The following is a 113,139-nucleotide window of genomic DNA, read 5'->3' as shown; positions in this document are numbered from 1 at the left end:
GAAGTTTTTCGCCTGAAATGCACAACGGCGCCGGCGGCGACCGCCACCGGCTTAACCTGGAAACCACCAACGGAGTTTGAAATGCAGTATGTCGACGGATTTGTTTTGCCGGTACCGAAGAAGAATCTGAAAGCCTACAAAGCTCTGGCGAAGCTGGCCTGCAAGGTCTGGCTCGATCATGGCGCGCTCGATTACCGCGAATGCGTCGCCGAAGACGTCAAACCCGGCAAGCTGACGTCGTTTCCGCAGAGCGTGAAACTGAAGACCGGCGAGACCGTGGTCTTCTCATGGATCACCTACAGGTCGCGCAAGCATCGCGACGCCGTGATGGCCAAGGTGATGAAGGATCCGCGCCTCGCGAAAATGATGGACCCGAAGAAGATGCCTTTCGATGCCAAGCGCATGTTCTTCGGCGGGTTCGACACCATCGTCACTGCGTAGAGCCACTCATCACGGTTCTGAAACCGCTGGGCGCTCGTGATTCCTCTCAACAAGAGAGTCCGTGCCCAGTTCAACCAAGGACATCCCAATGACTTCGATCACGCCGTTCCTCTGGTTCGATAACAACGTCCCCGAGGCTGTCGCCTTCTACAAATCGGTGTTTCCCAATGCCAAAGTCGAAACCGTCAATGATTTCATGGCGACGTTTGAACTCGAAGGACAGAGGTTCAACGCTCTCAATGGCGGCCCGCAATTCAAATTCAACGAGGCCGTCTCCTTCTTTGTCAGTGTCGAGAGCCAGGAAGAGGTGGACTACTTCTGGAACAAACTAACTGCCGACGGCGGCGAGGAATCGAGATGCGGTTGGCTCAAGGACAAATTCGGCCTGTCGTGGCAGATCGTTCCGACCGCTCTTGGCGAGATGATGAAAAGCGGCACGCCTTCGCAATCACAGAAGGTGATGGAAGCCATGATGAAGATGGTCAAGCTCGACATCAAGACCTTGAAACAAGCCTATGACCAGGCGGCCTGACACTCTCCAGCGTGCCTCCTGTGCAGGGAATGGCGGTTTCGCCATTCCCTCGCAAGCCGCAACCAATCTCTACACCCGCGCGTTCCATGCCGCATGGGCGCAAGCCGAAACCATCGTGATGCAAAGGAGCGCAGCCATGTTGAAAGCAAGCCATGCATTCAGCGGCTTCTCGGCCAACGATATCGGGAAAGCCAGGGAATTCTACAGCGGCATGCTGGGACTCGAAGTGTCCGAGGACCACGGAATACTGAACCTGCATCTTGGCGGCGGCGCCAATGTGCTGATCTATCCGAAAGCCAATCACACACCCGCAACCTTCACCGTTCTCAACTTTCCGGTCGACGATGTCGACAAGGCCGTCGACGAGCTGGGAAAGCGCGGCGTGCGCTTCGAAATCTACAACGAGCCGGAATTCAAAACCGACGCGAAGGGCATTTCCCGCGGCAACGGCGGTCCGACCATCGCATGGTTCAAGGATCCGGCCGGCAATATCCTGTCCGTGCTCGATGCCAATGGCATGATGTAACGAGGGAATCACCATGACGTCCCACGGCCATTTCCACTGGAACGAATTGATGACGCCGGACCCGGAACGCGCCAAGCAGTTCTATCAGAAAACCATCGGCTGGACCTTCGAGGGCATGCCGATGGAGGATGGCGCGACCTACTGGGTGGCCTATGCCGACGGCGAAATGGCCGCTGGAATTTTTCCGACCAACAGGCCCGCCTTCGAAGGCGTCCCGGAAGGCTGGATGTCCTATCTGGCTGTCGATGACGTCGATGCGCGGGTGAAGGTGGCGATGGCGGCAGGCGCGCAATTGATGCGGCCGATCTTCGACGTGCCGCATGTGGGCCGCATTGCCATCCTGACCGAGCCTGGCGGCGCGGGCATCGGGTGGATTACGCCGGCCGATTGATCAGACCGAAATATCGAGATTGCCGCCGACGCCGGGCGGATTGTTCGCGGCGGGCTGGAGCAGTTGCAGCACCGATTTCTCCGAATCGATGTTCTGCTTCATGACGCTGGTCGCGATCTGCTGCTGGGTGTTGGCAGCCTGCATGGCCATCATGCTGCTAACGATACTCATCACGTCCATGGAAACGCACTCTCCCGACTCACGTGCGTGAACCTAGATGGAGACGGTTAATAAAAGCTGGCTGGGGAAGCGCGGCGGATTAGCGCGTCGGGACGGGCTTGTCGCCGCGATAGTCGTAGAAGCCGCGCTGCGATTTGCGGCCAAGCCATCCGGCTTCGACATATTTCACCAGCAGCGGGCACGGGCGATACTTCGAATCCGCCAGTCCTTCGTGCAGCACCTGCATGATGGACAGACAGGTATCGAGGCCGATGAAGTCGGCCAGTTCCAGCGGGCCCATCGGATGATGCGCGCCGAGTTTCATCGCCGCATCGATGGCTTCGACGTTTCCGACGCCTTCGTACAGCGTGTAGATCGCCTCGTTGATCATCGGCAGCAGGATGCGGTTGACGATGAAGGCCGGGAAGTCTTCCGAGACGGCAATCTGCTTGCCCATCGCGGTGACGAATTCGCGCGCGGCGTCGAACGTCGCATCGTCGGTGGCGATGCCGCGGATCAGTTCAGCCAGCTCCATCACCGGAACCGGGTTCATGAAATGGATGCCGATGAATTTCTCGGGCCGGTCCGTCGTGGCCGCAAGCCGGGTAATCGAGATCGACGACGTATTCGACGCGATGATCGCCTCGGGCTTCAGCACGGCGCACAGATCGTGGAAAATCTTGCGCTTGATCTCTTCCTTCTCGACCGCGGTCTCGATCACGAGATCGCAGGCAGCCAGCCCGTCAAGGCTGTCGGACGAGGTGATCCTGGTGAGCGCCTTCTTGTGCGCGTCTTCGGTGATGGTCTTCTTGGCGACCTGACGAGTCAGATTGCCGTTGATGGTGGCCATCGCTGACTTCAGGCGATCGGCGGACACATCGTAGAGGACCACGTTAAAGCCAGCGAGCGCGGCAACATGCGCAATGCCGTTGCCCATCTGCCCCGATCCAATCACACCAACCGTCTTGATCGCTGCCATTCGCTTCCGGTCTCTGTGCTCGCTATCGCTGGATGCGGCAATGACCTTGCCGCATCCCCTTTAATATTACGTCAAACACCTGTCGGGGTTTCGGAATTCCCTCCCGAGCGCCCAACATAGCAGGTTCCGGGCGCATCGTGCGCCCGGATGTCGATCTTAAAGGGCGGCAGTGAGTTCAGGAACCGCCTGATAGAGATCGGCGACCAGACCGAAATCCGCGACCTGGAAGATCGGCGCGTCTTCGTCCTTGTTGATCGCGACGATCACCTTGGAGTCCTTCATGCCAGCCAGATGCTGGATCGCTCCGGAAATACCGATGGCGATGTACAGTTCAGGCGCGACCACCTTGCCGGTCTGGCCGACCTGCCAGTCGTTCGGGGCATAGCCTGCGTCCACCGCGGCGCGCGAAGCACCGACGCCGGCGCCGAGCTTGTCCGCCAGCGGCTCGATGTACTTGGTGAAGTTCTCGCGGCTCTGCATGGCGCGGCCGCCGGAGACGATGATCTTCGCCGAGGTCAGTTCCGGACGATCGCTCTTGGCGACTTCCTCGCCGACAAAGCTCGACAGGGCCGGATCGGCCGCGGCCGCCGCGTTGTCGATCGATGCGCTGCCGCCGTCGCCAGTCGCACCGAAGGTCGAGGTGCGGACGGTGATGACCTTCTTGGCGTCCTTCGACTTCACGGTCTGGATCGCGTTGCCGGCATAGATCGGCCGCTCGAACGTGTCGGGCGACACCACCTTGATGATCTCGGAGATCTGCGCCACGTCGAGGAGGGCCGCAACACGCGGCAGCGTGTTCTTGTAGCGGGTGGTCGCCGGCGCAACGATGGCGTCGTACGGACCTGCAAGCGAGACAATCAGCGCAGCCAGCGGCTCGGCCAGATCGTGCGCATAGGCGGCGTTGTCGGCCAGCAGCACCTTGCGGACGCCCTTGAGCTTCGCAGCAGCTTCAGCCGCGCCCTTGGCGCCTTCGCCTGCCACCAGCACGTCCACGTCGCCGCCAAGAGCAGCGGCAGCGGTCAGCGCCTTGTTGGTGGCGTCCTTGATCGATGCGTTATCGTGTTCAGCAATCAGCAACGTGGCCATCAGAGCGCCCCCGCTTCCTTGAGTTTCGACACCAGCTCAGCGACGTCCTTGACCTTGACGCCCGCCTTGCGGCCCGGAGGTTCGGTTGTCTTGAGAACTTCGAGACGCGGCGACAGATCAACACCGAAACTGTCGGCAGCCTTCTCGTCGATCGGCTTCTTCTTCGCCTTCATGATGTTGGGAAGGCTCGCATAGCGCGGCTCGTTGAGACGCAGGTCGGTGGTGACGATCGCCGGACCCTTGACCTTGACGGTCTGAAGGCCGCCATCGACTTCGCGCGTGACCTTGAAGTCCGATCCGTCGACTTCGAGCTTCGATGCGAAGGTTGCCTGCGCCCAGCCGAGCAATGCTGCCAGCATCTGGCCGGTCTGGTTGCTGTCGTCGTCAATCGCCTGCTTGCCGAGAATGATCAGGCCAGGCTTTTCTTCGTCCGCGACGGCCTTGAGAATCTTGGCGACGTTAAGCGGCTCGACGTTGCTGTCGGTCTTCACGAGGATGCCGCGGTCGGCGCCCATGGCAAGGCCGGTGCGGATTGTCTCCGACGCCTGCGCAGGTCCGATCGACACCACCACGACCTCAGTCGCCTTGCCGGCCTCTTTCAGGCGCAGGGCTTCCTCGACGGCGATTTCGTCGAACGGATTCATCGACATCTTGACGTTGGCGAGTTCGACACCCGTCCCGTCGCTCTTGACGCGAATTTTGACGTTGTAGTCAACGACGCGCTTAACCGGCACCAGAACCTTCATCGGTTCCCTTTCGTCCTGAAATGGTTGATCACATCCACTCTAAAGCGGTTGGCGGCGGAACCTAATGGTCCCGCCAATCCGGGTCAACGCGCGAAAATTGGAAAACAAGGAAGGTATACCTAATATCTCCGCTTAACGGTTTTGGCCCGGCACCCAAAGCACGTCGCGAGCCCCGTTATCATTGACCGCGCGGCCTGCCACGAACAGGAAATCGGACAGCCGGTTCAGATACTGCACGGCTGCATCGCTCACCGGCTCGTTGGGCTGGGATGCCAGTTCCACCACCATGCGTTCCGCCCGGCGGCAGACGGTGCGGGCCAGATGCAGCTGAGCGGCGGCGGGTGTTCCGCCAGGCAAAATAAATGAGTTCAGCGGCGCCAGATCGGCATTGAGCGCGTCGATGTCATGCTCCAGACGCTCGACCTGCGTGGCCAGCACGCGCAGCCGCTCGGCCTTGCCCTCCCGCTGCGGAACGGCCAGATCGGCGCCGAGATCGAACAGGTCGTTCTGCACCCGTCCGAGCATGGCATCGATGACCGGGGCCTGCGCCAGATGAAGACGGGCCACGCCGATCACGGCGTTGGTTTCATCGACAGTTCCATAGGCGCTGACGCGAAGATCGTATTTCGGGCGGCGCTCGCCGCTGCCGAGCGCTGTCGTCCCGTCATCGCCGGTGCGCGTGTAAATCCGGTTCAGAATGACCATCGCGTCGATCCATTGTAACTGTTGAAGTCCCGTCCACCTCCGTCGATCAGCTCTTGCCGAGCGCCCAGACGGCCAGCATGGCGATGACGATGGCGATAAACTGAAAAAGCACGCGCAGCCGCATCAATCGTTGCGAGGTGTTGGGCGAGCCGCCGCGCATCATGTTGAACAGGCCGAGCAGCAGCACAATCGTGACCGCGGCCAATGCAATGGGGAGAGCTATATTCGAGAGGAACGTTGTCATGAGAGGTACATAACACTCCCGATGGCCTCGCGCCATCGCCTGCCTGAAAGTGCTGGAGAGAACTTCCTCAACCGGACATGACTTTAAGTGCCCGGCGCGTTACATCTTGGGGGCAATGAATCAGGGTGGCACGTGAGGCTGATCCGAGACGCTTTCAATGTCGCACTCGATGCGTTCTACACGTTCCTGGCCGATGATGGCTGGGCGATCGCGAGCCATATCGCACTATCGGCGCTGATGGCGCTGTTTCCCTTCCTGATCGTGATCACCTCCCTTGCCGGTGTGTTCGGATCGAAGGAACTGGCCGACCGGGCTGCCGAAATGATGCTGGAGACGTGGCCCACGCAGGTCGCCGATGCGCTGTCCGGCGAAATCCATAACGTACTGACCCAATCGCATAGCGGTGTTTTCACCATCGGCGTCGTGCTCGCGCTGTACTTCGCATCGAACGGTGTCGAAAGCCTGCGCGTCGGGCTGAACCGGGCCTATGGCGTCGTCGAAAAGCGGAGCTGGTACTGGCTACGGCTGGAATCGATCGGCTACACCATGGTCGCCGCCGTGACCTCACTGGCGATGGCGTTCCTGATCGTGCTGGGTCCGCTGATCCTGGCCGCCGCGCGGCGCCACATTCCGCTTCGGATCGAACCGAACGAAGATCTGTTTACGATCCTGCGCTTTGGGCTGACCATTGTCGCGCTGATCGTGACGCTTGTGATCCTGCACAAGTGGCTGCCGGCCGGAACGCGCCGCATGCGCGAGATTATGCCGGGCGTTGTCTTCACGATGATCGGATCGCTCGTCTCCGGCGTGGTGTTCGGCCAGTACCTCGCGCGTTTCGCCAGCAACTACGTCACGACCTATGCCGGCCTAGCGTCGGTGATGATCGCGCTGGTGTTTCTGTATTTCATCGCGGCGATTTTCGTGTACGGCGGCGAACTCAACGCCTCGATCGTCAAGTGGCAGAACGCTGCGTCGCCTGAAGAAGCGCCGTCGCCAGCGCGCGCGGGCTGACCGGTTTGGTCAGGAACGCATCGGCGCCGGCGGCGAGCGAGGCCTGCTCATCATCTGCTCGCCCCGAAACGCCGATAATGGCGATACGCCCGCAACGTCCTTCAAGCGCCCGGACGCGCCGGATCGCTTCAACGCCGTCGATGCCCGGAAGCACCATGTCCATCAGCACCGCATCAAAGTCGCCCTGCGCGATCCGCTCCGGCGCCGCCTCGCCGCGTCCGATGAATTCGGTCTGATGGCCGAGCTCGGTCAGAATGGCGTTGAGCACGACGCGGCCGAATGGATTGTCTTCAATGCTCAGGATGCGAAGACCTCGCGACGCGCGCGGCACATCCGATCCCGGCGCCGGTGGCTTCAGCGCCTTCGCCCGCTTGAGCGCAACGGTCAGCACGAATGTCATGCCGCCGCCCGCTCGCTGGCTTGCCGTGATGTCGCCGCCCATGGCACGGGCGAGTTGCTTGACCGACGACAATCCAAGGCCCGCACCGCCGAAACGCGACGCGATGCTGACATTCGCCTGCGAGAACGGTTTGAACAGCCGCTTGATCTCCGCGAGCGAAAGACCGATGCCACTGTCGGAAACCGAGAACGTCACATCCAGTCTGTCGCCTGAGCCTGCCCTGGCCGAAACGTCGAGGGCCACCGTGCCCTGCTGGGTAAACTTGACGGCGTTGTCGATCAGGTTTTCCAGCGCCGCCCGCAGGCGCACCGGATCGCCGGTCACAAAGACCGGCAGTTTTGCCGCGATCTCGACCTGCGATTGCAGCCCCTTCGCCGCGGCACGCCCAGCCAGGGAATCCCCCATCGCCCGTGACAGCGCCTGAAGATCGAAAAAGTCCTGGCGCACCGCCAGCCCGGTGGTGTCGTGGCGCGCCGCATCGACGAACAAGGTGGCGAGCGCTGCGAGATGCTCCGCACCGACCTTGATCGTATCCACCCAGCGCCGCTCGCGCTCACCGAGTTCGGATGTCGCCAGCAGTGAACTGATTGCCAGAATGCCGGTCAGCGGAGTGCGGACTTCGTGGGCGAAGGCCGCCAGCGCCGTCTCGACGATCCGCGATTCCGAAGCCGGCTGTTTGACCCTCCGCTTCGCAGCAGCCTTTTTGACGGCCGCCTTTTTCGAGGCAACCGGCTTCGCCCCACGCGTCTTCCGCGCAGGCGTCTTGGCGCCGCGCTTGACGCGCGTCTTCAGGCTACGCTTGACGCGCGATTTCGCCGCCATGATTCCCCACCCCATCCAGCCTCCAACATGACATGTCGGAGGCTGCCGAGTCACGCTACGGCGGGTTTAAGCGGGGTTAATACCAACAAGACGCCGCACCTGCGCCGGTGTCGTCCCACCGGCCCGCAAATCCCGGAGCGCCGTGGACCGCGTCGATTTCGACAGCTTCTGTCCTGCCTCGTCCAGCACGAGGCCATGGTGGCGGTAAACCGGCTGCGGCAGCCCGAGTAATTCCTGCAACAGCCGGTGCACGCCGGTCGCCCAGAACAGGTCCTGGCCCCGCACGACATCGGTGATGCCTTGCAGGGCGTCGTCGATCACAACCGACAGATGGTAACTCGTCGGCGTGTCCTTGCGGGCCAGGATGACGTCGCCCCATTGCTCAGGCTTTGCCGGCACCTGTCCGGTCTCGCCACCCGGACCGGCGCCTTGCTCCGTCCAGAACAGGGGACCGGCGCGCGCCGCCGCTGCGTCCATATCGAGCCGCAAGGCGTAGGGCGCTCCCGACGACAGGCTTCGATCACGCTCGTCGATCGCCAGATGCCTGCCGGTTCCGGGATAGACCGGAGCGCCATCGGGATCGCGCGGCCATGGTCCCGCCCGGTCCTTCGCATCGACCAGCCGGGCGATTTCTGCGCGGCTCTCGAATGCGGGATACAGCAGGCCCTCGCGCATCAGGCGATCGACGGCCTCGCGATAGAGCGCGAGCTGTTCCGACTGCCGCCGCACCGGCTCTTCCCATGTCAGGCCCAGCCACGCGAGATCCTCATAGATCGCCTGCTCGTATTCGGGCCGGCAGCGGGTGGTGTCGATGTCTTCGATGCGCAGCAGCAACCGCCCGCCACTTTGCCGGGCGAGATCGAAGTTCAGCAGCGCCGAGCGCGCATGTCCAAGATGAAGAAATCCATTCGGACTTGGCGCGAAACGGAAAACGGGTGGCGGCATGGTTCGATCCTGTTCGACGCATCGTGCCCCGGCAATTGCACTCGCGTCCGATTCCCTTCATGCTCACAAAACCAATGACAGTCCATCTCAACACGCAAGCGGACCTTGAAGACGCGGTTCATGCGCTGGTCCGTTTCGATCCCCGGCTCGGCCCCGTGCTCGATGTCGCCGGGATGCCGAACCTGCGGAGGCGCGAGCCCGGCTTCGCAGGTCTCGCGGCCATCGTCTGCGGACAGCAGTTGTCGACAAAAGCCGCCGCCGCCATCTGGGGCCGCGTCAGCACGACGTTCAATCCCTTTCATCATGACAAGCTCAAGAGCGCACGCGCGGACCGGCTCGGACGTCTCGGCCTGTCTGCGGCGAAAATCAAATCGCTGAAATTCATCGCGCGCGAACTGAGCGAGGAACGGCTCAACCTCGAAGTGCTCGCGGAGGAAGACGCGGACGCCGCCCATGCGACCCTGACGAAGCTGCACGGCATCGGGCCATGGACCGCCGACATCTATCTTCTGTTCTGTCTCGGTCACGGCGATGCATGGCCGGCGGGCGATCTTGCCATTCAGGAGGCGATGCGCATCGGCCTCGCCTTGAAGTCGCGGCCAACGGTCAAGGAGATGCATCCGCTGGCGGAGCCGTGGCGGCCGTTTCGCGGCGCAGCCGCGCATCTGTGGTGGTCGTACTATCACGCTATCAAGAAGCGCGAAGGCGTGATCGCAGGAACAGCGACAGCGTCGCCAAAAACGACCACCAAGAAGAAACCTGCGAAAGCGAAAACCGTTTCAAACGCCAAGGGCGTTTTAAACAAATCCCGCGTCGCAAAAGCGTCAGCGAAGCCGGCGAAGAATGCGCTACCAAAGAAAGCAGCGAAGACAACGGGAGCGCGGAAATGACATCGTCCACTCAATTCATCGTGGAGCGGAACGATCTGGCGAAGTGCAGGCTGATCGAGACGCCGCTGCCAGGCGTGATGCAATTACCCGAGGATGGCTTGCTGGTGAAGGTCGAGCGTTTCGCATTCACCGCGAACAACATCACCTACGCGATGCTCGGCGACCAGTTGAAGTACTGGCATCTGTTTCCGACACCCGAGGGCTTCGGCAACATTCCGGTCTGGGGATTCGGCCGGGTCATCGAATCGCGTCATCCGGAGATCGCGGCGGGCGAAGTGCTGTTCGGCTATCTGCCGATGGCGACGCATCTCGTGATCGAAGCCGCCGACGTCAGGAAAGCAGGTTTTCGCGATGCCGCCGCGCACCGGCAGAGCGTTTCGCCGGTTTACAATGCCTATGCCCGCGTCACCGGCGATCCCGCCTTCGAGGGCCGCGAAGGCGACTATCAGGCGCTGCTGCGGCCGCTGTTCATGCTCTCGTTCCTGGTGGACGATTTCCTCGCCGACAAGGACTTCTTCGGCGCGAAAACCGTGATCCTTTCCAGCGCATCGAGCAAGACCGCGTTCGGGCTGGCGTGGCTGCTGCACAGCCACCGCAAGCCGGTGCGCGTGATCGGACTCACGGCGGCGGGGAATAGGGACTTCGTCACATCGCTCGGCTGTTACGACGAGGTCGTGATATACGACAACATCGAGACCATTCCCGCGGATCAGCCGGTCGCCTTCGTCGATATGGCGGGCAATCCCGATCTGCGCACCCGGCTGCACAGGCACTTCGGCGGCCAGTTGGTTTACAGCGGACGGGTCGGCCTGACCCATCAGGATGCAGCGCCTGACGACGACGCCCTGCCCGGCGCCAAGCCGACATGGTTCTTTGCGCCGGACCAGATTCGCAAGCGCGCCAAGGAATGGGGTCCCGGAGGAATCGACCAGCGATTCGGCGCGGTCTGGTCCGGCTTCACCGCCGCGATGGGCCCCAAGCTCGATGTGATCGAAAGCCGGGGTTCCGACGCGGTCCAGCAGGTTTACCTGGATACGCTCAAAGGCCGCGTAAAACCGGCACAAGCGCACATGCTGTCGATGGCCGATTGAGGCGAAGCGCTCACCGGCAGGTGAGCGGAAACGCTCTTCACAATCCCGTCACGCTGCCTGTAGTATGTCATCCCAAGCTGCTTCGCAGCCAATTGGGGTTGGGGCCAGGAGCGTTACTTGAACGCACATGTGTCACAAGGCGGTTGGCCGGTCCTCGTGCTGAATGCGGACTTCCGGCCGCTGAGCTACTATCCACTCTCGCTGTGGTCCTGGCAGGACGCTGTCAAGGCCGTGTTTCTCGACCGCGTCAATATCGTCGCCAACTACGACCACGCGGTTCACAGCCCGACCTTCGAGATGCGGCTGCCGAGCGTGGTTTCGCTCAAGTCGTTCGTGAAGCCGACGACGCATCCCGCCTTCACCCGGTTCAATGTTTTCCTGCGCGACCGCTTCTCCTGCCAGTACTGCACCTCGCAGGAAGACCTGACCTTCGATCACATCATCCCGCGCTCCCGCGGCGGCCAGACCACGTGGGAAAACGTCGTCGCGGCATGCTCGCCGTGCAACCTGCGCAAGGGCAACATGACGATGGCGCAGGCGAAAATGCATCCGCGCCAGATGCCGTTCGCGCCGACGGTGCACCAGCTTCACCGCAACGGCCGGCTGTTCCCGCCGAACTACCTGCACGAAAGCTGGCTCGACTATCTCTACTGGGACACCGAACTCGACCCGTAGGATTCCGGCTTAATGGCCAGTCGCTCGCGGCGTTGCAGGGAGAGAAGTCACTCCCTGCTTTGATACCGAGCTCGATCCGTAAGCGTTCGCGCTCAGGCTTCCTGATGGAACGGATAATCCGTGTAGCCCGCTTCCGCGCCGCCATAAAACGTCGCCCGATTGTACGGCGTGAGCGGCGACTTGCGTTTGAGGCGAAGCGGCAGATCCGGATTCGAAATAAAGTGACGGCCGAAAGCGATCGCATCCGCCTTGCCTGATGCGATTGCATTTTCTGCGGTCTCACCGGTGAAGCCACCCGCCGTGATCAGGACGCCCGGCCAGAGCGGCCTGAACAACTCCATCGCCGACGGCACGTTCTGATGGTTGACCTCGGCACGGCCCGCGCCGCTGCTGCGCGGCTCGATGAAATGCAGATAAGCCAGACCGCGCGTGCCCAGCATCCGCACCACATGGCTGTAGAGCGGCATTGGATCGGCCTCGCCGGTGTCGTTGGCGACACCGTAAGGCGACAGACGCACGGCCACACGATCGGCGCCCCAGACGCCGATGGCAGCATCGGTGACTTCGGCGAGCAGACGTGCGCGGTTCTCGATCGATCCGCCGTACGCATCTGTCCGCTGGTTGATGCGCGACTGAAGAAACTGCTCAAGCAGATAGCCGTTCGCGCCATGGATCTCGACGCCGTCGAACCCGGCTTCCTGCGCGTTCCGCGCTCCCTCGCGGAAGCTGTCGACGATTCCCGCGATCTCGCCGGTTTCGAGCGCCCGCGGCGTCTCGTAAGGCACCTGCTTTCCATCGGCGGTCATGGCGGTGAAATTGCCGGAGATCGGAACCGCTGACGGCGCGACCGGCAAGGCCCCGCCGGGCTGGAACGAGGAGTGCGAGACACGCCCGACGTGCCAGAGCTGCAGGAAGATGATGCCGCCCTTGGCATGAACCGCATCGGTGATTTCGCGCCATCCAGCAATCTGCTCGCGCGAATAGATGCCCGGCGTTCTGGGATTCCCTCGTCCGGTTTGAACGACCGGCGATGCTTCGGCGATAATCAAGCCACCCTGCGTGGCGCGCTGCTGATAGTATTCGAGGTTCAACGGATGCGGCGCGTTATCCTGCTGCGCGGCTCGCATCCGGGTCAGCGGAGCCATGACGACGCGGTGGCTGAGCTGATACGGCCCGACTTTCAGGGGAGAGAAAAGCGAGGAGGACATCACGCAAGCTCCGGGGTCTGCATCAAGGGTTTTGACGCGTTATCACAGCTTGCGTTTTTTCTCTTCATTTCGCGCGCGCATGGCAGACCTACGCTCCGATGACGCGGCCACTGACCAAGCTGCGCATTCGATTGCCGGCGGCAAATTTCCTATTATCGCGCCGATGCGTCGTCTTCCACGCCAGATTTCACAGCGGGATCGCCAGCATTCTGATTCAAGGTCATAGCCGACCAAAAGATGGACAAGGCAATACTCGTCATGACACGAGGCATGAGGAACAACATCTGTAATCTCCACATCAACTTGTGGAGCAACCTTTGAAGGGAAGCAGTTGTTCCTGAGCGCGGCACGCAAAAAATAATAAAGGTCAGGAACTTCCTTGACGCGAACGCGCGCAGACATCACTGCGCACCTGTTGAACCGGAGCCTCACAGATCTCCGTTGGCCTAGGCAGCCGCCCTCCGCGCCGCGCGCTTGATCGCCTGAGGCGGCTGGCCGAATGCCCGCAGGAATGCACGGCGCATCCGCTCGGGATCGGAAAACCCGGTCTCGCGCGCGATCACATCAACGGGATGCTGTGCCTCCTCCATCATGAGGCGCGCCGCTTCGACACGGAGGTTCTCGACGGCTTTCGCCGGCGACTGTCCGGTTTCCGAGCGGAACGCACGGCTGAACTGGCGCGGACTGAGCCGCGCGGCTTCCGCCAGCACCTCGACCGACAAATCGGTCTTCAGATTTTTCTTTGCGAAAGCGAGCGCATCCTGAATGCGGTCAGACTTCGGCTGAAGTTCGAGCAGCGCCGAGAACTGCGACTGCCCGCCAGTCCTGCGATGATAGACCACCATCTTGCGTGCGATGCCGCGCGCAATGTCGGCACCGAGATCGTCCTCGACCATCGCCAGACAAAGGTCGATGCATGATGTCATGCCGGCTGACGTCCACACCGATCCATCGACAATGAAGATTTTGTCTTCCTGAACTTTGATCTTCGGAAAGCGGGCCTGCATGTCCCGTGCGAACGCCCAGTGCGTGGTGGCGCGCCGCCCGTCAAGGATGCCGGCTTCCGCGAGCACAAAGGCACCGGTGCAGATGCTGGCGATCCGCCGCGACACCTTGCTCGCCGCGCTCATGAAAGCGAGCAGTCCGGCGGATGCTGGAACGGGCGACATCCAGCCGGTCACCAGGACCGTGTCGAACTTCGCCGCGCTGAAGGGTTTGGTCTCGATCGGGACGCCCGACGAACTGGCGACCGGTCCGCCGTACTCCGACAAAAGCTCGATCTCATAGGAGGGCGAATATCCCACCATGTTCGCCAGCTCGAACACCGAAATCGCAGCCAGATCAAGGATTTGGAAACCCGGAAAGATCACGAGACCGATGCGCTTCATGGCAGCTCGCCTCTCTCGTCATTGTCCTAAAACGAGGTATATACGACATTCAAGACAAACCCCTAAACTCCTAGGTTGATCCCGTCAAGCCCGGCCTTCCGCCGGAGACACCAGCAAACTATGGACACGACAATGGCAAATCAGAACAAGGGTACGGCTCTCGTAACAGGTTCCTCCTCAGGCATCGGCGCGATCTATGCGGACCGCCTCGCTCGGCGTGGCTACGACCTCATCCTGGTCGCCCGCGACAAGGCGAAGCTCGACACGCTCGCAGCCAAACTCACCAAGGCCACCGGCCGCAAGGTCGAGGTTTTGCCCGCTGACCTCAATGCGAAGGCCGACTTGCGCCGCGTCGAGGAGCGCCTGAAAACCGACCCGAGCATTACTGCACTGATCAACAATGCCGGCATCGGCTCCGCCGGACCGCTGCTGACCTCGGATGTCGATCAGATGGATGCGATGATCCAGCTCAACGTCGTGGCGCTGACCCGTCTGGCGCTTGCCGCCGCCCCGGCTTTCGTCGCCCGCAAGAACGGGCTCATCATCAACATCGCATCGATCGTGGCGCTCGATACCGATGTGCTCAACGGCACCTACAGCGGCACCAAGGCTTATGTCGTCAATTTCACCCAGGCGCTGCACAAGGAATTCAAGGACAGCGGCGTTCGGGTTCAGGCTGTGTTGCCGGGCGCGACCGCAACGAATTTCTGGGATGTTGCAGGCGTACCGGTCGCCCACCTGCCGCAGGGCATCGTGATGCAGGCGGACGAAATGGTCGATGCTTCGCTGGTTGGCCTCGACATTGGCGAACTCATCACCATCCCGTCACTGCCTGATGTGAAGGAATGGGAAAACTACGATGCCGCCAGAAAGGCGCTCACGCCGAAGCTGTCACGGGCGCAGGCTGCCGATCGCTACAAGAAAAAAAGCGCAGCATAGCTTCCGCTCAACGAACAAGGCCCTCGCCCACCGGCGGGGGCTCTCTCAGCGCAGCAACAGCGTGGCTGCGACCGGCACCAGCAGCGACGTCACCAGTGCGTTCAGTCCCATCGCGATGCCGGCGAATGTGCCTGCCACTTCGTCGACCTGAAACGCACGCGCGGTGCCGATTCCGTGCGAGGCGAGCCCCGCCGCGAAACCCCGCGCGCGGAAATCGGTGATTCCCAGCCGGTTCATCGTCGGGGTCACCACGATCGCGCCCATGATGCCGGTCAGGACGGTTGCGACCGCCGTGATAGCTGGATTGGCGCCCAGCGTTTCGCTGATGCCCATGGCGACACCCGCGGTCACTGATTTCGGCGCCAGCGACAGCACGATCTCACGCGGCAAGCCGGCCGCTTCCGCGAACAGCACCACCGACACGATGGCGGTGATGCAGCCCACGACGAGCGCCATCAGCATCGGGATAATCGCCGACATCACGATCTTGCGGTTTTCATAAAGCGGCACAGCGAGCGCGACGGTCGCGGGACCGAGCAGGAAATGCACGAACTGCGCGCCGCTGAAATAGGTCGTGTAGCTGGTCCCGGTCAGGTGAAGGAACAAGCCGACGATCCAGATCGAGTGCAGCACGGGGTTCATCAGCGGGTTGCGATGGGTGGCCAGCGAGGCCGCGTCGGCGATTGCGTAGACCGCCAGAGTCACGGTCAGCCACAGCAGCGGCGTCTGCGACAGATACACCCACAGCGAAAACGGATTGCCGCTCATGACGCGCCGCGTCCCCGGCGCATCAGCCGGCTGGTAATCAGGAACGTGCCGACGGTGACAACCAGAGTCACCAGGACCGACGCGGCCAGGATCACGAAGATTGCAAGACCGTGGTGGGCGAGCAGATCGAGCTGCTGCACCACGCCGACGCCTGCCGGGACGAACAGCAGCGACAGATGCGCCAGCATGCCTTTCGCGGTCCCCTCCACCGCGTTGTCGCGCAGCGGCCCTCGCGCCAGGATCGGAAAACGATCGCGCGTAATCAGCACCACAAACAGAAGTGCCAGGCCCACCACCGGCCCCGGCACAGGCACCCGCAATCCGCGGACGATCACCTCACCGATCAACTGACAGATCAGAATGACACTCAGGCTGGCGATCATGGGCGGCTCCGGCGCGGATACGCTGCATAACACGCGAGACGGCTCGCCGCTGTCAATCGCGCCACATGCAGGGAGGCACCGTCACTGCTGCGAGCGCCGATAAAGGTCGGCAATGTTCTTCCAGATCGTATCCTTGAGTGCGTTCGCGACCGGTCCCGTCAGAACGACTGGAGGCCTGTGGCGCTTGATGCAGCCTTCGACCAGCCGCAGCACCCAGACCTCGCCGTCGGTGTAGTAAAGATCGCCCTCGCCATTACGACCACGCAGTGTGGGACCTACACCGGCCACGGTGTAGCGCGCCTCGATCATCCCGGCGGCCTGCAGATCGGTTTCGATCAACTGCCGCTCCGCATCGACATCGGGCGCGATGTGATGCGTGATCGCGCCGGTGTAGTGACTGAACCCGACACTCCGGTCGAATGTCACCGCACCGAGCCAGACCGGGCGCTTCTCTTCACCATCCTTGAGCACCATCCACAAACGGATGTGATGGCGCTGGTCGGCGCTCTTGCCGACCGGCTTCTCGAAAGCGAGATCTTCGCGCCGGCCATCGTAAAACAGCGGGCTGACCGGCGCGTCGGGATAGGGCCTGTCGAGCAATACACTGCCCGATATTTCCAGCGAGGAGCGCCATGTCACCGGATCGGCTGGAAACCATCCTGCTTCGCGCATGGCGCAGAGGATGTCATTCGACGATCCGACCAGCCCGACATTGATCGGATCGGCGGGAATGCCCTGCGCGGTGACTGTCACCATCGGCAGGCCATCGAGTTTCCTCTGATGTTCGTAGTGCCGCCAGAACGACGGCAGCAGCAGATAAGCGATCACGCCGTAGGCGACGAGAATAACGGCGAGCGCCATGAGCACCCGCTTCATACGGCGCGACGGTGGCCGCGGCGCTGGACCGGCCGGACTCACAGCCGACCGGTCCATGACCGTTCAGCCAATCTCAGCCTTTCAGCCGCTTGGTGCATTCGCTGTAATAGCCGCCGCCCTTCTGAATCCACTTCAGCCCGCCGTTCGCATTGGTGGCCTTGTTGGCGTTGTATTGGTCGACGCAGGTGTGCATGCGCGCCTTGCCAGCGGTCTCGCTGGAATACTTCGGCGCAATGGCGGTCGGGAAGACTGCGGGTCCTGCCGGGGCGGCGGGAGCAGCAGCGGGAGCCGCGGCAGCCTTCGGTGCTTCCTTCGGCGCTGCGGCCGCCTTTGGAGCCTCCTTGGGAGGCGCTGTTGTCGCGGCCGCAGGCGTCGCGTCGGCGCCGCACTGGGCCTTCCGGAAGTCGTTCCACTTCTGGTCGCCAAGGGTGCCCGCGGCCTTCGCAGCCTGATACTTGGCGCTGCATTCCTGGGCGGTCAGGGCCTGCGCCGGCATGGCCGCGAAGGTCGCCGCACCAGCCAGCAGTGCCGCACACAACAGATTGGCTCGGATTGTCATCGAACTCTCCTGAATGAGGGATCTCGAAAGCGACACATCCTAGCCCACGCCGATTTGCATTCAACGCGCTGCCACGCCCGTCGATCAAAAAATAATGAACGTCGAAGGGCATTCCGCGCTGCGGCGTTCACGAGCGGTTCATCCTCGCGGGCCAAGGCTCGCGCCCATCTGAAACGCGAGACATCACCCATGATCACCCTCCCTTCACGTATCCTTGCCACCACCGTCGCCTCGCTGATGCTAGCCGGTGCCGCCTTCGCGCAAACCGCGACGCCTGCAGCTCCGGCTGCGCCTGCAACCAAGGCGGAGCCGGCCAAAACCGCGCCAGCCAAGATGGCGGCTCCCAAGGAGAAAGCGGAACGAACCGCCGCCTCCCTCGAATGCTCGAAACAGGCCGACGCCAAGGGACTGCACGGCAAGGAGCGCAAGAAATTCCGCTCCGAGTGCAAGAAGACTGCGGGCAAACCGAACTAATCCAACGACGCAAGGCGAGTCAGCTTTCGGCTGGCTCGCCTTCGATCTTTCATCAAGCCGCGCATGGAAAGTGCCTGAGCCATGCTCGCACTCATTTGCGGCGTAACGCTGGATTTGTGATAACGGCGTTTCCGTTCCTCAAATCCCGCCGCAATGACGCCTGTCCCTCAAAAGCTGTCGCGAATTTTTCGCAGCGTCACTCCGCGCGACATCCTCCATACTTTTGAAACGCTCCTGATCGGCCTGGCCGGAGGAGCCTTGTTTCGATGGTTGGAATTGCCCGGCGGGTTGATCTCGGGCGCGATGATCGCAGTGGGTGCCGCCGCGATCGCGGGGCGTCCGATGGGCCTGCCGCCGCTGATGGCGCATATCATCCTGATGACGCTCGGCTTGTCGCTGGGCTCGATGGTGTCGCCGCAAATGCTGACCAACATGGCGGGCTATCCGCTCAGCATCGCCATCCTTGCCGCGTCGACCTTCTGCGCCACGTTCGGCAGCAGCTTCTATCTGCAGCACGTCCACAAATGGGACCGCACATCCGCCCTGCTCGCGGGCAGCCCCGGCGCGCTGTCGCAGATCATCATGCTCGCCAACGAGCAGCGTGCCGATGTCGCCGGCATCGCGGTGGTGCAGACCATGCGCGTGATCGTTCTGACCGCGGCGCTGCCGCTGATCCTCGCGGCATCCGGGCTGGCGCAGCACGGCGGCTCCGCGATACACACAGCGCCCGCAACGCCGCTTGCGCTCGCCGTCCTCGCCGCGGCATGCGTGGCGACATCGCTGCTGCTGCGTCTCGTGAGGTTTCCGGCGAGCTGGATGTTCGGCGCCATGCTCGGCTCCAGCCTCCTGCACGGCACCGGATCGATCGAAGGCGGCTTGCCAAGCTGGGCCTACGCCGCCGCACTGATCGGGATCGGAGCGCTGATCGGCACGCGATTTGCGAAAATTTCGGCACGCACGTTGCTGAGCTACATGGCCGCTGCGATCGGATCGTTCGCGGTGGCCATCGTCATTTCAGCGATTTTCATGGCGATCGCGGCGCTGACCACGCATGCGCGGTTCGGCGACATCGTGGTGTCCTTCGCGCCGGGCGCGATGGACGCCATGCTGGCGCTGGCTCTGACGCTGCACATCGATCCGATTTTCGTCGGCGCACATCATCTGTCGCGATTCGTTTTCGTCTCGGTGGCGACACCGGGGATCGTTCATCTGTTCGGACGCCCGCAGGTCGATGCGGATGACTAGGGCATGATCCCAGAGTCTATCGCGCCTTGGCAGCACCCCACGCGGCCAGCGCCGCCATGGCAAGCGAGATCAGCACGTTGTAGCCTGCCAGCGACAGCCCGAGAAAACGCCACTGCACCTCGTCGCAGCGGATCACCTTCACCTTGTTCAGGCTATCCAGCAGGTTTCCGGTGTTGCCGAAATCGACGATCGGCCCGCTGCAATCGGTCGGCCCCTGCCAGAATCCCCATTCGACGCCGGCGTGATAGGCGCCGAGACCGGCATTGGCGAGCAGTGCGAGGGCGAGAATGACAAGACCCGCACCGAGCAAACGCCGGGAGACACCCTGCGAGGCGCCAAACGCAACAAGGGCCGCCAGCGGAATGGCGAGGTAATAGGCATAACGCTGTTCGAGGCACAGCGGACAGGGCCGGATGTCGAGCACCAGTTCGAAGAACCACGCACCGGCGATGGTCGCAGCGGCAATCGCCGCAATGCCCGCACTGGCGACAAATGTTGCGTCACGCGGGCGGTTCATGTGTCCTGATGCCGTCGTTGTGCCGTTTGACACGTGAAATCTCCTGTCCGGCGTGGGTCCTAGCTTGCCCGCCGTCTGCTGTCGACGCCTGGCGCGATCACAGGCGGTTGACCGCACCCGCGCGCGAGCTATATTCCGCCCGCTTCAAGACCCCCTCGCCTTCCGGCGACGGTCCTGTTGGCCCCTGTGGCGGAATTGGTAGACGCGCTCGACTCAAAATCGAGTTCCGCAAGGAGTGCTGGTTCGATTCCGGCCAGGGGCACCATCACACAGTTTCCACAGATCCACCGACATCCACGAACGTCGCATTAATCCATTAAATACAATGGATTATGGGAAAGTATCGTTCTTGGAGGATTGCGACTGTGCACCCACATCCAGAAAATTCGATGGTATTTTTGTTGGTAGTTTCGGAGAGTGTTGGTAGTTCCTGAAAGATGGAAGATGCATGCCAGCACGAAAAGAGCTCGAATTCCGAAACTTAAAACCGCGTTCAAAACCGTTTAAATTGTCAGACGGCGGCGGCTTATTCCTTCTTGTTCAGCCGAGTGGATCCAAGTTGTGGCGGTTAGCGTACAGATTTGCCGGCCGCCAGAAATTGCTGGCTCTCGGAAACTATCCGCTCGTTTCATTAGCGGACGCGCGGACCGCCCGGGACACTGCAAAGAAACTAATCGCCGTAGGCACTGATCCATCAGAACTGCGAAAATCCGAGAAGCAGGCTCGAAAGATTTCGCATGCGAATACCTTCATGACGGTGGCGAGCGAGTGCCTAGAAAAATGGAAGGCTGAGGGTTCATCACCTCGCACCCTGAAGAAGAAGTCATGGTTGTTGGAATTTGCAGTCAGAGATTTTGGAGGACGACCGATTGCTGAGATTAGGCCTGCCGAGCTCCTCGAAAGCCTTCGCAAGGTTGAAAGCCGGGGTCGCTACGAAACAGCGCTCAGAATCAGAAGTGTTGTCGGCGAAGTCCTTCGTTATGCCGTAGCGACAGGCCGAGCTGAGCGCGACATAACAGTCGACTTAAGGAAAGCCCTGGTAACCCCGCGAGTCAAACACCATGCTGCTGTAACCGAACCAAGCCAGATCGGCGCATTGCTCAGAGCGATCGACGGATTTGATGGTCACTACAGTACATGCGCAGCGCTGCGCATGGCTCCGCTTGTCTTCGTTCGACCCGGAGAGCTTCGACTAGCCGAGTGGTCAGAAATTGATTTCAAGTCCAAGATATGGAGGATCCCCGGCAAGCGAATGAAGATGGGACTAGATCACATAGTGCCACTTTCTAAGCAGGCCATTGCGATTCTCACTGACCTCAAAGCAATCACCGGATCCTCAAGACTAATTTTTCCCTCGACCCGATCCTGGCAACGACCGATCTCGGAAAACACACTGAACGCGGCCCTCCGTCGTTTAGGCTATTCAAAAAATGAGATGACCACTCACGGATTTCGCTCAATGGCATCAACACGCCTGAACGAAAGCGGAAAGTTCAGTGCTGACGCGATTGAGAGGCAACTCGCGCACCAAGAACGTAGTGAGGTTCGGCGCGCATACAACGCTGCACAATATCTTCCCGAGCGAACCGAGATGATGCAAGAATGGGCCAATTACCTCGACGAATTTCGAATGTTGTCACCACCGAAGAAAGCCTGAATTACATTTAACGCATGGGGCTGTCATGAGCGAATCTACCGATGACTCGCGGCACGTCAAACTAGCAGTCGAACAAGCCGGTCCATTTCTGGTCGACCTAATCGCGAGCCTGGCGATGATTTCAAGACTTCTCCCTCCCGACGACGAGCGAGATATTAATGCGTTTCGGCGCAATGTTGCGGCTGCGTCGCTAGAATCTGTGTCTGTATTCTTTGAACGATCAGGATTGGCGCCTTCCTATATTCCCGGCTCTTTGATGAGCCTTGCAATTGCACTCCTTGACCTCAACAGAGGGATTGAAAACAAAGTCTTCAAGAAGCCTAGCAACACTCGGAAAGCCCCCGACCCGACCCAATTTTGGCTGCTAAGAGCTGAGGCTGCGGCCCTCCTGAAAGTACTCATCGAGCAAGGGCACGAGCCACAAGAACAAGCTGCGGAGCACATTTATAGATCGCTTGAAACCTATTTGAATAAGATCACTGCGCGCGCCCGAGATTCACGTCAGCGCAAAGACAAGGTGGCAAAGAAAGCCCGCCCAGGAGCACTGATCATCGGGTGGCTCGCCAAATTCGAGCCAGCCGTTAATCCTGAATCGGCCAAGGAATCGAAGAAGGATGATGCGAAGGAATTTGCTGACCTGAACTTCATGTCCGTAAACCGCTTTCAGAGTCATTATCGGGGCTTAACCGCAGAATGGCAGCAGCTACCCGAACGTGAGCGCGGCGCATGGGTTAAGACGCGGCTAGATAAGCTGAAAATGAAGCTCAAGACCTTCTCAGTTTAAGTTCATTCCGGTCCTAGCATCTGGAATAGCAGGATCGGACAGAAAACTGTTCATACGCCAGCAATTCAGTTGGCGGTGAACGGAGCTTCATCGTGCTTAGTATTAAAGATTTTTGCGCTCGCAACGGCATCTGCCGTTCCAAGGTCTACCAGGAGATCAAGGCAGGTCGGCTTAAGGCGGTCAAGGTTGGTCGTCGGACGCTGATCCTACCCGAGGCAGAGAAGGAATGGCGCGATAGCCTTCCACTCTCGATTCCATCCCCGCCTCTCCAACCGGCATTCGCCGGGCTGATGGCAGCCTAAACCTCAAACCCACAACAGCAAGGTTCGCCGAGCAATCGGTGCGCGGCGAAGCCTTGCCTCTACTTTGCAGAAAGGACTTTTAAAATGCCAAACGCAACCAAAGTCGCAGCAGCATCCATTGGATTCGATTTAGTCACCACAGCACAAGCGGCACCCCCGCACGCCGACTGGACCGACAAGTATCAGCCTCGCGTAGTAAACGGGTTGATTTTGCCAGCTTCGCTAAAGCAACTGTTCGCAAGCATCGCGCAATCCGCTAATTCCAGCTCAATCCCGAACATTCTACTCTGCGGCTCAACCGGTTCAGGAAAAACCGCAACGATCGACGCGATCATCGCCGAGTCTCGCCTTGATCGGCAATACATTAATGGCGCCCTGGATAACGGCATTGACATGGTGCGAAAGTTGATCCGCACCGTCTCCTTGCAATCGCTCTACGGTCATCGAGCGGTATTCATCGACGAACTCGATGGTCTTAGCGCACAAGCTTTTTCGGCGCTACGCGGCGACACCTTAACAACGGCACGCGTAACAAGCGTATTCTTTGCCACCGCCAATGACATGAGCAAGATTCCGGATACGATACGTAGTCGCTTCAATACCATCGACCTTGGCTCAGCAATCAAGGCAACTCGCAAACAACTGTTACCACTTCACATCGATCGCGCTGTCGAAATACTCGACAATGAGGGCATCAGCTATGATCGCAAGGTGATCGCCAACATCGTGGAAAGTCGCTTCCCCGACATGCGCTCGTGGATATCAGACCTTCAGTTTCGCTCGGCGACAGGCCAGATCGACACTATGTGAGACTCCGCAAGCAACCGGTATCGCGAGATCGGGATGACCTGGTCTCGCGACCTCACCGCCATTGCTCACCGGTGAGCGTCGGGATACGTGCGTTGAACGCCGATCAATGCGATCCATCGCGAATGTCAGTCAAAATTATTTTCGCGTCCACCAACATCCACTCATGTCTTCACTTATCTGTCCGTGTTCGCGTCATCAAAGGGCGATGGAATCGCAGCCTTGAAGTTCACCTCGCCCCTCTCATGTCTTCGCCATGCACGTAACTTTCGTGCCTAACCAGCGACCGGCAGCGCCGTCGCACAAGCTCGCATAGCGAGAGAAGGAGACAGTTATGAAGAAGGCTAAAACGCTCACCGGTGAGCAAAACGCAAAGCCGAATCAGGACGACAAGCCAGATCGGGAAGGCTTGCCGACAATCTCGCTCGACCAAGCAGTTGCCAAAGTAAATGCCGGATGGCGTAAACAGGCAACAGAGATGATGAAGCTTGCGCAACTCTGCAAAGCCACACGCGATGCGCTGTCGAAAGATCAGCGGAAGTTCCTTATGGAACGCGTCGATATGGGCCGCGCGGTATTTAACAAGATCTGCGCAATCGCTGATACGCCATTTCTTCAACTTCCTGAGGTACAGAACAAGATTCCCTCGGGCTATTCGTTGGTGTGGGAATGCACCAAGATGAAGGAAGAGAATTTCCAAGCCGCCATCGAATCGGGAGCGATCCATCCCAAGATCACACGCAAGGAAATTCAAGCGTTGCTACCACCAAAGTCCAGCAACATCACCAAGGGCGCTAAGATCCCTCTACTCAAGATCAATGTCGACTGGTCGATGCCGGAGTATCGCAAGCGCTCCTTTGAGGATTGGCTTCGCGAAGGTCATGATAAGTTCCCGGGTATCAAGATCAACTGGGACGACCTCGACAAGCTGAAGAATGCTGAACGAACATCCGCAGAGCAGGAGATACCCAATGAGAAAATCTCAGTGGTGCCTGAGTTCGACCCAGAGACTGTCCTGGACCATGCGGACCCAAAGGAGGAACAAGTTTAACACTCTCGGAGGCACGTTACTTTCTTAAGGAGGCGGTCATCGTTGGCCGCCTTTTTTCTTTCGACCGTTGTGCGGCTGATGGGCTTCAATTGAGCGCCTGGAGGGGTGAAAAATTCTTTTGCCTCATCGGCCGATGCCGGGCTCACGACCACATAAATACGAGCGTGACACAGAAACCACGCCCTTACAGAGACAGCCTCTTCGCGCAGTTGAATCGACAGGAGATCGATGAACCTGACCGGAGTTCATCAGGTGCATTCGGCCAACGGAAAACAATATTTCTTTCCCGTTTGGCTCAGAGGATCAAGCAAGCGACAACCGAGGCGGAGCTAACTAACACCTTACGTGGCCGCGCTCCTTGTCCGGCGGAGCAAGATCTCGCCGTTCGACAACTGCAGATCATTCGCGCGAGCAATGTCCGCGCCAACTGCTCGATTGTCCTGAAATTCGATTGGACACCGAATAGGCCTGAGTCAGCAGTCGCCGCATCACTGTGCATCCTTGAATGGCGGACGCGTCTCCTCAAAGACTTCGCAAAGACGTTCCGATTGTCAGAGGATGATCTGGCAGATGACTTCGTTGCTGTTCCCGAAATCTGGAGCAAGGACGGAGACCCTGTTCCATTGCACTATCACATCATAATGCAGATTCCTGAGGCCGCTCTAACTTGGTTTCAAGAAACCGCACACAAGCGCTGGATGCAAGTCCTCGACCACTTCGAGCTCGGCGGTCGCGTCCATATCGAACCGATTACATCACAGCGAAAGTTGTCAAATTACATTATGAAACAAGCCGACATCGATTGGGTGGCACAACATATCCTGTTGCCAATCGATGTGGAGAAGTACCGGAACGGCTAGCTGGCCTGCCGTCTCCTTGATGATGACCATCTCGATTCTCGTTCGCCTGCGAGAATCACTACATCCAAAGGAATGACAAAAATTCAGAAGTGTCCAACGAAGGTCACAATCAAAGAACTAATCAACAACAACGATATCAGGATCAACCCGATACATGTCTAAGTACAATCACTTCAAGAAGCCATCGAAACGAAACAAGCCAAAGCGAATTGATGATTATCCTTCAACGCTAAGAGGTCCATCTCAGAACAAGTACGGCGGTCAAAAGATGATCCGCATGCGTGGATACCCCGGCAACACATACGGACCCGCATCCGAGGTAAGACGCTTCACGAAAGAACAATGTGCAGAATATGAAATCAAAATGCGCGAAGAAGATCGCTTGAAATAAACCCAATCAGAGCGGCGATGATTGGTTTGATGTTCGGATTGGTGGATAGGGTCCGATTATGAAATTGACGTCACGATCGCCGCTTGCTCGCCATTCAAACGGTTGCCGCATGCTGGAAATAATTCCTAGATAATAATTCGAGCTGCTAGTCCTTTGGCGTCCTCCGCTTTTGTCACATGCAAGAGGATACCTCAGCCCCCTCACTCTGCATCTTGCTCTCTACCTCAGGTTGCGCTTGGATAGTGATCTTGGGGAGCGAGATATGGTCAGGATCTTTTCGATCGTTGCTTTTCTTCTGGTCGTTTGGGCTGGTGCCGCTAATGCGCGTGGTCCGTACGGATCTATCAAAGTCGGCGCTTGGAGTGGCGGAGCATTCACCGACAACCAAACAGGCGCCTTCTCAAACTGCATTGCCAGCGCAACATATAACAGCGGCATCAACTTTGGGGTGGTCGTTTCGAAGGACTACAAGTGGTTCTTGGCTTTCACTCACAATAGTTGGACCCTTTCACAAGGACAGAAATTTCCGATCGTCCTCAATTTCGATAATCAAGCAACGTTCAATGTTGTTGGCATTGGAGTGGCCGCCACTACGGTCTTCGTTCCAATGCCAGACGACTCATCGTTGATTAGAAAATTTCGGGCTTCTCGAACAATGTCCGCCTTCGCCCAAGGCAATCTGTTTCAATTCAATCTCAACGGGACTTCTGTTCTTATTCCTGCGCTGGTAAACTGTGCGAAGACAATCAATGATCGCGGTCTTTCGGCTGCAGGAGACTTTGCAGCTCCTTTCGCCAATGCCGCGAACAGTACTCCCAAGCTTACCGCTCCTGCTGGAAAGCCATTAACAAACACATCAAGCTTGCAACCTGGAACTCCTCAAGAAGGCTCTCCGGAACTGCAAATTGAAGCGATGCAAATTGCTTCAAACTTCATTCTTAAGGCCAACCTGAGTCGCCCTTCTCTTTTGACTAGGTCTGAAACGCCAACGGCCGTTGCCTCGACTGGAGCCGCCTGGAAGGCGGACGGATCGACCGGTTTCGTTCGCATTATTCCGCCTCAACAAGGCACGTCGGGTCTGGATGTTGCGGCTGCGATCGTTGGAAATGATGCAAAGGAATGTAAGGGCAAATTTGCGTCCGCTCGGAATAGCGAGCTCATCGACAGCGAAGTTGTATTCAGAGGAATGTCATCCTGCGAGGATTCTGAACGGTCGGCAATTGCCGAGTATTTCATTTTTCCCCGAAAGGCCGGTGGGTTCATCATGTTTTCGGTGCTGACCCCGAGCGGATCGCTCAACGCAACACCTCAAGCACAACAACGCGAAGAAGTGAACGCGGGTTATCGCAATGCGGCGTTTAAAGCGATCGGTCCATAAGCGGCGCATCGCCGAGATAACCTTTTACATTTAATTCGCATGCGGCTGCCTCCATTGGTCGGGCAAATGAAGAACGTTCTTATCGTCATACTTCTAACATCGGTTATTGCTCTCGCTTCAGTGCTTGGACTGGTACTTCAGGATACCGAACAGCCAAATTCGGATCTCGATCGCGATATGACCAGGGTGCGCGCGGAAATCGTAGAAGCTCGTCGCGAGAGCGAGAAATATTCGAGCGGCCTCGTCAAATCTTTCATCGACCTTAGACTTTCGGTTCTCCAAGCAACCGACGCTATGCTCGACCAAAAGCGCCGATCACTATTCTGGCGCATCTCGCTAAGATATCCGAATATGGCCTCCGCTGCTCGCGTGGCGCCTGACCAAGAGCTTACTGAAATACTGGATGAATTACGGCAAGCAGAGGATCGAGCTAATCAAGCTCGCACTGAAGCAGCACGCTATTCCGGCGGGCTTGTACAATCGATGTCGTTAGCGCGCGTTGCAATCGACGACGTCGCAATCTCCCAGCTTCGCCTTAAGTTCTATTCGGCCAAACACGGATTTCCAATTCTAACTATCAGCGCTCCCAAAGCGAATGATTCAGCAACTAAAGGAAAAATCGTACAAGATCGGGACGGCTTATGAAATTAATTTTGACGCTTATCATTGTGGCGCTCTCTTCTTCAGCACTCGCGCAGTCAGATCAAGCTCCGTTGGGGCTAAAATGGGGGGTGTCTCAAACCGAAATCACAGCCCTCGGGGCTGAATTCCGTGAGGAAAAAGAAGACAGTTACGGTAAGGGAGTCGTCTTTACTAAGCTTCCGCAGGTAATAGCCGACGCTGAGATCGTTCTTGGCTCGTTCGGATACAATGATCGCTTGTACCGCATCGTGATAATCAGCAAGTCTTTCGCAAACGATCCGTTCGGATCGTCGGTGTTGTCGCGATACAATTCGTTGTCTTCGCTGCTTAGCGAGAAGTACGGAAAGCCAAGCGTAAACCATCGGCTCGGCGATTCAATCTATGCCGAGCCAAGATACTTTCTTTCCGGCGTAAACAACGGGCGAACCTCTTGGTACACTAACTTCAAAACACCAGAAATTTTTGTTCAGCTTGGTCTCTTAGCAGAAGATAGCTCCAGCGGCAGATGGAAGATCATCTATGAGAACGCGGCGATCAAAAAGGATTTTGATAAAGTAAAGCAATCCCGGGAGAAGAATGCGCTCTAAATTGAGATGCTTGGTTTGATTTTGTGTCTGGTGGTTAGAGTCCGATTACAGAATCGCCGCCATGATCACCGCTCGCTCCCCTTTTAGCGGTAACCCGTCAAGGACACCGATTGTACGTCACCAGATAACGTCCGAGCCGAACGAGTTTACCGTCTCGGAGTTCGAGATTTTCCTTCACAATTTCCGTCTCGCCCTCCGAACTGCATTTCATCGTGAGTGCGAAGCGATTTCCTTGGGGCACAACCTTCTTTATCTCGCACGTCGATTCGTATCCTTCGAATTTTCTCTGCGAGTAAGCTACGAGCCCGTTATCCTGCTCGCCCGGCTTTGACCGGCAAGCATCTGGTTTTTCGGCATACCATTTTCCGACAAACGATCTATTAGCGCTCGCCTCCGTCGCAAGCCGCTCGTCCTTTGACCGTATTACAGACATCGACGAACCGTCCGATTCAAATCGAAGTAAATACTCGATGCCTTGGTCGTTCTTAGCTGTGCATGAAACCGTTCGAACTTGACGCTCAGTGAAGTCTCCAGTCTGAATGCATTTACCTGTTGCTTGCTGTATTAAAGGAACCGGCAGGTCATTCCGTCTTGGCCGATCCTTGGAATTAACAAGCATACGATCGATCGGCAGCTCGTAGGATTTATCAAGCGCAATAGTGCCATCCGATCTAGAGCCCGAGAATGATATAGCGCGGCCATCATCCTCAGGATCATCAAGCACCATTGTGAATAGAGCGCGACTACCGGTTATGATGTAGGATACCGGGCTGCAGATATAACTCTTATTAGCCACGGCTGCCTGACATCGGCCCTTCATTAACGCGCTAATTTCTATGTCAGCAGATTGAGCACCAAGATCGGCACCAGTGCAAAATAGAATGGGAATTGCCAGGATCGCTCGACTCGCAACCATCACGATTTCCCCTTGGTTTCAGCCGACGCGATCAAGATCGAGTTCGCGTACTCCTCTGCTGCGACGAGCCTGCTCTACCAGGTTTCGTAGATTCTCGCGTATCGCTCGCGCATCTGCGACGTACCGAAGCTGAAGAGAGCCGCCTTTGCTGGTAAAATCGCTGGAGTGAATGGTGATAGTGCCAATATTGAAGAGCTGATTTAAGAGAGAGTAATTCACGCGAACGTCTTTGATGCGGTACAGCTCAATTTCGTCGACTGTGCGAAAGATGATTCCCTTTGCGATTTTGACCCGCTGGTTCGTAATCGTGAACTTCGTGCAGAGGTGGGCAATCCAGATGAGTGCCAGAATCGGCAATCCGACCAGTACAAAGCAAAATAGTAAGACAGACCACCCCTCCAGCGAACCAAATATCCACCGAATGGTCGATGGCCTGATCGTCGCAATTTCGTTCTCACCACCAGTAATTGATTGCTGATCCATTTCATGCTCCCAAACCAAATCGGGAACTTATAGGACATTATGTGGTTTTAAAGCCACATTGTTTTTTCGGCTTTAAAGCCGTGGGGAAGAATCTTACGTTGCGGTTGTCTAACCTATGGACATCCGCCAACTATTTGCCGCCAACCTTCGCCGAATTCGGGACGAGAAAAAACTCTCCCAAGAGAAGTTGGCATACGAGGCTGAGGTGGATCGTGCTCATGTTAGCAAGATCGAGCGCCGCGTGACGTATGTGGGGCTTGAGATCGTTGAAAAGTTTTCAAAGGTTTTGCGCGTTGAACCGGCTGAATTCTTTCAGCCAATCCAACGCAAGCGTCCAAAAAAGTAGCTTTTTGACCCTTGGGACTATGCTCAACGTTAGCGAGAGCCACGATTACCAATCATTTTGGCTCAGCGAAGTCGCCATGAGCATTCGGTTAAACAACAAAGTCGGAACACCGATCACCTTCAATCCCCTTTAACTGCGTGTAGATCGTCCGCAATCCAGATGAGAATAGATCGCAACAGCTGTTGACGCAGAAAGCGTTTATCGTCATTATTTGCTAATGATTGTCATTTGCAATAATTCCATAACCCTCCCATTCGGTAGAACCCCAAAATGTAGGGACTGGATCCTATCGACGCCACTACTTCTAGTTGGCGTTCATGCGACCTTCGGTGAGGAAGGTAGTGGCAAACGTTCCTACTCTCTCTCCAATCCAACCCCGGATTCTTTCCTGCGAGAGATGACCACAGATCGACCCGACATCACCGAAGTGCCCTTTACGGTTGATGCGGGTCGCGTCCAAATCGAGACGACCGGTGTCGGCTTCTCGCGTTCGCGTCCGGCTGCGAACGGAGCGGTGACTCAAGGTTATGAGTTTATAGGGAGCAACATTCGCGTTGGATTAACTAAAGACCTTGAAGCAACCATCATGGTCTTACCGTACGCTCGACAGAGAACTCGGAGTTCAGAATCCGAAACGACAGAATCGGGGACAGGAGCTGTCGTCCTTCGCGCTAAGTATAATCTATGGGGAAACGACACTTTCGGGAAAAGTGACTCAACTGCCCTTGCAGTTCTGCCCTACATTTCACTTCCCACTGATCGTCAGAACGGAATAAGCCCCCAATTCGTGGATGGCGGCCTCCAAACGTTTTTTGCAGCCGATCTGGGACATCAATTCTCTCTCGGAATCAATGTGGGATTGCACGCGGTAAAAAATGCTGATCCGAACGCACGTCACATTGAAGCGACCGGTTCAATGACACTTGGCTACCAATGGTCTGAAAAATTCACAACCTACGTCGAAGCAGCCGTGAGAGGCGGCACCCAAGACCCTCTTGGAGATATTGTGCTTTTCGGCGGAGGTCTCGCCTATAAGGTCAATTCAAATCTTCAACTTGATGCCGGTGTAAATTTTGGTGCCACGCCAGCATCGCCGAGTATAAATCCATTTGTTGGGCTTTCAGCTCGGTTTTAATATCGCAGGTCATTAGCTCTATTTGACCCGCATTCCTCGCCTGTATTTCCCCATGGCAGCAACCCGCCTTTTCAGCGTCAATGCAGGATTTTCAACGAGCTTCCAGGAAGCAAATCCAAAGAGCGGAACAATAACTATCGACACAACGGCCAACGTTGTGATGTCGATACCTGGAAATGCTTGCACGATAGACTGTTGAACTGGCCATCCATAAATGTAGGTTCCGTACGAGATGTCGTTCGCTCGGCAAAGGCGAGTGGGCCACCCGAAATCGATCGCTCCGGCCACAAGAACCCAATGAGCGACTAGAAGAATATAGATTTGATCTCGAACTAAGGAAGAAGAAAGTAGAATCGTTGCTGCCGTGCTCACGGACAAAAGTGCCGGAGACAAATCGATACTGTGTCGAAATCGATATGATATTACGCCGATTAAAAAACAAACACTGTAACGGCCGACTTGATATAGCCACGTCGAGCCAGGCTGTGCGGACATAGCATTAGCGTGAAACATAAGCGCGATCGCAGCACATAGCGCAAAAAATAGAAATGGAGCCCAATTGAACACTCCAATACGCATTAATATCGCGAGCCCGAAGTAATTCAGTATCTCGTACTTCAAAGTCCAGAGTGGGTTATTGATCGCCCCCGAGAAAACAACGTTTGTGAATATCTCTTGTGGAGGTATCGCCCGTGAAAATTGAAACGTAACAGAGAATGGATAAATCCAGGTACGAGAATCTCGAAAATACTCGGTGAGCGGCAGCCCTGTAAGAAGCGGGCCGGCTATAAAAGCGAAGACAACGCCAAAAGCGAAAAGTCCAGGCAGCAGTCTCAACGCCCTCGCCAAAATATAATTACTCAAACTTGGGTTACGTTCGAGACTGTGGGAAAGCGTAAGCCCCGATACAACAAAGAAGGCATTTACCGCGTGCCCGCCCAACGTAAAGGGAGTTGTTCCCTGAAGTGGCTCTGGTGCATCTATGGCGCTGTTAATCGCGAAAGCATGTGATACCAGAACGGCTAGAGCGGCGACTAATCGAATAAGATTGAAAGAATTCCGCTCAACTTCGAGTATATCGACCAGTCTCGGACCCTTCCAAAGCATAGTCCGCCACGTCACTGTTTCTTTCTCAGCGAACGACATGGCTAATTTCTTTTCTGCTTAACGCTTGAAGTGATCGAGCGCGGAGACTCAGAAAAGTCGAGATCGGGATAATCACATGTCTTCTCCCGCTAATCTTTTGAGTTCGTTTTTATCGTTTTCCTTGAGAATCACTTGCGCAACTAAGTCATAGGCTCGATTCGCTGCCATTAATTTGGTCATTTCTCCCACAGCGTTGACATTCGACATCTCAAGGACGCCCGTCGCCAACCTAACGGCACTCGGTGGCACATCGATGGGGGAGCTTTCCGTCGAAAATAGTCCACCGTCCTCAGCTCGTAGCTTACGAGTGTCTTCAAATCTCACGATGCGAAGTTGTCCGAGGCTACCCTGCTTTGTGGACACTGAACCATTTGGGCCAATCATAAGCTGACTACTTCCGTTCGGGACCGAGACTCGCCCGCCAACTCCAAGCACAGCCTTTCCTTCGAGCGTAGTTAGGTCACCCTTGGCATCGAGCGTAAAAGACCCCACGCGAGTATATCTTGGCCCGTTCGCCGTCTGGACGACGAAGAAAGACGATTGGTCTACGATTGCGACGTCCAAAGGATTTCCTGTCGGTTTGAGTTCGCCCTTTGAAAAGTCGATAAACTGCGTCGCCGCAACGAGTGATCGCCTGGGTGAGGGCACCTCTTCTTTCGCCTGTGTTAGATACTCTTGAAAGCCAAGGTGGCTCGCTTTGAACCCGGGTGTGGTTTGATTTGCCACATTGCGGGCCACGTTATCGAGCTGCTGCCGCAGCACAATTAAGCGAGAGAGGCCTATAATCTCTTTGTCGCTCACATCAGTCTCCGTGATTTCGCACACGCGCGTCCGTCGCAATCGCCGCACAAATGGCGACGCCGCAACAGCGCCCTACCGCGAGCGGGGCCTTAACGACTGAAATTCAAGTAAGGTGAAAAGTGACTGGACTCGAGGTCGTCCGCCTCGTCCTAAGCCACGCTTAGCAAGCTATTCCTCGGTGGCGGCGGTTCGACGCCCACCAAATATCCAGCATGCGCATCAACCAACAACGGCCAAACAGGCATGATTCCGGTTGATCTATGCGTCGTGATTTGCGGTGGCACGGGTATCGACGTGGAAAAGCAGCTGTGGCAATGCCAACCTATTAACTCTGGTCGCTGCGAATGTTGATCGGTGTCATGTCTCAATGACAGCCAATCTGACTGCGTCGACTTGGGAGTGAATGATTCAACATGATCATGGGTTACAATCGAGCAAACCGAGGTTATGACGGCAAGCGTTCCGATAAGAAGCCTAATAAGATTTCGCGTACGAGAACCGCGATACTTTAGGCTCTCAGACATGGAGCACTACCTCCGCTGCCCTGACTGCTTCATCATCCAGCTGAATTGTAACATGATCGATGCCGAAGTCGTCCTTCATCAGACGCCGCGCCTGCACTAAGAGTTCTCGGCTGTTCGCAAAATCTGCAACAACTAGATGGCAGCTCATAGCGTCGAAGCCAGACGTAACGGTCCATACATGTAAATCATGAACCGCAATTACGTCGGGAAGCTCCAGCAGCTTCCTTTCAAGAAGCCCTACGTCGACGTTAGGAGGAGTTCCCTCCATTAAGATATGTGTGACTTGCTTAATCAGTATCCACGTCCGTGGCACGATGAACAGGCCAATACCGGCACCCATGATCGGATCAGCCAAGCGCCATCCGGTCCACATGATGATAAGCGCCGCTACAATTACGCCCACTGACCCGAGCATGTCGCCTAGGACTTCTAGATAAGCGCCCTTGACATTTAGGCTTTCGGACGAACCGCCCGCCAATAGCCGCATGCTGATCAGGTTTACAATGAGACCAATTGCGGCAACGATCAACATTGGGCCGCTTAGAATCTCCGGAGGAGCAAGGAACCGCTGATAGGCCTCATACAGAATGTACACGGTTAGCAAAAGAAGAACGACAGCATTAGTGAGCGCCGATAGTACCTCGGTCCGCAGGTATCCGTAAGTCAGTTGTGGGGTCGCCTCTCGCGCAGCAAATCGAATGGCGAGCAAAGCCAGCGCGAGACCTCCAAAATCCGTCAGCATATGAGCTGCGTCTGCGAGCAACGCCAGGCTACCCGTTACCAAGCCACCAACAACCTCCGCGATCATGAAGGTGCCGGTGAGCACCAGCGCCCAACGGAGTCGGTTTGCATGCTTTGCTGCTGCTGTTCCTGTAGTGCCTCCACCGTGCATCCTTCAGGCCTCCATCTTCTGCTTACCACCGACGGTGGCGTCGTCGCCTATAAGACCACGCAGTTTCTCTTCAAGTTCGTCAAACAAGAAAAAGCTGACATCGTCTAGAGAGCCGTGTCCCTTAGCAAAGGGCTGCTCCAACAAGCGTATAAGATACAGCGCATATATGAACATGTAAGATATGAAGCCAAACATCATCGCTGATGCGGGATCACCCTCGGTTTTGAGGAACAGCATCATAATGACGATCGAAAACACCAACGTCTGAACTAAGACGTGGACAGACGGAACAAATTCTACGCGCTGAATTTGATAGACGCGCAGCATAGATCGACGAAGGATGTCTTGCGTTGCACGAAGCCGAACCACGAAATTTGCGGCCATTCCCATTCCTTCGAGACGTCCAAAAATCGGTGTTAACTTTGCCAACTCGTTCAGAGCTGGAGGAATATCCTTGTGATCTCGAGTATGACCTAAACCGACTCTCAGCTTATCAAGCGTTCCTAGAAGAATGTACCGACATTCGTTCAGATCAAACTCCTTATTGATTTCGGCAAATGCCTCGAGATCGCCATCAATCGCTTCAATTGAAGTCCTGATATCTGCTGGAATTCGCTCTGCCTCTTTATAGTCAGTCAGAATGCTGGACAGGAGAAACCCTATAATAAAGATTGCGCCACCGATTCCGCTTGTTAAGAGCGCATTGAGCTCTAGAAATTCGAAACCAAAGTAATGGACACCGATTTTCGCGCATCCCAACACCAAAACGACCGCAACTACGGTAAAAAATAGTCGAAACTTTTTGCGATAGCTAAGACTTGCGCCTCCGAGATGGAGATGCTGAATAATCGATGATGGCATCTATTGTCCACTAGGTTGGGTTGTGCGCAGCGAGAAGCCGCGACCATTCCAGCGATATGTTGCTGTCGAATTTTTCGAAATAACTTTTAGTCCAGCTACTCCGTCTGCATTAGTCATCTTCAGATCAATAGCTTTCCCCGAAAAAACCATGCGGTAGCCACCTCTCGTTTTCAAATAAACTTCATGAAGGCACCCGCTGCTATCGCAAATCACTGCGCGATTATCGCAAGCGTACTCTTCAAAATGCAGCGATACGAAACGCGCGCCATTCGCTTCAATCGAAGGCGCGAAGTAATGGGCAGCAGCGGCCGCGTTACCGCACAAGCGCTCAAGAGTGTAAAGTCTCTTCCGCAACTCAGAAGGTAAGCTGTCGATGTGCTCAGAAGCCCACGGCCTCTCGATAATCATGCCGCTGCGTGCGAAGGATTGACCGCATAGCAGCAATGGGAGCAGAAGTAATGCTAAAGGAAAGGCTCTATCCGATCTCATGAGACAGCTCCCTTCGCTTTCAACGCTGGCCCGCCACCTACTTGATCGAAAACAATCCCGACTCGGTGTTCGGCTGTCCAAACACGGCGGCACGAACGCGAGAAATGATCTGTAGGAATTAGCAAAACAAAGCGGTAGGGAATCCCAAGAGGGCTTTCCACCTCGAGCAATGCTCCTGTGGTACTTATGTTGCGAACGATGCAACTGATCGCGCCTCCCTCGAATGAGATTGTGCCGGATTTGAGCACCCGAGTACGACGCTCCACTCGTTTCTCGTCCATGACTTCTCTCCAATACGAGATCAAGTGTCATACGGCTGGTTTCAGCAACCGAAGCGCATTTAAAGTCACGAGGATTGTCGCGCCGGTATCAGCAAGAATCGCTGGCCACAATCCTGTAACCCCAACGATTGTGGTGACGAGGAAGACGGCCTTTAAACCCAGCGCGACGACAATATTCTGCTTGATATTGGACATGGTTCGGCGGGATAGCTCGACCATCGCTGCCACGTCAGTGACGCGTGCGTGGAGTATCGCAGCATCTGCAGTTTCAAGTGCGACGTCGGTACCACCACCCATGGCAATACCAACGTCCGCTGCAGCAAGTGCAGGGGCATCGTTGATGCCGTCACCTATTTTGGCGACCCAAAAGCCCTCTGACTTTAGTTCTCTTACGATCTTTTGCTTATCTTCTGGCAATAGCTGCGCTCTTACTTCAATACCCAGCTGATTCCCGATTGCCGTTGCTGTGCGCTGGTTATCGCCAGTTAGCATCAACGCGCGGACATTAAGGCTAGCTAGGGCGCTAAGGCCTATTTTGGCATCGGCGCGTGGCTCGTCTCGCATTGCAATCGCCCCGGCTAGCACTTTGTCGATTTGGACCACCGAAACGGTCTTGCCTTCACTGTTTAAGGCCGAGATGCGGGCTTCCTGCTCACTGCTCAATTTCGAAATGTCATTAGCTGCCTGCGGAGACCCGATAAAAATTTCCTTACCGTCAACTGTTGCGCGAATTCCCCTTCCGCTAAGGGCACTGGCATTTAAAGCGCGGGGTAAAGAGAGATTTTCATCTGACGCCTTTGCCAGAATCGCCAGCGCTAGCGGGTGACTAGATCCGGCTTCAAGGGCAGCTGCATATCTCAACACATCTGTATCACTGGACCCGAATGACACGATATCCGTAATACGTGGCTTTCCTGCCGTCAGCGTGCCCGTTTTATCGAAGCAAGCTATTGTAATTTTTCCAACCTGCTCGAGAACTCCGCCGCCTTTCATCAGAAGACCACGTCGCGCTCCTGCGGCAAGGCTAGCGGCAATTGCTGCTGGCGTAGAAATGACGAGTGCACAGGGGCAGCCAATTAGCAGGATTGCGAGACCTTTGTAGATCCACTCCTTCCACAATCCACCTAGCGCAAGCGGTGGAAATACTGCGATCAACAGCGCGACCAGGACTACGGCCGGGGTATAATAGTGGGAGAAACGATCGATGAATCGCTCGGTTGGAGCCTTCGACTCTTGAGCTTCTTCAACCAGGCGCACAACCCTAGCAATCGTGTTATCGATCGCGGCAGCAGTAACTTTGACAATGAGGAGCCCTTCGCCATTGATTGTACCGGCGAAGATGGCTTCTCCAGGTCCTTTTTGAATAGGAACACTCTCGCCCGATACCGGAGCCTCATCTATCGAGCTGACTCCCGAGATAATTGTTCCGTCGGCGGGCACTCGGTCCCCCGGACGAACCTGAATGGTCGATCCCACCTCGAGTGTGCTCGCCTTGACTTCGCGGACCTGCCCATTTTCCTCAAGTCTCGCCGTAGCAGGTATCAATTCTGTGAGGCTCTGGATGCTCGCTCGCGCCCGGCTTGCCGCTACGCTTTCTAAAAGTTCTCCTATCAGGAATAGAAAGACTACTGCCGCTGCCTCCTCGGCCGCACCAATAAAGACAGCGCCAACCGCAGCCACTGTCATTAACATTTCAATCGAGAACGGCGTTCCTGCGCCTGCCGCTGCGACGGCCCGCCTAGTGATCGGTATTAACCCAACCAGCATCGCTGGCAAAAACACCCATCGTTCGGCTTCTGGAAATGTCTTTCCCAGCAAGAAGGCTAAAGCAAGTGCGCCGCCCGTAGCGATAGTAAGTAGCCCTTTGTTCGATCGCCACCAAAACCTGTCTATAGGTCCATCGCCGTGAGTGTGTTTGGTATGATCGCTATCGACCACTTTTGGAGGGGGGACGCCATCACCGGTCGTATGATCAACCTGCAGAACTTTATAGCCAAGACCGGTAACCCGCTTTGGTAGCGTCTCTGCATCAGCACAGTCATGTTTCACAGTAACGGTTCCCGTGGGCACGGAGACGTTGACCTCCGCAACCTGGGCAACACGCTTCAAGGCATTCTCGATCTTGATTGCACAAGACGCGCAATCCATACCCTCGATTCGCATACGGGTAGTGGTTAAAATCTCGTCGGTCACTGTCGACTCCATTCGCAAAACCAACGCCGCAGCATAGACTCGGAAGAACATTTAGAGATGAGAGACCTGCACTGCCTCACTTCTTCGTACTTCCACTCTCTTCTTCTCGTAACCGCTGATAGAGCGCGGCAACCGCGTTTGAATACAGTTGCTTGGCATTCCGTTCGCAATAGTCTTCAAGAAAATGCAATTGATTAACGAGATCGTATGTAACGGGACTGAGATTTAGCTGGTCATCGATACCCGCCGCTTGGCTTACGCGTATTCCGCTCAAGAAGCCCTGAGCCCAGGCCATGTAATCCCTGCGCAGGATGGCATTCGATTTTTTGTCATCAAGAAATCGCTGACATGTTACCGATCCCAAGCCGGTAATCTTGGCATCGCTCTCTGCTAGAGCCATTGAACCTGTCACTAACAGAAGAGTCGATGCTGCGAGGATTAGGTGAATCAGAACCCGAATCGAGCTGTAAGTTGCCCGCCATGCGTTGGCTGAGGTGGCGAGACCCGCAACCGCCGTCAACCTGATCGCGCGCAACAGCACTCTCACTGAATCACCTCACGAATTTTGCTTGACCCGACTTTCCATCCTTAGTCTTCAGAATCAGCGTTACTGGGGCATGAGCTGGCACAGATTTCTTCGCTTCGCCTTTCAAGGTGTTATCTGCCGCTGGCGAAAGCGTCACCGTCTCTTTGTCAGCGCCGCTTGCTACGAGAGCGGAGCCAGTGAAACCACTCGTCGAAACAGGTTTGGTGGCATCATCGAAAATATTGAAGGTTATCGTGTTTCCCGAAGTTACTAATTCAGCATGCACGCCCGCGACGTCCTCAATTAGTCCTCCATTCGGACCTTTCGCTCCGTGAGCATGCTGAGCCGCGACGGGCGAAGCAGTTAACAGAGCGGCAGCTATCAGCAGAACGATCTTCATTTTATTTTCCTTTCAGTGGTGGATTATCGCGCGCGCAGATTCCTGCGGTTCGCGCCTGAACAGAACGTAGAGAGCTGGAAGTACAAGTAGCGTCAAAAGAGTGGAGGAGATGATGCCGCCAATGACCACCGTAGCGAGCGGTCGTTGCACCTCTGCGCCAGCTCCCGTTGCGATTGCCATGGGCACGAAGCCCAACGAAGCAACGAGCGCCGTCATTAGGACCGGCCGCAATCGGGTTAGAGCGCCTTCCTCAACTGCCTCCAATATTGTTTTACCCTCGTGCCGCAAGCGCTCGATGAATGTAATAATCACCAAGCCATTAAGGACCGCGACGCCAGAGAGCGCGATAAAGCCGATGCCTGCGCTGATGGAAAGCGGAATGTCCCTTAGGATGAGCGCAAATATTCCTCCAGTCAGCGCAAGAGGAACGCCGCTGAAGACGAGTAACGCATCGGCCGCCGATCCGAGACTCACAAACAGGAGTATAAAGATGAGAAGAAGCGCGATCGGGACCACAATGGTTAAGCGCTGCGTAGCCGATACGAGTTGTTCGAATTGACCGCCCCATCCGATCCAGTAACCTTCTGGAAGTTTGACTTTCTCCCCTACTTGCCGCTGCGCGTCCGCAACAAACGAACCAAGATCGCGTCCGCGGACGTTTGCCGATACAACAATACGGCGCTTCCCGTCTTCTCTGCTAATTTGATTGGGACCCGGAGCAAGGTCGATCGAAGCAAGCTCCGACAGTGGTGCGTAGCGAATCTGAGCAAGTGGTGAGTTGCCCCAAAGCGCTGGAGTCGCCTTCGACTGGTTCTCAAGTGGAGGCAATGGAATCGGCAATGCTCTAATAGCCTCGACGTTAGACCGGAGATGTTCGGGTAACCGCACAACAAGATCGAAACGCCGGTCTCCCTCAAAAACTAGGCCAGCCGTTTTGCCACCGACTGCAATCTCAACAAGGTTCTGCACATCAGCAACGCTGATGCCGTAGCGAGCAAGAGCCTGACGATCGAGGCTGACGGTCAGCACCGGAAGACCCGAGACTTGTTCTGTCTTTACGTCTGCCGCGCCCTGGACTGTTTGAAGTACGTTCTGCACCTGTCCGGCGACTTGGGCTAATACCTCCAAATCATCGCCGAAAATTTTCACGCCTACGTCACTTCGAACTCCCGAGATCAGCTCATTGAAGCGGAGCTGGATCGGCTGAGATATTTCGTAACTACTTCCGGCTATCTCCTCTGCGGCTTCCTCAACTTCCTTGACGACTTCCGATTTTGGCTTCTTCGGATTTGGCCATTGATCGCGCGGCTTCAGCATGACGTAGCCGTCAGAAATAGATGGCGGCATTGGATCTGTAGCGACCTCAGCAGTGCCAGTGCGGGCAAACGTCTCCTTAACCTCGGGTATTTTTAGAAGCCGCTGCTCTAGAAGTTTCTGCATCTCCAGAGATTGCGTCAGGCTTGTACCCGGAACACGTAACGCCTGAATAGCAATGTCACCTTCATCTAGACTTGGGATGAATTCACCACCCATACGCGATGCTGCAAACCCGCTGACCACGATAAGAACGCCAGCGAGTGCAGCGACCGACTTACGATACTTTATTGATTTCTCAAGAAGTGGAACGTAGACGTGCCGCGCCCCACGCATGAACCAGTTTTCCTTCTCAGAGACACGCCCGGTCACAAGAAGCGCAACCGCTGCCGGCACGAAGGTCATAGACAAAATGCTAGCACCCAAGAGCGCTATCAAGACTGTTAGCGCCATCGGCGTAAACATCTTACCCTCAACCCCCGTCAGAGTGAGGACTGGAAGATATACGACGGCGATGATTAGAGTTCCGAAGAGACTCGGCTTAATGACCTCGCGTGACCCGGCGAGAATCGCGTCAAACCGTTCCTCTCGGCTGAGAATGCGCCCGCGCTTTTCTTGTTCGTGTGCAAGCAAGCGTAGACAGTTCTCGACAATAATGACCGCACCATCAATGATAATGCCGAAATCGATTGCGCCGAGACTCATCAAGTTGGCGCTGACTTTGTTCTGAAACATGCCGGTAATCGTGAACAGCATCGACAATGGAATTACCAAAGCCGTTGCGATCGCTGCTTTGAAGTTTCCTAGGATCAGAAAAAGAATTACGATAACCAGCAGCGCGCCTTCTACCAGATTTTTTTCCACAGTTGCGATCGTTGCATCTACGAGATGTGTCCGGTCGTAGATTGCACGCGCGATAACACCATCCGGAAGAGAGCGCCCGATTTGATCGAGCTTGGCACCTACGCGCTGAGCAACTGATCGGCTGTTCTCTCCGATGAGCAACATCGCAGTCCCAAGCACCATCTCGTTTCCATTGAGAGTGGCCGCTCCGGTACGGAGATCCTTTCCTTCCTTTACTTCTGCAACATCGGAAATCCGAACAGGCACCCCGTTGCGAGTTCCGATGACAATCTGTTTGATCTGATCGGTATTGGCGACCTGTCCCGGCGTTCGCACAAGATACTGTTCGCCGTTGCGCTCGATATAGCCAGCGCCAACGTTCGCGTTGTTGGCCGCCAGAGCCGCCATTACTTCGCGGAAACTGAGCTTGTAAGCCATCAATTGCGCTGGATTGGGAAGCACGTGAAATTGCTTTTCGAAGCCACCGATCGTGTTGACTTCTATGACACCTGGCACGTTCCGCAACTGAGGCTTAATAATCCAATCTTGAATGGTTCGGAGATCGGTTGGACTGAAAGCCTCACCGTTAGCCTTCTTTGCTCCCGACTTCGCCTCGACCGTGAATAGATAAATCTCTCCGAGGCCGGTCGAGACGGGCCCCATCGCGGTCTCGATTCCGTTTGGAAGAATATCTTTTACCCGTTGAATCCGCTCGTTAACGAGCTGCCGAGCGAAATAGATATCCGTGCCGTCTTTGAAGACGACTGTTACTTGACTGAGACCATAGCGCGATAGCGACCGCGTATTTACGAGATTGGGAAGTCCACCCATAGCCGTCTCAATCGGAAACGTGATCCGTTGTTCGACTTCCAGTGGAGAGTACCCGGGTGCATTAGTGTTGATTTGAACTTGGACATTGGTGATGTCCGGCACAGCGTCTATCGGCAGACGCGTGAAATTCCACACGCCGAGTCCCGCCATGAGCAGAACGCCGATCATTACCAGCCAGCGCTGGCGAATGGAAAAGGAGAGAATGGCGTCGATCATTAGTGGGCTCCGACAAGCGAGCCAAAGGACCCGGCATAGAATGGTGAAGGCAAAGTCTGCCGCATGAGAGCATCAACGGAGATCGCAAGATCGACTAATGCGTTATTGGCACTGCAATTAGTGGTCATGGGATGCCGACCCCTTCGCCAACTCGGCCTTAACAACAAAACTATTTTTGGTGGCGTACTTGTCGCCCTCCATGAGACCAAACACGATCTCTACCTGCTCTGGATCTCGCGCTCCGATCTCCACATCGCGTACTTCAAACTTGGTTCCGTTACGCACAAATACCACGGTACGATTCTCTACCGTCTGAAGCGCCTCGGACTTCACGGCCACAGGAACCTCCTTTGCCGTAAGGATAAGTCGAGCAGACACGAACAAGCCCGTTTTCAGCCTAAGATCGTCGTTCGGAATAACCGTCCTAGCGAGCGCACTTTGGGTGTCGCTGCTTCCTATGGGCGAGATGTAGGAAAGTTTCGCTTCAATGGGTTTTCCGCCATCACCGACATCAATGAGGACAGTCTCGCCTAGCTTAACTCGCGGCAAATCGCGTCGATTGACGGAAAAGTCGACCCAGACAGTTGATATGTCTGCAACAGTGAAGGCTGGCTTCTGTTCCGATGCATATTCACCCAATGAGATCTGACGGTCGATAACAGTGCCAGAGATAGGTGCCAGCATTTCGTAAACACTCAGACTTTGGTTACTTTCGACTTTGGCGAGAAGATCACCTTTTTCTACGCGGTCGCCGATTCGCTTTCGTATCTCGCGCACAACACCGGGAAAGCGGGGTGTGACCTGAACCAACGTTTCTTGATTCGGCTGCAAAATGCCGTTCAATTGAATTGAATCGCGCAACGTACCCTTCGATGCAGCTGCGATCTCTATACCCGCAGCAGCCACCTTCACATCGCTCATCTCGACGCCTTCTGAGCCGTGACCTTTTTCGGCTACTGACCCCTTCGCGGTAGGCGGCACAGCCTTAGAGGAAGAAAACGCATAGACTCCGACGGCTGCTGCGATGATCACGCCAGCGGCCATCGCTACTTTAGAAACTCTGCTCATCTTGCGCTCTCCCGAGCCAATGCAAACGGGTTACCGACCAGCCCTTCGATAGTGGCGACGGCAATATGAAAATTCTGCTGGGCTTCTTGCTCGCGCAACCGCGCCTGAGCTACCGACGACTGCGCATCGAGAACTTCGAGAAGCGAAAAGCGACCCTGCCCATAGCCTTCAAGTATAGCGTCAGCGGCCTGCTTCGACTTTGGAATGGCGATCTCGCGAAGGGCTGCCAATTCCCGCAACGCCCCCTGTAGAGAGTCATAGGCACGCCCAGCAATTATTATCAGTGCGTTTCGGTTGGCCTCACGCTCCGCACGAGTTTTCGCAAGGGCCTCTTGAGCTGATACGATATTACCTTGGTTCTGATCGAATACCGGTATCGCTGCGGATATACTCAGTCTAACAGCATTGTCTGCTGTTTCATTGTAATGCCGCCATCCCGCACCGACGCGCAAATCGGGATACGGTCGAAGGCGTGCTTGCAAGAGTTCGGCATTCCGCTGCGCATATACGGCGGTCCATCGTATTAACTGAGGATTGGCATCGATAGCCGAGACCACGGAATTGAAAGATGGTGGACGACCGTGGACATCGAGTCGGCCAGCAACCGACGAGAATTTTGGAGTAATATCTCCCATAAGCACAGCAAGTTCACGCCTTGCGCTCGCAAGAAGCGATCGCACCCGCTCCCGGTCGGCCTTCACAAACGAAGATGCGACTTCTGCCCTGCCCGTTTCCGCGAGCGATGATGCACCAGCCTCGACCCGACGCTGCAACAGCGGAGTAATCTTGTCTATTTGCGCGACTTGCTCGTCGAGAATTTGGATTCTGCGTTGCGCGCCCAGGACGGAGAGGAAAGCAACAGCCGTTTCTGAAAGGACTTCAAGACGAACGGCCTTGCGTTGAATTTCGGCAGTCTCGACTCCCGCCTGGCCCACAGCAATCCGCGCTGCCCGTTTACCGAACAACTCGAACAACTGACTGATCTGCAGGGTGCTTTCCGCTGACCGAGTGCCACGATAAGCGCCTGAGCCCAACGAATTGTCTAACTCAAAGGACACCTCGGGATTAATCAAAGCGCCTGCTTGTATGCGTTGCCCTGAGGCAATGCCGACGTCGCGCTCAGCAGCCGTCAATCGTGGATTTGCAGCCAAGGCACGCTGCAACGCGGTCTGGAGTGACAACGTTTGGGAGTGCGACACGCCAGCGAGCCAAGGGCTCACCAACAATGCCGATGCGCACGCAACTCGCGTGGCAACGCTTCTTACGGACATAATATTTGAAACCTGAAGAACAGCCAAATTCAGGCGCAGAAGCGCCTGGTGAATATGTTCAGGTCAGGAATTTTGGTGGAGGTGTATCCAGCTCCGGCACGCTATCCGGAAACCCCAGCTGCGGAGGGGCAATAGTAGCCGCCCCCTGCTTAATCGCCGCAGCTACCAGCGGAGGTGCTGCGATAGTTACGGAAAAGCAGCCATGACAGTGATTCTCGGCTAAACCACCCTTATCGGAGTGGCCATCGCTCGTGTCAGAAGCCGATAGCATGACGGTCTGAGCAGGTGAAACGAAAAAACCTACGTCTGTAAGGCTGTGAACCAGCCCGCCAAATGCGTACACGAGCATCAAGAACACAACCGCTAACCCGCGAACGGTGCGCAGGTTTTGAGCTGAATTGATGGTCAGTTTACGTGACAAATGACGAATCCGGTTGCTTAAGTCGTTTACATAGCATGCGTGACGACCAGATGTCGATCCGCAACATTATTACATTCTTACCGCCCGCCCTAAACATGGCTCATTGAGACTGGTTCCCCAAAGTTCCACCAGCGGCGCCAACTTTATTTGGGCCGCAAGGACCGGACCCTACTCTCCAACTGCAATCTTCAACATTTCGCAGCGTACTCGATCTCGCAAGCCTGATAGCGCACTTGATAGTTCCGAGAAGGCTTCGTGATCGAAGTCGGCGCAAATGCATTCACGCATACGAGCCCGAGTACGAGACAGCCGCAGAAGATGGGTACTCGCGCTCTCCGTAAGAAAAAGCCGCGTAACACGTCGATCGTCCAGAAGCCTCCGCCGTCGGATTAAATTTCGGCTTTCAAGCATTTTCGACTGAGCCGAGACAAATGACGCATCGACATGAAGTAGTGCAGCAACGGCCTTAACCGACAGCCCTCGACTGTCGCTCAGCTCTTCGATCGTTGTTAAGATCATCCACTGAGGCCCGCTGATACCAATGCGTTGGCCTAAATGCTCAGCTACCCGCATCATGTAAATGCTGATGGCCGAGATATCTCGGCATATCTGATTAAGCAGTTTATCGTCGGCCTTTCGTAGCTCAGGTATCCGCGCCGACGAACTGACGGAGTGACGCGCGGGTTTGAAGGAATGCGGTCCTTGATCCCGCCTCGTGGATTTCTTTGCACTTGGTCGCCTATCAATCGCCATACGAATCTCCAGTTTAATGAGGCAGCGCGCCACAACCTGTGATCTCGCCGCCATTCAATTCCCTCGCGCGCTCCTCTCACGCAAAGCCGCAAGCCTCTGCATCCAACCCACGGTCAATTGCCTTCGCGCCGTGAGCCGACGCTAAGATTCGAGGCTGCGGATGAGAAGTGATACCGGCTGCGACTTTGCGGAGAGGATCAATCCGAAGAACGCACCTTAAATTTGTGCGACCTCAGATCTGACCAATTTTCACGCGAACGCTAAACCGAATTCTTTCGGAGGGGGTGTATTCAAGATTGGCGAGAAATCTCGAAACGAGATTGCGATCCATACGTGGATGGTCACGGGTATTTTCTTTGCAGACGCAATATTTAGAGGGCTAAGAGCTATCGGAAAGCAATCGTGGCAATGGTCACGATTCAGTTCGAGATCGCCCTCATTGGGCGAATCCATCTGAACAGTAACAGCCGATGCCGCACCCCGAAATTCATACGCCCGGTGCTGCTGCAATCCACTGACGAAATACGCGATAAGAAGAACGACCACGCCGATGGCGCGGGCAAGTGTAGCTCTTGTGCCAATTGTAAACCGGAAGTTCTGCACTGCTACGATTCTCCTGACCGCGAGTATTAGCCGAATCAGCTTTTCACCGTCCCGCGACAAATCGCCTTTCTCAACTTAGCGTTACGCAATATGCTGCCTAGTACTCGGCAGAGGTAAACAAACCCGTGGGGAATTGGATTTGAGCGTTGCGTTCACCAAGGAAGAAAGCGCTGAGACCGCGTCAGAAACTCAGCTGCCTGATCGAGCCATTTCCGAACATCCTAATCTTGTTACCAGTAATGGATTGAACAGGTTGGAACACGATCTACGCGAAGCGAAAGCTGCGTATGAATCCGCACAGCAGGTTGAGGATGTGAACGAGCGCAGACGCCTTGGAGCAGTTCCTTTGCGAGATGTTCGATACTTCACTGAGCGAATTCGCACCGCACAGGTCATGCCGAACCAAACGACAACGGATGTTGTTGCGTTCGGAAGCACTGTTAGATTTAGCCGAAGTGACGGGCGCGTAGAAGAATATCGAATAGTTGGCGAAGATGAAGCCGATCCAAAGGCGGGATCCATTTCATTTGCGTCACCTATTGCAAGGTCCCTAATGGGAAAATCTATGAGGGATGTTGTCGGCGCGGGAGACAGAGAGATCGAGATTCTTCAAATCTCCTAATCCACCACGATCGTACCGTGCTTTATTTCGCTGACTTGTTGATGATCAGGAATCAGGCAAGCAAACTCAAATTTTCCCACCTTTGAAAATACCCAGACAAATGACGCGGTTGATCTTGGTGCGATAACCCGGCCACTTTGATAATGATGGTCTAAATCTTTGATCAACTTCATAGTTTGAGCGTGTGCGAGATTTTCAAGATGACTACCGAGAACGAACTCATGCGTTTCGTCTGTATCGTTGTCGATAATGAATTTCACGCTTTCTCGACGCACAAAGCGAAGTTCTCTAGGTAAGAAACTAAATTCGCTTCCATGTCCTGAAAGCTTAACGGTAACTGCCACCGTTTTAGCCGTTAGCCTCCCAGGCTCTCCAGCATCGATACTAAGAAATATATCTTGGACCTTCTTACGGGGCCCGCCAATAGCAACGTCTGTCGCCAACAACGTTGCAATGCAGACCAGCCACTTAACCATTTTGACCATATTCTAACCTGCTCACGCTATCTTTGACTAGCAACGGACTTACCGATCATACATCTGTCAGATTGCCCTACCCGGCCATTCGGAATGATAGTCATCGATCACAAATTCATGGACATGACGAAATCCGCCATCAACCGACATTGCGCCGGCCAGATGCTGATGACCTTCCGGTAGCTCCTGGTGGATATGTTCCAGTTCGGCAATATCCTGCGATGGCCACAAACTTAATGCCGCCGCGATCGCGATCGCGGCAATCGCCGCGAGCAGCACAAATGTCATCGATAACCCAAGCTTTGCTCCGACCCATCCGGCAACGGGATAGGCGAGAAGCCAGCATACGTGGGATAGCGCAAACTGAGCGGCAAACAGCGCGGGACGGTCCTCGGCCTGGGAAGATCGCCTCAGCAGCCGCCCAGAGGGCGTTATCACGAGTGAATAGCCGAGTCCGATAAAGAACCACAACGCGAGCAGCGCGAAATAATTCGTAATTATTGCGCTGCAGAGCAAGCCGAAGACGAGCGCTGTCGCACCACCCAACATCGCACCTCGATCAGGAAGGCGATCCAGCAATTTGGGCAAAGCAAAGGCGGCCAGCATTGATCCGCATCCAAATGCCGCCAGAGCCATAGCCGTGGAACGCTGCCCCAAAGCAAATCCCGATTGTACCAAGACCACTGTGTTGACGATAACCATCGCACCAGCCGCAGCAGCAGCTATGTTCAGACAGAGAAGGCCTCGCAGGCGAGGCGTCGCAAGAAAAATACGAATCCCTCGTGTCGTGCGATCATAGATTCCGCGCGGCTTGGACGGTTTTGGGCTTGGAATGATGACTGAGACAACAAGCAAGGCGGACGCCAGAAATCCCAACATTGTTCCGGTGAACAACTCGTGAAAATTCAGAACCGCCAGAAGCATCGCAGCGAGCATAGGGCTGGCCACACTTTCAAGGTCGTAAGCCAATCGCGACAATGAAAGTGCCTGAGTGTAATCCCGCTCATCGGGCAGCACATCCGGTATCGTTGCCTGAAATAGCGGGGTGAACGCTGCGGAAGAGGACTGGAGAACAAAGATCAGTACGTAAATTTGCCAGATTTGAGTCGCGAACGGGAGGAAGATCGCTACTGCGGCCCGTACCAGATCGAGCGTGACCAGCATTTTCCGTCGATTGAAGCGATCAGCAAAAGCAGCGGCTATCGGGGCAACCAGAACGTATGCGACCATTTTGATTGCGAACGCTGTACCCAAGACGGCACCGGCATTCACTCCAGCCAAGTCGTAGGCCAGCAATCCCAGTGCGACTGTCGCCAACCCTGTTCCGAGCAGAGCAACAAACTGCGCGACGAATAGATGACGGTACGTGCGATTAGCGAGAACGCTCAGCATGGCGCTTCCTTATACGCTTTTGGCTCAGGGATTGGGCTGATCATCCACGAAGATCTTCGGCTTTACGCTCGCCTCGATGAATTGACGAACAGGGTGTGCGCAGCCACATCTATATTCGTAACACTGTTCGAATTTCCTACTCGTCCCGATGTCGTCGCTCTACAATCAAGATTTTAGCAGCGCTTGCTACGCGCTTCGCCATCCTATTGATGGAACCTCAACAGAATCAGCTCGCGCCATTTCCACTTCCCTGACAATTAGAAGCCTTGAGTCCGGTTGTCTGGAGCCTCAGCTTATGATTTTGCCCCACAAATGACCCACAGCCTGAATCGATAGAGCAGCACACTGCAGGAGGGCTGCTCCGGCGGCCCACGCAGCTGCAATTGCGTTCTGCGAAGCCTGCCTCTTTAATGCTTCTGAAAATGGTCCATTTCCATCCCAAGAGTCATGTGTATGAGGCGGAATTTTGCTACGCGAAGCCTCAAACCACTTCAATGCGGCAAGCATCGCGCAAATCACCGAGCAAAGATTAATGATAAGCTGAATTAGTTCGATGGCCTTCATGACGGCTTGCACTCCAATTCAGAGGTAGAGCGAGGATTGGGTATATATTTGTATAGAGTTGCATCCGAGACACCCATTCGATCTGCAACTTGTTTTATCGTGAGATTGCCATCGCGAATGAGCGCCTTGGCAGCGACAATGTCTTGCTCCGACATCGCCTTAGGCCGCCCACCTACCCGCCCCCTTATCTTCGCCGCATCAAGTCCCGCAACCGTCCTTTCCCGGATAATGTTTCGCTCGAACTCAGTCAGCGCGCTGAAGATGTGAAATACCAAGCGGCCTGTTGGGGTGGTTGTGTCAATTGCTTCGGTCAGCGACCGAAATCCGCACCCGCTTCTATCGAGCAACTCGACAGTTGCAATCAACTGGGTGATTGACCTTGCAAGCCGATCAAGTTTCCAGACAACAAGTGCGTCCCCTGGACGAACGTAATCCAACGCAGCTTTAAGCTCCGGGCGATCGGCCTTTGCCCCCGATGCAGTTTCGACAAAAATTCTCGTAGCCCCTGCCGAGCGCAGCGCATCGAGTTGCAGATCAGGAGCCTGGTCAATCGTCGACACCCGCGCATATCCGATGAGGCCCATGACCAACTCCGAAAAACGTTCCTATCATAACATTTGATAGGACTATTTTCCAGATAGTGTTTTAAGAGCAATTTCACCGGTGAAATTCCGGCAGCTAGTGCAGCGTCCGGTGTCTCCGAAAAACGAACGAATTATAGACAACCAATTAAAGTCGAGCAGCGCCACGAAGAATGGTCGAGGCTCCGTTAGGCGCGATAGCAGCAACACTTTCGTTGACTATATCAATGCGTCGATACAGCTCGAGATATTCTGAGCCAAAGGTTCTCCCGGATTGGCTGCTCGTCGGGACGATCAAAATGTTCTTATTGTCCTTTTTCCGTCCGCGTAACCTAATTCCCAAGGGCACCATCGGCTAGTCATTGAATTTTCAGTGGCTAGAAAAAGAAAATAGTTCATCTCGACAATCTTGCCTCGAATTCGTGCGGCGGTCTCCCGGTTAGGAGGATCCGGCATCGCCGTATCGCGCCAATCGATATAAATGTCCCAACCCTTCGAATGCAGATGGTTCGAAAGACCTAACGCAAGTTTCGCGTCCTTATGACTATGCGACAGGAAGGCGGTCGGAATTCCGTGCCCTTTGGCCTCCGTCAGTGATGCGCGCGTTTCTCTGTTCGCAGATGCGAAAAGAAGCGTTGTTTGAGAAATCGTCATGCGCTGCCCTCCAGGCCCCTGAATAAAATGCTTGGCGCTGTTGCCAGCAAACCAGAATCGGTAAACTCTTGAGATTTGGCGCTGCCAGATTGCAGTGCATTTTTTTGTAGCAACAAAATATAGGGATCCTCGATGGCAAGGAATGTTTTTTTCAGCTTTCATTTCGACAACGATTTTTGGCGAACTCAGCAAGTGCGGAATATCGGCGCGCTCGAAGGACAGGCTGTATGCGCTGCCAATAAGTGGGAAGAAATAAAGGCCAAGGGTGACGCAGCTGTTGAAAAATGGATCGAAGAGAATATGCACGGAAAGAGCTGCGTCGTTGTACTGGTGGGCTCTGAGACTGCGCAGCGTCCCTGGGTTCGCCATGAAATCGTCAAGGGATGGAATGACGGCAAGGGCGTTGTAGCGATTCGCATAGACAAACTGCTTGATCGAAACAGCAAGCCAGGTACGGCGGGGGTAAACCCGTTCACCAAACTTACCTACAAGCAAGGCACACTTGCTGATATCGCTCAGCTAAAAACGCCCAGCGGGGCTGACAGCAAGGCTGCGTACGCTTCGATCGCCAATAACATCGAGCAATGGATAGAAGAGGCGATTAAGATTCGTAACAACGCTTGAAAGCCGAATTTCACATGAGCCTCTACGAAATCGTTATCCTCGGAGATGATCGCCACAGCGAGCGAGCTCGCTTGAAAACGACTCTCGTCGAAATGCTACAGGACCTCGACCTTCAGCTTGGCAGAGAAGTGACTTTCAGAGAGCATGCTGACGTTCAAAATCGCGACAACAAGGCGGCGACGGGTTGCGTTTATTTTGGCGGCGCTCCCGGAAACGATATCGCTATCGTCGAACGGTTAATCTACGACGGACATCCGGTCATTCCAGTTATCTGTGACGGGCAGACGTTCGATGCGGATATTCCCGAAAGTCTTCGGCCCCTGAATGGCGTGAAAGTTCACTCCAAGGACCCACAGCTGGTGGAGCTTTCAACCGCTCTTCTCGAGTGTGTAGGCCTCCTAAGACGACAGCGCCGTGTGTTCATAAGCTATCGCCGAACTGAGGCGCGAAGAGCAGCACAACAGCTGCATGACGAACTCGCGGCTAAAGGTTTCGATGTCTTTCTTGATACTCATGACATTAGGCCGGCGGAGCCGTTCCAAGATGTTCTGTTTCATAGGCTATGTGACTCAGACGTCATGGTTATGCTCGATACTCCCTCTTATGCCGCCAGCAGGTGGACCCAGCTGGAACTGGGACGAGCGTTAGCTAAGGAAATCCACATACTTCGCGTCGTTTGGCCAGACCACACTCCAAGCCCGTTAACCAGTATGTCTCAAACACTGTTCCTTGCAGGCGGCGACATTAGTAGCGCCACGGGTGAAATTAACTCGGGCGCCCTCGACCAAATTCTGCTTGCGGTCGAGCGCATCCGTAGTCGCAGCATCGCGGTCCGCTACAGATCGATTGCAGGGAAACTTCGAGCAGATATGGCTCGCATCAATGCGAAAGTTGAAGGTCGAGGTGCTCACGGGGCAATAGCGATCGAGATGATGAATCAAAAGAAGGTTTGGGCATATCCAGTCGTTGGCATTCCGACCGCTGAAACTCTGCATGATGTCGCAGAAAAAGCCTCCATGTCCGAACAGTCTGGGCTTCCTATACTTGTCTATGATCACGTCGGAATCCACGACGCTTGGGCGACCCATCTCAAGTGGCTTGATGCCCAGATTCAGTGCGTCCGGGCCGTTAAAGTGTCTGATGCAGCCTATGATTTTGTGAATCTTGGATGCTGATATGACAGAAACAATCTTCCTGTCCGCCAGCGTTCCTGATCCATCAAGAAGCCCAAAATACGCGGAGACAGCCGACCCAGTAGCAATTCAGGCGGCTGTCTCCGCACTCGTGTATGTGACACTTGGCAGACGAAAACTCGTGTGGGGAGGACATCCGGCTATTACACCGATGGTTTGGGTTGTCGCGTCTGATGTGGGCGTTCAGTACGGGGACTGGGTTAAGCTTTACCAATCCGAGCACTTTAGAGACTTCTTCCCGGTCGAGAACGCGAAGTTCCGTAACGTCATTTTCACAGAGCGGGCACCCGATCAGGGTGCGAGCCTTCGCATTATGCGGGAGCGAATGTTTCGAGAGAACAAGTTTTCGGCTGCAGTTTTCATTGGTGGGATGGACGGCATTATCGAAGAGAGGGATTTACTTGCTAAACTTCAGCCCGGGGTTCCTATTTTGCCAATTATTTCTACGGGCGGCGCGACTTCGGAGCTGCAATTTGACGAAGAGAAAATTGGTAAAGGCGTCTTGAGCGATCTTGATTACGTCAGACTTTTTCACCGAGTACTGAGAATTTCACCGCTTGAGAATCGATTTGCTGCATTCGCTGACCAGCCGGAGAAGTATGAAGAACGGCTTTGGAAACCACCCATCGCACCGACTAGAGGATAATACCCGAAGATGGCGAAGCGCATTATTCTTTTGCTAGACGGCACCTGGAATGATGCCGATTTTGGTCAAACGGATACGAACATCGTTAGACTTCGCGAAGTGATCGCTCGCACATTATGGGCGGCCGACGAAACCACTCCTACTCAATCTCAGGACGGTTCCGTTGTATCAAAGTCGTATGCGAATGTCCGAAACATCGTCTTTTATGAGCGAGGTGTGGGAACGGGTGCATTTCTCAATAGATTCTTTGGTGGAGCTCTCGGACAAGGGCTGAGTCAGAATATTCGACGCGCCTATAAATTTCTCTCGTTCCACTATGAGCCTGGCGACCAAGTTTTTGTATTTGGGTTTTCGCGCGGCGCCTTCACAGCGAGATCCCTCGTTGGTTACGTGCATGCGGCAGGGCTACTTAAGCGCGACAATTGCACCCAAGAACTCGAGCAAAGAGCGTGGGAATTCTACCGTACGTCTCCGAATGATCGCTCGCCTGGCGCGTGGGCAGCTTTGACACCATTTGTACATGAGCGCGAGAAGCTTAGAATATCGTGCCTAGGTGTTTTTGACACTGTCGGCGCTCTCGGTGTGCCCTTCAAACAGTTCAAAGTCTTCAACAGGGACAACAACGAGTTTCATGATGTTGAGCTATGTGCGGCTGTCGATGTAAATCTGCACGCTCTTGCTATCGATGAGCAGCGAAAGCCCTTCGAGGCAGCACCTTGGCGCAAAAGCAAGTTTAAGACATTCAACACGGTAGTTGAGCAGGTATGGTTTCCCGGAGCTCACGCAGATATTGGCGGTGGATACATTCCCGAAGAACTTAGAGTCAGGAAGGAAATTGCAGGACTTGATGACCTTACGCTCGACTGGATGTTGAAACGTGTAAAGAAGTATTTTCCCGATTTCCCAGTCTCCGATGCGGGCTGGCCACCTCTTTCCCTGAATATGCTGAAAGATCGCAGCCTCGCGAAGCAACATCAGTCCCGAACAGGTCCTTACTTTATTTGGCCGAGGGCGCTTCGTTCGATCAACAACGTTTACATAAAATGCAAACGGCTACCGTTCTTACGTCCGTTTTCCGAGGTCAATGTGGGACGCGACCGTCATGCCGAACCGACCAACGAAATGCTCCATATCTCGGCGGTGGAGCGAATAAACCGCGAGATAGAGATCACAGGAAAGAAATCGACTTACTTACCGAAGAACCTCCAGAGCCTTTCTTGTCCAACACAAGATCCTCCGACGTATCAGTTGCCGATTGTCGGGTGGGACGGCGAAATACTCAGTCATGCGCGGCGTCAGACCCGCGATACCTCAGCGGCAATCTGAGACTTCGCAACGTTTCAGCAAGCTAGAGCGCCACCAGGTCGGCGAGTTTTGCGGCGACGTCAGACAGTGACTCTTCAGCCGTACTCAAGCCAGTCCGTGAAGCGAGCAGAGGGCTGACTTCGCGAAGAGCTTCAAATGTCGTCTGGTGTACGACGGGAACGAGTCGCTCGCCAGCCAGCAACGCTGAAAGTTCTTTGTCAGCGATTCCCTCTTTTGGGAGTCCGCTAATAAGTGCGGGGGTGACCAACACGATACCAATCCGCGAATTCGCCAAGCCTTTGTCAATCGCACGTAGGAGAGGCACGCCAAGGCCGACGTCTTTCTCACTGAACCAAACCTTTACGCCACGAGATTCGAGATAATCGTGAAGCTCTTTGGCGGCGCCATGCCGATCATCCCACGCATGGCAGAGAAAAACATCACGAAGGTCTAGTGCCGCTCGCTTTTCGACATTCTCACGAACTGGCGTGAGTGCCCGCACCTCGGCTGGAGTGTACAACATCAACGAACCAGGTCGTGACCAGCGCGGCTTGATGCTCCTGCCAGAGCCGCCACCGCCGCGACCACCGCCGCTACTTCCCGATGAGTAAGATGAGGACGAATAAGACGGGTACGAGCTATAGCTGCTCCCGTAGCTGCTATAGCGACCACTCCAGCGGCCACGCCCGCGGCACGCAGGACAGTTTGCTTCGGCGTTTGCCGAGCGATGACCTTCGACTGGGGCTGTGCATCTAGTCATAGTTCGTTCAAATGTTCCGAAACGGACGCGACTAAGATAGATACCGATTCGCAGGATTCGCGAGTCATCAATTTTTATAGCCCCTATTGCTTCGACACGAAGTCGCCCGAATCGTGAGTCTGCCCGATTAGCCATTCTACGTGTGCTGTTCATTGCGGTAACGAGCAACATTTATCGGTATGTGATCACACCAATCGGCATTATACTTGGTCGTCCTCAACATCTCTTTGATGGAGGACATGATGACTTCTCTGAAATCGCTGAGTTTTACTGCGCTGCCGAAGACCGAGACCGATCCCAAACTGGAGCGTCGGACGCGAACGATCACGCGCTTGGAAGAGCAGAAAGTGCTGCTCAGCAATCCGAGCTACGTCCGCAAAGTACGATCCTTTGCAACTGTCGATGGCGTCCGAAAATCTGTCGAAGGCGATCAGCGTGTCTCGCCTTGGTGGCGTAAGAACATCGACGGTTCGTACCTGTTTGCAATCCGGTCGGGTTCAAAGGCAATCGAATTCGAGAAGGGCAAGGCAGCCATTGCTGTGCCTTCGCTCGATAAGCTGCCCGCCGTCATCGATACGCTGATTGCGGCAACGCGATCTGGTGAACTCGATACGCAGTTGGCCCAGGCTTCCCGAACGCCGCCGGCCCGCAAGAAGGCAAGCTAACTGATCAAACTTCGGGGGCGAGGAAACTTGTCCCCGAAATTACCGTCACGGTCGGCAAGATGCTCTTTCGCAATTTCTATGAATGTCCGTGCGGCACGAGGTGGACCGATGAATGGTCCGCGACCTGTGACGATCGATGTCCGAACTGCGATACCAGTTGCTCACCGGTGAGCAGCGAGGATGAATCGGCCGATCAGACCGTGGATGATTATCCTCGACGGATCAGCCCCGCGCTCGACGATTGAAGCTGTCAACCGCATTATTGTATTCGTCCAGCTCTGACTTAGATTTCTGTCGTAGGTCATCGATCTTTCGTTGCGAGCACGAGAGAAAACTTTCGACTTCACTCTGATATGACTGCATCTGACGCTTGCATCTGTCGAAGTCATCTTGATCGTCGAACGCTCCGTACCGCGTTGCACAGTAAGGAGCCGATGGTGCCGAACAATAAGCCCACGAGCTAGACGAAAATGCTAGAGCCGAAATTCCGGCTAGCAGCGAGAACGCAATTTGGCTCCGCATTTGCTCAGGCTCCGGCAGGTGCTTGAGCAACCTCAATGACGTGGCGATCGCCACCAACATTGATAATGATCGAGTAATTTTTGCTGCTCCCAGACGGAGGATTGGTTGGAGGTGACAGATGCAATTGCCCACCAACCCACTCTCCCGGCATAAGAGTGTTGTCCTTCAGAACGGTCTGCTCAAGCGCCGCCATGTTTGCTTGCCCGCGCTCGATCGTTCCAACAATCATGGCCTCGTTCTGGGCGGCGGCGGTGTTATGCGCGATTGCTGCGGCTGTCGGGCTGTAGAAAGTGCCGCTTCGCCCGCTCGGCGTTGTGTAACTGCCATAACCAGCGCGCGATGCGCTATAAGCATTTGCCCCAGCTGCGAGGCCCGTCAAAATGGCGGCGGCGACCTGGCGATTCTTTTCTTCCTGCGCCAGCATCTCATAGGTCACGACCGTCATCTGGAATTCCTGACCGGCGACAACCTGGTTTGCCTCGACTTGTGCGACGCGGAATTCAAGTGGTGCCCTGCCGAGATTGTTGATGCCGACCACAAATACAGGGCGACCACCGGCTTGAAGTTGGCGTGCTGCTGGTCGAACCAAGACAACTGACGATTTTTGACGTGAGACGATGGCAGGTTGCCCGTCGCGCACCATCGCTTGTTGTTGTGGATTTGAAGCTTTGAATTGAACCGTTTCGGTAGTGACGCAACCGCCCACCATCGTGCAAAGCACGACTAAACTCACAATACGCATTTTGGAGCCTCCCCAGACCCGGCACTATCCAAGCGCAACCGGGAGGCGAGAGCAAGTAGACTTTAGCGGAGGGGGTGCATGGAAGAAATAAAGTTTAGCAGCGCGCGGCAGATGGCTAGACAATTCTCTTCCGCTTCTCACCCCGATTTTGCTCACCGATGAGCAAGGTGTTGGCTCAATTTCACCTATATGGTCAAAGCGCGTGCCTTTCTGGCTGCTTGACTGATCGCAAATAGCAGTTTTGGCAACTCCGAATAGTCTTTAATCCCGTGCGTAAAAACCCCTAACGGCTCTAACGTAGCACCTATATCGTCTCTCTGTCCGGAACGCGAGAAACGAACGGTGTGATAGCAAATTCGTTCGTTTGTTATTGCATGCACTTGACTTATGCCGTGCACCAAACTTTGTAGATGAACGTCTGAGCCGGATAGGCCTATGTACAAGAACGTGTGCGTTCTTAAAAAGCTTTCAAGTAAAGGTCGCCACTTTGACGTCATCACGTCGTGGTATTGTTGAGTACCTAAGACAATATCTTCGCTATCGCTGCGGTCTGGCGCAAGCGGCAAAAATCCGTGCGGATGATAGACCGTCACATCAGACGTATTAGCCCAGTGCGCCAGTTTCCAAACTGGGGTCGTAACAAAACCGTGGAACTCTAAGTAATTCTCCAAAAGATCATCATAGTTCAGAGATATAACTTTCGCCGCGCTACCACGTTTCGAAGACATCACGAGTGAGCCAATTGCGGCGAGCGTGTCATTTTTCCTAATCTGCTCGAAATCCAAACTCAAATTATCATAAAGCTGCCTTTTCACCGCGCTCAGAAAACCGGGCACATCGTTCCTGAAGTGGGTTGCTCGGAGTGCGCCAACGCGAACTATCGGGTCATCACTCGGATCCAGCTTTGAATCGCCGCAAGCTATTGAAATACGATCCACCAGTTCTCGCCACTCAGGCAAACCATAGAAAGAAGAAACACCCGCCCCTAGAAATATCCCAAGTCGCCCTTGAACAAGCTGGTCCGCAAGATGCTGAATAAGGTTATCTCGACTTTTCCAATTTTCTGGAAGATTCATGGTCATCTAATCAATCCGACATTTCTGCAATTGGAACCCATGAATCCACGCATCGGTTGCGCAACACAAAATTTATGGCGACCATGAATTCTGTAGCTCGTCGCCTATCAGTCAAATTCATTGTTAGAAATCCGTCGTTTGCCAATCGCGAGATTTCACCTTCTTCATTGGGTCGAAGCCGAGGAAGGCCTTCGAACAATCGCCGCCCTAGGCCGCACGCGAAAAAATTGAACAATTTTCCATGCTGTTTGAACACAGGAGAATCCGTCACATCATCCCCGTACAGCGACATTATTCTGAGCGAGGGACCCGCAGCAGAAAAACGCCCGTGAAGTGAGGTGATTAGAAATTCAGCATCAGGCGTCTCGCAACGTTGGATCAATTTCTGAATATTGATTGGGGCGCGGCGAAAATTTGGAAATATTTTCCGATCAAGAATCTGTTGAATGACGTAGTCGGCGACTTTCCTTCGCTGAGCTAAAATTACGAACTTACCCAGGCCTCTAACAATAAAGATCTGATATTCGAACGGAGCTACTGTTGCTTCAGATTCATCGGCAAGTCGTATGGGACTGCTTAGAACAAACTCATCCCAACGAGAGGTAGCGTACGCAGTGCTCACGAACTTTAGTGTTGGACCTCCGCGTGCAAGTGGAGCGGATAACTCAAGCAGATCGCGCGGGACGTCCGTCGCCTCCGCTCGAGCCATGAGATACCCGCTAAACTGTGTCATCCATCGGCCATTAAGTCGAATGCCAAACTATGCAACACCCAGAGCGATTCACCCTCCCCTGGATCATCCTTCAAGTGTGCCCGGAAGAAGGTAAGTGGATTTCCAACCGGTATCAAATCGTATGAAAGTGTTGGCTTTCTCTCATATCCGCTACCTCCGCCTTCATATGCATCGGCATACAACTGAGCCGATAGTTGCTCAGACGTCATAAAAATCACGACCATACGAACTAACAGTAGCCGCGCGCTGTATTGCTGTTCAAACACTCGACGATATTCAGCATCGCATTCGAGCTGCTGGATGTAATCAAGAGCTACCGCTATGTAATCACGCGTGGCCCCCCCTTCCGCCCGAAGAGCCCCCAGAATCCGCTTGATGTCTCGAAGAGCGGCCGGGAAGCGATTTTCTGGAGTTTCTCGGAGTAATGTTACGGATACAGCACAGAGTGTCCGCATCAGATACTCAGGAACTCTATCTTGAATTTCTGGGATCGTGCACCACGAATGCCAGATACTTTTCACATAAAAGTCAGGATCGCTTCGATAAAAGTACCAAAAATCAAGCGTATGAACAATTATCTCTTGGGCTTCGCGACGGCAGTCTCTCAGGATTTCTGGCAGACGTTCCTTGAGCTCGCTCTGCCTAACTTCAACACCCGTTTCGGCTTGGCTCATTCCAATTACGCCCTCAAGCAGCAGCTGCTTAGCGGCTTCTAGCCAATTGCGGGATTTGAAACGACTGCGCGCTATTTCAGCGGCCATCTCTAGTTGCTGTGAGTCGTTGAAGTCGGGATAAAGATCCGTCATCAATACAGCGACAAGAATATGTGCGATTTCGTGTGTAACCGTAAGAAGATTCGATCTATACGAATTGCATTCAGCGATCGCAGTAAGTGGAGCACTTAATGTTTGAAGATGGCTACTGAAACCATCTCTACCGCTGAAATATGTTATCAGCGGTACAGGCGGGCTGTCGGATTTAGTGATTTTCTCGGAAAGGGGATCCCGCTCTAGATAATTTGGATTCTCGGTCAGTTCCGCTAGAGTGGGAACGTTCTCAGTTTGCCTCTCCAAGTTTGAGATTCTTTCAGGAAGATCCGCTTCTCCGAGAATTTTCTGAACCCAACCAACCAGTCGAGCTAAAGCAATATTCGCGCTTCCCGTCCCAAGTAGCGAATGAATCCAGAAATGGCACTCCGTACTAAGTATTGGCGGGATCCCGGAAAAGGCTTGTGAAGAGAAGCGCGAGATTGCCGCGTTAGCGCTAACAAGACGAGATTGAAGACTGAGCGTGTGAAGCTCGCTGCGTTCCGCAGCCTGAACCAACGCCTTTGTAACAGTCAACGTGCTTCTAAAATCACTATACGCCAAAGGATATATTGCAGCAGACCGCGCAAGCACTGTGGCCGTTACAGCCAAGTGCTCTTGAAGGGTTACCCGAAGAGCTGCGTCGACCGTAAGTTTTCCAATCGTTGCTAGCTCACTCATAGTAGCTTGCAGATCGGAATTACTGAAGACTGTGTGAGCGACAGCAGCTATCTTTGTCCCTTTAAGATGCCAAATCTCGAAGGGTACCTTTTCCGTCTCAGCCCATGTCTTTATTTCAGCGGTAATTTTACTGTTTGGACTTCTTACAACCACATTGAAGCAACCCATCGTGACCCAGATGCTAATTTTATCTGGATCAGCGAGCGCTCGAACCTCCGAAGACAGCCTAGCGACCCGGACAGGCCCCAAGAAAATTAAATCCGAAGCCCCTGTAAACTTTGAAACGGGCGGCGCGGATTTATTATCTCCACGAAGTCTCCAAATTGGAGACAAACGAGTCCCGACCCCCCATCCGAGCAAAGCGGTGGAGAGATCCGGCAAAATCTCGACAGATCTTTTTGCCTCGGAAAGGTTGTGCAGAACGAGGTATTGAGCTCGCGCTTCGGCCTGCATGCGAATTAGTCAGGATAGACAAACATCTTACGTTTATCGTCCCACTTCCGGGCCGGAGACTGATCTTCGGAGGGCTGACGAAGTTTCTGCCTTTTTGCTGACTGCCGATGTCCCGCAACTCTTGAAGGAAGGTGGTCAAGCGCACCTGTCCCCGTTTCACCGTACGAAGCCATTTGCTTTGAAGCTCTCAAAAAATACTTGAGTGACAGCATCAACTCTCTCGCAGGCGCAATCTAATTCGAATAATCCTTAGCGAAGCCCATCCGTCTATAGGATTATATTCAGGTAATCGGCATCTATTGGCGAAATGAAGCGGAACTTAGTCAAGGAATGCCATGCTGGGCCCACAACCACAAGCTTAAAAGCCAATTAACCTGAACTATAAGGCGTTTTTAAGCGAGGCGCCCTCCTGCTGCGCTGCCGATCGCCTTACCTTGATACTAAAGGCTTGCAACCTGCGACCGTTATTTATCGCAGCTACCTGTCTTGAGTGCTTGAGCGTACTGCGGAAGCTAAAATCACCTCGTAGGGTGCTCGCTAGAATATTGAGAGGAACGCGCCCTCAAATTCAGGGAGATCAAGAAACCTATCCTTAATGTCGATTAGCATTACGTCTTCGAGTAAGAATAGGCTTCGAATTATGGCTATGCTGAGCACTATATCGATAGATTAAAGAATGCTCACCGGTAAGCATTGGCGATGGCGCCTTCTACCTCTTCAAGCAGAACATCAAGCGGCAGCCAGTCGCGAGACGTAGGCAGTTCTGCCGACCGATAAATCTGTCGTCGCAACCGCAGTCGATCTCGCATCTCCTGAATTCGCAGTCGGTAATTTTCAAAAGCAACTTCTCTTCCTACGCTGGCGGTTTCCTGATTGATCAGTTCGCGCAAGTCGCCAAGCGATGGCCTAACCAACCATTGGCCTTCGTCGATCTGAATCCAAAGTCTCACCTCGGGCCATCCTACAATCGGCCCGGACACGACACCGAACTCATCCCGATACTTCGGTCCAGGTCGACACCAAGTCGGCAGCTTCGCATAGGCCGCAGCCCAATCCCGATCTAATTTCGCAATTGCGGATTGAAGATGTTTGCGACGTTCCATCAATCGAAGTCTTTCGTGATCGACCTCCGCAAACGCATCAATTGTCGACACTGATGCTTAGGCAACTAGCGAAGCTGCGATAAAACTTCGTCTCGTGGGATTTGATGGCACGTGCGTCTCCTGATCGGACGCAAATCTCTATCCGTATTTTCTCGGCGGAATGTCAACGTAAGATTCCGGGGCTTCTATCGAGCCAGTTTACCGACAAGATCGAGCCGCCCTTCCAGAGCCTACCGGCTAAATAATGGGCTTTTTAACGGGCCAGTTTCACCGGGTGAAATCGCCGCCCAAAATTCCAGTATGTGATCACCAAAAATCATCATACGTAACGTGCGAGCGCGTGCGTCACATAAGTAATTTTGTGTGATGCGACCCGAATGAAAGCGGCGCTCTTATATATAGAAGTGGACCACCGTCACATCGACGCTTCTAACTCATCATGTTTCGCACTCTGGACGATGATTGTGCTCGCCAGATGCGCTGAGAAGCGTCACCAACCTACACAACGCCAGCGATGCTGACGTTTGATGGCTGATGACTGCTTACACGATGCAACGGTTCAAAGCGTTCGCACGAAACTATCGTGATGCGCTTCTTATCATGACCCATAACAACCAATAATAAGAGGTCATAACCTTGAGCAACTTCATCAATCCAGATGCTATCGCCTACGTAATCAAGTCGATCTATCGAGATCATGTCGGTTCAAACGAAGCAGAGTTGAACCAAGCTATCGTCGACAACGTGTTCGCCGTCACGATGAAATTTGAGTCAGCTTACTTCGACCGGAACGAATCAAAGAAAGATCCTGCGAACTACCTGACGAAGTATCGTGATTGGTTCACTCGGCTGGTCATTGAAGCATGCGGCAACAACATGGGCCGAAAGCGTTATCAGCAGCCATTGAGTGTTTCGTATGTCGACTTTCCAGGCTCAAAGGGAACAATGTCGGCTCGTGAAGCTGGCGAATTCTTGAAGTTCGGTTTGCTTCACGTTCACGCGGTCGTCGCATTACGTCCAGAGGGCCAGGCTTTCCGCAGACCCCTGCTCGTCGCTGGTTCAGCACATCAGCTTCGTCATTTCGGTGAAGTCAAAGTGGAGTCTTATGATCCAGGCAAAGGCTCGCTGGAGACCATGATTCAGTACTGCAGCAAGGGTGCGGAGCTCATCGGCTCACGGCACCGCAACGACTGTTATGAACTGTTGCCCCGGTAAACTTTTGTTCGATTGGAAGATCGGCACAGACCCGCTAAAAGGCCGTCCATTGGTGTCTCCCCACATCCAGAAAGAATGTGGGTATGACCGTTGGTATCATAGTTTTTTCATGTTAAAAATCCTCATGAAATCAACACGATACGAGGCGGATGCGATGACGGCCAGGGGCACCAAGACCTCTATACTAGGCTTTTGTCTAAAGTCCGGCCCATCGGAGAGACCCTCCGGTGACGTTATGCTTCTTCTGACTGCGCGAACACAAACTACCGACGATACAAGGCGTCACGCTCGAAGGCCTGACTTCAGCGGCAATACCGGAATGACAGCGCATGCAACACCAGACCAGCCCGCAGCCGACAGCGGCCTCCGATAAACCTCTGCTTCAGGGCCTGTACAAAGTGGAATTTGAAACGCCGCGAGGGAAAGCCTTGGGCGTGATCCATGCCGAGAATGGAAAGCTCCGGGGCGGAAGCTCCGCTTTCGCATATACGGGATCTTACACCCAGGATGGCCCATCGTTCGTGGGCAACGTGTCCAGCATTCGGCACACGCAGGATTCCACCCACCCTTCGGTGTTCGGTTTCGACGAGGTCAGGATCAGTTTCAACGGAACGGTGAAGGGTAGCTTTGCGATCTGCGAAGGAACAGCGGCCGAGTTTCCGAGCCTCGCGTTCAAAGCGGTGCTTACGCGGATTGTCGACTGATCCAGGACGCACGCCTGCCCGCTTTGCTCAGCGGGGCTCGACCACAAGACACTGTATCGCCGAGCCGAAGTAACCCTGAGCATCGCCGAGGCGCGAGACCGCGAGCCCTGCGCCATCGGCGCCCAACATCATCTCCGAGTTTAGTAGAATCCAGTCGCCCACTGGCGGACGCGCGAACGTCACCGTGAGGTCGGCGTTGATGAATGTCCATTTCTTGAAGTCGAGCACCGATCCGACGCCGTTACCGCAATCGGCGGCAAGAACCGTGCGCATCGCCTGCGATATGGATGATCCTTCGACAATCGGGCGATTGGGACGAAACCAGATCGCACCGGGGCCCAGCCTGAGGAAGCCGCCCTTCACCGCGCGCATGGAGACGCCGGCGAGGAATTTGTTGGAAACCTGCGGCTCATCCCGGCCGGCCTCTGGACCCGGCACATCGAGCGGCACCGCCGGCACGGTATCGGGCAAGTCGATCGCCAGCGCCCTGACCTTGAGAACGGTGGCGCGCACAACCTCCACGCCCTCCGCGAAAAGGCGAACTGCACAGAGTTGAATCTTGCGCCCCTCGCGAACCACCTCGGTCTCGAGGGTGAGCGGCGCCACCGGCACCGGACGCATCAGATCGATGGTCAGCCGTGCGACATGCATCGGCTGCGGCGTCGGAATTCGCTCTGCCGCCCAAACAACGAGGGATGATGGCGCGCCGCCATGCTGCATGCTGGGGTGCCACGGCCCCCCCGCATGCTCGCTCGTGAACACGCGATCACCCTCGACGCGGAAGACCGCTTCCATCGTGGTAGCCGGTACAGGCAACGCGATATCTGCCAGTCAGAGCGGCGGGTCGATGGCGGCCTCGTATTCCTTCTTGAGGCGGGCCACGAGTTCGGAAACCGGCTGCACCTTGTCGATGCTTCCGATGCCCTGTCCGCTGCCCCAGATTTCCTTCCAGGCCTTCGGCTTGTTGCGTTCGCCGCTGGCGTCGGTGCCGAAGTTCATCTTGGACGGATCGGACACCGGCAGATTGTCAGGATCCATGCCGGCGGCCACGATCGACGGCTTGAGATAATTGCCGTGCACGCCGGTGAACAGGTTGGAATAGACGATGTCGTCGGCGGACGACGACGCGATCATTTCCTTGTAATTTTCCGGAGCATTGGCTTCGAGCGTCGCGATGAACGCCGAGCCGATATAGGCGAAGTCGGCGCCGAGAACGCGGGCGGCGCGGATGGCGCGGCCGGTGCCCATGGCGCCCGAAAGCGCGATCGGGCCATCGAACCACTGGCGGGTCTCCGCTACGAACGCGAACGGCGAGATCGCACCGGCATGACCGCCTGCGCCCGCGGCCACCAGCACGAGGCCGTCGGCGCCCTTCTCGATCGCCTTGCGCGAAAACTTCTGATTGATCACGTCGTGGAACGTGATGCCGCCCCAGGCATGAACTGCCTGGTTGAGTTCCTCACGCGCGCCGAGCGACGTGATGACCATCGGCACCTTGTGTTTCTCGCAAACCGCAAGATCCTGATCGAGACGGTTGTTGGACTTGTGAACGATCTGGTTGACCGCGAACGGCGCGGACAGACGGTCCGGATGCGCCTTGTCGTGCGCCGCGAGTTCTTCCTTGATCCGGTGCAGCCATTCGTCCAGCAGCGCAGCAGGACGGGCATTCAATGCCGGAAACGAGCCGACGATTCCTGCCTTGCATTGTGCGATGACGAGGTCAGGTCCCGACACGATGAACAACGGCGAACCGATCGCCGGAATTGAAAGACGATTTTTGAACAAGGCGGGCATCGACATCGGAAAATCCTCTTCCGCAGAATGAAACACGCGCGAGCACCAAGGCCGCAGCACCTGCCACGGTCTTAGGGGCTATAGCCATTTCTTGAAAGAGGCTTGCGTTTACTGGCAGACGGCCCGGGTGACGAAATTTTCTGTCCGGCACGCACCCTGTCCCGAAAAATATGATTTTGCCGAGCATTTCTGGGTGGATTCGATATCGACGCTCCTGCCCTCGGCGTAGCCTTTTTCCTTGCAGAGCTGGTCTGCCCCGCGCTTGCAGTCCGGCGCGCCATTGGCCGCGGGCGGACAAAGGGTGCGCCCGCTGGCCATCGTCTGGCCGGACGGGGGTGCGATCCGTTTCAAACTGTCGCTTGCATCCTTGGCGCTGGAATTCAGACCTTCGAGCGCCCGGCCCGGACTGGGCAGCGTCGACGTCAGACCCGATGCCGAGTCCTTCAGTAACCTGCCGATCTCCTCGACCAGTCCCGGATTGTTGGGTGGCGGCGCGGGAGGCTCTGGCGGAGCTGCCTGCTGCGACGGCGCGATCTGAGGCTGCGGGTGCGCCTGCTGCGACCACGCCGCCGTCGTTCCAAACACGGCTGTGAGCATGGCGATCAGGACAATGCGTCCCCGAACGTCTACAAACAAATCGCTGGAGTGATTGGACATGGCTTCAGCGTAGCCCGCCGTTGTCACGGGGAAAAGACTTTATGTTCAGCGTGTTTTCGTCACGCGAACCGCTGCCGCTTCGCTTGAAGATAATTCCTAGAATAGCCTGAACGCGACGATGAAGCCGAGCACCAGACCGCCGGCCAATATCGCGACCCAAAGACCAAGGCGCTTCTCGATGACTTCACGAATCCAGGTGCCGTAGCGATTAAGCACGATCGCGACGATGAAAAATCGGCCGCCACGCGCGATGACCGAAAAGACAATGAACAGCAGAAGGTTGTAATTGGCGAAACCGGACGTGATGGTGACCAGCTTGTAGGGGATCGGCGTCAGGCCCTTCAGCAGGATGATCCATGCGCCGTATTCGGCGTAGGACGCGCGGAACGCCTCCACCTTGTCGCCGTAGCCATAGAGATTGATCAGCCACTGTCCGACGGAATCATAAAGCAATGCGCCGATGGCGTAGCCGACAACGCCGCCTGCGACCGACGTCACCGTACAGACCAGCGCGTAAAGCCACGCCTTCTGCGGCCGCGCCAGCGACATCGGGATCAGCATGACATCCGGCGGAATCGGAAAGAACGAGCTTTCCGCGAAGGACACAGCGCCCATCAGCCAGAGCGCATAAGGTTTATCGGCGGCGGCTATGCACCAGTCATACATTCGTTTCAGCATGGCGCGATCAACCACCGTCCAGCCGATTTGTCCATGTATGGAAATGTGTAATTTTGCGGCTAATTAGCGCCGTTTCTTGAGCCGGCCGCCCTGGAGCGCGACAATTGGTCGCCGAGCCACCTTTTCCGGGGCCGCCGCGGCGATTTTCGGCGGCGCCTTCGCGGCAGCGCGAGGCTTGTCGGCAACAGCCTTTTGCACCGGCTTGTCCGCATAGACTTTGGGCAGCTTCTCGGCGATGCCCTGGACCCGCTCACGGCGATCCATTTCGGCCCACACATCTTCCGGGCGAACACCTGCCGCCACCCAGAGGACCGACAGGTTGTAGAGCAAATCGGCGCTTTCCCGGACCACGGCGTCGGAGTCGCCATTGACCGCATCGATCACGACTTCGATGGCTTCTTCGGCAAGTTTCTTGGCCATTTTAGCTGGCCCGCGTTGAAACAGCCGTGCGGTACGCGACGTCGCCGGATCGAGATCCTTGGCCGCGATAACTGCGTGATAAAGCCGTTCTAGCGAATCACTCATTGTTCGAACCTAGATCAAAACCCTCGCCAGCGTGTTAACGCCGCCCCAACTGGCTGAAAATGCTCCAAAAAGCAATCGCCGGGATTCCTCCCGGCGAGGCCGATGACCGCAGCGTGACTGGTCCGACGCTCAGTAGTGCGGGACGGCGTAGTAGCCGCCACCGACATACGGATTGCCGCCGTAATAGGCCGGCCCACCGTAGTAACGGCCACCATAATAGGGACCACCGCCGTAATAGTAATTGTCGCGATAGTAGTCGCGGCGGCGCTGCTCGGCGACGATGGCGCCGACCGTACCCAGCGCCAGACCCATGAAAGCGGCTCCGGCAGCGTTGTTGCGATAGCTTCGGCGCACGACCCGGCGACGGGCGCGCGCGCTCAAATCGGTCGCCTCGCTGGCGTTCGCGGGCTCGGCGGACGAGGTTTTGGCGGCCGATGAAGCGAGCGGATACGCCTGAGCGACAGGCGGAACAACTAGTGTCGAAACCAGCGCGGCAGCCGTCGCCAGAACCACAGCTCGGCTGAAGCGTGAAGGCAAAGTCTTACGAACGAACATTTCAACGTCCTCACAGGCCATCCCTGGCCTGAATGACCAGTCGACGGATAACCCTTTTTATTACATTGGGTTCCCGGACCTGAATGCAAGCTGAAGGGCAAAGGGCAAAACTGCGGCAAACCCGCGCGGAAAGGGCCAAAAGGTGACGGACGCCGCCTTGTGTGCTTGTCATCATACCAACACAGCCGATGCTCAAAAGCCGCCCTACGCTTCCCAAGACCAAGTGCCGCGCATGCCCAAAAATCCGGACCGCATCCTCTATAAAATCGTCCCGCTGCTGATCGCGCTCCTGTGCGCGCCCTTCCTCGGCGCGATGCCCGGCGTGGCTGCGTCGGCCCTGCACTTTTCGTTCGACCGGCCGATCGATGGCTCGGCGGCACCATTTATCCTCGCATCCAGCAAGGGCCTGTTTCGTGCGGAAGGTCTTAACGTGACCACCGATGCCGCGACCGGATCACAGGATGCCATTGCACGCGTCGCATCCGGCAACAGCGACATGGCGCTGGCGGACATCAATTCGCTCATTCGCTATCGCGATACGGAAGGCAGCCTTCCGATCAAGGCGGTGTTCGTCGTCTACAACAAGGCGCCCTACGCGATCATCGCACGCAAGAGCCGCGGCATCGCGACCATGTCTGACATCGACGGCAAGACCATCGGCGTGGTGGACGGCGATCTCGCCGCGCGGATGTGGCCGACCATTGCACGCAAGAACGACATCAAGCTCGACAAGGTCCGGACGGAGAAAATCAGCGCCGCGGTGCGCGAACCGATGCTCTCCGCCGGTCAGGTCGATGGCGTCACCGGATTCTCGTTCCTGTCCGCGATCAATCTGCGCGACCGCGGCGTTCCAGCCAACGATCTTGCGGTGCTTCGCTTCTCCGAATTCGGCAGCGAGGTCTATGGACACGCGCTGATCGTCAATCCGAAATACGCCGCCGCCAATCCGGACGCCGTGAAAGCATTCGTGCGCGCGACGATCGCCGGCCTCCGGCTCGCGATCAAGGAGCCGGTGCGTGCCGCCGACGAGGTGGTTACGCAAATGAGCGGCGGCTCGCGCGAGCTCGAACTCGAGCGGCTGCGCGCGGTCATTCACGACAACATCGTTACCGACGAGGTGAAGCGAAACGGGCTTGGCGACATCGACGCCGTCCGCTTCGATATTGGCGTCGGCCAGATCGCCGACACCTACGGATTCCGCAAGCGTCCGTCGGTCAGCGACATTTTCGATGACAGCTTTTTGCCGCCGCCGAATGCGCGGAAGCTCAACTAAGCTGCGTACTTGCAGATTAAATTGAATGATAACGGCCCATCAAATCTTCTCCTAACGACAGACATTCCACCAGGTCCGGGAGCTATCGCAAGCTCGCGTTCCTGCGATAGCTTGGGCAGGCAAGTGATGATAGAGTTCACGCCGTTCAAGCTGCCCGACATGGTGCTGCATCAGTGACCGGGATCACAGCGTATGACGAGGTCCATGCGATCTCATCGATGCTGTGCCCTCGCGAAAAAGTCTCCGCTATCAGCTTCAGTTCTGGAGTCAAAAAGCAAAGGAGATCGCACAATGAACTCAAAAGAAGAGTCGAGCACGTTGTGTGGCCTGATGACGGCCCGGAAGCTAAAACGGCTATGCGGTCTATCGCTGGTGTCGGCCGCGATTTTCATCGGACTTTGCCAGGCGGGTCTGGCGCAGAAGACGCCGGAAGCGCCGAACTCGGCCCCTGCTTCCACCTTGACCGGCGACGCAGTCACGCTTTTTCAGAACGTCCGCGTCTTCGACGGGAAGAACGCTGCGTTGTCCGATCCGGCGAATGTGCTGATCCGGGGCAACCAGATCGAAAGAATTTCCCGCGCGCCTATTGCGGTGGATCGCAGCGCGACCACCAGCATCATCGACGGCGGCGGCAGGACGCTGATGCCGGGCCTGATCGACGCGCATTGGCACGCGATGCTGATACGGGCGACCCCGGCGCAGGCGTTCGGTGACGTCGGCTACAACAATCTCTTGGCTGGCGACGAAGCGACCGACACCCTCATGCGCGGCTTCACCACCGTTCGCGACGTTGGCGGACCAGCGTTCGGTCTCAAGCAAGCCATCGACGAGGGCATCGTCAAGGGTCCGCGCATCTATCCGTCCGGCGCCATGATCACGATCACCAGCGGGCATGGGGATTTCCGCAAGCTCACCGATCTGCCCCGCACGATCGGCGGCATGCTCACCCGCATGGAGCTGATCGGCGGCGCTGTGATTGCGGACAGCCCTGACGAGGTCCGCGTGCGCACCCGCGAACAACTCATGCAGGGCGCCTCCCAGGTCAAATTGACGGCGGGCGGCGGCGTGTCGTCACCTTTCAGTCCGATCGACGTGACCACCTTCACCGGCCCCGAACTGCGCGCCGCAGTTGAAGCGGCCGAGAATTGGGGCACCTATGTCGCCGCGCACGCCTTTACGCCGGCCGCGATCCAGGGGGCTGTTGCGGCTGGCGTGAAATGTATCGAACATGCCACGCTGATGGACGAAGCAACCGCCAAGCTGCTTGCCGAGAAAGGAATCTGGGTGAGCATGCAGCCGCTCCCCGACGCCTTGAGGCTGGGCTTTCCGGTGGGGTCGGTCCAACGGGCCAAGGCGGATGAGATCTGGCCCGGCATAGCGAGGTCTTACGAACTGGCAAAGAAGTACAAACTCAAGACGGCGTGGGGCACCGACGTGCTGTTCTCCCGCGCGCTGGCGCAGCAACAGGGCGCCATTCTGGCCTCGCTTGTGCGCTGGTACACGCCGGCCGAAGCGTTGATCATGGCGACGTCAACAAATGCCGAACTGCTGGCGCTGTCCGGAAAACGCAATCCCTATCCGGGCAAGCTCGGCGTGGTGGAGCAAGGCGCGTTTGCCGACCTGCTGCTGGTCGACGGCAATCCGCTGGACAATATCAGCCTCGTCGCCGATCCCAAGAATTTCACGATCATCATGAAGGACGGCGTCATCTACAAAAACGCACTGGCGAAATAGAGACCAAGTAAGCATCAAAGCGAGGGCCGATTGAGTTCACATCGCGGATTGCTGTCCAGAATCCTCGGCTGGTTGATTGCTGGACTCTGGTTTCTTTGCCGCGTCGTGCTCATCGCGTGGGCTGCGCTTGCCATCTATTTTTCAAACCTGCCATGGACCGAGCTGCGCCTTGCACTGGCGGTTGCCTTTGCGGTGTTTGCGATCTGGGCCCTCTGGTTCTCGCGTCCGCGGCGCATGCCGGCGGTCTTCGGCGTGCTGTTTCTCGGCGTGGCCGCGTGGTGGATATCGATTCCGCCCTCACACGACCGCCCATGGCGGCCGGAAGTGGCAGTTATGCCGCGGGCATTCATCGACGGCGACCGCGTGCGTATCACCGGGGTGCGCAATTTCGACTACCGCAGCCGGAATGATTTCACGGAGCGCTGGGAGGAGCGCGAAGTGTGGCTGTCGCACCTGACCGCCCTCAATTTCTACGTGGCCTACTTCCACGAAGGGCCGGTCGGGCATACGTTCGTGAGCTTCATCTTCGACAATGCACCGCCGCTGAGTATCTCCATCGAGACGCGGCCGGAGGTCGGCGAAGGCTTTGCGCCCGTCGCGTCCCTGTTCAAGCAATTCGAGCTGATCTATGTGGTGGGCGAGGAGCGCGACCTCGTCGGCGTGCGCACCAACCATCGCGGCGAGCCCGTCTATCTCTATCGCCTCAACACCTCCGCCGACGATGCGCGCCGGCTGTTTATGATTTACCTGACGCGGATCAACGAACTCGCCGACCGGCCAGAGTTCTATCATCTGCTCACCAACAGCTGCACGATCAACATCGTGCGTTACGCGAATGCGGCCGGACGCGCCGGCCGGTTCGACATCCGTCATCTTTTGAACGGTCTGATCGACAGCTACCTCTACCACTCGGGCCGGGTGGATACGACGCTGCCGTTCGACGAACTGCGGCGGCGCTCCCTGATCAACGAGGCCGCCCGCGCCGCCGGTGACGCACTCGATTTCCCGCAGCGCATTCGCGCGGCCCTGCCGACGGTATCTCGCTGACACGTCCACGGCTTTGCGAGCGCGCGGGATCACTGAGCCGCAATCCAGATTGCAAATCAGACGCCGCCAAACTTGGACGGATCGTCGTAGGAAACCGGCTCGTCGTGGTCCCTCCGAAAACCACCCGGAGCGGCGTCGTCGCGGTAGACCCGTCCACCACGCGGAGTGACGTAGGCGGGCGCAACAGACTGACCGGAACGCGCGATGTCATGCCGCGATTTGGCGCGATGCGTTTTTGCGGCAGCGGTGCCGGCCACACAGAGAGCGATCAAGAGACATAATGCCAGGCTGGTGCGCATTGCATTTTCTCCGGTCGGCTTACCCCCGTCCTTTACGTGGTTCCCGCGCGTCTACGATGGGATGGTGACAACCACTTTCCCCTTGGCACGTCCGCTTTCGACGTAGCCGAGAGCGTCGGCAATCTGCGCAAATGGATACGTTTTATCGACGATGATCTTCAGCTTCCCCTGTTCGATGAGTCCGGAAAGCAGCGAAAGATCGGCGCCGCTTGGATGCATGAACAGATAACGATAGTGGACGCGCGCACGCCGGGCCCGGGCCCGGATGCTGTAGCTCAACAGCCAGAAGATGGCGGCAAGAGTCCGGCGCCCGCCAAGATCCCTGATCGCGGTTTGCGGCTCGGGCAAAGCGGCGACGGAAACGATTGTCGTTCCCGGCTTCATGACCTTGAACATCTGGTCCAGGGTCTGGCCGCCGATCAGATCGAACCCCGCATCAAACCTTTCTTTGACGCTGGAGATGTCCTGTGACGTATAGTCGATGACCTCGTCACAGCCGAGCGAGCGCACGAGCGATTCACCTCGTTTCGATGCTGTCGTTGTTACATTCGTACCGAGCCATTTTGCGATCTGAATCGCAAAGGTGCCGACCCCTCCGGCCCCGCCCGAGATGAACACTTTCTGTCCCGGTTTGACGTGGAGTTCGTCCCTTAGCGCCTGCAGAGCGGTCAGCCCCGCGAGGGGGACAGCCGCGGCGGATGTGAAATCCAAATTCCGGGGCATATGCGCAGCGTGATCCTCATCGACGCAAGCCTGCTCAGCAAATGCGCCGGCACTGTCCTTCGCAACCCGGGCAAACACACGATCGCCCACGCGGAACCGCGTGACCTGGCTGCCAACGGCAATCACTTCGCCCGCAAGTTCGTTGCCGAGCACGAGCGGAAGCCTTGAGCGCAGGATGACCCGCAGCATTCCTTGCCGGATCTTGAAATCCACCGGATTCAGGCCCGCAACGCGCACCGCAATGAGAATATCGCGCGGCCCCGGCGTGGGCGCCGGGACATCCATCAACAGCGAGCCTTCAGGACCGCCGTATTTTTTCAGAACGTATGCGCGCATGTGTCTCCATCCTGAAAGGAATGTGCCATATCGCTGTGGGACAGCGAAGCTCCATCATAGAAGGCCGATACAGGCCCTCGCCGAGGCTGCTTCCAGCCTCGGCGAATTTATGATCACGCCGACTTCCGGCTTACTCCGCGGCTTGCGCCGTTTCCAGCGCGGGATAATCGACATAACCCACGGCGCTGCCGCCATAGAACGTCGCGCGATTGTACGGATTGAGCGCGGCGCCAAGTTTCAGGCGGTGCGGCAGATCCGGATTGGCGATGAAGTGCCGCCCGAAGGCAACGGCGTCGCCCTGACCGGCACGGATCGCCGCATCGGCGGACGGGCCGATGAAGCCGCCGGCGAGAATCAATGTGCCCGGCCAGAACGGACGAAGATCACTGATCGCAAGCGGTGCGCCGACTTCGCCGGCATCGGTGTTGCGGGATTCGATCAGATGCACATATGCGATGTTGAGTGTCGCAAGCCGGGCCAAGACGTGGCTGTAGAGTCCGATCGGGTCCGCTTCGCCCGCATCGTTGACCACGCCGAAAGGCGACAACCGGACGCCGACGCGATCTGCGCCCCAGATCTCGACCAGCGCCGTCATCACTTCCATCAGCAGACGGGTACGATTTTCGACCGAACCGCCGTACGCATCTGTGCGCTGATTGGTCTTGCTGTGAAGAAACTGCTCGATCAGATAACCGTTGGCGCCGTGCAGTTCGACACCGTCGAAGCCGGCGGCCAGCGCGTTGCGCGCGCCTTCACGATAAGCCTCAATGATCGCCGGAATTTCTCCGGTGTCGAGCGCCCGCGGCGTCTCGAACGGCACCATCTCGAATGACGGCGTGAAGGCCTTGCCTGCCGGCGCAATCGCCGATGGCGCGACGGGCTGCACGCCGCCGGGCTGGAAGCTTGGATGGGAAATGCGGCCGGTGTGCCAGAGTTGCAGGAAGATGATGCCGCCCTTGGCGTGAACCGCGTCGGTGATCTTCTTCCATCCCGCGATCTGTTCGGCGGAATGGACACCCGGCGTTGCCGGATAGCCCTGCCCGTAAGGCGTGACCTGTGAGGCTTCCGCAATAATCAATCCGCCGGACGATGCACGCTGCGAATAGTACTCGACGGCAAGATCTGTCGGCGTATTGCCGGTGGAGCGCATGCGCGTGAGCGGCGCCATCACGACGCGATGCGCGAGTGTGTAGCGGCCAAGCTTGAGCGGGGCGAACAGGTGCGCGGAACTCATGGATTATCCCTCGGGTTGAGAACGGGTAGAAGCCGCCTGGCATCCGCCGTTTTGGTTTAATTTTGAAACCGGATGACAACATGATGCAAATGGTTTAAGTTTGCAACCGGTATTTAGATTGGGCCGCCCGGCGGGCCGCAGACAAGGAATGCAGTGAAAGGCAAACGCACCAGCCTTGACGGCACAGCCTGCGCCATTGCGCGGTCGCTCGGCGTGATCGGCGACTGGTGGTCGCTCCTGATCATCCGCGATGCGCTGGCTGGAAAGCGGCGCTTCGGTGAGTTTCAGAAAAGCCTCGGGACGGCGAAAAACATCCTGTCTGCCCGGCTGCAAAAACTTGTCGAGCACGGAATCCTTGCCACCGCTCCGGCGTCGGACGGCACCGCCTACAAGGAATATGTCCTCACCCGGAAGGGAAAGAAGCTTTACGTCGTCCTGATTGCGCTGTGGCAATGGGGCGAGGAATTCTGCTTCGCGCCGGGCGAACTCACCCATGACATGGTCGACAAGGATACGCAGAAGCCGTTTCTCCCGCTCGAACTCAAGGCGCGGGATGGCCGCGTGATCGGACCGGCGGATATGCGGGCCTTGCCGCGCCCGGCTCCGAAGCAGCAGCGCAGGGCTTCATCAAGCTGAGTGACGGATGCGACAATCTACTGCTTCTGAAGTTTTGTGATCGTCTTCATTCCACCGGTGTCCGTCACTGAATACGTGACCTTGTCACCTGCATGCACGGCATCCAGCGACGCGCGATCCTGCGCCTTGAACTCTTCCGCGGCGCCGCCGGTATTCGCTCCGACGGTCCCGCTTTGCTCCTGTTGAATCGCGATCGTGCCCTTGGTCCGGTCGATTTTCGTCACCAGTCCGGTGAGACCTTGCTGGGCCCAAGCTGCCGCGCTGATCGTGGCGAGGATAACCGTCCCAGCCACAGCGATGTTTGCGAGTTTCATGGCGGTCTCCGGTTTTGGGGTATGCCGGACAAACCCTGGTAGCCCGATTGGTTCCTCGGAAAGACAATGCACCTGCACTCGACGTGGAGATTTCGGCGATGCGTTTCCGCGGCCATTCATCGCTGAGAGCTGCGCCCGCTGAGGAGCGGGCGCCTCACCGGATAGCCTTGCCGTCCGGCGGCGCTATCCGCCCTGCTTCCGACCTACGTCCGCGTCGGCCAGTGCCGCTCGCGGAACCAGGCGCGATAGTCCGACGACATCTTCGCGCGCTGCGCCTGCGGCGCATGCCGCTTGCACGTCGAAGCCTCATCGGTGTTGTCCCGCGCCGCCCACCGCAGTTCGGCGCAGTCGTTCGGATTGTAGGCCATCTCGAAATCCGTCATCCGGTCGAGGACGTCCTTCAACGACAGCGTCCATGGCGAACCGTCGCTGCGGGTATAGGTGATTTTTCGCGAGGCGAGTTCGGAGGCGAGCACGCCCTGCAACTCGCCTTTCACGGACTCGATGCTCTTGCCGGCCGGCACCGCGTAACGCGCCGCCCGCCGCGCGAAGCGATCCGGAAATCCGCGCACCACATCGATCGCAATCAGCAGACGGAAATCGCGCGCCGGCGTGGAGTAGTCCTCCCAGGCTCCCGTGGTCTGGAAGATCGAGGGGCCGTTCGGCATCGCGATCTCGCCGGGTTTCTTCTCCTGATACTTTCGTCCGTTTTCCACCGAGGTGACGCGCGTCTTCACCTGCTCGTGGAGGCTTGCGATGGCGTCCGACATCGCCTTCACGGGATCGAGCGGATCGGGCGACATCACGTCATCCATGCGATCGTAAAAGTCCTCGACCTTCATCTGCGACGGATCGAGTGAGAAATCTCCGTAGTTCGGATTTTTGGCGATCTCGGCATTGGCCAGCCGCCGCAACGGGCCGTTCCTGTCGCGCACGATCGGCCGGAAGCGTTTGAAGCCCGAACTGCCGAGCGCAGGATCGTGGACGAACAGAAAATTGCCGCGCCAGAACCGCTTTCGGGTGATCGATCCATCAGGCTCGGCGTCGACCGCGAGGAAGACGCCGGGCTTGCCATCCACCTCCGGCTCACGATGCACCAGCATCAGCACATGCCCGTAGGGGTCGGCGTAGACCGTACCCGGCCGCAGCGCGTGCTCCGTCAGCGCCACGGTGTAGAAGTCGGTATTGTCGTCGGCACCTGCCACACGCACCGCGCCGGTGTGAACGACGTCGCCGACATCCTTGAGATATTCGCCGAACGTCGCCGGGCGCTTCGGCGCCGGCGGCGTGACAGGCAGTGGCACCGGCATTTCGACGGGCTGTGCTCCGGCGAACAAACTCCGAGGTGCCGGCGCGGCCGGTGTCGCTGGCGCAGCCGATGCGCTGTCCGGTTCGGGCGGCGGCGGCGGACGCGTCACCTCGGGATGCTCGATGTCGAACCACTGATAGCACTTGGGCGGCTTGCCGCCGGTGCCGCGCGAGCAGTTCGAATAGCCGAACGGCAGACCCATCTTGTAAGCGAAATAAGCGCGCAGGAAATAGACGAAGTCGGCGCAGTCGGGGCGAAGGCCAGAGCGCGCATTGTCCTCGCCGCGGCCGAGATGATTGAACAGGAAGTTGCGCGACCGGTCGTGCAGCACTTCATGCCACACCTTCCAGGACAGATCCTGGTCCGGCGGTGCGTCGAACAGTTTTTCGATCCAGGCAGCGAACAGTGTTTCCGTGGTGCTGTTCCAGCCGCCGCGCACCTGCCAGAAGCTCGCCGCCGTCACCGGCACAGGCGCAGGTTTCTTTGCGCTCACGGCGATGTCGCGCGTGATGGTGCGGCATTCCGCCGGGCCATCGTTCAGCGCCAGCGTCGCGTGCCAGGTGCCCGCAGCCGGTGCGGCAATCTCGGCGAGCCAGAAATATGGCGAGCCGCCGTGCCGGTCGGATGCCTTCGCCGCCACGCGTCCATCAGGCGCGGTCAGCGAGAACACGCCCTTGAGCGGCTTCTCGGTGACGACCATGACCCGCAGCGGTGCGCCCGTCCAGGGCGCAAGCGGCGAAGGCAGAACCGTCAAATCGGCGGAGTCCTTGCAGATGCCGGCTGGCGCCTGGGCCTGCGATTCCATTGTTGAAAGGAGCAAGGAGAAACCGGCGATCAGCAACCATGCCGTCGCGGCAACAGTAAACCGACATGCGAGACGCATTGGAGTTGACCCCGCTGAACGCCCCCGTACTGCATTCCCCCGAGGGCGAATGAGAGGATACGAATAAGCGGGGCATGAGTCAGCCGATTTGTCGGCTATTTTGCGATGGTTCCCCCGCGTTCTCGACTGATCGCGAGGGCAACATCGTCAGTCGGGCACGCCAGGTCCGACACTCACATCAGTCAACTGACCGATTCCATTTTGCCGCGCACCAGTTCCGGTTCACTGATTGGTGCTGCCGCAGGCACGTCGTTCGTCTTGCGGCTCCATAAGATCATGAGCGCGCAGACAACATAGAAGCAGGCGCCGAGGGCATATGTCCTGGCGATGCCAAATTCGATCGACAGGGCCATACCCAGCACCGACGCGAACATCGATGTGATCCCGTTGGCGCTCCAGAAGAAAGGAAGCAGCTCGGAGTGACGCCGCCAGATGCTGAGTCCGAGCGGGAACATCATTCCCATACAGAACGCCGGAGGCGCCAGCAGCAGCACCGACAGCAGAATGCGCGTCTCGGTTGCTTCGGATCGCGCCCACGTGGTGAGCCACGGGGTCAACAGCCCCGCGACGACGAGCGTTGTCAGCAGGGCAACAATCCGCACGGCAACCGACACCGGCCGGGGAGCCTGCGCGCCGACCGTGGCGCTGCCGATCCCGCCGAAAAGAAGAATCGTGAAGAGCACGACGCTCAGTCCATAGACAGGATGTCCGAGGAAAACCATCAGCCGCTGCATCTGGGAGATTTCGATCAGCATGAAACCCATGCCGATCGCACAGAAGTACACCACCGGCGGCGCCAGTTCCGAAAACGGCATCTTCCGCGCGAGAGGGACGAGAGGACCGACGACATAGTACGCGCAGGCGCACAGCGTCAGGACGATCAGCAGCAGCGTCGTGCGGATCGCGGCATTGTTGTTCGCGATAGCCGTCGCGGGTTTGGCGGCAAAATCGCCGAAGCGGGCTGTAAAGAAGAAGAACGGATTATCGTCCGTCGAAGGCGTGATGTTTTCCGGCAGCGACGCAAAGTAAGCGGCGTCGGCCGTGCCGGACATCAGCTTCGACGCAACGGCGTCGAACGTGACATCGGGACCCAGCAGGATCTTGAAGCCCTGCGCGGCAAGCCTCTCGCGCGCGCCCTGCCACTGCGCATCGGTCAGCGCATCTGGCCGGGTAATCACAGTGACGATGTTATCGACATTCAGCGCGATCACATGGCGCGACAGCTCGGCTGCGGGCACGCCTTTGCGCTGGAGCGCGCTCGATGCGATGGCCAGCAGGCGATAGAACTCGGCGCGGTGCGTGTTCGGATCGTACCATCGCGACACCGACAACATCCCGCCGGGATTCAAAGCCCGATAGAAATCATCCCATGCCTCAACGGTATAGAGGCGGTTTTCCGTGAGCGTCAGGCCGCCGGCAGCCGTCGCGGCCCAGGTGTCGATCAGCGAAATCTGGACGAGGTCGTATCGATCGGAAGAATGGTTGATGTAGCTGCGGGCTTCGGCGTTGACCAGCGACACACCTTGCTGGCGATCAAGATGGCCGGAGAAATCCGCGAATTTATCGGTCAGGACTTCAAATATCGCGGGATTGATCTCGATGCCGGAGACGCGCTTTGCGCCGAAATAGAGTCCGGACAGGATATCACGGCCGCCGCCGACGCCAACGACAGCCACGCTGGCCTGCGGCTGCACCAGATAGGCGGCGTTGATGACGTCGTCCTTGAGGTAGGACAGCTTGCTGATATCGCCGTCGAACCGGGTGATGACCGTGCCGGCGTCGGCATCGATATCCAGACGCTTCTGCTCAATCCTGGTTGTCTGCGTATGCGCAAAACCCCAGCCGAACGGGGCCGATTCGCCAAGCTCAGTGACGCGCACCCGCGAGTAAGTGTTCCAGCGCTCAAACAGCGTGCCCATCTGCTCGACCCCCTTGGCCCAGACGACGCCAAGATGACCTTTGCCGGAAACGCTAAACCCGGTGTGCGCAGTCGCTGCGACCGCGAGCACAAGCGCAACAGCGCCGCTCAGGCGCAGGGTGCGCAGGTCACCGCTGTTCCGCACCACCATCCAGCCCGCGCCGGCTGCGAAAGCGCCGATCCACAGTGTGGCGCTCACAGGATCGACAACGAGCAGGACGAAGATAACCCCGAGGCAACCCAGCGCCGCGCCCAACAGGTCGGCCGCATAAAGCCATCCACCGCCATAGGGCAAACGCGTCAGCAACAGCGTGATGCACACGCCGCTTTCGGTAAACGGAAGAACGAACGTCAGCGTCGCAATGGCCAGAACGACCGGCACATAGTCCACAGGCGTGACGAGCGGCAGGCACAGGAAGACGATCATGGTGCCGACGCCGGTGATGGCGAACCACGAGGCGTGGCGCGCGAATTCCACGCCAACCCGCTCGGGCGCATAGCGCTCCGGCTTGCCGTAGACCTCCATCGCGCCGCGCGTCAGCCCAAACATGGCTAATGAAATCGCAGCAAATGCGAAGTGATAGTACAGCATGACGCTGAAGAAGCGGGTGATCAGGATCTGGTAGGACAGGGTGGCAGAGGCCAATACAAAAATTGCGAAATAATAACGGCTCGGGATCCTGGAAATTGCTTGCAAGGCACTGCCCCTCAATAACGTTTTCAACCCATATGAACGGCAAACCCGCTCGCGATCAGGCTGAATGAAACCCCCTAACATCCCGCTAAATCTTCTTCTCCGTTTGTAACCGATCCGATCCATTTGATGATGAGCGAACCCGCGTGCGCGGATGCTTTCGCTGACATGTTCCCGCGGACGTCAAATGCACACTATATTCACCACAAATCCCCAGCTAGAATGATGCCCTTTCGTTGATGCCAGACTTTAAGGCTGTCCCTTGATCCGTCTTTACATTCGCGTTCTTGAATTGCTCGGCAAGGAATCCCGGCTCGGCTGGTTTCTCGCTGCTGCCAACCTGGCACTCGCTGTGGCGCAGTTCGCCGAACCGGTGCTGTTCGGCCGCATCATCGATGTGCTGTCCGGCAAGCCGAGTCCGGACACGCTGTTCGGCGCGATCACGTCACCATGGCCGCTGCTCGGCGCATGGGTGGCATTCGGACTGTTTACGATCGTCTGCAGCGCGTTCGTCGCCTTGCAGGCGGATCGCCTCGCACACCGGCAGCGGCAGGCGGTTCTCACCGGATATTTCGAACACATCATGCAACTGCCGCTCACCTTCCACACCGGCACGCATTCCGGCCGTCTGATGAAGGTGATGCTTCAGGGCACCGACGCGTTGTGGCGGCTGTGGCTGAGTTTCTTCCGCGAGCATTTCGCGTCGATCGTCTCGCTGGTCGTGCTGCTGCCGCTGTCGTTGTACATCAACTGGCGGCTTGCGATCCTGCTGTTCGTCCTGTGCGTCGTTTTCACCATCCTGACCACGCTCGTGGTGCGCAAGACTTACGGCCTGCAGATGGAGGTCGAGGAGCATTACGGCGATCTCGCTGCTCGTGCCTCGGACGCCCTCGGCAACGTGGCGCTGGTGCAGAGCTTCGTGCGTGTCGAAGCCGAGGTGCAGGGCCTGCGCGGCGTCGCCGACAAGCTGCTGTCGGCACAGTTGCCCGTGTTGTCATGGTGGGCGCTGGTGGCGGTGATGACCCGCGCATCCACCACGATCACGATTCTGGCGATCTTCGTGGTCGGCATCATTCTGAACAGTCAGGGACAGGCGAGCGTCGGCGAAATCGTGATGTTCGTGAGTTTCGCCACCATGCTGATCCAGAAGCTCGAACAGGTCGTCAGCTTCATCAACAATGTCTTCATGGAAGCGCCTCGCTTACGCGAATTCTTCGACGTGCTCGACGCGGTGCCGGCAGTGCGCGACCGGCCCGACGCCATCGATCCCGGCCGCCTCACCGGCCTCGTGGAATTCAACGACGTCTCGTTCTCCTATGACGGCAAGCGTCCCGCCGTCGAGGACGTCTCGTTCACCGCGCTGCCGGGACAGACCTTCGCGCTGGTCGGCGAAACCGGCGCCGGCAAATCCACCGCGATTGCACTCCTGCATCGCGCGTTCGATCCGCAGTCGGGCGTCATCAAGGTCGATGGGATGGACATTCGCGGCATGACGCTCGCGGCGCTGCGCCGGAATATCGGCGTGGTGTTCCAGGAAGCGCTGCTGTTCAACCGCTCGATCGCCGAGAATCTGCGGGTCGGCAAGCCCGACGCGACTGATGAGGAACTGCGCGCTGCGGCCGAGGGCGCGCAGGCGCTCGACTTCATCGAACGCAGCGACCTGAAATTCGAAACCAATGCCGGTGAGCGCGGCCGCATGCTCTCCGGCGGCGAACGTCAGCGCCTCTCGATCGCCCGCGCGCTGCTGAAAAATCCGCCAATCCTGATCCTGGACGAGGCGACCAGCGCCCTCGATGCGGTCACCGAAGCCAAGGTCAACGCTGCTCTCGATACCGTGATGAAAGGCCGCACCACATTCGTGATCGCCCACCGGCTCTCGACCATCCGCAATGCGACGCGAATTCTGGTGTTCGACAAGGGCAGGGTGATCGAAAGCGGAACGTTCGATGAACTGGTGGCCAGCGGCGGTTATTTCGCCAGGCTCGCAAGGGCGCAGTTCATGGTTCAGGAAGGTGCTCACCCGGAACCGGCGGTGCGACCGACCGCAGTTTCGCGGACATAAAGTTGTGGTGCATCACCGGTCTTGTCCCGGTGATCCCGATAAATTGAGCACAGTGCCCCGTCCGCCGGGACGGCCGGAACAAGTCCGGCCATGACAGAACAACGTGTGGGCATTGTCGAATTTTGGCCCATTTCATGCTTGATTGAGCCTCAAAGCCCCTGTTCGGACGGGTGCGCTACGGTATAAGTATTGTGCGCATCTGATTTGGCGATTTCGATTGCTCTCAACCCGCATGCAACACGCCGAGGAGACCATGGTTTCATTCGCCGCAGGCGTGCTCTTGAACATCGGAATCCGGTAGTGGCGTTGCTCCCTGCCCTGTTCCGGCTGCTCCCGCTGCGAGCGTCTGCGCTCGTTGCAGCGATGCTGATCGTGGTCATCGCGCCGCGCATCGCGCAGGCCGAAGCGCTGCTGCTCATCGAAGCCGACACCGGCAAGGTGCTTCAGGCAGAGAACGCGACCTATCCGTGGTATCCCGCGTCCGTCACCAAGATCATGACGGCCTATGTCGCGCTCAAGGCGGTCAAGGACGGCCGCATGACGCTCGACACGCTGCTGACCGTGTCACCGACGGCGGCTGCGCAAGCGCCCTCGAAAATGGGCTTCCGGCCCGGCACGCAGGTCACGCTCGATAACGCGCTCAAGATGATGATGGTGAAGTCGGCCAACGACATTGCCGTTGTCATCGCCGAAGGCGTCGGCGGATCGATCGACGGCTTCTCCGCCGAAATGAACAAGACCGCGCAGCGGCTCGGCATGACGCAGACAAGCTACGTCAATCCGAACGGCCTGCCGGCGGAAGGACAGATCACTTCGGCTCGCGACCTCGGCATTCTGGCGCGCGCGATCATCCGCGATCTGCCCGAGTACGAATATTTCATGCACATTCCGGCCATCAAGTTCGGCCGCCGCGTGACCGCGAATTTCAACAAGCTGATCGGCCGTTATCCCGGCGCCGACGGCATGAAGACCGGCTTCATCTGCGCCTCGGGCTTCAACCTTGTCGCCACCGCGACACGCAACAACAGGCGGCTGATCGCCGTCGTGCTCGGCGCACAGTCATCCGCGCAGCGTGCGGCGAAAGCAGCGCAACTGCTCGAACGCGGCTTCGGCGGCAACAAGCTGTCGTGGCTGAAGCCCTCGCTCGGCACCGTCGATGCGCTGGCTCCGATCGACGCCTCGCCGCCGAACCTGCGCGACGAGATGTGCGGACCGAAGCGCAAGCGGCCGGGCGCCGAGAACGAAGAAGACGATCCGGACATCGTGGCTGACAACAACAGCAGCAATAACGAAGCCGGTGTGTCGATGTTCACGGCCGGGCTTCAGCCCCCGACCATGAGGGTGTCGGACATGCTGGCGATGCCTGCTGCCGCCGCAACACCGGTCATCGTCTATACCGGCCCGGCCCGCACCGGCGCGGCCATCCTGGAAGCCGATGCCGCCGAGGCCGCCAACCAGGCAGCGTCCGTGGGGAAGCGGAAGAAGGGCGCCAAGGCGGCGAAGCTTGCCGCCAAACCGGATGCCGAGGCCGCCAGGAAGGACGCAAAACCCGCCGCGAAGCCTGACGCCAAACCGGCGGCAGCGGCCCCAAAGCCGAAAGCTGCCGCAGTGACGCCTGCCGCCAAGCCCGCCGCCGCGCCGAAGGCTGACAAGAAGCCCGATGCAGCCGCCAAACCTGCTGCGGCCAAACCTGCAACTGCCAAGCCCGCCGCCAACTCGGCAGCCAAACCTGCCGCCGCCAAGCCGGCGGCCAAGCCTGCCGCCCAGCAGAAGCCCGACACCGCGCCTCGCGGCTAACTCGCTCATCCGGCTAGGATTGTGCTTTGCGAAATCCGCATGCGTGAGCGGCCGGACGCCCGCGTTTAGAGCCTCTCAAGTGCGTCGTTACCACGCACAGGCTTGCTATGGCCTGCGGCTTCGCTCAATACTTATTTCAATACTTGAGAACACAGCCCGAGCACCCCGCCACAAGACGGGGGCCATCAGGAAACATCTGAGGGGAGTCATCATGGAACGTATCTGGCTCAAGCAATATCCGGCCGGCGTACCCGCCGACATCGACGTTAATCAGTATCCGTCGCTGGTGGAACTGCTGGAAGAGAGCTTCAAGAAATTCGCCGACCGCAAGTCCTTCATCTGCATGGACAAGTCGATCACCTATCGCGACCTCGACGAAATGTCGGCGGCGATGGGCGCCTATCTGCAAAGCAGGGGCCTGAAAAAGGGTGCGCGCGTCGCCATCATGATGCCGAACGTGCTGCAGAACCCGGTCGCATCGGCGGCCATCCTGCGCGCCGGCTTCACCGTGGTGAACGTCAATCCGCTCTACACGCCGCGCGAACTCGAGCATCAGCTCAAGGACTCCGGCGCTGAAGCGATCCTGCTGCTGGAAAATTTCGCCACCACCCTGGAGAAGGTGCTGCCGAACACCAGCGTCAAGCATGTCATCATCGGCTCGATGGGCGACCTGCTCGGCTTCAAGGGCGTGATCGTCAACTTCGTCGTGCGCAACGTGAAGAAGATGGTCCCGGCCTATTCGATCCCGAGCGCAGTGTCGTTCAACGATGCGCTCGCCGCCGGCCGCAAGCTGAAGCTCGCCAAGCCGGCGCTGACCGGCGACGATGTCGCGTTCCTGCAATACACCGGCGGCACCACCGGCGTGTCCAAGGGCGCGACGCTGCTCCACCGCAACATTCTCGCCAACGTGCTGCAGAACGATGCATGGCTGCAACCTGCATTGAAGAAGCCGCCGCATGTCGATCAGCTCTTCATCGTCTGTGCGCTGCCGCTCTATCACATCTTCGCGCTGACCGCGTGCTTCCTGCTCGCGGTGCGCGCCGGCGGCGTGAACCTCCTGATCCCGAACCCTCGCGACATGGCGGGCTTCGTCAAGGAACTTTCGAAGTATCAGGTCAACAGCTTCCCGGCGGTGAACACGCTCTACAACGGCCTGCTCAACACGCCGGGCTTCGACAAGCTCGACTTCTCCAAGCTGAAGAGCTGCTTCGGCGGCGGCATGGCGGTGCAGAAGCCGGTGGCCGACAGGTGGACGCAGGTGACCGGCGTCGCGCTGTCCGAAGGCTACGGCCTGTCCGAAACCTCGCCGACGCTGACCTGCAACCCTGCGGACACCGACAAGTTCTCCGGCTCGATCGGCATCCCGGTGCCGTCGACCTGGCTGTCGATCCGCGATGACGACGGCAACGAAGTGCCGCTCGGCCAGCCCGGCGAAATCTGCGCCAAGGGTCCGCAGGTGATGGCGGGTTACTGGAACCGGCCGGAAGAAACCGCGAAGGTGATGACCGCCGACGGCTACTTCCGCACCGGCGATATCGGCATCATGTCGCCGGACGGCTACACCAAGATCGTGGACCGCAAGAAGGACATGATCCTGGTCTCGGGCTTCAACGTCTATCCGAACGAGGTCGAGGAAGTGATCGCGAGCCATCCGGGCGTGCTCGAATGCGCGGTGATCGGCGTTCCCGACGCGAAGTCGACCGAAGCTGTGAAGGCCTTCGTGGTGAAGAAGGACCCGAACCTCACCGCGCAGGACGTCATCAAGTTCGCGTCCACCGAACTCACCGGTTACAAGGTGCCCAAGCACGTCGAGTTCAGGACGGAATTGCCGAAGACCAATGTCGGCAAGATCCTGCGCCGCGAACTGCGCGACGAGAAGCCCAAGGCCGCCGCCGCTGCGGCGAGCTGAGGCGGCGATGATCCTTCACCTCTCCCCGCCTGCGGGGAGAGGTCGGATCGTGAAACGATCCGGGTGAGGGGCAGCCCGCATGCGCGGACCGGATCACAAAGCCACCGGTATCGCTCGCAAATTGCGAGGCCTGCAAACAGACGCCGAAACAAAACTATGGCGTCACTTGCGGAACCGGCAGATCTCCGGCGCCAAGTTCGTTCGTCAGGAGCCCGTCGATCGGTACGTTTGCGATTTCGTCTGCCGCGAACTGAAATTAATCGTAGAAGCGGACGGCGGCCAGCACCTCGAATCCGGCACAGACGCGGTACGAGATCGTAATCTTTCTGAAATCGGCTATCCCGTGTTGCGGTTCTGGAACAACGATATTCTTCAAAACATTGAAGGTGTCGTGCAGACGATCGAATCCGCTATTCAAGATGCCCCTCACCCCAACCCTCTCCCCGCAAGCGGGGAGAGGGAGTAAACGAGAACGATGACCGATATTCTTCCTTCCCCTTCCGACATCCTCACGTTCTGGCGCGACGCCGGATACGATCGCTGGTACGGCAAGGACGACGCGTTCGACCAGCAAATCCGCGACCGTTTCATGGGCGTGTGGGAAGCGGCCTGCGACGGCAAGCTGGACGCGTGGCAGGACTCCGACGACGGCGCGCTGGCGCTTGCGATCGTGCTCGACCAGTTTCCCCGGAACATGTTCCGCAATGATCCGCGCGCATTCTTAACCGACCCGCTCGCCCGCGCAGTTGCCGCACGCGCCATCGCGGAAGGCCGTGACTTGCGCACCGAGAAAGACCTGCGTGCTTTTATCTATCTGCCGTTCGAGCATTCCGAGAACATGGCCGATCAGGAGCGCAGCATCACCCTGTTCGCGCCGCTCGGTGAGGACAGCCTGAAATGGGCGGTGCTGCACGCCGACATCATCCGCAAGTTCGGCCGCTTCCCTCATCGCAATGCCGTACTGGGACGAGCCACGACGCCGGAGGAGGCGGCTTTTCTGGCTGAGGATGGATTCAAGGGATAGGACCAGCCTTGTGCAAATCGACTCCCAATTGTCATGGCCGGGCCTGTCCCGGCCATCGATGACCGAAGCGCCGTGCTCACCTGATCGAGATCACCGGGACAAGCCCGGTGATGACAGCTTGGAATATCATCTCGCTTCTCCATCCTCGCGGGGCGAGGTCACAACCACCAAATCTTAACGAATCCTTGCTAAGGCGCATTCTGCCGCCGCTTGGCGGAAGAGGATGGAATGCCGTGGCGGTGGTGGAAGCTGAAAACGCATCGGAAGCAACGCCTGCAGGCCTGATCGCGCGGCTGCGCGATGTGCTCACCGGCACCTCCGAAGCCTCACTGACCAAGCGGCTCGCGGGCACCGTGTTCCTCATTCGCGTGCTGAGCGCGGGCCTCGCCTATTTCTCGCAGGTGCTGCTGGCGCGCTGGATGGGCGGCTCCGACTACGGCATCTATGTCTATGTCTGGACCTGGGTGCTGCTGCTGGGCAGCGTGCTGGACTTCGGCATCGCCGTGTCCGCACAAAAAATCATTCCCGAATATCGTGCCGGCGGACAGCTTTCGTTGCTGCGCGGCTTTCTGTCGGGCAGCCGCTGGATGACGCTGGCCGCGTCGACCACCGTCGCGCTGATGCTCGCGGGTCTGGTGACAATCCTGTCGCCGTCGATCGATGCGAAGACCGTGCTCCCGCTTTACATCGGCTGTCTCGTCCTGCCCGCGTTCGTCGTCGCCAACACCCAGGACGGCCTCGCGCGTTCCCATGACTGGATGCGCCTGGGCCTGATGCCGCAGTTCATCATACGGCAGACGCTGATTATCGGATTCACCGCAGGCGCGGTGGCGCTCGGCATGAATCTCGGCGCGACCGATGCAATGATCGCCAGCGCAGCCGCGGTATGGATCGCGATGATCGGCCAGTTGATTGTTCTCAACCGCCGCCTCAAGACCAGCGTCGAACCCGGACCGAAGACCTACGATGTGCGGAGCTGGCTGAAGGTGTCGCTGCCGATCATGATGGTCGAGGGCTTCTACCTGCTCCTGTCGTACACCGACGTGCTGGTGCTGCAGCAGTTCCGGTCATCGGAAGAAGTCGGCGTCTACTTCGCCGTGGTGAAGACGCTCGCGCTGGTGTCGTTCATTCACTACGCGATGTCGGCGACGACCGCTCACCGTTTCAGCGAATATCACGCCTCCGGCGACAAGGAGCGCCTGTCGGCCTATATCGCGCACGCGATCAAGTGGACATTCTGGCCTTCGGTCGCGGCGACCGCCGTGCTGCTGGCGCTGGGGAAGCCGCTGCTCTGGCTGTTCGGGCCGCAGTTCACCGCCGGTTATGGCATCATGTTCGTCGCCGCGATCGGCCTGATCGTGCGCTCCGCCATCGGCCCGGTGGAACGGCTGCTCAACATGCTCGGTCACCAGAACATGTGCGCGCTGGCTTACGCGCTGGCGTTCCTGGTCAACCTCGTGCTGTGCGTGCTGCTGGTGCCGCGCTTCGGCGGTTACGGCGCTGCCGCCGCAACCTCCATCGCGCTGGTGTTCGAGACGATCCTGCTGTTCTGGATCACCCGCACGCGGCTGGGCTTCCACGTTTTCGCGTTCGGGAAGAAGACGCTCTCAACATAACCGTCATTCCGGGACGCGCTCTTCGCGCGGGCCCGGAATCTCGATCAGTCTGACATCAGAACTTATAGCATCTGGATTCCGGGCTCGCTCGCTATGCTCGCGCCCCGGAATGACGGCGATAATTACGCCGCCGTCCAGCCGCCGTCGATGGACAGGTTCGCGCCGGTGATCTGTGCCGCGTCGTCGCCGCAGAGGAACAGCGCCAGCGCTGCGACCTGCTCGACAGTGACGAATTCCTTTGTCGGCTGCGCATCGAGCATCACGTCGTTGATGACCTGCTCCTTGGTCATGCCCCGCGCCTTCATGGTGTCGGGAATCTGTTTCTCCACCAGCGGCGTCCAGACATAGCCCGGCGAGATGCAGTTCGCGGTAATCTTGTGGGTCGCAAGCTCCAGCGCCACGGTCTTGGTCAGGCCGGCGATGCCGTGCTTGGCCGACACGTAAGCCGACTTGAACGGCGACGCGACCAGCGAATGCGCAGAGGCGGTGTTGATGATGCGGCCCCAGCCGCGCTTCTTCATGCCGGGCACCGCGGCGCGAATGCTGTGAAACGCCGACGACAGGTTGATCGCGATGATCATGTTCCACTTGTCGATCGGGAATTCCTCGATCGGCGAGACGAACTGGACGCCAGCATTGTTCACGAGGATGTCGACCGAACCGTAGGTCTTCTCACCGAGCGCAATCATCTCGGCGATTTCCTCGGGCTTGGTCATGTCGGCGGGCGAATGCACCGCCTTGACGCCAAAATCCTTCTCGATGGCCGAGCGCTCTTTCTCGATGTCGGCCGGCGCGCCGAAGCCGTTGATCACGATATTCGCGCCCGCGCCCGCGAAGGCCCGCGCATAGGCGAGACCAATGCCGCTGGTCGAACCCGTCACCACTGCCGTCTTGCCGGAAAGAGTACCCATTCTTCGCTCCTGTTTACTTCTTGATATACTGCAACCCGCTTTCGCACAGGTCATACATCACCATGGTTTCATCGGATTGCGGCCGCTCCAGCCACTCCGGATGGTTCATCGAAGCGTAGACATCGCGCTCACCCGCTGCCCAGTGCTCGACCATCCCGATCCGCGAGAAATCGTAATCCTTCGACGAGGCTTCATGGGTCTTGCTGCGATAGATCAGGTGAACCACCGTGATGGTATTTTCTTTCGCTGCTTCGTTGAGCTGCGCAACCAGCGGATCGCCCTTGAAGCTCTCCGGCAACTTGGCGATCAGTTCACGCACCGCCTTCTTGGCGTCGTGAATCCTTTTGGCCTTGTCGGTGTTCAAGCGGGTGCGGCTGGAATAGCGGATGTCTTTTTCGCGCTCGGCCGCATCGATCAAGCCCTGCGGCAGCGGCCCGCGCGCGCTGAACAGATCGACCTGGAAGATCAGGAGATCCGTTTTGGTTTCAGCATCGAGCACATAGTCCAGCGGCGTGTTGGATGCGACGCCGCCGTCCCAGTAATGCTCGCCCTCGATCTCGATGGAGGGAAAACCGGGCGGCAGCGCGCCGGAGGCCATGATGTGCTCCGGACCGATTTTCTTGCCCAGCTTCTTGAACTCGACATTGTCGAAATAACGGAAGTTGCCGCTGGTGACGCTGACCGCGCCGACGCTGAGCCTTGTTTTCAGATCGTTGATACGGTCGAAATCCACCAGCCGCTCCAGCGTCGCGCGTAGCGGTGTGGTGTCGTAATAGCTCTGCGATTGCGGGCTGCCCGGCGGCCAGACCGGGGCCGGCGGAAAGCGCGGCGTGAAAAAGCCCGGCACGCCGAATGTCGCGATCAGCGCGGCGCTGGTCTCGTTGAAGACCGAGCGCGCCTGGTCACTCTGCACCAGCGGAGCCCATGGCATCGGCGAACCCGACGACACCATTTCCCAGAACTCCTTGAGCTTGCCGACCCGCTTTTCCCGCTCATTGCCGGCGATGATCGCCGCATTGATCGCGCCGATCGAAATGCCTGCGATCCAGTTCGGCTCAAAATCATGATGGCAGAGCGCCTGATAGGCGCCGGCCTGATAGGAGCCGAGTGCACCACCACCTTGCAGCACCAGCACGCGCTCCGCCTCTGCGGGGATCGATACGGCGGTCTCTCTATGGGGGGAAAGCTGATCCATGGCCATCACTCACCTAGCGTCCCGTATCCGAGGTTCGTTTCGGTATGCATCACTCTCCGAGCGAACCCCGGATATGTTGCAGCACGGTGGCCCCAGTTCGCAGCCGCGTCAATTGGCGAAAATTGCGGTTATGTCACAGAAGGTTTATCTGGAATCCGGCGCAGCCAGGATCAGGGTCCAAAACACCTTGTATTTGGTATTCGGAACGTAGGTCGCCGCGATGCCCATTTTTGTGACACCGCTGGCCAGCATATTGGCCTTGTGGGGCGGCGAGTCCCGCCAGCCAGAGAAGGCTTCCGCGAGGGTGTGATAGCCCGCCGAAACGTTCTCGACCGCCTTGGTGGCGTCGAAACCGGAAGCCTTGATGCGCTTGTCCAGCGGACCGGCGACGTTGTGGTCGAGCTTGTTGCGGCTGCCCATCGCCTGGGACTGGGCTTCCGCCGCCTTCATCAGCAGGGGATCGACCTGGACCGCACCGAGGCCGTTGTTCTGCCGATAGCCGGAGATCATCGAGGCCGCGACATTCGGGTCGAGCTTCGCGCCGGCATTGGCCATGCTGAGATAGAACGCCGGCTGCTCGGTGGACGGTTCGCCGCCCGTTCCGCAGCCGCTCAGGATCGTCAGCGCCAGAATGGCCCCCGCCACGCGTATCATATGCTTCCCCAACCAATGGTCGGCATTTGTTGCACACCAACCGTGGCTGAAAGGTGAACGCGGCGTTGACTAGGGGGAACCTGCCATTCCGGCGACAGTCCCAACCGTCATTGCGGGCGAAGCGAAGCAATCCATTCCTGGGAAAGCTGGATTGCTTCGTCGCTTGCGCTCCTCGCAACGGCGGAAAAGAGCGATCAGGACGCGGCGGGGAACAGCCGGTAGCGCCGAGGCTGAAGGCTGACCACGTCGCCGGGCTTGAGATCGCGGTCGCGCGGCGCATCGATCTCGATCAGGGTCTCGGTCGCGCCGTTGTGCAGCACCACGTCGGCGCGCTGGGTCGGGCCGAACGCCCGCACATGCTTGACGTCGCCCTCGAAGATGCCGCTGCCGTTCGGTACGATCGAGACGTCATGGCGACGGATGAACAGGTTCGACGGACCCGACGCGGCGTCGCGCGGCTCGAGGTTCAGAACCTTGTCGCCGAGCCGGACCTTGCCGTCGGCCACCTGCACCGGCAGCACGATGGATTCGCCGATGAAGCCGTGAACGAAGGCGGTGGCCGGATTGTCGTAAACGTCGCCGGGCGTGCCGATCTGTTCAATCTTGCCCTTGTCCATCACCACCACGCGGTTGGCGACTTCCAGCGCTTCTTCCTGATCGTGGGTGACGAAGATGGAGGTGACATGAATCTCGTCGTGAAGCTGGCGCAACCAGCGCCGCAGCTCCTTTCGCACCTTGGCGTCCAGCGCGCCGAACGGTTCGTCCAGCAGCAGGATGCGCGGCTCGATGGCGAGCGCACGCGCCAGCGCGATGCGCTGGCGCTGACCGCCGGACAACTGGCTCGGATAGCGGTCCGCCAGCCAGTCGAGCTGCACCAGATCGAGCAGCTCCTTCACACGTTTCCTGATGTGCGCCTCGTCCTTGCGGATCGATCGCGGCTGCACGCGAAGACCGAACGCGACGTTCTCGAACACGCTCATGTGGCGGAACAGCGCGTAGTGCTGGAATACGAACCCGACGTGGCGCTCGCCGGCGCCGCGCGACAGCGCATCCTCGCCGTCGAAGATCACCGAGCCTTCATCCGGCCAGTCGAGGCCGGCGATGATCCGCAGCAACGAGGTCTTGCCCGAGCCCGACGGGCCGAGCAGCGCCACCAGCTCGCCGGTCGCCACCTTGAGATCGACGTGATCGAGCGCGGCAAAGGTACCGAACTTTTTCACGATGTTACGGACTTCAATCGTCACTTGCGGTTTGTCCTTCTTCGAGATGGCTTTCGAGGACCGTTTTCACGATCAGCGTGACGAGCGCCAGGAATGCGAGCAGCGAGGCGATCGCGAACGAAGCCACAAACTGGTACTCATTGTACAGGATTTCGACGAGCAGCGGCATGGTGTTGGTCTCGCCGCGGATATGGCCCGAGACCACCGAAACCGCGCCGAATTCGCCCATGGCGCGGGCGTTACAGAGCAAAACGCCGTAGAGGATGCCCCATTTGATGTTGGGGATGGTGACGCGCAGGAAGGTGCGCAGGCCGGACGCGCCGAGCGAAATCGCCGCTTCTTCCTCCTGGGTGCCCTGCTCCTGCATCAGCGGGATCAGTTCGCGCGCCACGAACGGAAACGTCACGAAGGTTGTCGCCAGCGCGATGCCGGGCACCGCGAACAGAATCTGGACGCCATGCTCCATCAGCCAGGTGCCGAAATAGCCCTGCGCACCGAACAGCAGCACGAACACCAGACCCGAGATCACCGGACTGACGGAGAACGGAAGATCGATCAGGGTGACCAGGAACACCTTGCCGGGAAATTCGAACTTCGCGATCGCCCACGCCGCGATCACGCCGAACACGAGATTCAGCCCCACCGAGATGACCGCGACGGTCAGCGTCAGCCTGATGGCGGACAATGCCTCCGGATCGGAGAGCGCGGCGAGATAGGCGCCGATGCCTTTCGAGAACGCTTCGGTGAACACCACGACCAGCGGCAGCACAACGAAGATCGTCAGGAAGCCGACGGCAATGGTGATGAGAAACCAGCGCACCAATGCGGGCTCGGTTCTGACCTGATACGCGGGCGCGATGCGTTGTTTGGTGGCCATGACGCCGCTCAGACCGAGACCGCGACGCCGCGCGTTTGCGCCCAGCGTTGAATGCGGTTGATGGTGAAGATAATCAGGAACGAGACGACCAGCATGATGACAGCAATCGCCGTCGCATCCGCGTAACGAAACTCCGACAGCCGGATCACGATCAGGAGCGGCGCGATTTCCGAGACGTTCGGCAGGTTGCCGGCGATAAAGATGACAGAGCCGTACTCGCCGACGGCCCGCGCGAACGCCAGCGCGAAGCCGGTGAGGATCGCCGGCGTCAGGCTTGGCAGGATCACGCGCCGGATAATGTCCCAGCGCGACGCGCCAAGACTTGCGGCGGCTTCCTCGACCTCGACTTCAAGATCGAGCAGCACCGGCTGGACCGTGCGCACCACAAACGGAAATCCGATAAAGATCATCGCGACGAAAATGCCGATCGGCGTGAAGGCGACTTTAATGCCCCACTCCGCCAGCGGCGCGCCGAGCCAGCCCTTCTGCGCGAACAGCGCCGTCAGCGCCACGCCCGCAACGGCGGTCGGCAGCGCGAACGGAACGTCGACAATGGCGTCGAAGATGCGGCGGCCGGGAAACCGGTAACGCACCAGCACCCAGACGATCACCATGCCCATCACCAGATTGACGATGGCGGCGAGGAACGCGAGGCCGAACGAAATCTTCAGCGCGTTGAGGGTGCGGCGGGCGGTGAGAATGTCCCAGAACTGGAACAGGCTCAATTCCGAGGTCTTCAGGAAGAGGCCCGCGAGCGGAATCAGCACAATGATCGACAGCCACGTCAGCGTCAGCCCCATGGTAAGGCCAAAACCCGGCAATGCCCGTCGTCGTCCTGCTCCTCCGCTCACGATGCCCCCATCACTCCGCGATCAGATCAGTTCTTGTAGATCTGATCGAAAACACCGCCTTCACCGAAGTGCTCCTTTTGCGCCTTGGTCCAGCCGCCGAACACGTCGTCGATGGTGAAAAGTTCAACCTTTGCAAAGGCGTCCGCGTATTTCTCGCCGACCGCTGCGTCGCGCGGGCGATAGAAATTCCGCGCTGCAATTTCCTGGCCTTCCTTGGTGTACCAGTATTTCAGATAGGCTTCAGCGGCGGCGCGGGTGCCCTTCTTGTCGGCGACGGTATCGACCACCGCAATCGGCGGCTCGGCCAGGATCGACAGCGGCGGCGCCACGATCTCGAACTTGTCCTTGCCGAATTCCTTCACCGCGAGGAACGCCTCGTTCTCCCAGGCCAGCAGCACATCGCCGACGCCGCGCTCGACGAACGTCACCGTCGAACCGCGTGCACCGGTATCGAGCACCGGCACGTTCTTGAAGATATCGCCGACGAACTTCTTCGCCTTGTCCTCAGAGCCGTACTTCTTCAGCGCGTAGCCCCAGGCCGCGAGATAATTCCAGCGCGCGCCACCGGAGGTCTTCGGGTTCGGCGTGATAACCTGCACGCCGCTCTTGATCAGATCGTCCCAGTCCTTGATGCCCTTCGGATTACCCTTGCGCACGAGGAACACGATGGTCGAGGTGTACGGCGACGAATTCTGCGGCAGACTCTTCTGCCAATCCTTCTTCAGCAGCCCCTTGCCCGCGATCGCATCGATGTCATAGGCGAGCGCCAGCGTCACCACATCGGCCTGCAAACCGTCGATCACCGAACGCGCCTGCGAGCCCGAGCCGCCATGCGACTGCTTGATCTCGATGCTCTTGCCGGTCTCCTTCTGGTACGCGGCAGCGAACGCCTTGTTGAAATCACCATAGAGCTCGCGCGTGGGATCGTACGACACGTTGAGCAGCGACACATCCGCGGCAAGCGCCGAGCCTGCCCAGACCAGACTTCCGATCACGAGAAGACGGCTAATCACTGAATTGGGGCGAACCATTTCAAACTCCATTCGAACTGACGACATCATCGCCATCAGGGAAGGCGTGAAATTCTGGAACTCGCGTGGTTATGTCAACGAAACCGGATTTCATTGTTAGCAGGATTGCAGGACAAACGTTCCAGGAAATACCGATTTTCAAGAAGGCAAAATTTTACGAAGTTTTGGTGACGTGAATCCCACACTCCGTCTTGCCGCGGTCGCGCCAGCGGCCCGCGCGCGGATCCTCGCCGGGAAGCGTGCGGCTGGTGCAAGGCATACACCCGATCGAGGTGAAGCCGGATGCGACCAAAGGATGCGGCGGCAGATTCATCGTTGCATACAGCGCCTTGAGTTCCTCCAGCGTTGCGTTCGCCAGCGGATTGAATTTCAGCCGCGCGCCGTCGGCCTCGACGACCGGAATGGCGGCGCGGTCGCCGCCCTGGAAACGCTTGCGGCCATTGATCCAGCCATCGAACGACGACAGCGCACGCGCCAGCGGCTCGACCTTGCGGATGAAACAGCACTGATCGGGATTGGAGAACCACAGGTCGCGGTCCTTGTCCTCGCGCTCCAGTGTATCGTTCAGCGGATGAATGGTGCGGACATCGGTCAATCCGAGCAGCTTCGTCAGCGTATCGCGATAGGCCAGCGTTTCCTCGAACAGCCAGCCGGTGTCGAGAAACACCACCGGAATCGCCGGATCGACATCCGCCGCGATCTTCAGCAGCGCTGCGGACTCGGTGCCGAACGACGACACCACGGCGAGCTTGTCGCGCCCGACAGCCTTGATGGCAGCCGCGATGATTTCTCCCGGCGACGCCTTGGCGAGCGCGCGGTCGAGTTCGGCCGCTTCGGCAACGATCAGCGATGACGACGGTGTCTCGGGAGACTGCGACAGGAATGAGGGTGCAGCAGTGGTCATGAACGCACTCCTTCGGGCAGATGCATCAGCCGGCGGTGAAACGCCGTGACGCGGCCGTCGCCGGTCGGCTGATAGAACACCGAATAACGCTTCGCGACGATGGCGAAAGCTTCGGCGTCGCTCTGCTTCTTCACTTCAAACGCATCGAACCCGGCGCGAAGCATGAACACGAACTGATCGCGGAGCACCTGACCGGTTGCGCGGAGTTCGCCGCGGAACTTGTAACGCTCCCGCAGCAGGCGCGCCTGGGTGTAGGCGCGGCCGTCCCGGAACACCGGAAACACCAGCGCCACCGCCGCCAGTCTGCCGAGATATGGCAAGAGATCGTCGACGTCGCGGTTGTTCGGCCAGATCACGCCGGTTTTGTCCTTGCGCGAAAGCGCCTTCTCTGGATCGGCAAGAAAGCGCTCGGCCGAGACCAGCACCGCGCCGCCGGCGGGAAGCTCCGCGTCGTCGGCGAGATGCACGAATTCGTCGGTGACGATGGCATTGCCCTTAACGAGTGGCATAGACCCGCTCCTTGAAAGGCTCCACGCCAAGACGCTTCACTGCATCGACGAACAGCTCTTGAGGACGCTGGCGCAGCGCCAGATAGGCCTCGACAATATCCTCGATCACATCGGCCACCTGATCGAACGGCACCGCAGGCCCCACGAGATGGCCGAGCACGGCATTCTCGTCGGCGCGGCCCCCGATGGTGATCTGGTAGAATTCCTCACCGTTCTTTTCGACGCCGAGAATGCCGATATGGCCGACGTGATGATGACCGCAGGCATTGATGCAGCCCGAGATATTGATGTGCAGCCGGCCGATCAGGTTCGCGGTGTCGTGATTGGCGAACCGCCGCGTGATCTCCTGTGCGATCGGAATCGAACGGGCGTTGGCGAGCGAGCAGTAATCGAGACCGGGGCAGGCAATGATATCGGTGACGAGGTTGACGTTCGGCGTCGCGACCCCGATCCTGTCGAGCGCCCGCCACAGCGCTGGAAGATCGCGCCTGGCGACGTGCGGCAGCGCCAGATTTTGCTCGTGGCCGACCCGGATTTCGCCGAACGAATATTTGTCCGCGAGATCGGCGATCTCGTCCATCTGCTCGGCGGTGGCGTCGCCCGGAGGCCCGCCCACCGGCTTCAATGACAGCGTGACGATGCCGTAGCCGGGCTGCTTGTGCTCAGCGACGGAGTTCTTGTACCAGGCCTCGAAATTCGGATTCAGCAACGCCTTCTTCAGTTCGTCCGGCGTGTCCGAGAGCTTTTCGTACTTCGGATAGAAGAAGCGTGAGCGGATATCCTCGATTTCGGCATTGTCGAGCGCCAGCGCGCCGTCGCGCATCTGCACCCACTCCTCCTCGACCTCCTGCTTGAACTTCTCGATGCCAAGCTCGTGGACCAGGATCTTGATGCGTGCCTTGTAGATGTTGTCGCGGCGGCCGTACTGGTTGTAGACGCGCAGGATCGCCTCGACATAGCTCAGGATGTCGCGGTGGCTGACGAATTCGTTGATGGTCTTGCCGATGAACGGCGTGCGGCCAAGACCGCCGCCGACCAGCACCTCGAAGCCGGTCTCGCCCGCGGCATTCCTGTGAATGCGCAGGCCGATGTCGTGAACCTTGATGGCAGCGCGATCGTGTTCGCTTGCGGTGATGGCGAACTTGAACTTGCGCGGCAGGAACGAGAACTCCGGATGCAGCGTCGAATACTGACGCAGGATTTCCGCCCAGATGCGCGGGTCTTCGACTTCGCCCGGCGCCACGCCCGCCCACTGATCGGAGGTCACGTTGCGGATGCAGTTGCCTGAGGTCTGCATGCCGTGAATGCCGACCTCGGCGAGATCCGCCAGCGCGTCGGGCAGTTCAGCGAGCTTGATCCAGTTGTACTGGATATTCTGCCGGGTGGTGAAATGGCCGTAGCCGCGGTCATACTTGCGCGCGACATGCGCCAGCGCGCGCATCTGCTTCGACGACAGGGTCCCGTACGGGATCGCGATCCGCAGCATGTAGGCGTGCAGTTGCAGATAGACGCCGTTCATCAGGCGCAGTGACTTGAATTCGTCTTCCGTCAGTTCGCCGGACAGACGGCGCGCCACCTGATCGCGGAATTCCAGGACGCGTTCGTTGACGATAGTCCGGTCGAGTTCGTCGTAAGCGTACATAACGATTGCCTTGAAGGGTCGCGGCTCAGGCCGAAACGAGAAGATCGATGGTGACGCCTTGCTGGCGGATTTTCTCGCGCAGATTGCCCGGCTGGATGCCGTCCTCGCCGATCTCCACCGGGGCGATGTAGGCGCCTACGGCGCCGACATCATCGGCGACGGATTCAGCGAGCAGGGCGCGCGCATCATCTGCGTTCCGGACGATCGCGGCGTCGGATAGCCTGACCGACCAGCCATGAGAAACGGTGCGATAGATCACGGCTCCATCGCCGGTGCGGTTGGCGGTGACGATGGACGGGCCGGTGATTTTGATTTTCTGTTGCAGAGGTGAGGTCATTCGGCAGCCATTAACAGGTCAGAGATGAGGTCATCCGGGTTCGCATTGCGCCACGGGGCGGATCGAGCGACGACGTCGCCGATAATCAGGATTGCAGGACCGCGTTCGACCTGTTCGGCGAGCGCAGGCAGATCGCGAAGCTTGCCGACCACGGCCTTGGCGTCCGGCCGCGTCGCGCGCGCGAACACACCGACCGGCGTGTCGGGCGATCGTCCAGCGGTCAGCAGGCCTTCGCGAATGGTCGGCGCAGCCGTCATGCCCATGTAGACCACGACGGTCATTTTCTTATCGGTCAGCGCCGACCAGTCGACGTTGCCGGCATCTTCCGCCTTGTGGGCGGTCAGGAAGGTGATGCGCAACGCTTCCTGGCGATAGGTCAGCGGCACCTCGGACTGGGCTGCGGCGCCCAATCCAGCGGTGATGCCGGGAATGACGGAATAAGCCACGCCTGCCGCACGCAGCGCCGCGATCTCTTCGCCGCCGCGCCCGAAGATAAAGGGATCGCCGCCTTTCAGACGCACAGCACGTTTGCCGGATTGCGCGGCCTCGATCAGCAGACGATGAATCTTGTCCTGCCCGATGCCGGGCTTGCCGACCCGGCGGCCAACCGGCACCCGCGCGGCGTCACGGCGCACGCGATCGAGAATTTCAGGTGAAACGAGGTCGTCGTAGAATACGACGTCGGCGTCCTGCAATGCGCGCAGCGCCTTGACCGTCAGCAGGTCCGGATCGCCCGGCCCCGCACCGACCAACGTGACGAAACCTTCGCCGCCGCTCGCCGCGAACGCCACCGGATCATGAATCGCGATCAGCTTGCGCTCGGCGTCCTGTACGCGCCCCGCAAGAACGTCCGCGCCGATCGGCCCGTCGATCACGCGCTCCCAGAACAGCCGGCGCATCGCCAGGTCAGGAAGCCGCGCCTTGATCGAATCGCGCCAACGTCCGGCGAAGGACGCAAGATCGCCGATCCGCGCAGGCAGCAGAGCCTCGATGCGCTCGCGCACACGGCGGGCGACAACCGGCGATGTGCCGCCGGTGCCGACGGCGACCACAACGTCACCGCGATCGACGATGGCCGGAACAATGAATGTGGAATGCGCGGCTTCGTCCATCACGTTGACGGGAATGCCGAGGACGCGTGCACGCGCCGCCATGGCGTGACCGGTATCACCGGCGCCCGCGCAGAGAATGGCAATGACATTGGCAAGATCGGCGGTGAGCGGATCGCCGGCGGCGCGCTCAATGCGCCCGGCCGACGCAGCATCAAGCCGCGAGACATCATGATTGCCGTCGGTCGCGAACCATCGCACGCGCGCATCGGCCGCCAGCAGCAGGCGCAATTTTGCCTGCGCAGGCTCGCCTTCCCCCACCAGAACGATGGGGCCGGCTTGCAGATCAAGGAACACCGGCAGAAACCGCATGCGAAACTCCGCTTCCCCATTTACAGGGTTGACTGAAATTATTTTCTATTTATGTATCTTGCAAGCGGCATAAAGAGAAAATTATTTCTTCTACGCTGCGCCGCAAAATTAGAATTTGGTACCACAAACCGCGCGCAAAAGAGATGCATCTTCTCATGACACATCTGGATGGCGATCCGTCCCGTCTGAGTGCCGCTGCATCCCGCGAAACCGATGGCCCGTGGGCGCCGTTCGCGTCCGGGATGGAGTAACGTCATGGCGACTTCTTCCACACCTTCGAAATTGTCCGTGCCTTCCATGGACCATCTCGATGAGCTCGAAGCACAGAGCATCTACATTTTCCGGGAAGCCTTCGCGCGGCTGAAGAAGCTCGCGCTGCTCTGGTCGCTCGGCAAAGACTCCAATGTGATGATCTGGCTGGCGCGCAAGGCGTTCTTCGGCAAGGTGCCGTTCCCGGCGCTGCACGTCGACACCCAAAAGAAATTCCCCGAGATGTACGCCTTCCGCGATCAGTACGCGAAGGAATGGGGCCTCGACCTGAAAGTCGATTTCTGCCCGCCTATCGAGGAGATCGATCCGACGCTGCCGCCCGCCGCACGCTCTGCTGCGCGCAAGACCGAAGGCCTGAAGCTCGCACTCGCCAAGTATGGTTTCGACGGACTGATCGCCGGCATCCGCCGCGACGAAGAAGCGACGCGCGCGAAGGAGCGCGTATTCTCGCCGCGCGGGCTTGAGGGCGGCTGGGACGTGCGCGATCAGCCCCCGGAATTCTGGGACCATTTCAACGCCTCGCCGCCGCAGGGCGCGCATCTGCGCATCCATCCGATCCTGCATTGGACCGAGGAAGACATCTGGGCCTACACCCAGCGCGAAAACATTCCGATCATCCCGCTCTATCTGTCGAAGAACGGCAAGCGCTACCGCTCGCTCGGCGATCAGGACATCACCAATCCCGTTGTATCGAACGCCTCGAACATCGACGAAATCCTGGCCGAACTGAAAGCCACGAAAGTGCCGGAGCGTGCCGGACGCGCGCTCGACCACGAAACCGAAGATGCCTTCGAGCGGCTTCGTGTCGCCGGTTATCTCTGACGTTAGATGAGCGCCCCGATGAACATCGCTGTTTCCAAAATCGAGTCCAAGGCTTCAATCGCCCCCGCGCCGCATAGTGCGACCCGTCCTCAGGTCCGCATCGTCATCGTCGGACACGTCGATCACGGCAAGTCGACGCTGGTCGGACGCCTGCTGCATGAAACCGGCAGCCTGCCCGACGGCAAGCTCGAGATGCTGAAAGCCGTCAGTGCGCGGCGCGGCATGCCGTTCGAATGGTCGTTCCTGCTCGACGCATTGCAGACCGAGCGCGACCAGGGCATCACCATCGACACCACCCAGATCCGTTTCCGCACGCCGTCGCGCGATGTCGTGCTGATCGACGCGCCTGGCCACGCCGAATTCCTGCGCAACATGATCACCGGTGCGTCGCAGGCCGATGCCGCAGTGCTCATCATCGACGCGCTCGAAGGCGTGCGCGACCAGACCCGCCGTCACGGCTATCTGCTGCATCTGCTCGGCGTCAAACAGGTCGCCGTTGTGGTCAACAAGATGGACCGCGTCGATTACAGCGCGGCGCGCTTCAAGGAGATCAGCGACGAGATTTCGGCGCATCTCACCGGCCTCGGCGTTACGCCGACCGCCATCGTGCCGATTTCGGCACGCGACGGCGACGGCGTTGCCGAACGTACCGCCAACATCAACTGGTACAGCGGACCCACGGTGGTCGAGGCGCTCGATGCGCTGACCCCGGCACGGGCGCTGGACGAGCTGGCGCTGCGGTTTCCGGTGCAGGCGATCTACAAGTTCGATGACCGCCGCATCGTCGCAGGCCGTGTCGAATCCGGCAACATCGGCACGGGCGACGAAATCGTGATCATGCCCGCGGGCAAGATCGCCAAGGTCAAGTCGGTCGAGAGCTGGCCGCAGACGCCGTTGCTCGCGCGGCAAGGCGCGGGCCGCTCGGTCGGCATCACGCTCGACCGCGAACTGTTTCTGGAACGCGGCGACGTCATCGCGCATTCGCACGCCACGCCCCGCGATACCCGCCGTCTCCATGCCCGGATTTTCTGGCTGCACGATACGCCGCTGAAATCAGGCATGTCGGTTCTGGTCCGTCTCGGCACCATGGAGACCCGCGCCACCATCGTCGAGATCAACAAGGCTGTTGATCCCGGCGAGCTTGCGAGCGTCGAGACGTCCGCGATCGGCCGCAACCGTGTCGGCGAAATCGACATTGCGCTGGCGAAGCCCGTCGCAGCCGACCCCTATACCGACAATCCGCGCACCGGCCGCCTTGTCATCGAAGTCAACGGCCGCATCGCGGGCGGCGGCCTCGTGCTCAGCGTCGATTCCGGTCAGCGCGCGATTCCCATCGACATCGTGCCGGTCGAATCCGCACTGCGCCCGGAAGAGCGTTCGGCGCGTTACGGTCACGGCGGCGCCGTGGTCTGGCTGACCGGCCTGCCCGGTTCGGGCAAGTCGACACTGGCGCGCGCTCTGGAACGCAAGCTGTTCAGCCGCGGCGGTTCACCGCTGCTGCTCGATGGCGACACCTTGCGCGCGGGTCTCAACGGCGATCTCGGGTTCTCGCCGAAGGATCGCACCGAAAACATCCGCCGCCTCGCCGAAATGGCGACGCATCTGGCACGCAACGGCCATATCGCCATTGTCGCCGCCGTCTCTCCCGCGAGCGACGACCGGGCACAGGCGCGGCGCATCGCCGACGACCTGTTCCGCGAGGTCTATGTCGCCACGCCGGCCGAGGTTTGCGAAAGCCGCGATCCGAAAGGCCACTATGCCAAGGCGCGCGCGGGCAACCTGCCGAGCTTCACCGGCATCGCCAACGACTATCAGCCGCCTGCCAACGCCGAACTGACCATCGACACCTCGACACGTTCGGTCGCTGACGCCGCAGACGAGATTGAGCGGCTGCTGGCAAATACCGGCGTTCTGTTCGGCGAACTCGGCGATCTCGCCGCCAACATTTAAGAATCCGCTCGACGCGTACAGGAGACTCTATTGCGCAAGACCCTCATCGCTTTCGCCGCCAGCCTCAGCTTGGTCACCGCGGCCCACGCGCAGACGCCCAACACGCTTCTGAACGTGTCCTATGACATCGCCCGCGAACTCTATGCGGCGGTCAATGTCGAATTCGCCAAGCAGTGGAAGGCCAAGACCGGCCAGGATATCACCATCAACCAGTCGCACAACGGCTCGACGCGTCAGGCCCGCGCCATTCTCGAAGGCCTCGAGGCCGACGTCGTCACCTTTAATCAGGTGCCGGACGTGCAGGTGCTCGCCGACAAGGGCAAGCTTATTCCCGCCGACTGGCAGAAGCGGCTGCCGAACAACTCGTCTCCGTACTATTCTCTTCCGGCATTCCTGGTGCGTGCAGGCAACCCGAAGAATATCAAGGACTGGGACGATCTGGTGAAGCCCGGCGTGCAGGTGATCTTCCCGAACCCGAAGACGTCGGGCAACGCCAAGTACACCTATCTGGCCGCCTATGCTTACGCCAAGACCAAGTATGACAGCGCCGAGAAGGCCGACGAGTTCGTCAAGAAGCTGTTCGCCAACGTTCCGGTGTTCGACACCGGCGGCCGCGCGGCGACCACCACCTTCGTCGAGCGTCAGACCGGCGACGTGCTGATCACCTTCGAGGCCGAGACCAACGGCATCCGCGACATCGCTGGCGCCGACAAGTATCAGGTCGTCGTGCCCTCGCAGAGCCTGCTGGCCGAATTTCCGGTAGCTGTGGTCGACAAATATGCCGACAAGCACGGCACGCAGGCGCTCGCCAAGGCCTATCTGGAATTCCTGTACACGCCGGAAGGGCAAACCATTCTGGCCAAGCAGTACAACCGCGTGAACGACAAGACCGTCGCCGAGAAGTTCAAGGACAAATTCCCGGCGGTGAAGCTCGTCACCATCGAAAAGGAGTTCGGCGGCTGGGACAAGGTCAACGCCGAGCACCTCAATCCCGGCGCCAAGCTCGATCAGTTGTTTGGCGGCGCCAACAGATAAGGCGATTTTCGTCATTGCGAGCGAAGCGAAGCAATCCACCGGTCTATGGAAAATGGATTGCTTCGTCGCTACGCTCCTCGCAATGATCGTTCTTTCACTTCGGAAGTGGATGATTCAATTTGCGACGCCGGGTCATCCCAGGTTTCGGATTGGCGCTGGGAACGACCGTCCTCTATCTCGGGGCGATCGTCCTGCTTCCGCTTTGCGCGCTGCTGCTGAAAGCCTCGGGCATCGGCGCGGCACAGCTCTGGAACATCCTGTCGTCGCCGCGCACGCTGTCGGCGATCCGGGTCACGGTGTCGATGGCCTTCGCGGCCACCATCTTCAACGCCATTTACGGTTTGCTGCTGGCATGGGTGCTGGCGCGCTACGAATTTCCCGGCAAGCGCATCCTCGATGCGCTGGTCGATGTTCCGTTCGCGCTGCCGACCGCGGTCGCGGGCCTCGCGCTGACCGCGCTGTTCGCAAAGAACGGCTGGTTCGGTGCGCCGCTCGACAAAATCGGCATCGCGGTCGCCTACACGCCGCTCGGCATCGCCATGGCGATGGCGTTCACCAGCATTCCGTTCGTGGTGCGCACGGTGCAGCCGGTGATCGAGGATCTCGGCTCGGAAGTCGAGGAAGCGGGCCGCTCGCTCGGCGCCAACGATTTCCAGATTTTGTGGAAGATCATCTTCCCTGCGATCTTCCCGGCCTTCCTTGCCGGCTGCTCGCTGTCGTTCGCCCGCAGCCTCGGCGAGTTCGGCGCGGTGATTTTCATCGCGGGCAACCAGCCGATGAAAACCGAAATAGTCGCGCTGCTGACCTACATCCGGCTCGAGGAATACAACTATGAGGCCGCGGCGGCGATCGCCACGATCATGCTGCTGATGGCATTCGTGATGCTGCTGTTCACCAACGCGGTGCAGGCCTGGCATCTGCGTTACGTCGGGCGCGGGGAAGTCTGATGTCCATTATACCCGATCGCGCCAGCGAACAGGCCGAGTGGATGCATCACCCTGTGGGCGGGGGCACGGTGACGCGGCGGATCGTGCTGTGGACCGTGCTGGTGCTGACGGCATTTTTTCTGGTGGCGCCGCTGGTGCTGATCGTCACCTCGGGTCTCTCCTCCGGCGTCGGCGTTTTCATGCGCAACCTCTCGGAGCCCGCGACGGTCCACGCCATTTTCCTCACGCTGCTGACGGCGCTGATTGTCGTGCCGATCAACATCCTGTTCGGCCTTGCGGCCGCATGGACGGTGACCAAATTCGAGTTCAGGGGACGGACACTGCTGATCTCGCTGATCGAACTGCCCTACTCGATCTCACCGATCGTCGCCGGTGTCGCCTATCTCTTCGTCTATGGCTCGCAGGGCCTGTTCGGGCCGCTGCTTGAATCGCTCGGCATCAAGGTGATGTTCGCGCTGCCTGCGATCTTCCTGGCGAGCCTGTTCGTGACCGCACCCTTCGTCGCGCGCGAACTGATTCCGTTGATGCAGGTGCAGGGCACCGACGAGGAAGAGGCCGCGGTAACGCTCGGCGCAGGCGGTTTCACCACATTCTGGCGCGTTACGCTGCCGAACGTGAAATGGGCCGTGGTCTACGGCGCCATCCTCTGCAACGCGCGCGTGATGGGCGAGTTCGGCGCGGTGTCGGTGGTCTCCGGCAACATCCGCGGCCAGACCACCACGCTGCCGCTTCAGATCGAACTGCTCTATCAGGACTACAATGTCGCCGGCGCCTTCGCCGCCGCGACGGTGCTGACTGCCGTGGCGCTGATTACCATCCTGATCAAGGTGGCCCTGGAACGGTACAGCAGCGAAGTACCGCACAGCGGAATTGGCCACTAACCGCTGCAGAACTGCCTGCGAAATGCGCTGGTTGACGGCCCCTGCGGGCGGGGTGGTATACGCCTTTCGGACGAGGGAAGGGCCTTCTCATAGGCCCGCCTTTGGCGCTAAAACCTTCCGCACGACGCCACTTTTCCGTGGCCATCACCACCTTACCTGAGGCCTCAAAACAGCGTTTCAAAACGCCGTTTTCCGTGGGATTTATCATGAAACGTATCGACGCCAGCGGTCTGAAGATCGCTCCTGTTCTGTTCGACTTCATTGCCAAGGAAGCAACCGCCGGCACCGGCGTTTCAGCCGACGCCTTCTGGGACGGCCTTGCCGGAATCGTCAAGGATCTGGCTCCCCGGACCCGCGAACTGCTCGCCACCCGCGATGCGCTGCAGGCCAAGATCGACGGCTGGCACAAGGCGAACAAGGGCAAGGCGTTCGACATGAATGCCTACACCGCCTTCCTGAAGGAAATCGGCTACCTTCTGCCGGAGCCTGCCGCAAAGGAAGTTCAGACCGCGAATGTCGATGAAGAACTCGCCTCCATGTTCGGGCCGCAGCTTGTGGTTCCGCTCACCAATGCGCGCTACTCGCTGAACGCGGCGAACGCCCGCTGGGGCAGCCTCTATGACGCGCTCTATGGCACCGACGCGATCCCGCACGATCCGTCCGAGGCTGGCCGCGGCTACAACAAGGCGCGCGGCGACAAGGTGATCGCCAAAGCCAAGGCGTTTCTCGATTCCGCCGTGCCGCTCGCAACCGGCAACCACAGCGACGTCACCGGCTATCACATCGAGCACGGCCAGCTCGCCGCCAAGCTCAAGAGCGGCAACGCCACCGCGCTCAGGAACAAGGCCCAGCTCGTGGGCTATCAGGGCGACGCCGCCTCCCCGACCTCGATCCTGCTGGTCAACAACGGCCTGCACATCGACGTGCTGATCAACCGCAACAGCCCGATCGGCAAGGACGATCCGGCCGGCGTTGCCGACATGATTCTCGAATCCGCCGTCTCGACCATTCTCGACATGGAAGACTCGGTTGCCGCCGTCGATGCCGAGGACAAGGTCCTGGTCTACCGCAACGTGCTCGGCCTGATGAACGGCACGCTGTCGGCCGACTTTGAGAAGGGCGGCAAGACGCTGACCCGCGCACTCAATGCCGACCGTGTCTACACCGCGGCAGACGGCAAGGGCGAAGTGAAGCTGCACGGCCGCAGCATGATGCTGATCCGCAACGTCGGCCATCACATGTTCACCGATGCCGTGCTCGACAGCTCGGGTGAGGAAATTCCGGAAGGCCTCCTCGACGCCGCCGTCACCGGCCTGCTCGCTCTTCACGACCTGAAGGGCAAGACCAAGCTGAAGAACAGCCGCAAGGGCTCGGTTTACATCGTCAAGCCGAAGATGCATGGCCCGGATGAAGTCGCGCTGACCGTCGATCTGTTCGGCCGCGTCGAGAAGATGCTCGGCCTTCCGGCCAACACCATGAAGGTCGGCATCATGGACGAGGAGCGCCGCACCACGGTGAACCTCCAGGCGTGCATCCAGAACGCCGCGCAGCGCATCTGCTTCATCAACACGGGATTCCTCGATCGCACCGGCGACGAAATCCATACGTCGATGGAAGCGGGCCCGATGATACGCAAGAACGACATGAAGGCGCAGCCCTGGATCAAGGCTTATGAAGACTGGAATGTCGACATCGGTCTGGCCAACGGCCTGCCGGGTCACGCCCAGGTCGGCAAGGGCATGTGGGCCGCTCCCGACAAGATGGCCGACATGCTGGCGCAGAAGATCGCGCATCCGCAGGCCGGCGCATCGACCGCGTGGGTCCCCTCGCCCACCGCCGCAACGCTGCACGCCCTGCACTATCATCATGTGGACGTCGGCGCGCGCCAGAAGGAACTGAAGAGCCGTCCGAAGGCGAAGCTGTCGGACATCCTGACCATTCCGGTGTCGCAGTCGAACTGGGCGCCGGACGACGTCAAGCAGGAGATCGACAACAACTGCCAGGGCATCCTCGGCTACGTGGTGCGCTGGATCGATCAGGGCGTCGGCTGCTCCAAGGTGCCGGACATTCACGATGTCGGCCTGATGGAAGACCGCGCCACGCTGCGCATCTCCGCGCAGCACCTCGCCAACTGGCTGCATCAGGGCGTCGTCACCAAGGATCAGGTAATGGAATCCCTGAAGCGCATGGCGGCGATCGTGGACAAGCAGAACGCAGGCGATGCGCTCTACAAGCCGATGGCGCCGAAGTTCGACGGCGTGGCATTCCAGGCCGCCTGCGACCTGATCTTCAAGGGCCGCGAGCAGCCGAACGGCTACACAGAATTCATCCTGCATGCGCGCCGCAAGGAAGCGAAAGCGGCAGGCTGATCGGCCGACTCGATTGACGTAAAGATGGAAACCCCGGCGCCCGCGCCGGGGTTTTTGTTTGAGCGGTATACCGATGTCATCCGTTTTACGGTTTACGCCATCTTAACAACGGGTCGTGAATGATCGATTCGGTGGCACGCCTCGCGCTGACCACCCTCAAAGACGGTCCCGCCCTTCCTGCGCGAATGCAGGCTTCAAACAAGGAAGAAGAACTCTATGCGTGCATCGCTTGCCACGAAGCTGTCCTCTATGGCCGCGATCGGCCTCGCCGCAGTCACCGGCGCCAGTCTCTGGATTGCGGACGCCAGCATCGAATCCGAACGGCAGGCGGTCGCACGGCAGGCCGAATTCAAGCAGTTGGGCGCCGATCTCGCCGCCGGCTCCGACTTGCTGACCAACGAAGCGCGGCGATACACCATTTTCGGCGAGACGAAGCATTACGACGCGTACTGGCGCGAGGTAAATCAGACCAAAACCCGCGACCGCGTCGTCCAGCGCCTGACCCAGCTCGGCGCGCCGAAGGCTGAACTGGACTTGATCGAAAAGGCCAAGGCCAACTCCGACGCCCTGATCAAGACCGAGGAAGCGGCGATGGCCGCCGTGCAGAAAGGCGATCTCGAGCAGGCCCGCAAGCTGATGTTCGATACGAACTACGATCGCAACAAGGCCGTGATCGTGCAGCCGCTCGATGAATTCCAGAACAAGATGAACACCCGTGCCCGGCTCGAAGCGGAAAGCGCCCAGAACCGCGCACGCTGGATGGGCAACATCGCCGAGGTGATGACCATCCTGTCCGCCGTCACTTTCATCGCGATCCTCTATTTCGTATTCAACCGCCGTGTGGTCACGCCGCTGACTCAGCTTGTCACCGTCGTAACGCGCCTTGCCAAGCAGGACTACGCCGCCGAGGTGCCGAACACGCAGCGGCAGGACGAAATCGGCGACATGGCCCGCGCCGTGCAGATCTTCAAGCAGAACGGCATCGATCGCGAGCGGCTGGAAGCCGAGCAGCGCAATGAGCGCTCCGCAAAGGAACGCCGCGCCGCGCAGATGGAGCGGCTGACGCTCGAGTTCGAAGGAAAGGTCGGAAATCTCGTTCAACTCCTGTCGAAGGCGTCGAGCGACATGCAGATGACAGCTCAATCGATGTCGGCGACCGCGGAAGAAACCAACCAGCAGTCCACCGCCGTCGCTTCCGCCGCGGAAACGGCGTCGCTCAACGTCGAATCGGTCGCCGCGGCGGCAGAGGAGCTTTCATCGTCGATCGGCGAAATCAGTAGGCAGGTCACGCAGTCGGCGACCATTGCCAACACCGCAGTGGCCGAGGCTCGGCGCACCGACCAGACGGTGCAGGCGCTTGCCCAAGGAGCCCAGAAGATCGGCGAAGTGGTGACGCTGATCCAGACCATTGCGTCGCAGACCAACCTGCTAGCGCTCAATGCCACGATCGAAGCGGCTCGCGCGGGTGAAGCGGGACGCGGCTTTGCCGTCGTTGCGACGGAAGTCAAAAGCCTCGCCACCCAGACCGCCAAGGCCACCGAGGAAATCTCGGCGCTGGTGGACGAGATTCAGATCGCCACGCGCGATGCCGTCGGCGCGGTGCAGAACATCGGAACGACGATCAACGACATCAGCAAGATCGCGTCCGCCATCGCAGCCGCAGTCGAAGAGCAATCCGTCGCAACCAAGGAGATTGCCCAGAACGTGCAGCTCGCTTCGGCCGGCACCGCGGAAGTCACCGCCAACATTGGCGGCGTACGGCAGGCGGCAACCGATACCGGTTCCGCTGCCGAGAAGGTACTTGGTGCGGCTGGCCGGTTGTCGCAACAGTCCGACGAATTGCAGAGTGAGGTTCGCGTGTTCCTCGGCAGCGTGAAGGCGGCGTAGCGGGAACGTTCACGCCACCCCTTCGTTATCGGTCTTTCCAACACTGGAGGATGACGATGGATTGGAACCGCGTTGAAGGTAACTGGAAGCAGTTCAAGGGCGCCGCCAAGGAAAAATGGGGCAAGCTCACCGATGACGATCTCAATGTCATCGAGGGCCGCCGCGAACAGCTCGAAGGCAAGCTCCAGCAGCGCTACGGCTTCGCCAAGGATCAGATCAAAAAGGACGTGGACGACTGGTTCAAGACGTTAAAGTAATCGCATCAGATTGATGAAAAAGCCCCGGCACTGCGCCGGGGCTTTTTGTTTTACGACAAGAATGTCGTTCAGGATTAGAACACCGCGAGATATTTCAGAATCGAAATAATACCGATGATGATGACGATGGCGCGGACGATCTGCTTGGCGCGGCCGTCGATCGGCAACAGGTTGACGAGATAAAGAACAAGAATGACGACCAGGAATGTAATCAGGACGCTGATAAGCAAAGACATGGTAACCCCTCATGAATCGGTTCGGCTGGGTGCGAGAGCCATGTCCCGTATCCCGGTACGTCAACCATTCCGCTGAGGTTTGGTTCCCTTTAGGGAACAACGATCATGGTCTTGCTTACTGCGCCGCGACGACAGGCAGCCGCTCGAACTTCTCCCGGACGGATTTCGGCGCCGGCGTAAAATTCAGCGCGGCGCTGCGGCGGCTGCTGTTCGCGACCATCAGCCCGTCCGCGCCGGCGACAATGTCGCCCTTGCGCAGGGTCGGATCGTCTTCGATCTTGACGGGGGCCAGTCCCACCGAATCCTTGCCGTTGCAGGTGCAGCCGGAGACCAGTTCCTTGCGATAGCGGAATGCGTTCGGCAGGTCCGAGTACGATCGGCCCGTATCGCTGGATGCGTTGTCGATCGATCCGCCATGAAAGATTTTTGTTTCTGTCGCCGGACAGAAGCTTCTGCAGGCTTCCGCCTTGGTCTGGCCGTCAGACGCCGTGACCGGGAAGTAGCGGCCATCGCAGGTCCGCACGCAGTACGTCGTCGATCCGCCGCTATAGCTGCCGCCATAGATGTTGACCCGCCTGTTTGGTTGCGCTTCGCCGAACGGCGATGCGAACGGCATTGATGGCTGCGGACTTGACGCGTTATCGTTCATCACACCGCCGAAGAAGGCGGAGAAGAAATCGCGCGCATGCGCTGATGATGCACTGAAGGACACTGCGGCAAGCCCCATCGCGACGGCAGCCGCCATCGATCGGTAATACAACTTTCCCTGACGCATCATGCCCCCTTCAGCCTCGGTCCATCCGCTACACTGCATGCTCAAATTTTCGCTCAATACAATCCGGACAATTTGACGTTATGTGACGTGTGCGGCGCCGTGTCGCTGACGCGAAGCGGCTTCGGCGCGCCTGCCCTCGGCACCACTCGTTCCTTGCTCACACCCGCTTCGAGACGGCTGCTCTTCGGCAGCACGATCACCTTGGTGCCGACCGTGACGCGGCTGGCCAGGTCCTGGACGTCCTCGTTGGTCAGACGGATGCAGCCGCTGGAGACGAACTTTCCGATGGTGGACGGATCGTTGGTGCCGTGTATGCGATAGGAGCTGGAGCCGAGATACATTGCCGCTGCGCCCAGCGGATTTCCTGGGCCCCCTGCCACGAAGCGCGGCAGATAGGGCTGGCGCGCGATCATCTCTGCCGGCGGATGCCAGTCCGGCCATGCAGCCTTGCGCGACACGGTCTGGACGCCTGACCAGGTGAAGCCCTCGCGGCCGACGCCGACGCCGTAGCGAATGGCGCGACCGCCGCCCAGCACGTAGTAGAGCGTGGTATTGCCGGTATCGATCACGATGGTGCCGGGCGCTTCGCGGCTCTCGAACGAGACGATCTTGCGCTGCAGCCGCTCGGGGAGAACCGTGGCGCTATCGTCCTCGGTCACGTCCGGCGATGGCAATGATCGCTGGTCGGACCAGAACGTCCCTTGAGACGATCCTTGGTAAACCCCAGCATATCCAAGTGTTTGAGACATTGCCGGTGTCGCCAGAACGGCCGGGAGTGCAATCGCCGCGACGGCAAGACCGCGGACGGAGCAAAGGGATGCGGAGAAGAACCGGGAAATGGATTTCAAAGAC

At 58.1% G+C, this 113,139-nt stretch carries 120 protein-coding genes and 1 tRNA gene (2 of these 121 running past the window's edge); 50 read left to right on the top strand and 71 right to left on the bottom strand.

Annotated elements, in window-relative coordinates:
• From AC1RM7_RS21390 to AC1RM7_RS21370, 5 genes are all read left to right on the top strand, one after another.
• On the top strand, positions 1-16 hold the 3' portion of the coding sequence (locus AC1RM7_RS21390) for an SRPBCC family protein (protein WP_244434430.1). It extends 332 nt beyond the left edge of the window; 16 of the gene's 348 nt are visible here — the last part of the coding sequence; the start codon falls outside the window, past its left edge; it ends in the stop codon at positions 14-16.
• 65 nt (positions 17-81) lie between these two features.
• Positions 82-441, top strand: coding sequence for a DUF1428 domain-containing protein (locus tag AC1RM7_RS21385; RefSeq protein WP_006018801.1), 360 nt, complete (start codon positions 82-84; stop codon positions 439-441).
• Positions 442-529: 88 nt separating this feature from the next.
• Positions 530-973, top strand: a complete 444-nt coding sequence (locus AC1RM7_RS21380) for a VOC family protein (RefSeq protein ID WP_006018799.1) — start codon at positions 530-532, stop codon at positions 971-973.
• The gene (locus AC1RM7_RS21375; protein WP_204367748.1) at positions 957-1,499 is read left to right on the top strand and encodes a VOC family protein; all 543 of its coding nucleotides are present in this window, start codon (positions 957-959) and stop codon (positions 1,497-1,499) included. Before AC1RM7_RS21380 ends, AC1RM7_RS21375 begins: the two co-directional genes overlap by 17 nt.
• 13 nt (positions 1,500-1,512) lie before the next feature.
• On the top strand, positions 1,513-1,890 hold the full coding sequence (locus AC1RM7_RS21370; RefSeq protein WP_024919538.1) for a VOC family protein: 378 nt from the start codon (positions 1,513-1,515) through the stop codon (positions 1,888-1,890).
• Here AC1RM7_RS21370 and AC1RM7_RS21365 read toward each other — a convergent pair whose 3' ends face one another.
• The 6 genes from AC1RM7_RS21365 to AC1RM7_RS21340 all read right to left on the bottom strand — a co-directional run bounded on the left by AC1RM7_RS21365 (position 1,891) and on the right by AC1RM7_RS21340 (position 5,809).
• Positions 1,891-2,070 carry a YjfB family protein gene (locus AC1RM7_RS21365; protein ID WP_006018796.1) on the bottom strand — a complete coding sequence of 60 codons (180 nt, stop codon included), beginning with the start codon at positions 2,068-2,070 and terminating at the stop codon, positions 1,891-1,893. It abuts the gene before it with no gap.
• Positions 2,071-2,149: 79 nt separating this feature from the next.
• Positions 2,150-3,028: a 3-hydroxybutyryl-CoA dehydrogenase gene (locus AC1RM7_RS21360; protein ID WP_006018795.1), complete on the bottom strand. Its 879-nt coding sequence runs from the start codon at positions 3,026-3,028 to the stop codon at positions 2,150-2,152.
• 156 nt (positions 3,029-3,184) lie between these two features.
• Positions 3,185-4,114: an electron transfer flavoprotein subunit alpha/FixB family protein gene (locus tag AC1RM7_RS21355; protein ID WP_006018794.1), complete on the bottom strand. Its 930-nt coding sequence runs from the start codon at positions 4,112-4,114 to the stop codon at positions 3,185-3,187.
• A complete protein-coding gene (locus AC1RM7_RS21350; protein ID WP_006018793.1) occupies positions 4,114-4,860 on the bottom strand; it encodes an electron transfer flavoprotein subunit beta/FixA family protein in 747 nt (248 codons plus the stop codon). The genes AC1RM7_RS21355 and AC1RM7_RS21350 overlap by 1 nt, the downstream gene beginning before the upstream one ends.
• Before the next feature lie 132 nt (positions 4,861-4,992).
• Complete coding sequence (locus AC1RM7_RS21345) at positions 4,993-5,565, bottom strand: cob(I)yrinic acid a,c-diamide adenosyltransferase (protein WP_024919539.1); 573 nt, start codon at positions 5,563-5,565, stop codon at positions 4,993-4,995.
• A gap of 46 nt (positions 5,566-5,611) precedes the next feature.
• Positions 5,612-5,809: a twin transmembrane helix small protein gene (locus tag AC1RM7_RS21340; protein ID WP_024919540.1), complete on the bottom strand. Its 198-nt coding sequence runs from the start codon at positions 5,807-5,809 to the stop codon at positions 5,612-5,614.
• 132 nt (positions 5,810-5,941) lie between these two features.
• Here AC1RM7_RS21340 and AC1RM7_RS21335 point away from each other — a divergent pair, with 132 nt between their 5' ends.
• On the top strand, positions 5,942-6,820 hold the full coding sequence (locus AC1RM7_RS21335; protein WP_024919541.1) for a YihY/virulence factor BrkB family protein: 879 nt from the start codon (positions 5,942-5,944) through the stop codon (positions 6,818-6,820).
• On the opposite strand, the gene AC1RM7_RS21330 is transcribed toward AC1RM7_RS21335, so the two are convergent.
• Positions 6,762-8,042, bottom strand: coding sequence for an ATP-binding protein (locus tag AC1RM7_RS21330; RefSeq protein ID WP_024919542.1), 1,281 nt, complete (start codon positions 8,040-8,042; stop codon positions 6,762-6,764). The two genes, AC1RM7_RS21335 and AC1RM7_RS21330, sit on opposite strands and share 59 nt — an antisense overlap.
• Before the next feature lie 66 nt (positions 8,043-8,108).
• Positions 8,109-8,987, bottom strand: coding sequence for a tRNA glutamyl-Q(34) synthetase GluQRS (gene gluQRS, locus AC1RM7_RS21325; protein WP_024919543.1), 879 nt, complete (start codon positions 8,985-8,987; stop codon positions 8,109-8,111).
• Positions 8,988-9,061: 74 nt separating this feature from the next.
• On the opposite strand from gluQRS, the gene AC1RM7_RS21320 reads away from it, so the two are divergent.
• The 3 genes from AC1RM7_RS21320 (at position 9,062) to AC1RM7_RS21310 (ending at position 11,643) form a co-directional block, all read left to right on the top strand.
• Positions 9,062-9,877: a DNA-3-methyladenine glycosylase family protein gene (locus AC1RM7_RS21320; protein ID WP_024919544.1), complete on the top strand. Its 816-nt coding sequence runs from the start codon at positions 9,062-9,064 to the stop codon at positions 9,875-9,877.
• Positions 9,874-10,968 carry a DUF2855 family protein gene (locus tag AC1RM7_RS21315; protein ID WP_024919545.1) on the top strand — a complete coding sequence of 365 codons (1,095 nt, stop codon included), beginning with the start codon at positions 9,874-9,876 and terminating at the stop codon, positions 10,966-10,968. Before AC1RM7_RS21320 ends, AC1RM7_RS21315 begins: the two co-directional genes overlap by 4 nt.
• Before the next feature lie 117 nt (positions 10,969-11,085).
• Complete coding sequence (locus tag AC1RM7_RS21310) at positions 11,086-11,643, top strand: HNH endonuclease (RefSeq protein ID WP_006018785.1); 558 nt, start codon at positions 11,086-11,088, stop codon at positions 11,641-11,643.
• 92 nt (positions 11,644-11,735) lie between these two features.
• Here the strand turns inward: AC1RM7_RS21310 and AC1RM7_RS21305 are convergent, their stop codons facing one another.
• Genes AC1RM7_RS21305 through AC1RM7_RS21295 form a run of 3 tightly spaced genes read right to left on the bottom strand, consistent with a single transcriptional unit; the run spans position 11,736 to position 14,239 of the window.
• The gene (locus AC1RM7_RS21305) at positions 11,736-12,851 is read right to left on the bottom strand and encodes an alkene reductase (protein ID WP_024919546.1); all 1,116 of its coding nucleotides are present in this window, start codon (positions 12,849-12,851) and stop codon (positions 11,736-11,738) included.
• 42 nt (positions 12,852-12,893) lie between these two features.
• Entirely contained in the window at positions 12,894-13,253 is a 360-nt protein-coding gene (locus AC1RM7_RS21300; protein ID WP_152544122.1) for a hypothetical protein, read from the bottom strand.
• A gap of 44 nt (positions 13,254-13,297) precedes the next feature.
• The gene (locus AC1RM7_RS21295) at positions 13,298-14,239 is read right to left on the bottom strand and encodes a GlxA family transcriptional regulator (RefSeq protein WP_024919547.1); all 942 of its coding nucleotides are present in this window, start codon (positions 14,237-14,239) and stop codon (positions 13,298-13,300) included.
• A gap of 132 nt (positions 14,240-14,371) precedes the next feature.
• Between AC1RM7_RS21295 and AC1RM7_RS21290 the strand changes: the two genes are divergently transcribed.
• The gene (locus tag AC1RM7_RS21290) at positions 14,372-15,178 is read left to right on the top strand and encodes an SDR family NAD(P)-dependent oxidoreductase (protein ID WP_024919548.1); all 807 of its coding nucleotides are present in this window, start codon (positions 14,372-14,374) and stop codon (positions 15,176-15,178) included.
• A 45-nt stretch (positions 15,179-15,223) separates the two neighbouring features.
• Here AC1RM7_RS21290 and AC1RM7_RS21285 read toward each other — a convergent pair whose 3' ends face one another.
• The 4 genes from AC1RM7_RS21285 to AC1RM7_RS21270 form a co-directional block, all read right to left on the bottom strand.
• Complete coding sequence (locus tag AC1RM7_RS21285; protein WP_024919549.1) at positions 15,224-15,946, bottom strand: LrgB family protein; 723 nt, start codon at positions 15,944-15,946, stop codon at positions 15,224-15,226.
• Positions 15,943-16,329 carry a CidA/LrgA family protein gene (locus AC1RM7_RS21280; protein ID WP_024919550.1) on the bottom strand — a complete coding sequence of 129 codons (387 nt, stop codon included), beginning with the start codon at positions 16,327-16,329 and terminating at the stop codon, positions 15,943-15,945. The genes AC1RM7_RS21285 and AC1RM7_RS21280 overlap by 4 nt, the downstream gene beginning before the upstream one ends.
• Positions 16,330-16,410: 81 nt before the next feature.
• Positions 16,411-17,205 carry an LssY C-terminal domain-containing protein gene (locus AC1RM7_RS21275; RefSeq protein WP_444826144.1) on the bottom strand — a complete coding sequence of 265 codons (795 nt, stop codon included), beginning with the start codon at positions 17,203-17,205 and terminating at the stop codon, positions 16,411-16,413.
• A gap of 73 nt (positions 17,206-17,278) precedes the next feature.
• Positions 17,279-17,764, bottom strand: coding sequence for a hypothetical protein (locus tag AC1RM7_RS21270; protein WP_024919552.1), 486 nt, complete (start codon positions 17,762-17,764; stop codon positions 17,279-17,281).
• A 189-nt stretch (positions 17,765-17,953) separates the two neighbouring features.
• Between AC1RM7_RS21270 and AC1RM7_RS21265 the strand changes: the two genes are divergently transcribed.
• Together AC1RM7_RS21265 and AC1RM7_RS21260 are read left to right on the top strand one after the other, a co-directional pair.
• A complete protein-coding gene (locus AC1RM7_RS21265; RefSeq protein ID WP_034459886.1) occupies positions 17,954-18,238 on the top strand; it encodes a PsiF family protein in 285 nt (94 codons plus the stop codon).
• A 153-nt stretch (positions 18,239-18,391) separates the two neighbouring features.
• Positions 18,392-19,483 (top strand): AbrB family transcriptional regulator, encoded by a 1,092-nt coding sequence (locus AC1RM7_RS21260; RefSeq protein WP_024919554.1) that lies wholly within the window; start codon positions 18,392-18,394, stop codon positions 19,481-19,483.
• A 16-nt stretch (positions 19,484-19,499) separates the two neighbouring features.
• Here AC1RM7_RS21260 and AC1RM7_RS21255 read toward each other — a convergent pair whose 3' ends face one another.
• Positions 19,500-20,000: a disulfide bond formation protein B gene (locus tag AC1RM7_RS21255; protein ID WP_034459883.1), complete on the bottom strand. Its 501-nt coding sequence runs from the start codon at positions 19,998-20,000 to the stop codon at positions 19,500-19,502.
• A 180-nt stretch (positions 20,001-20,180) separates the two neighbouring features.
• Between AC1RM7_RS21255 and AC1RM7_RS21250 the strand changes: the two genes are divergently transcribed.
• The 10 genes from AC1RM7_RS21250 to AC1RM7_RS21205 all read left to right on the top strand — a co-directional run bounded on the left by AC1RM7_RS21250 (position 20,181) and on the right by AC1RM7_RS21205 (position 28,459).
• Positions 20,181-20,265: transfer RNA gene (locus AC1RM7_RS21250), tRNA-Leu, on the top strand.
• A 183-nt stretch (positions 20,266-20,448) separates the two neighbouring features.
• A complete protein-coding gene (locus AC1RM7_RS21245; protein WP_492236117.1) occupies positions 20,449-21,657 on the top strand; it encodes a tyrosine-type recombinase/integrase in 1,209 nt (402 codons plus the stop codon).
• A gap of 25 nt (positions 21,658-21,682) precedes the next feature.
• Complete coding sequence (locus AC1RM7_RS21240) at positions 21,683-22,441, top strand: hypothetical protein (RefSeq protein WP_492236118.1); 759 nt, start codon at positions 21,683-21,685, stop codon at positions 22,439-22,441.
• 92 nt (positions 22,442-22,533) lie between these two features.
• Positions 22,534-22,743, top strand: coding sequence for a helix-turn-helix domain-containing protein (locus tag AC1RM7_RS21235; protein WP_492236119.1), 210 nt, complete (start codon positions 22,534-22,536; stop codon positions 22,741-22,743).
• 84 nt (positions 22,744-22,827) lie between these two features.
• Positions 22,828-23,553 (top strand): AAA family ATPase, encoded by a 726-nt coding sequence (locus AC1RM7_RS21230; RefSeq protein ID WP_492837374.1) that lies wholly within the window; start codon positions 22,828-22,830, stop codon positions 23,551-23,553.
• 331 nt (positions 23,554-23,884) lie between these two features.
• Positions 23,885-24,601, top strand: coding sequence for a hypothetical protein (locus tag AC1RM7_RS21225; protein WP_492236121.1), 717 nt, complete (start codon positions 23,885-23,887; stop codon positions 24,599-24,601).
• Positions 24,602-24,765: 164 nt separating this feature from the next.
• Positions 24,766-25,461: a hypothetical protein gene (locus AC1RM7_RS21220; RefSeq protein ID WP_492236122.1), complete on the top strand. Its 696-nt coding sequence runs from the start codon at positions 24,766-24,768 to the stop codon at positions 25,459-25,461.
• 653 nt (positions 25,462-26,114) lie between these two features.
• Entirely contained in the window at positions 26,115-27,230 is a 1,116-nt protein-coding gene (locus AC1RM7_RS21215) for a hypothetical protein (RefSeq protein WP_492236123.1), read from the top strand.
• 66 nt (positions 27,231-27,296) lie between these two features.
• On the top strand, positions 27,297-27,875 hold the full coding sequence (locus AC1RM7_RS21210) for a hypothetical protein (protein ID WP_492236124.1): 579 nt from the start codon (positions 27,297-27,299) through the stop codon (positions 27,873-27,875).
• Positions 27,872-28,459, top strand: coding sequence for a hypothetical protein (locus AC1RM7_RS21205; protein WP_492236125.1), 588 nt, complete (start codon positions 27,872-27,874; stop codon positions 28,457-28,459). Before AC1RM7_RS21210 ends, AC1RM7_RS21205 begins: the two co-directional genes overlap by 4 nt.
• A 97-nt stretch (positions 28,460-28,556) precedes the next feature.
• On the opposite strand, the gene AC1RM7_RS21200 is transcribed toward AC1RM7_RS21205, so the two are convergent.
• Together AC1RM7_RS21200 and AC1RM7_RS21195 are read right to left on the bottom strand one after the other, a co-directional pair.
• On the bottom strand, positions 28,557-29,375 hold the full coding sequence (locus AC1RM7_RS21200) for a hypothetical protein (protein WP_492238158.1): 819 nt from the start codon (positions 29,373-29,375) through the stop codon (positions 28,557-28,559).
• 18 nt (positions 29,376-29,393) lie between these two features.
• Positions 29,394-29,858 carry a PH domain-containing protein gene (locus AC1RM7_RS21195; RefSeq protein ID WP_492236127.1) on the bottom strand — a complete coding sequence of 155 codons (465 nt, stop codon included), beginning with the start codon at positions 29,856-29,858 and terminating at the stop codon, positions 29,394-29,396.
• Positions 29,859-29,973: 115 nt separating this feature from the next.
• Between AC1RM7_RS21195 and AC1RM7_RS21190 the strand changes: the two genes are divergently transcribed.
• Complete coding sequence (locus tag AC1RM7_RS21190) at positions 29,974-30,204, top strand: helix-turn-helix domain-containing protein (RefSeq protein ID WP_492236128.1); 231 nt, start codon at positions 29,974-29,976, stop codon at positions 30,202-30,204.
• A gap of 397 nt (positions 30,205-30,601) precedes the next feature.
• The gene (locus tag AC1RM7_RS21185; RefSeq protein WP_492236129.1) at positions 30,602-31,339 is read left to right on the top strand and encodes a transporter; all 738 of its coding nucleotides are present in this window, start codon (positions 30,602-30,604) and stop codon (positions 31,337-31,339) included.
• Between the two features lie 18 nt (positions 31,340-31,357).
• Here the strand turns inward: AC1RM7_RS21185 and AC1RM7_RS21180 are convergent, their stop codons facing one another.
• From AC1RM7_RS21180 to AC1RM7_RS21110, 15 genes are all read right to left on the bottom strand, one after another.
• On the bottom strand, positions 31,358-32,485 hold the full coding sequence (locus AC1RM7_RS21180; RefSeq protein ID WP_492236130.1) for an acyltransferase family protein: 1,128 nt from the start codon (positions 32,483-32,485) through the stop codon (positions 31,358-31,360).
• A gap of 72 nt (positions 32,486-32,557) precedes the next feature.
• Complete coding sequence (gene flgF / locus AC1RM7_RS21175; RefSeq protein ID WP_492236131.1) at positions 32,558-33,286, bottom strand: flagellar basal-body rod protein FlgF; 729 nt, start codon at positions 33,284-33,286, stop codon at positions 32,558-32,560.
• Between the two features lie 516 nt (positions 33,287-33,802).
• Positions 33,803-34,702 (bottom strand): cation diffusion facilitator family transporter, encoded by a 900-nt coding sequence (locus AC1RM7_RS21170; RefSeq protein ID WP_492236132.1) that lies wholly within the window; start codon positions 34,700-34,702, stop codon positions 33,803-33,805.
• Between the two features lie 3 nt (positions 34,703-34,705).
• Complete coding sequence (locus tag AC1RM7_RS21165) at positions 34,706-35,563, bottom strand: hypothetical protein (protein WP_492236133.1); 858 nt, start codon at positions 35,561-35,563, stop codon at positions 34,706-34,708.
• Entirely contained in the window at positions 35,564-36,052 is a 489-nt protein-coding gene (locus AC1RM7_RS21160; protein ID WP_492236134.1) for a hypothetical protein, read from the bottom strand.
• Positions 36,049-36,333 carry a PilZ domain-containing protein gene (locus tag AC1RM7_RS21155; RefSeq protein ID WP_492236135.1) on the bottom strand — a complete coding sequence of 95 codons (285 nt, stop codon included), beginning with the start codon at positions 36,331-36,333 and terminating at the stop codon, positions 36,049-36,051. The genes AC1RM7_RS21160 and AC1RM7_RS21155 overlap by 4 nt, the downstream gene beginning before the upstream one ends.
• Before the next feature lie 27 nt (positions 36,334-36,360).
• The gene (locus AC1RM7_RS21150; RefSeq protein ID WP_492838049.1) at positions 36,361-38,496 is read right to left on the bottom strand and encodes a heavy metal translocating P-type ATPase; all 2,136 of its coding nucleotides are present in this window, start codon (positions 38,494-38,496) and stop codon (positions 36,361-36,363) included.
• Positions 38,497-38,602: 106 nt separating this feature from the next.
• Positions 38,603-39,073: a hypothetical protein gene (locus AC1RM7_RS21145; RefSeq protein ID WP_492943917.1), complete on the bottom strand. Its 471-nt coding sequence runs from the start codon at positions 39,071-39,073 to the stop codon at positions 38,603-38,605.
• Positions 39,074-39,077: 4 nt separating this feature from the next.
• Positions 39,078-39,452 carry a hypothetical protein gene (locus AC1RM7_RS21140; RefSeq protein WP_492236137.1) on the bottom strand — a complete coding sequence of 125 codons (375 nt, stop codon included), beginning with the start codon at positions 39,450-39,452 and terminating at the stop codon, positions 39,078-39,080.
• 12 nt (positions 39,453-39,464) lie between these two features.
• Complete coding sequence (locus tag AC1RM7_RS21135) at positions 39,465-42,656, bottom strand: efflux RND transporter permease subunit (RefSeq protein ID WP_492236138.1); 3,192 nt, start codon at positions 42,654-42,656, stop codon at positions 39,465-39,467.
• 117 nt (positions 42,657-42,773) lie between these two features.
• Positions 42,774-43,724 carry a divalent metal ion exporter adaptor subunit IhpB gene (gene ihpB, locus AC1RM7_RS21130; RefSeq protein WP_492236139.1) on the bottom strand — a complete coding sequence of 317 codons (951 nt, stop codon included), beginning with the start codon at positions 43,722-43,724 and terminating at the stop codon, positions 42,774-42,776.
• Entirely contained in the window at positions 43,721-44,995 is a 1,275-nt protein-coding gene (ihpA, locus tag AC1RM7_RS21125) for a divalent metal ion exporter subunit IhpA (RefSeq protein WP_492236464.1), read from the bottom strand. The genes ihpB and ihpA overlap by 4 nt, the downstream gene beginning before the upstream one ends.
• Positions 44,996-45,053: 58 nt before the next feature.
• A complete protein-coding gene (locus AC1RM7_RS21120) occupies positions 45,054-45,416 on the bottom strand; it encodes a hypothetical protein (protein WP_492236140.1) in 363 nt (120 codons plus the stop codon).
• 168 nt (positions 45,417-45,584) lie between these two features.
• The gene (locus AC1RM7_RS21115; protein ID WP_492943921.1) at positions 45,585-45,989 is read right to left on the bottom strand and encodes a MarR family transcriptional regulator; all 405 of its coding nucleotides are present in this window, start codon (positions 45,987-45,989) and stop codon (positions 45,585-45,587) included.
• A 429-nt stretch (positions 45,990-46,418) separates the two neighbouring features.
• On the bottom strand, positions 46,419-46,772 hold the full coding sequence (locus tag AC1RM7_RS21110) for a hypothetical protein (RefSeq protein ID WP_492236142.1): 354 nt from the start codon (positions 46,770-46,772) through the stop codon (positions 46,419-46,421).
• Between the two features lie 139 nt (positions 46,773-46,911).
• On the opposite strand from AC1RM7_RS21110, the gene greA reads away from it, so the two are divergent.
• Positions 46,912-47,394 (top strand): transcription elongation factor GreA, encoded by a 483-nt coding sequence (greA, locus tag AC1RM7_RS21105; protein ID WP_492236143.1) that lies wholly within the window; start codon positions 46,912-46,914, stop codon positions 47,392-47,394.
• Here greA and AC1RM7_RS21100 read toward each other — a convergent pair.
• From AC1RM7_RS21100 to AC1RM7_RS21080, 5 genes are all read right to left on the bottom strand, one after another.
• A complete protein-coding gene (locus AC1RM7_RS21100; RefSeq protein ID WP_492236144.1) occupies positions 47,391-47,879 on the bottom strand; it encodes a cupredoxin domain-containing protein in 489 nt (162 codons plus the stop codon). The two genes, greA and AC1RM7_RS21100, sit on opposite strands and share 4 nt — an antisense overlap.
• A gap of 57 nt (positions 47,880-47,936) precedes the next feature.
• Positions 47,937-49,262, bottom strand: a complete 1,326-nt coding sequence (locus AC1RM7_RS21095; RefSeq protein WP_492236145.1) for an MFS transporter — start codon at positions 49,260-49,262, stop codon at positions 47,937-47,939.
• Between the two features lie 288 nt (positions 49,263-49,550).
• Entirely contained in the window at positions 49,551-49,826 is a 276-nt protein-coding gene (locus tag AC1RM7_RS21090; RefSeq protein ID WP_492236146.1) for a hypothetical protein, read from the bottom strand.
• Positions 49,823-50,410 (bottom strand): recombinase family protein, encoded by a 588-nt coding sequence (locus AC1RM7_RS21085; RefSeq protein ID WP_492236147.1) that lies wholly within the window; start codon positions 50,408-50,410, stop codon positions 49,823-49,825. Before AC1RM7_RS21085 ends, AC1RM7_RS21090 begins: the two co-directional genes overlap by 4 nt.
• A gap of 291 nt (positions 50,411-50,701) precedes the next feature.
• Positions 50,702-51,061 (bottom strand): toll/interleukin-1 receptor domain-containing protein, encoded by a 360-nt coding sequence (locus AC1RM7_RS21080; protein WP_492236148.1) that lies wholly within the window; start codon positions 51,059-51,061, stop codon positions 50,702-50,704.
• Between the two features lie 132 nt (positions 51,062-51,193).
• Between AC1RM7_RS21080 and AC1RM7_RS21075 the strand changes: the two genes are divergently transcribed.
• The 4 genes from AC1RM7_RS21075 to AC1RM7_RS21060 are packed head-to-tail and all read left to right on the top strand — an operon-like array spanning position 51,194 to position 54,850.
• Positions 51,194-51,685: a TIR domain-containing protein gene (locus tag AC1RM7_RS21075; RefSeq protein WP_492236149.1), complete on the top strand. Its 492-nt coding sequence runs from the start codon at positions 51,194-51,196 to the stop codon at positions 51,683-51,685.
• Between the two features lie 14 nt (positions 51,686-51,699).
• Positions 51,700-52,860, top strand: a complete 1,161-nt coding sequence (gene thcB4, locus AC1RM7_RS21070; RefSeq protein ID WP_492236150.1) for a Thoeris type III anti-phage system protein ThcB4 — start codon at positions 51,700-51,702, stop codon at positions 52,858-52,860.
• Between the two features lies 1 nt (position 52,861).
• A complete protein-coding gene (gene thcA / locus AC1RM7_RS21065) occupies positions 52,862-53,524 on the top strand; it encodes a Thoeris type III anti-phage system protein ThcA (RefSeq protein ID WP_492236151.1) in 663 nt (220 codons plus the stop codon).
• Between the two features lie 9 nt (positions 53,525-53,533).
• Positions 53,534-54,850, top strand: a complete 1,317-nt coding sequence (locus tag AC1RM7_RS21060; protein ID WP_492236152.1) for a T6SS phospholipase effector Tle1-like catalytic domain-containing protein — start codon at positions 53,534-53,536, stop codon at positions 54,848-54,850.
• 22 nt (positions 54,851-54,872) lie between these two features.
• Here AC1RM7_RS21060 and AC1RM7_RS21055 read toward each other — a convergent pair whose 3' ends face one another.
• Positions 54,873-55,352 carry a toll/interleukin-1 receptor domain-containing protein gene (locus tag AC1RM7_RS21055; protein ID WP_492236153.1) on the bottom strand — a complete coding sequence of 160 codons (480 nt, stop codon included), beginning with the start codon at positions 55,350-55,352 and terminating at the stop codon, positions 54,873-54,875.
• Positions 55,353-55,831: 479 nt separating this feature from the next.
• On the opposite strand from AC1RM7_RS21055, the gene AC1RM7_RS21050 reads away from it, so the two are divergent.
• Entirely contained in the window at positions 55,832-56,254 is a 423-nt protein-coding gene (locus tag AC1RM7_RS21050; protein WP_492236154.1) for a DUF6641 family protein, read from the top strand.
• A gap of 526 nt (positions 56,255-56,780) precedes the next feature.
• Here the strand turns inward: AC1RM7_RS21050 and AC1RM7_RS21045 are convergent.
• From AC1RM7_RS21045 to AC1RM7_RS21025, 5 genes are all read right to left on the bottom strand, one after another.
• On the bottom strand, positions 56,781-57,518 hold the full coding sequence (locus AC1RM7_RS21045) for a hypothetical protein (protein WP_492236155.1): 738 nt from the start codon (positions 57,516-57,518) through the stop codon (positions 56,781-56,783).
• 185 nt (positions 57,519-57,703) lie between these two features.
• Positions 57,704-58,600: an SIR2 family protein gene (locus tag AC1RM7_RS21040; protein WP_492236156.1), complete on the bottom strand. Its 897-nt coding sequence runs from the start codon at positions 58,598-58,600 to the stop codon at positions 57,704-57,706.
• Between the two features lie 4 nt (positions 58,601-58,604).
• Complete coding sequence (locus AC1RM7_RS21035) at positions 58,605-59,216, bottom strand: hypothetical protein (RefSeq protein ID WP_492943916.1); 612 nt, start codon at positions 59,214-59,216, stop codon at positions 58,605-58,607.
• Positions 59,217-59,323: 107 nt separating this feature from the next.
• A complete protein-coding gene (locus AC1RM7_RS21030) occupies positions 59,324-61,267 on the bottom strand; it encodes a hypothetical protein (protein ID WP_492236158.1) in 1,944 nt (647 codons plus the stop codon).
• A gap of 680 nt (positions 61,268-61,947) precedes the next feature.
• Positions 61,948-62,370, bottom strand: a complete 423-nt coding sequence (locus AC1RM7_RS21025) for a hypothetical protein (protein WP_492236159.1) — start codon at positions 62,368-62,370, stop codon at positions 61,948-61,950.
• Positions 62,371-63,006: 636 nt separating this feature from the next.
• On the opposite strand from AC1RM7_RS21025, the gene AC1RM7_RS21020 reads away from it, so the two are divergent.
• Positions 63,007-63,585 carry a hypothetical protein gene (locus AC1RM7_RS21020; RefSeq protein WP_492236160.1) on the top strand — a complete coding sequence of 193 codons (579 nt, stop codon included), beginning with the start codon at positions 63,007-63,009 and terminating at the stop codon, positions 63,583-63,585.
• A gap of 329 nt (positions 63,586-63,914) precedes the next feature.
• The gene (locus tag AC1RM7_RS21015; protein ID WP_006022662.1) at positions 63,915-64,289 is read left to right on the top strand and encodes a hypothetical protein; all 375 of its coding nucleotides are present in this window, start codon (positions 63,915-63,917) and stop codon (positions 64,287-64,289) included.
• A 27-nt stretch (positions 64,290-64,316) separates the two neighbouring features.
• Here the strand turns inward: AC1RM7_RS21015 and AC1RM7_RS21010 are convergent, their stop codons facing one another.
• The 6 genes from AC1RM7_RS21010 to AC1RM7_RS20985 all read right to left on the bottom strand — a co-directional run bounded on the left by AC1RM7_RS21010 (position 64,317) and on the right by AC1RM7_RS20985 (position 68,498).
• On the bottom strand, positions 64,317-65,084 hold the full coding sequence (locus AC1RM7_RS21010; RefSeq protein WP_024919557.1) for a thioesterase family protein: 768 nt from the start codon (positions 65,082-65,084) through the stop codon (positions 64,317-64,319).
• A gap of 36 nt (positions 65,085-65,120) precedes the next feature.
• The gene (locus AC1RM7_RS21005; protein WP_024919558.1) at positions 65,121-66,089 is read right to left on the bottom strand and encodes an NAD(P)H-dependent flavin oxidoreductase; all 969 of its coding nucleotides are present in this window, start codon (positions 66,087-66,089) and stop codon (positions 65,121-65,123) included.
• Positions 66,090-66,191: 102 nt separating this feature from the next.
• Complete coding sequence (locus AC1RM7_RS21000; RefSeq protein ID WP_024919559.1) at positions 66,192-66,740, bottom strand: hypothetical protein; 549 nt, start codon at positions 66,738-66,740, stop codon at positions 66,192-66,194.
• Between the two features lie 96 nt (positions 66,741-66,836).
• Entirely contained in the window at positions 66,837-67,418 is a 582-nt protein-coding gene (locus AC1RM7_RS20995) for a YqaA family protein (RefSeq protein ID WP_006022666.1), read from the bottom strand.
• Positions 67,419-67,481: 63 nt separating this feature from the next.
• Positions 67,482-67,943 carry a phosphoribosyl-ATP diphosphatase gene (gene hisE / locus AC1RM7_RS20990; protein WP_006022667.1) on the bottom strand — a complete coding sequence of 154 codons (462 nt, stop codon included), beginning with the start codon at positions 67,941-67,943 and terminating at the stop codon, positions 67,482-67,484.
• Between the two features lie 129 nt (positions 67,944-68,072).
• A complete protein-coding gene (locus AC1RM7_RS20985; protein WP_006022668.1) occupies positions 68,073-68,498 on the bottom strand; it encodes a hypothetical protein in 426 nt (141 codons plus the stop codon).
• Positions 68,499-68,730: 232 nt separating this feature from the next.
• Between AC1RM7_RS20985 and AC1RM7_RS20980 the strand changes: the two genes are divergently transcribed.
• The 3 genes from AC1RM7_RS20980 to AC1RM7_RS20970 all read left to right on the top strand — a co-directional run bounded on the left by AC1RM7_RS20980 (position 68,731) and on the right by AC1RM7_RS20970 (position 72,552).
• A complete protein-coding gene (locus tag AC1RM7_RS20980; protein WP_024919560.1) occupies positions 68,731-69,771 on the top strand; it encodes an ABC transporter substrate-binding protein in 1,041 nt (346 codons plus the stop codon).
• A gap of 291 nt (positions 69,772-70,062) precedes the next feature.
• Positions 70,063-71,505, top strand: a complete 1,443-nt coding sequence (locus tag AC1RM7_RS20975) for a metal-dependent hydrolase family protein (RefSeq protein WP_024919561.1) — start codon at positions 70,063-70,065, stop codon at positions 71,503-71,505.
• A 48-nt stretch (positions 71,506-71,553) separates the two neighbouring features.
• Complete coding sequence (locus tag AC1RM7_RS20970; protein ID WP_244434426.1) at positions 71,554-72,552, top strand: Lnb N-terminal periplasmic domain-containing protein; 999 nt, start codon at positions 71,554-71,556, stop codon at positions 72,550-72,552.
• A gap of 56 nt (positions 72,553-72,608) precedes the next feature.
• On the opposite strand, the gene AC1RM7_RS20965 is transcribed toward AC1RM7_RS20970, so the two are convergent.
• The 3 genes from AC1RM7_RS20965 to AC1RM7_RS20955 all read right to left on the bottom strand — a co-directional run bounded on the left by AC1RM7_RS20965 (position 72,609) and on the right by AC1RM7_RS20955 (position 75,144).
• Entirely contained in the window at positions 72,609-72,851 is a 243-nt protein-coding gene (locus AC1RM7_RS20965; protein ID WP_024919563.1) for a hypothetical protein, read from the bottom strand.
• Between the two features lie 51 nt (positions 72,852-72,902).
• Positions 72,903-73,859, bottom strand: coding sequence for an NADP-dependent oxidoreductase (locus tag AC1RM7_RS20960; protein ID WP_275451132.1), 957 nt, complete (start codon positions 73,857-73,859; stop codon positions 72,903-72,905).
• 181 nt (positions 73,860-74,040) lie between these two features.
• Entirely contained in the window at positions 74,041-75,144 is a 1,104-nt protein-coding gene (locus AC1RM7_RS20955; protein WP_024919565.1) for an alkene reductase, read from the bottom strand.
• A 153-nt stretch (positions 75,145-75,297) separates the two neighbouring features.
• Between AC1RM7_RS20955 and AC1RM7_RS20950 the strand changes: the two genes are divergently transcribed.
• Complete coding sequence (locus AC1RM7_RS20950; RefSeq protein WP_006022675.1) at positions 75,298-75,780, top strand: winged helix-turn-helix transcriptional regulator; 483 nt, start codon at positions 75,298-75,300, stop codon at positions 75,778-75,780.
• Between the two features lie 17 nt (positions 75,781-75,797).
• Here the strand turns inward: AC1RM7_RS20950 and AC1RM7_RS20945 are convergent, their stop codons facing one another.
• The 3 genes from AC1RM7_RS20945 to AC1RM7_RS20935 form a co-directional block, all read right to left on the bottom strand.
• A complete protein-coding gene (locus AC1RM7_RS20945) occupies positions 75,798-76,094 on the bottom strand; it encodes a copper-binding protein (RefSeq protein WP_024919566.1) in 297 nt (98 codons plus the stop codon).
• A 203-nt stretch (positions 76,095-76,297) separates the two neighbouring features.
• Positions 76,298-78,286 carry a hypothetical protein gene (locus AC1RM7_RS20940; protein WP_024919567.1) on the bottom strand — a complete coding sequence of 663 codons (1,989 nt, stop codon included), beginning with the start codon at positions 78,284-78,286 and terminating at the stop codon, positions 76,298-76,300.
• A gap of 182 nt (positions 78,287-78,468) precedes the next feature.
• A complete protein-coding gene (locus tag AC1RM7_RS20935) occupies positions 78,469-80,850 on the bottom strand; it encodes a spermidine synthase family protein (protein ID WP_024919568.1) in 2,382 nt (793 codons plus the stop codon).
• Positions 80,851-81,160: 310 nt separating this feature from the next.
• Here AC1RM7_RS20935 and AC1RM7_RS20930 point away from each other — a divergent pair, with 310 nt between their 5' ends.
• From AC1RM7_RS20930 to AC1RM7_RS20905, 6 genes are all read left to right on the top strand, one after another.
• Positions 81,161-82,960: a glucan ABC transporter ATP-binding protein/ permease gene (locus AC1RM7_RS20930; protein WP_024919569.1), complete on the top strand. Its 1,800-nt coding sequence runs from the start codon at positions 81,161-81,163 to the stop codon at positions 82,958-82,960.
• Positions 82,961-83,323: 363 nt separating this feature from the next.
• Positions 83,324-84,757 (top strand): D-alanyl-D-alanine carboxypeptidase family protein, encoded by a 1,434-nt coding sequence (locus AC1RM7_RS20925; RefSeq protein ID WP_244434429.1) that lies wholly within the window; start codon positions 83,324-83,326, stop codon positions 84,755-84,757.
• 211 nt (positions 84,758-84,968) lie between these two features.
• Positions 84,969-86,666, top strand: a complete 1,698-nt coding sequence (locus tag AC1RM7_RS20920) for a long-chain fatty acid--CoA ligase (RefSeq protein ID WP_024919571.1) — start codon at positions 84,969-84,971, stop codon at positions 86,664-86,666.
• 79 nt (positions 86,667-86,745) lie between these two features.
• A complete protein-coding gene (locus AC1RM7_RS20915) occupies positions 86,746-87,132 on the top strand; it encodes an endonuclease domain-containing protein (RefSeq protein WP_024919572.1) in 387 nt (128 codons plus the stop codon).
• 9 nt (positions 87,133-87,141) lie between these two features.
• Positions 87,142-87,690 (top strand): DUF924 family protein, encoded by a 549-nt coding sequence (locus AC1RM7_RS20910; protein WP_024919573.1) that lies wholly within the window; start codon positions 87,142-87,144, stop codon positions 87,688-87,690.
• A gap of 233 nt (positions 87,691-87,923) precedes the next feature.
• Complete coding sequence (locus AC1RM7_RS20905) at positions 87,924-89,306, top strand: oligosaccharide flippase family protein (RefSeq protein WP_024919574.1); 1,383 nt, start codon at positions 87,924-87,926, stop codon at positions 89,304-89,306.
• A 122-nt stretch (positions 89,307-89,428) separates the two neighbouring features.
• Here the strand turns inward: AC1RM7_RS20905 and AC1RM7_RS20900 are convergent, their stop codons facing one another.
• From AC1RM7_RS20900 to cysG, 12 genes are all read right to left on the bottom strand, one after another.
• Positions 89,429-90,217, bottom strand: a complete 789-nt coding sequence (locus tag AC1RM7_RS20900; RefSeq protein WP_024919575.1) for a 3-hydroxybutyrate dehydrogenase — start codon at positions 90,215-90,217, stop codon at positions 89,429-89,431.
• Positions 90,218-90,230: 13 nt separating this feature from the next.
• Positions 90,231-91,412, bottom strand: a complete 1,182-nt coding sequence (locus AC1RM7_RS20895; RefSeq protein WP_024919576.1) for a DUF3734 domain-containing protein — start codon at positions 91,410-91,412, stop codon at positions 90,231-90,233.
• A 144-nt stretch (positions 91,413-91,556) separates the two neighbouring features.
• Positions 91,557-92,066, bottom strand: a complete 510-nt coding sequence (locus AC1RM7_RS20890) for a CAP domain-containing protein (protein ID WP_024919577.1) — start codon at positions 92,064-92,066, stop codon at positions 91,557-91,559.
• 194 nt (positions 92,067-92,260) lie between these two features.
• Positions 92,261-93,310 (bottom strand): sulfate/molybdate ABC transporter ATP-binding protein, encoded by a 1,050-nt coding sequence (locus AC1RM7_RS20885; RefSeq protein WP_024919578.1) that lies wholly within the window; start codon positions 93,308-93,310, stop codon positions 92,261-92,263.
• Positions 93,300-94,163: a sulfate ABC transporter permease subunit CysW gene (cysW, locus tag AC1RM7_RS20880; RefSeq protein ID WP_024919579.1), complete on the bottom strand. Its 864-nt coding sequence runs from the start codon at positions 94,161-94,163 to the stop codon at positions 93,300-93,302. The genes AC1RM7_RS20885 and cysW (AC1RM7_RS20880) overlap by 11 nt, the downstream gene beginning before the upstream one ends.
• An 8-nt stretch (positions 94,164-94,171) precedes the next feature.
• Positions 94,172-95,014 carry a sulfate ABC transporter permease subunit CysT gene (gene cysT / locus AC1RM7_RS20875; RefSeq protein WP_081758564.1) on the bottom strand — a complete coding sequence of 281 codons (843 nt, stop codon included), beginning with the start codon at positions 95,012-95,014 and terminating at the stop codon, positions 94,172-94,174.
• Between the two features lie 26 nt (positions 95,015-95,040).
• Positions 95,041-96,045, bottom strand: coding sequence for a sulfate ABC transporter substrate-binding protein (locus tag AC1RM7_RS20870; RefSeq protein WP_051472493.1), 1,005 nt, complete (start codon positions 96,043-96,045; stop codon positions 95,041-95,043).
• Between the two features lie 154 nt (positions 96,046-96,199).
• Positions 96,200-96,949, bottom strand: coding sequence for a phosphoadenylyl-sulfate reductase (locus AC1RM7_RS20865; RefSeq protein WP_006022692.1), 750 nt, complete (start codon positions 96,947-96,949; stop codon positions 96,200-96,202).
• Entirely contained in the window at positions 96,946-97,458 is a 513-nt protein-coding gene (locus AC1RM7_RS20860) for a DUF934 domain-containing protein (protein WP_024919582.1), read from the bottom strand. Before AC1RM7_RS20860 ends, AC1RM7_RS20865 begins: the two co-directional genes overlap by 4 nt.
• Positions 97,445-99,100: a nitrite/sulfite reductase gene (locus tag AC1RM7_RS20855; protein WP_006022694.1), complete on the bottom strand. Its 1,656-nt coding sequence runs from the start codon at positions 99,098-99,100 to the stop codon at positions 97,445-97,447. Before AC1RM7_RS20855 ends, AC1RM7_RS20860 begins: the two co-directional genes overlap by 14 nt.
• A gap of 25 nt (positions 99,101-99,125) precedes the next feature.
• Positions 99,126-99,437, bottom strand: coding sequence for a DUF2849 domain-containing protein (locus tag AC1RM7_RS20850; protein ID WP_006022695.1), 312 nt, complete (start codon positions 99,435-99,437; stop codon positions 99,126-99,128).
• A complete protein-coding gene (gene cysG, locus AC1RM7_RS20845; RefSeq protein WP_024919583.1) occupies positions 99,434-100,858 on the bottom strand; it encodes a siroheme synthase CysG in 1,425 nt (474 codons plus the stop codon). The genes AC1RM7_RS20850 and cysG overlap by 4 nt, the downstream gene beginning before the upstream one ends.
• A 255-nt stretch (positions 100,859-101,113) precedes the next feature.
• Between cysG and cysD the strand changes: the two genes are divergently transcribed.
• The 8 genes from cysD to AC1RM7_RS20805 all read left to right on the top strand — a co-directional run bounded on the left by cysD (position 101,114) and on the right by AC1RM7_RS20805 (position 111,276).
• Positions 101,114-101,950: a sulfate adenylyltransferase subunit CysD gene (gene cysD, locus AC1RM7_RS20840; protein ID WP_006022697.1), complete on the top strand. Its 837-nt coding sequence runs from the start codon at positions 101,114-101,116 to the stop codon at positions 101,948-101,950.
• An 18-nt stretch (positions 101,951-101,968) separates the two neighbouring features.
• Complete coding sequence (cysC, locus tag AC1RM7_RS20835; RefSeq protein ID WP_024919585.1) at positions 101,969-103,900, top strand: adenylyl-sulfate kinase; 1,932 nt, start codon at positions 101,969-101,971, stop codon at positions 103,898-103,900.
• A gap of 30 nt (positions 103,901-103,930) precedes the next feature.
• Positions 103,931-104,935, top strand: a complete 1,005-nt coding sequence (gene cysP / locus AC1RM7_RS20830; RefSeq protein ID WP_024919586.1) for a thiosulfate ABC transporter substrate-binding protein CysP — start codon at positions 103,931-103,933, stop codon at positions 104,933-104,935.
• 119 nt (positions 104,936-105,054) lie between these two features.
• A complete protein-coding gene (gene cysT, locus AC1RM7_RS20825; protein WP_024919587.1) occupies positions 105,055-105,882 on the top strand; it encodes a sulfate ABC transporter permease subunit CysT in 828 nt (275 codons plus the stop codon).
• On the top strand, positions 105,882-106,763 hold the full coding sequence (gene cysW, locus AC1RM7_RS20820) for a sulfate ABC transporter permease subunit CysW (RefSeq protein WP_024919588.1): 882 nt from the start codon (positions 105,882-105,884) through the stop codon (positions 106,761-106,763). The genes cysT (AC1RM7_RS20825) and cysW (AC1RM7_RS20820) overlap by 1 nt, the downstream gene beginning before the upstream one ends.
• A gap of 206 nt (positions 106,764-106,969) precedes the next feature.
• Entirely contained in the window at positions 106,970-109,132 is a 2,163-nt protein-coding gene (locus AC1RM7_RS20815) for a malate synthase G (RefSeq protein WP_024919589.1), read from the top strand.
• A 216-nt stretch (positions 109,133-109,348) separates the two neighbouring features.
• Positions 109,349-111,019: a methyl-accepting chemotaxis protein gene (locus tag AC1RM7_RS20810; RefSeq protein ID WP_024919590.1), complete on the top strand. Its 1,671-nt coding sequence runs from the start codon at positions 109,349-109,351 to the stop codon at positions 111,017-111,019.
• A gap of 56 nt (positions 111,020-111,075) precedes the next feature.
• Positions 111,076-111,276, top strand: coding sequence for a CsbD family protein (locus AC1RM7_RS20805; RefSeq protein WP_006022704.1), 201 nt, complete (start codon positions 111,076-111,078; stop codon positions 111,274-111,276).
• A gap of 74 nt (positions 111,277-111,350) precedes the next feature.
• On the opposite strand, the gene AC1RM7_RS20800 is transcribed toward AC1RM7_RS20805, so the two are convergent.
• From AC1RM7_RS20800 to AC1RM7_RS20790, 3 genes are all read right to left on the bottom strand, one after another.
• Complete coding sequence (locus tag AC1RM7_RS20800; RefSeq protein ID WP_002714461.1) at positions 111,351-111,512, bottom strand: Thivi_2564 family membrane protein; 162 nt, start codon at positions 111,510-111,512, stop codon at positions 111,351-111,353.
• A gap of 115 nt (positions 111,513-111,627) precedes the next feature.
• Positions 111,628-112,287, bottom strand: coding sequence for a DUF2865 domain-containing protein (locus tag AC1RM7_RS20795; protein WP_152544128.1), 660 nt, complete (start codon positions 112,285-112,287; stop codon positions 111,628-111,630).
• A gap of 53 nt (positions 112,288-112,340) precedes the next feature.
• A protein-coding gene (locus tag AC1RM7_RS20790) for a L,D-transpeptidase (RefSeq protein WP_024919592.1) crosses the window boundary here: on the bottom strand, positions 112,341-113,139 show its 3' portion. The gene runs 29 nt beyond the window's last position; only the last 799 of its 828 coding nucleotides appear in the window; its start codon lies off the right edge, out of view; the stop codon is at positions 112,341-112,343.

It is taken from the genome of Afipia sp. GW822-FHT03D08, from assembly GCF_058801645.1.
The sequence above is the reverse complement of the archived record's forward strand: the minus strand, read 5'-3'. Positions and strand labels throughout refer to the sequence as shown.

Coding starts and splice junctions, on each gene's coding strand:
- AC1RM7_RS21075 (WP_492236149.1), top strand. CDS start 51,194: ATGGCAAGGAATGTTTTTTTCAGCTTTCATTTCGACAACGATTTTTGG.
- AC1RM7_RS21290 (WP_024919548.1), top strand. CDS start 14,372: ATGGCAAATCAGAACAAGGGTACGGCTCTCGTAACAGGTTCCTCCTCA.
- AC1RM7_RS21050 (WP_492236154.1), top strand. CDS start 55,832: ATGACTTCTCTGAAATCGCTGAGTTTTACTGCGCTGCCGAAGACCGAG.
- AC1RM7_RS21370 (WP_024919538.1), top strand. CDS start 1,513: ATGACGTCCCACGGCCATTTCCACTGGAACGAATTGATGACGCCGGAC.
- AC1RM7_RS21375 (WP_204367748.1), top strand. CDS start 957: ATGACCAGGCGGCCTGACACTCTCCAGCGTGCCTCCTGTGCAGGGAAT.
- cysD (WP_006022697.1), top strand. CDS start 101,114: ATGGCGACTTCTTCCACACCTTCGAAATTGTCCGTGCCTTCCATGGAC.
- AC1RM7_RS21295 (WP_024919547.1), bottom strand. CDS start 14,239: ATGAAGCGCATCGGTCTCGTGATCTTTCCGGGTTTCCAAATCCTTGAT.
- AC1RM7_RS20850 (WP_006022695.1), bottom strand. CDS start 99,437: ATGACCTCACCTCTGCAACAGAAAATCAAAATCACCGGCCCGTCCATC.
- AC1RM7_RS20920 (WP_024919571.1), top strand. CDS start 84,969: ATGGAACGTATCTGGCTCAAGCAATATCCGGCCGGCGTACCCGCCGAC.
- AC1RM7_RS21345 (WP_024919539.1), bottom strand. CDS start 5,565: ATGGTCATTCTGAACCGGATTTACACGCGCACCGGCGATGACGGGACG.
- AC1RM7_RS21350 (WP_006018793.1), bottom strand. CDS start 4,860: ATGAAGGTTCTGGTGCCGGTTAAGCGCGTCGTTGACTACAACGTCAAA.
- cysC (WP_024919585.1), top strand. CDS start 101,969: ATGAACATCGCTGTTTCCAAAATCGAGTCCAAGGCTTCAATCGCCCCC.
- AC1RM7_RS21360 (WP_006018795.1), bottom strand. CDS start 3,028: ATGGCAGCGATCAAGACGGTTGGTGTGATTGGATCGGGGCAGATGGGC.
- AC1RM7_RS21040 (WP_492236156.1), bottom strand. CDS start 58,600: ATGACCATGAATCTTCCAGAAAATTGGAAAAGTCGAGATAACCTTATT.
- AC1RM7_RS21025 (WP_492236159.1), bottom strand. CDS start 62,370: ATGGAACGTCGCAAACATCTTCAATCCGCAATTGCGAAATTAGATCGG.
- AC1RM7_RS21030 (WP_492236158.1), bottom strand. CDS start 61,267: ATGCAGGCCGAAGCGCGAGCTCAATACCTCGTTCTGCACAACCTTTCC.
- AC1RM7_RS21055 (WP_492236153.1), bottom strand. CDS start 55,352: ATGTTGTACACTCCAGCCGAGGTGCGGGCACTCACGCCAGTTCGTGAG.
- AC1RM7_RS20800 (WP_002714461.1), bottom strand. CDS start 111,512: ATGTCTTTGCTTATCAGCGTCCTGATTACATTCCTGGTCGTCATTCTT.
- AC1RM7_RS21010 (WP_024919557.1), bottom strand. CDS start 65,084: ATGGAAGCGGTCTTCCGCGTCGAGGGTGATCGCGTGTTCACGAGCGAG.
- AC1RM7_RS21355 (WP_006018794.1), bottom strand. CDS start 4,114: ATGGCCACGTTGCTGATTGCTGAACACGATAACGCATCGATCAAGGAC.
- AC1RM7_RS20915 (WP_024919572.1), top strand. CDS start 86,746: ATGCGCGGACCGGATCACAAAGCCACCGGTATCGCTCGCAAATTGCGA.
- AC1RM7_RS21095 (WP_492236145.1), bottom strand. CDS start 49,262: ATGCTGAGCGTTCTCGCTAATCGCACGTACCGTCATCTATTCGTCGCG.
- AC1RM7_RS20940 (WP_024919567.1), bottom strand. CDS start 78,286: ATGCGTCTCGCATGTCGGTTTACTGTTGCCGCGACGGCATGGTTGCTG.
- AC1RM7_RS21200 (WP_492238158.1), bottom strand. CDS start 29,375: ATGGTTGCGAGTCGAGCGATCCTGGCAATTCCCATTCTATTTTGCACT.
- AC1RM7_RS21085 (WP_492236147.1), bottom strand. CDS start 50,410: ATGGGCCTCATCGGATATGCGCGGGTGTCGACGATTGACCAGGCTCCT.
- cysG (WP_024919583.1), bottom strand. CDS start 100,858: ATGCGGTTTCTGCCGGTGTTCCTTGATCTGCAAGCCGGCCCCATCGTT.
- AC1RM7_RS21225 (WP_492236121.1), top strand. CDS start 23,885: ATGAAGAAGGCTAAAACGCTCACCGGTGAGCAAAACGCAAAGCCGAAT.
- AC1RM7_RS21060 (WP_492236152.1), top strand. CDS start 53,534: ATGGCGAAGCGCATTATTCTTTTGCTAGACGGCACCTGGAATGATGCC.
- AC1RM7_RS20980 (WP_024919560.1), top strand. CDS start 68,731: ATGCCCAAAAATCCGGACCGCATCCTCTATAAAATCGTCCCGCTGCTG.
- AC1RM7_RS21015 (WP_006022662.1), top strand. CDS start 63,915: ATGCAACACCAGACCAGCCCGCAGCCGACAGCGGCCTCCGATAAACCT.
- AC1RM7_RS21185 (WP_492236129.1), top strand. CDS start 30,602: ATGACCACAGATCGACCCGACATCACCGAAGTGCCCTTTACGGTTGAT.
- AC1RM7_RS21205 (WP_492236125.1), top strand. CDS start 27,872: ATGAAATTAATTTTGACGCTTATCATTGTGGCGCTCTCTTCTTCAGCA.
- ihpB (WP_492236139.1), bottom strand. CDS start 43,724: ATGAGCAGAGTTTCTAAAGTAGCGATGGCCGCTGGCGTGATCATCGCA.
- ihpA (WP_492236464.1), bottom strand. CDS start 44,995: ATGTCCGTAAGAAGCGTTGCCACGCGAGTTGCGTGCGCATCGGCATTG.
- AC1RM7_RS20890 (WP_024919577.1), bottom strand. CDS start 92,066: ATGATACGCGTGGCGGGGGCCATTCTGGCGCTGACGATCCTGAGCGGC.
- AC1RM7_RS21155 (WP_492236135.1), bottom strand. CDS start 36,333: ATGGACGAGAAACGAGTGGAGCGTCGTACTCGGGTGCTCAAATCCGGC.
- AC1RM7_RS20810 (WP_024919590.1), top strand. CDS start 109,349: ATGCGTGCATCGCTTGCCACGAAGCTGTCCTCTATGGCCGCGATCGGC.
- AC1RM7_RS21275 (WP_444826144.1), bottom strand. CDS start 17,205: ATGAAGCGGGTGCTCATGGCGCTCGCCGTTATTCTCGTCGCCTACGGC.
- AC1RM7_RS21305 (WP_024919546.1), bottom strand. CDS start 12,851: ATGTCCTCCTCGCTTTTCTCTCCCCTGAAAGTCGGGCCGTATCAGCTC.
- AC1RM7_RS21340 (WP_024919540.1), bottom strand. CDS start 5,809: ATGACAACGTTCCTCTCGAATATAGCTCTCCCCATTGCATTGGCCGCG.
- AC1RM7_RS20960 (WP_275451132.1), bottom strand. CDS start 73,859: ATGGATGTCCCGGCGCCCACGCCGGGGCCGCGCGATATTCTCATTGCG.
- AC1RM7_RS21115 (WP_492943921.1), bottom strand. CDS start 45,989: ATGCGGGTAGCTGAGCATTTAGGCCAACGCATTGGTATCAGCGGGCCT.
- AC1RM7_RS21165 (WP_492236133.1), bottom strand. CDS start 35,563: ATGCCATCATCGATTATTCAGCATCTCCATCTCGGAGGCGCAAGTCTT.
- AC1RM7_RS21285 (WP_024919549.1), bottom strand. CDS start 15,946: ATGAGCGGCAATCCGTTTTCGCTGTGGGTGTATCTGTCGCAGACGCCG.
- AC1RM7_RS21210 (WP_492236124.1), top strand. CDS start 27,297: ATGAAGAACGTTCTTATCGTCATACTTCTAACATCGGTTATTGCTCTC.
- AC1RM7_RS21000 (WP_024919559.1), bottom strand. CDS start 66,740: ATGTCCAATCACTCCAGCGATTTGTTTGTAGACGTTCGGGGACGCATT.
- gluQRS (WP_024919543.1), bottom strand. CDS start 8,987: ATGCCGCCACCCGTTTTCCGTTTCGCGCCAAGTCCGAATGGATTTCTT.
- AC1RM7_RS20815 (WP_024919589.1), top strand. CDS start 106,970: ATGAAACGTATCGACGCCAGCGGTCTGAAGATCGCTCCTGTTCTGTTC.
- AC1RM7_RS21160 (WP_492236134.1), bottom strand. CDS start 36,052: ATGAGATCGGATAGAGCCTTTCCTTTAGCATTACTTCTGCTCCCATTG.
- AC1RM7_RS21315 (WP_024919545.1), top strand. CDS start 9,874: ATGACATCGTCCACTCAATTCATCGTGGAGCGGAACGATCTGGCGAAG.
- AC1RM7_RS20965 (WP_024919563.1), bottom strand. CDS start 72,851: ATGCGCACCAGCCTGGCATTATGTCTCTTGATCGCTCTCTGTGTGGCC.
- AC1RM7_RS20995 (WP_006022666.1), bottom strand. CDS start 67,418: ATGCTGAAACGAATGTATGACTGGTGCATAGCCGCCGCCGATAAACCT.
- AC1RM7_RS21180 (WP_492236130.1), bottom strand. CDS start 32,485: ATGTCGTTCGCTGAGAAAGAAACAGTGACGTGGCGGACTATGCTTTGG.
- cysW (WP_024919579.1), bottom strand. CDS start 94,163: ATGGCCACCAAACAACGCATCGCGCCCGCGTATCAGGTCAGAACCGAG.
- AC1RM7_RS21260 (WP_024919554.1), top strand. CDS start 18,392: ATGACGCCTGTCCCTCAAAAGCTGTCGCGAATTTTTCGCAGCGTCACT.
- AC1RM7_RS20975 (WP_024919561.1), top strand. CDS start 70,063: ATGAACTCAAAAGAAGAGTCGAGCACGTTGTGTGGCCTGATGACGGCC.
- AC1RM7_RS21255 (WP_034459883.1), bottom strand. CDS start 20,000: ATGAACCGCCCGCGTGACGCAACATTTGTCGCCAGTGCGGGCATTGCG.
- AC1RM7_RS21245 (WP_492236117.1), top strand. CDS start 20,449: ATGCCAGCACGAAAAGAGCTCGAATTCCGAAACTTAAAACCGCGTTCA.
- AC1RM7_RS20795 (WP_152544128.1), bottom strand. CDS start 112,287: ATGCGTCAGGGAAAGTTGTATTACCGATCGATGGCGGCTGCCGTCGCG.
- AC1RM7_RS20925 (WP_244434429.1), top strand. CDS start 83,324: ATGCTGATCGTGGTCATCGCGCCGCGCATCGCGCAGGCCGAAGCGCTG.
- AC1RM7_RS21385 (WP_006018801.1), top strand. CDS start 82: ATGCAGTATGTCGACGGATTTGTTTTGCCGGTACCGAAGAAGAATCTG.
- AC1RM7_RS20955 (WP_024919565.1), bottom strand. CDS start 75,144: ATGAGTTCCGCGCACCTGTTCGCCCCGCTCAAGCTTGGCCGCTACACA.
- AC1RM7_RS21190 (WP_492236128.1), top strand. CDS start 29,974: ATGGACATCCGCCAACTATTTGCCGCCAACCTTCGCCGAATTCGGGAC.
- AC1RM7_RS21330 (WP_024919542.1), bottom strand. CDS start 8,042: ATGGCGGCGAAATCGCGCGTCAAGCGTAGCCTGAAGACGCGCGTCAAG.
- AC1RM7_RS21320 (WP_024919544.1), top strand. CDS start 9,062: ATGACAGTCCATCTCAACACGCAAGCGGACCTTGAAGACGCGGTTCAT.
- AC1RM7_RS21170 (WP_492236132.1), bottom strand. CDS start 34,702: ATGCACGGTGGAGGCACTACAGGAACAGCAGCAGCAAAGCATGCAAAC.
- AC1RM7_RS21265 (WP_034459886.1), top strand. CDS start 17,954: ATGATCACCCTCCCTTCACGTATCCTTGCCACCACCGTCGCCTCGCTG.
- AC1RM7_RS21045 (WP_492236155.1), bottom strand. CDS start 57,518: ATGCGTATTGTGAGTTTAGTCGTGCTTTGCACGATGGTGGGCGGTTGC.
- AC1RM7_RS21215 (WP_492236123.1), top strand. CDS start 26,115: ATGGTCAGGATCTTTTCGATCGTTGCTTTTCTTCTGGTCGTTTGGGCT.
- AC1RM7_RS20860 (WP_024919582.1), bottom strand. CDS start 97,458: ATGCCACTCGTTAAGGGCAATGCCATCGTCACCGACGAATTCGTGCAT.
- AC1RM7_RS20855 (WP_006022694.1), bottom strand. CDS start 99,100: ATGTACGCTTACGACGAACTCGACCGGACTATCGTCAACGAACGCGTC.
- thcA (WP_492236151.1), top strand. CDS start 52,862: ATGACAGAAACAATCTTCCTGTCCGCCAGCGTTCCTGATCCATCAAGA.
- AC1RM7_RS20870 (WP_051472493.1), bottom strand. CDS start 96,045: ATGGTTCGCCCCAATTCAGTGATTAGCCGTCTTCTCGTGATCGGAAGT.
- hisE (WP_006022667.1), bottom strand. CDS start 67,943: ATGAGTGATTCGCTAGAACGGCTTTATCACGCAGTTATCGCGGCCAAG.
- AC1RM7_RS20910 (WP_024919573.1), top strand. CDS start 87,142: ATGACCGATATTCTTCCTTCCCCTTCCGACATCCTCACGTTCTGGCGC.
- AC1RM7_RS21150 (WP_492838049.1), bottom strand. CDS start 38,496: ATGCGAATCGAGGGTATGGATTGCGCGTCTTGTGCAATCAAGATCGAG.
- thcB4 (WP_492236150.1), top strand. CDS start 51,700: ATGAGCCTCTACGAAATCGTTATCCTCGGAGATGATCGCCACAGCGAG.
- AC1RM7_RS21270 (WP_024919552.1), bottom strand. CDS start 17,764: ATGACAATCCGAGCCAATCTGTTGTGTGCGGCACTGCTGGCTGGTGCG.
- AC1RM7_RS21100 (WP_492236144.1), bottom strand. CDS start 47,879: ATGGTCAAAATGGTTAAGTGGCTGGTCTGCATTGCAACGTTGTTGGCG.
- AC1RM7_RS20895 (WP_024919576.1), bottom strand. CDS start 91,412: ATGGATCAGCTTTCCCCCCATAGAGAGACCGCCGTATCGATCCCCGCA.
- AC1RM7_RS20985 (WP_006022668.1), bottom strand. CDS start 68,498: ATGTTCGTTCGTAAGACTTTGCCTTCACGCTTCAGCCGAGCTGTGGTT.
- AC1RM7_RS20865 (WP_006022692.1), bottom strand. CDS start 96,949: ATGACCACTGCTGCACCCTCATTCCTGTCGCAGTCTCCCGAGACACCG.
- AC1RM7_RS21240 (WP_492236118.1), top strand. CDS start 21,683: ATGAGCGAATCTACCGATGACTCGCGGCACGTCAAACTAGCAGTCGAA.
- AC1RM7_RS21005 (WP_024919558.1), bottom strand. CDS start 66,089: ATGTCGATGCCCGCCTTGTTCAAAAATCGTCTTTCAATTCCGGCGATC.
- AC1RM7_RS21365 (WP_006018796.1), bottom strand. CDS start 2,070: ATGGACGTGATGAGTATCGTTAGCAGCATGATGGCCATGCAGGCTGCC.
- cysW (WP_024919588.1), top strand. CDS start 105,882: ATGTCCATTATACCCGATCGCGCCAGCGAACAGGCCGAGTGGATGCAT.
- AC1RM7_RS20900 (WP_024919575.1), bottom strand. CDS start 90,217: ATGGGTACTCTTTCCGGCAAGACGGCAGTGGTGACGGGTTCGACCAGC.
- AC1RM7_RS21195 (WP_492236127.1), bottom strand. CDS start 29,858: ATGGATCAGCAATCAATTACTGGTGGTGAGAACGAAATTGCGACGATC.
- AC1RM7_RS21300 (WP_152544122.1), bottom strand. CDS start 13,253: ATGTCTGCGCGCGTTCGCGTCAAGGAAGTTCCTGACCTTTATTATTTT.
- AC1RM7_RS21135 (WP_492236138.1), bottom strand. CDS start 42,656: ATGATCGACGCCATTCTCTCCTTTTCCATTCGCCAGCGCTGGCTGGTA.
- AC1RM7_RS21280 (WP_024919550.1), bottom strand. CDS start 16,329: ATGATCGCCAGCCTGAGTGTCATTCTGATCTGTCAGTTGATCGGTGAG.
- AC1RM7_RS21380 (WP_006018799.1), top strand. CDS start 530: ATGACTTCGATCACGCCGTTCCTCTGGTTCGATAACAACGTCCCCGAG.
- AC1RM7_RS21140 (WP_492236137.1), bottom strand. CDS start 39,452: ATGAAGATCGTTCTGCTGATAGCTGCCGCTCTGTTAACTGCTTCGCCC.
- AC1RM7_RS21090 (WP_492236146.1), bottom strand. CDS start 49,826: ATGAAGGCCATCGAACTAATTCAGCTTATCATTAATCTTTGCTCGGTG.
- AC1RM7_RS20805 (WP_006022704.1), top strand. CDS start 111,076: ATGGATTGGAACCGCGTTGAAGGTAACTGGAAGCAGTTCAAGGGCGCC.
- AC1RM7_RS21080 (WP_492236148.1), bottom strand. CDS start 51,061: ATGACGATTTCTCAAACAACGCTTCTTTTCGCATCTGCGAACAGAGAA.
- AC1RM7_RS20945 (WP_024919566.1), bottom strand. CDS start 76,094: ATGAAACTCGCAAACATCGCTGTGGCTGGGACGGTTATCCTCGCCACG.
- AC1RM7_RS21230 (WP_492837374.1), top strand. CDS start 22,828: ATGCCAAACGCAACCAAAGTCGCAGCAGCATCCATTGGATTCGATTTA.